The sequence below is a fragment of the Humibacter ginsengisoli genome (assembly GCF_054780095.1).
In genome coordinates this window covers 1-115,343 of the sequence record NZ_BAAGWZ010000007.1, presented here as the reverse complement: position 1 = coordinate 115,343, position 115,343 = coordinate 1, and the positions used below count along the sequence as shown (strand labels likewise).

Sequence of the window (115,343 nt, the reverse complement as noted above, 5' to 3'; positions counted from 1 at the left end):
GTGCGCCAGCAAACCTCGACTGGGATGCGACGCTCGCGTTCCGGCATCACGTGTGGTCGCAGGGTCTCGGCGTGGCGGACGCGATGGACACGGCGCAGCGCAACATGGGGCTGGATGCCGCGGCGACGCGGGAACTGATCGCTCGCAGTGCGAAGGAGGCGGCATCCGTCGGCGGTGCGCTCGTCGTCGGGGTCAACACTGACCACGTCGACGACGAGGTGATCCCGCTCGACGCCGTGATCGATGCCTACCTGCAGCAGCTGCAGTCCACCGAGGATGCCGGTGCCGGCGTCGTGCTCATGGCCTCGCGTCACCTCGCGCGTGCCGCGCAGTCGCCGGCGGACTACGAGCGCGTCTACAACGCCGTGCTGCAGCGCGCGAGCGGCCCGGTCGTGCTGCACTGGCTGGGGGAGGCGTTCGACCCGGTGCTGAAGGGATACTTCGGCGACACGTTCGAGGTGGCGGCCGACACGCTCATCCGCATCATCGAGGCGAACGGCGACAAGGTCTCCGGCGTGAAGATGAGCCTGCTGGATGCCGATGCCGAGATCTCCGTGCGATCCCGCCTCCCCGAGACCGCCACGATGTTCACCGGCGACGACTTCAACTACGTCGACCTGATCGCCGGTGACGGCAGCGAGCGTCCCGGCCACTACTCGAACGCCCTGCTCGGCGCCTTCGCCGCGATCGCACCTGTCGCGTCCAGGGCCATCCGCGCGCTCGACGACGGCGACCCGGATGCCTACCAGCGCATCCTGCGCCCCACCGAGGCGCTCAGCCGGCAGGTGTTCGCCGCTCCGACGTTCTACTACAAGACCGGCGTCGCGTTCCTCAGCTGGCTGAACGGGCACCAGGAGTCGTTCACGATGGTGGGCGGCCTTCACTCGGCGCGCAGCCTTCCGCATCTCTCCGAGATCGTGCGGCTGGCGAACACGTCGGGTGCGCTCGAGCGGCCCGAGCTCGCCGCGGCGCGGTGGAGCGGGCTGCTGGCGCTGAACGGGATCGTCGCCAGCGACGTGACGCGTGCCGAACCGGCCGTGCGCCTGGGGAGCGAAGCCGATGCCGGGGGGAGAGCGGGTTTCGGCGGGCTCAACGAGCAGGAGACGCTGAACGAGCAGGAGACGCTGAACGAGCAGGGGATCCTCAACGAGCAGGAAGCCGGGAGCGGCCGATGAACGCGCATCCCCGGTTCTCGCTCAACCAGGCGACGATCAAGCATGCGTCACTCGCCGAAGCGATCGCAGTGACGCAGGGCGCCGGCATCCAGAGCATCGGAGTCTGGCGGGAGCCTGTCGCCGACATCGGACTGGATGTCGCCACCCGCCTCATCGCCGACTCCGGCCTGCGCGTCTCCAGCATGTGCCGCGGCGGGTTCTTCACGGCCTTCGAAGGCCCGGAACGTCGCGCGGCACTGGATGACAATCGCCGCGCGATCGAGGAGACGGCCGCGCTCGCGGCGGCCGGAGCGGTCGGTTCCGCTGCCGTGCTCGTGCTCGTTGCCGGCGGCCTGCCGCACGGATCCCGCGACCTGGCGGGGGCCCGCGAGCGTGTCCGCGATGCACTGGGTGCGCTCGAGCCGTTCGCGGCATCGGCTGGGGTCACGCTCGCCGTCGAGCCGCTGCATCCGATGTTCGCGGCCGACCGTGCCGTGGTCTCCACGCTGGGTCAGGCGGTCGACCTCGCGGTCGAGGCCGGCCCGTCGGTCGGTGTCGTCGTGGACACGTATCACGTGTGGTGGGACCCGGAGGTGATCGCGCAGATCGAGCGCGCCGGGCGCCTGGGCCGCATCGCGTCGTACCAGGTGTGCGACTGGCTGACACCGCTGCCCGCCGATGTGCTGCTGGGCCGCGGCATTCCGGGTGACGGTCATATCGACTTCACGCCGCTGACTCGCGCGGTCGACGATGCCGGGTACGTCGGTGACATCGAGTGCGAGATCTTCAATGCGGAGATCTGGAGCCGGCCCTTCACCGAGGTCGCCGCTGAGGTCTCCTCGGCCTTCAGCCGTGTGGTGGCAGCACAGCTCGATCCGGTCGGCTGAATTGCGGGGAATGCGCCGCCCCAACCGCGATGCGAGAGTTGACGCATGCGCGTCGTGATCGCCCCCGATTCGTTCAAGGGCTCCGCCTCGGCTGTCGAGGTGTGCCAGGCCGTCGCCGCCGGCTGGCGCGAAATTCGGCCGGACGACGAGCTCATCGAACTGCCGATGGCGGACGGCGGAGAGGGAACGCTCGACGCGTTCCTGGTCGCTGTACCGGGCGCGCACCGCGTTCCCGTGCGTGTCACGGGGCCGGACGGCCGCGTGGTGAACGCATCCTGGGTGCTCTTGCCGGCGACGCCCGAGCTGCCGGGGGGAACAGCGGTGGTCGAGCTCGCCGAGACGAGCGGTCTGCCGCTCATGGGGCGTCTGGATGCGTTGAACGCCCACACGCTCGGTTTCGGCCAGGCGATCGCCGCGGCCCTGGACCACGGCGTGTCGAGGCTGCTGCTCGGTATCGGCGGGAGCGCATCCACCGATGGCGGAGCCGGACTGCTGGTAGCGCTCGGCGCCCGGCTGCTCGATGCCGAGGGGCTGTCGGTGCTGCTGGGCGGGGGCTCGCTCTCCGCGGTGGCCGCTGTCGACCTCGGAAAGCTGCGTGCTCTGCCGCCCGGCGGGGCGCTCGTGCTCAGTGACGTGACGAATCCCTTGCTCGGCCCCAGCGGTGCGGCGAATGTCTTCGGTGAGCAGAAGGGAGCGGATGCCGCCCAGCGCGCCGTCCTCGACGTCGCCCTCGCGAGCTGGTCGCGTGTGCTGCACGACGCGGGCGTCTCGATCGATCCCTCGACTCCCGGGGCCGGTGCCGCCGGCGGGACCGGCTTCGGTCTGCTCGCCTGGGGCGCGACGCTCGTCTCCGGTGCCTCGACGATCGGCGACGCGATCGGACTCGATGCCGCTCTCGTCGGCAGCGACCTGGTCATCACGGGCGAGGGACGCTACGACGCGCAGACCGATTCTGGCAAGGCGCCGGCGATTGTCGCCGCGAAAGCCAGAGCTGCCGGGGTCCCGGTGGCGCTGATCGCAGGGTCTCTGGCGGCGCACCCCGGCTCCTTCGCGGCGTCGTGTTCGTTGGCCGAGCTGGCCGGCGGAGTCGCTGACGCGATGGCGCAGCCCGCCGCGTGGATGCGCCGAGCCGGCAGCGTGCTGGCAGCAGCGAGCCCGGAGATTCCCGGTTCGGGCCAGTATCGCTCTGCTCACTGACTGTCATTGGATGTGTGAATACGAGGGCTTTGTGCCATTGCGCACCGGGCTGGGCTGGTTCAATGGTGAACCTGTCCGTGACCGTTCACGATCATTCGAAGCCGGTGTTGCCAGGTGATCCTGCCCTGATTCGTCAGCGTCGGCGATCTTGCGATATGTGGCACGGATCGCCGATAGGCGACCCTTTGCGTCGCCGCTGATCCTTCGTCCCGAGCCGGAGCCTCGTCCCGGCTCATATCTCATCACCTCTGTTCTGCGCGGCTGTCGTTGCCGCGCCCGTGATCCACTCGCCATGGGAGTGCTCTTGTCTCCGTCCACACGTGAGATCCCCACCGTCGCGCCGAGACGTTCAGTGCGACGCCGCACTGCAAAACGCAGGGCGGACATCATCCACCGCTCGCTCGACGACGGTCGGGCCGTCGACGAACGACGATCGGTGTCGCCCGCCACGGGCCGACCGGTGTCCACGCCATCCCGCTCCGGAGCCGCAGACGGACCAGCGTCGGGGTCGCGGCGCAGCGCCGACGACCGTTCGGCGGGGGCGGAGTGGCGCCGGCGCATCCTGCCGCTGCTCCTCAGGCACAAGGGGATCGTGGGGACGGCGATGGGCCTCGCCGGGGTGTACGCGGTCCTCGTCTCGATGCTGCCGTGGATCCAGCAGGTCATCGTGGACGACGCGATAGTGAGCCACAATGTGCCCATCGTGCCGTGGCTCATCGTGATGGCGGCCGTCGGGATCGTGGTCCTCGGTCTGTCGCTGTCCTGGCGCTACCTCGGAGCCAAGGCGTCATACGTCGTGCAATACGACATGCGCAACAGCATGTACGACGCCCTGCAGAAGCTCGACTTCGCCGGTCATTCGCAGCTGCAGAGCGGTCAGCTGGTGTCGCGCGCCAGTTCCGACCTGCTGTGGGTGCAGATCCTCATCGGGTGGATCCCGCAGCTGGTTGCGACGGTGTCCGGCGCCCTCGTCTCCGTTGTCGTGATGATCAGTCTTTCGCCCGTTCTCGCCGTGATCGTCGTGGCGATCATCGCGGGCGTCTTCGTCGTCACGCAGCGCATGCGCCGCAACGCCCACGCCGCAGGATGGCAGGCGCAGCAGCTCGAGGCCGACATGACGACCCAGGTGGAGGAATCCATGACGGGGGTGCGGGTGGTGCGCGGGTTCGGGCAGGAGGCGCAGGAGAGCGGACGCCTCCACGCGGCGCTTCGGGACATGTTCCACGCGCGGGTTCGAGCGGTGCGCCTGCGCGCCCCGTTCTCGGCTTCCCTCGCGACGGGCCCGCAACTGGGTATCGCCGTGATCCTGCTGGTCGGCGGCGTCTTCGTGCTGATGGGCGACATCCAGGTGGGCGTGTTCCTGGCCTTCACCGGTTATCTCACGGGACTCGCGGGATCTGCACAGACCGCGGGCATGGTGCTCAGCAACCTGCCGCAATGTCAGGCTGCGATCGAGCGGATCGGGCAGGTGCTCGACCTGCGGCCGACCATGGCCGAGGCCGAAGAGCCGATCTCACCCGAGCGATCCGACGGCGATATCGTCTTCGACGACGTCGAGTTCCGCTATGACGGCGATGACGATCGTGCAGTGCTCGACGGCTTCAGCATGCGCGTGAGGCCGCGCGAGTCCGTGGCACTGGTTGGCACGATCGGGTCGGGCAAGTCGACGCTCATCCATCTCATCCCGCGGTTCTACGACGTGCAGGGCGGGAGCGTGCGTGTGGGCGGCGTTGACGTGCGCGACCAGCCCATCGCCGAGCTGCGGTCGCGTGTCGGCGTGGTGTTCGAGAACAGCTTCCTGTTCTCCGACACGATCGCGGCGAACATCTCCTACGGTGCTCCGGATGCCACGCCCGACGACATCCGTCGTGCCGCCCGTGCCGCCATGGCGCACGACTTCATCATGGAGACACCCGACGGCTACGACACGGTCATCGGCGAGCAGGGCATGACACTCTCCGGCGGTCAGCGGCAACGCGTCGCGCTCGCGCGGGCCATCCTGACCGATCCCGAGATCCTGCTGCTCGACGATGCGACCAGCTCGGTCGACGTGAGCGTCGAGCGCGAGATCCACGCCAACCTCGGCCCGTTCCTCGAGACGCGAACGACGATCATCATCGCCTACCGGGAGTCCACGGTGCTCATGGCCGATCGCGTCGTGCTGATGGATGCCGGCCGCCTGGTCGACACAGGAACCCACGACGAGCTCTTCGAACGCAGTCCGCTCTACCGCGAACTGTTCGGCGACCTCGCCTCTGACGACGACCCGAACGCGGGCGCGCTGCTCGGCCAGGCGCGCTCCGGTGAGTTCCAGGCGACGGAGGCGGCGTGGCATCCGTCGCGTCCGTCCACTCCCGGTCTGCTGGATCTCAGCACGTCACCGGCCGTGCAGGCCCGCATCGCCGCGCTGCCGGAGTTCGACGACAGGCCGGGTGTCGACATGGCCGCTGAGGCGGACAATCGGGAACCGTTCCGGCTCGCCCGATTCCTGCGGCCATACAGCAAGGGGTTCGCGATCGGCCTCGTGTTCGTCGTGATTCAGGTGCTCATCGGACTCGTCAACCCGCTGGTCATCAGGCAGGGCGTCGACTCCGGCATGCTCGGCAGGTCCGTGCCCGCGCTGCTCGTGGTGTTCGGCATCGCCGTGTTGCTGACCGTCGCGCTGTTCTTCGACCAGAAGAATGCGCAGCTGTGGACGCAACGCACGTCGGAGCGGCTGCTTCTCGCCATGCGCACCCGCGTGTACGGGCAGTTGCAGCGGCTGGGCATCGACTTCTACGACCGCACCCAGACCGGGCGCATCATGACCAGGATGACGTCCGACATCGACTCGATCGGGCAGCTGTTCCAGACCGGCGTGATCAACCTGGTCATGGCCGTGCTCACCTTCGCCGGTATGTCCGTGGTGGTCACGGTGCTCGACTGGCGGCTCGCGCTCGTCGTGTTGTGCGTCATCCCGCTGGCCGCGCTGGTCACGTGGTGGTACCGGCGCATCGCGTCGGTCGCGTACGACGAACTGCGCGAGCGGGCATCGATGCTGAACACGAACCTCGCAGAGTCGATGGCGGGCATCCGGGTCACCCAGGCGTACCGCAGGGAGGGCCGCAACCTCGCCGACTTCGCCGCCCTTGGGCGCCAGTTCATCTGGTGGGCGCAGCGCAGTGCGTTCGCGAACGCTCTTTACGTGGCATCCGTCGAGTTCCTCTCCACCGCAGCGACGGTCGCCGTGCTCGGTGTCGGGTTCCTGCTCATCTCCATGGGCGGGCTGGGCATCGGCACGCTGCTCGCGTTCCTGCTCTATCTGGCCCAGGTGTTCGCGCCCGTGCAGCAGATGTCGACGGTGTTCGACGCCTATCAGCGCGCCAGGGCGGGACTCGTGCGCATCCGGGAGTTGCTCGCCCTGCCATCGTCGACGCCCGAGGCTGCGGATGCGCGGCCGGTCGACCGACTCCTCGGCGACATCCGCCTCGAAGGCGTCCGGCTGCGGTACGCGGGAACGAGGACGGATGCCCTGAGTCGGGTGGACCTCCACATCCCCGCCGGGCAGCGGGTGGCGTTCGTCGGCCAGACGGGTGCCGGAAAGTCGACGACCATCAAGCTGGTGACCCGGTTCTACGACCCGACGGAGGGGCGGATTCTCGTCGACGGTCGCGACCTCGAGACCCTCGACTCGGCCGCCTACCGGCATCGGCTCGGCTATGTGCCGCAGGAGCCGTTCCTGTTCACGCGGTCTGTGCGCGACAACATCGCCTACGCGGTTCCCGATGCCAGCGATGCAGAAGTCGAGGCCGCCGCCCGCATCGTGGGCGCACACGAGTTCATCTCACGCCTGCCGGGCGGCTATCACGAGATCGTGACAGAACGCGGGCGCTCGCTGTCCAACGGTCAGCGTCAGCTGATCTGCCTGGCCAGGGCGCTCATCGTCGACCCGAGGATCCTGATCCTCGATGAGGCGACGTCCAACCTCGACCTCTCCAGCGAGCGCCGTGTCGACCGGGCCATGCGACTCATTGCGAAGGGCCGAACCACCCTCGTGGTCACGCATCGGCCGCAGTCGTTGCACTGGGTGCAACGCGTGCTGGTGGTAGCAGGTGGCCGCATCGTCGACGACACCACGCCCGACGACTACTTGGAGCGGATGCTCGAGCTGGCGGAGGCCTAGGCCTGCACGTCGCCGGCGTAGCGCTCGTACTGCTCGCGGATGACGGGCCGGAAGTCCGGCTTCGGCTCGGCCACCACCTCGAGAGGCCACTCCGGCCGCGTGCCCGTGAGCACCCACGCCGCCTGCACGGCGGCTCCGTTCGCCACGTATTCTCCGGGCGCGGGAACGACGACCGGTGCGTCGAATACCTGCGACGCCACGACCTGCACTGCTGGGTTGAGGGCGGCGCCGCCGACCAGCAGCAGACGCTGCTCGCGCACACCGACCGCGCGAACGGCATCCAGCCCGGCGGCGAGCCCGCTGAGCATGCCCTCCACGGCGGCACGCGCCAGGTTCTCCCGACGGCTCGAAGCGATCGACAGCCCGTGAATGCTCGCCTTCGCATCTGGGAGATTCGGCGTGCGCTCTCCTTCGAAGTACGGGACGAGCACGACGCCCTCTGCACCGGCCGGTGCTCGAAGGGCGAGGTCTGCGAACTCCTCGAAGTCCACGTCGAGCAGGTCGGCGACGGTGCCGAGCACGCGGGCAGCGTTCAGAGTGGCGACGAGCGGCAGGAAGCGGCCGGAGGCATCCGCGAACCCGGCGACCGACCCGCTCGGGTCGGGTGTCGATACATCGGTCACCGCGAACACCGTGCCGCTCGTGCCGAGCGAGACGACCACATCACCCGATGCAGCCCCCAGTCCGAGCGCCGCCCCGGCGTTGTCCCCCGCGCCCGGACCCACCACGAGACCGGCGCGCACGGCGACAACCCCGTGCTGCTCCGCGGTCATGCCCGCCGAATCGCCGGGACCGAGCACGCGTGGCACGACGACGGCCTCGCGCGCCGAGTCGTCGGCCGGGATCTCGCTGCCCGACGGTGCACCCGCTGTACCTGCGAATCCGTCGGAGTCGACGCCGGTGGCCGTCCGACCCGGTCGACCCAGCGCCGTCTCGAAGAGGCCGAGGTCGTAGTCCTCCGCGGAGGGCGACCAGTACGCGGTTCCCGACGCATCCGACCGGTCGGTGACGAGGGCGTCGAGCTGCGGGCCGAGCGGTGACTCGTCTGCCGGCCCGTACCCGAGCAGACGCCAGGTGAGCCAGTCGTGCGGCAACGCGACCGCCGAGACGCGCGCCGCGTTCTCGGGCTCGGCATCGCGCAGCCAGCGCAGCTTCGTCGCCGTGAAGGATGCCACCGGCACCGACCCAGCGCGCCGCGCGTACTCCGCCGCGCCCACTTCGTCTGTCAGCGAGGCCGCGGCACCGGCGCTGCGGGTGTCGTTCCAGAGCAGTGCGTTGCGGATGACACGACCCTTGGCATCCAGTACCACCATGCCGTGCTGCTGTCCACCGATCGAGATCGCGGCGACGTCGTCGAGTCCGCCGGCATCCGCGATCGCCGCGCCCAGCGCCGACCACCACGCGGCCGGATCGACCTCGGTGCCGTCCGGATGCGACGCTCGGCCCGAGCGCACCAGCGCGCCGGTCTCGAGGTCGCGGATCACGACCTTGCAGCTCTGCGTCGAGGAGTCGACGCCCGCGATCAGTGTCATGGGGTTCCCTTCGTGCGAGTGTGCGCACATTCAGGCTGTCAGGCGAGGCGAAGGGCAGGAACGGCGTCGGGCGCCGTTCCTGCCCTTAATTGTGCGCGAACCGAGAACTCAGCGCGCGCCGAGCAGGTGCTCGGTCGCCAGCTGCTGCAGGCGCACGAACCCGAAGCCCTTGCCGCCGAAGTACGCGTCGGTGTCGAAGTCCTCGTACGCGCTGCGGTCGGCCGTCAGTGCGGCCACGGTCTCGCCGTCGTTCAGCGTCGGCTGCTCGAGCTCGGCCACCTTCGCCGCGGCGAGCGCCTCCTGCACCTCGGGGTCGGCGCGGAAGGCCGCTGCGCGCTCCTTGAGCAGCAGGTACGTGGCCATGTTCGCCTTGGCCGAGTCCCACACGCCGGTGAAGTCCTCGGTGCGGCTCGGCTTGTAGTCGAAGTGCCGGGGACCGTTGTACGCGGGGCCGCCGTTGGGGCCGCCGTTCTCGAGCAGGTCGACGAGCGCGAAGGCGTTGTGCAGGTCGCCGTGGCCGAACACGAGATCCTGGTCGTACTTGATCGAGCGCTGCCCGTTCAGGTCGATGTGGAACAGCTTGCCGTGGTACAGCGCCTGGGCGACTCCGGCGGCGAAGTTCAGGCCGGCCATCGTCTCGTGGCCCACCTCGGGGTTGAGGCCGACGAGCTCCGGGTGCTCTAGCGAGTCGATGAACGCGAGCGCGTGGCCCACGGTGGGCAGCAGGATGTCGCCGCGCGGCTCGTTCGGCTTCGGCTCGATCGCGAACCGGATGTCCCAGCCCTGCGACAGCACGTGATCGCCGAGGAAGTCGACGGCCTCCTTGTAGCGGGCGAGCGCCGCCTGGATGTTCTTGGCCGAGTCGTACTCCGCGCCCTCACGGCCGCCCCACATGACGAACGTCTTCGCTCCGAGCTCGACGCCGAGTTCGAGCTGCCGCAGCACCTTGCGGATCGCGAACCGGCGCACCTGGCGGTCGTTGGAGGTGAACCCGCCGTCCTTGAACACAGGCGCGGAGAACAGGTTGGTGGTGACCATCGGGATGATCAGGCCGGTGTCCGCCAGCGCCTGCTTGAGGCGGTCGATCTGCTTCTGGCGCTCGGCATCGCTGGATCCGAAGGCGAACAGGTCGTCGTCGTGGAAGGTCAGGCCGTATGCGCCCAGCTCGCTGAGCTTCTCGACGGCTTCGACGACGTCGAGGGGCGGCCGGGTCGGGCCGCCGAAGGGATCGGTGCCGTTGTAGCCGATGGTCCAGAGACCGAACGAGAACTTGTCTTCGCGGGTGGGCGTGACTGTCATGGAGGACATCCTTCAGCGTCGTCGATGATTTGTTGTGCGGCCAAACATATCAGATCGTGGGCGAGGGGTCGAGAGGCTGTCTGCCGACCGGTGCGGCGCCCACCGAGGCGCCGGGTACGAGCGTGCAGGCCAGACGTACCTGAGTCGGCGGCCCATCGCGACCCTCGAGCCGGTCGATCAACGCGTCGGTCGCCAGGCGCCCGAGTTCGCCGCCCGGTGCTTCGTAGGTGCTCAGGGGAGGGTCGGCGAGGGCAGACATCGCCGTGGCATTCCCGACGCCGACCACCGAGATGTCGCCCGGCACCCGCACCCCCCGATGCCGGAGCCCGTTCATCAGCGCGTACGTCGCCTCGTCGTGCATGCCGATGACTGCCGTGGCTCCTGGAGCGCGCCGGGTGATCTCGTCGGTGATCGAGAGGATGGATGCCCTATCGTGCGTGACGCGGAACACGGTGCCGGTCACGCCCCGCTCGGCAGTCGCCTCGCGGAAGGCCTGCTCGGCGCGGATGGGCGGACTGTATCCGGCCAGCGGCGTGCCACTGAGATCCTCGATGATCAGGCTGATCTCGCGGTGATCGAGCGCCGCGAGATCGTCGACGGCCTGTTCGATGGAGCGCTCGAAGTCGATGTCGACGTAATCGATGCCGTCGAGCTCTCTCGTGCGGCCGATCAGTGCGAACGGAGCGCCGGCCCGCTGCAGGTGGCTGACCCGCTCGTCTTCCATCTGCACCTCCATCAAGATGACGCCGTCTGCGAAGCCCGCCTGGATGAGCGAGGCGATCTCGGCCGACACGTTGTCACTATGGATCGGCCACAGCACGAGGCTGTAGCCGCGTTCCTCGGCCGCAGTGGCCGCGGCATCCACGAACGAGTGCGGATGCCGGTGGTCGAGCAGGGGGTAGATCAAGGCGAGTACGCGCGACTTGCGACTGGCAAGCGCTCTCGCCATCGAATTCCGGCGGTAGCCGAGCTCCTCGATGGCGCTCAGCACCCGCTCGCGAGTCTGCGGCGTGACCGGCTTGGTGTTGTTGACCACGAACGACACGGTCGAGATCGAGACCTTGGCGTGGTCCGCCACCTGCTGCATCGTGACCACTGCCACCGCCCTTCTGGTTGCGCTCCGGGCAAGTATCGCACCGAGGCGAGGCGATTTTGGTAAAGCGCTTGACTCTGATGGCCGATCGTGCGCAGAATGCCTGAAAGCACTTGCCGGAAGTTCCTCCCAGACCGTCCGGTTTTTCTTTTGGCATCCCGGTCAAGCGCTTGACCTCGCCGTCCCCCGATGGCGAAGACCTTCGAAGAACAACAAGACCTTTTCCTCAAAGAAGCAAAGGAGCTCACTCGTGAAGAAGTCACGCATCATCGCGACGATCGCCGGGGCGGCCGTCGTCTCGCTGTCGCTGGCGGCCTGTTCGTCGGGATCCGGTGGCTCGGGCGGCAAGCAGACCCTCACGGTCGAGGACTATTACTCCGCGAACCCGAGCATGAGCGGATACAACTCGATCTACAAGGACTGCGGCACCGAGGTCGGCGTCAAGGTGAACCCGGTGCACGTCGCCGGCGCATCGCTGATTCAGAAGGTGCTGCAGCAGGCATCGTCGAAGACGCTGCCCGACGTGCTCATGCTCGACAACCCCGACGTGCAGCAGATCGCCGCCACGGGAGCCCTGGCGCCGCTGAAGAACTTCGGTGTCACCGTGCCGAGCGGTGACGTACCCGCCGTGGTCAAGGCCGGCACCTACAAGGGCCAGGTCTACGGCCTCGCTCCGGTGATCAACTCCATCGCGTTGTACTACAACGTCGACCTGCTGAAGGCCGCCGGCGTCACCCCGCCCAAGACATGGGACGAGCTCAAGGCCGCGGCGCTCAAGCTCACGGATGCCAGCAAGGGCCAGTACGGGTTCGCCATGAGCAACATCAACACCTACGAGGGCACCTGGCAGTTCCTCCCGTTCTTCTGGACCAACGGCGGCAACGAGAAGAACATCAACACACCGGAAGCAGCCCAGGCGTTGCAGCTCGACGTCGACCTCCAGAACGACGGCTCCATGTCGAAGAGCTCGGTGAACTGGAGCCAGCAGGATGTCAACAACCAGTTCGTCGCGGGCAAGGCGGCGATGATGATCAACGGTCCGTGGCAGCTGCCGGTGCTCAACTCCACGAAGGGGCTCAACTTCGCGAGCGTGCCGATCCCGACGCGCACCACCTCGCAAAAGGTCGTTTCGCCGCTCGGCGGAGAGACCTACAACGTGCCGCAGACCGGTGACAAGACCAAGATGGGCCTCGCCGCCAAGTTCGTCGCATGCCTGAACAAGCCGGCCACGCAGCTGAAGATCGCGAAGATCTCGGGCAACGTGCCCGCCGATGAGGCGTCGGCGGCGACGTGGGCGAAGTCGCACCCGCAGGTCGAGTCGTTCGTCCAGACGGTGAAGACGGCACGTGCCCGCACAGCGGAGCTGGGACCGAAGTGGCCCACCGCCGCGACTGCCATCTACACCGCGGTGCAGCTGGCGCTGACCGGCAAGGCGAGCCCGCAGGCCGCGCTCCAGCAGGCGCAGGCGCAGAACAAGTAGGTGCCAGATGCGGGCGGCGGCGGAGTCTGTACCGCCGCCGCCCGCATGAACCGCAAAGGAGCGTGACATGACCTCAGCGCAGGCCGGCATCGACCGGCGCACCGCGTCCCCGGCCCGCCCGAGCGGCGCACCCCGGCGGCGGCACCACCTCGGCCGCTACCTCACCAGATGGCTGTTCGTGGCGCCGGCGATCCTCTTCGTGCTGGTGTTCTTCGGCTATCCGATCGTGCAGAACGTGCTGATGTCGCTGCAGGACTACACGACAGCGACCTTCTACACCGGCGTAGCCCCGTGGGTCGGGATCGCCAACTACGCCTCCGTGTTCAGCAACCCGATCTTCCTGACGACCGTGATCAACACCGCGCTGTTCACGATCGGCTCGATCGTGCTGCAGTTCGGCATCGGACTGGGCCTCGCACTCTTCTTCAAACGGCACTTCCCACTGAGCGGATTCCTGCGGTCGCTTCTGCTGCTGCCGTGGCTGTTGCCCCTGATCGCCTCCGCTGCGGTCTGGAAGTGGATCCTCGATCAGGGCAGCGGTGCGCTGAACCAGTTCCTGGGCGTCTTCGGCATCCACGCGGTGCCATGGCTGGTAAGCCCTGACCTGGCGCTGATCGCCGTGATCGGCGTCAACGTGTGGCTGGGCATCCCGTTCAACACGACCATCCTTTACACGGGCCTGCAGTCCGTGCCGGAGGAGCTGTACGAGGCGGCGGCGCTCGACGGAGCCGTCGGGTGGCGGGCGTTCTGGCACATCACGTGGCCGAGCATCCGTTCCGTGGTCAGCGTCGTCATCGTGCTGGGGGTGGTGTACACACTCAAGGTCGTCGACATCATCCTGGGCCTCACCGGCGGAGGACCGGCGAACTCTACCGAAACCCTCGCCACCTGGGCCTATCACAACTCGTTCGTGAAGTTCGCGTTCGGCCAAGGCGCCGCGATCAGCAACGTGCTGATCGTGGTATCGCTGCTCTTCGCGATGGTCTATCTGTACATGAACCGCAAGGGGGTCGACGAATGACCGCGACGCAGGCAATGGTGCTGCCGGCCGGCACGCGCGCCGAGCACAGACACCACCGCCCGAAGTGGCCGATGACGGTGCTCGGCATCATCTTCCTGGCCATCATGGTGTTCCCGGTCTATTGGATGATCAACAGCAGTCTGCAGGCGAACTCCGGTGCCGCGAACACGGACTGGATCCCGCTCCACCCGACCTTCGACGGGTACGCCCAGGCGATCCAGCAGCAGGGCGGCAACCTGGTGACGAGCCTGATCATCGCGGTGAGCACGGTGGTGCTGACGCTTGTCGTCGCCACCCCAGCCGCCTACGGCCTCGCCCGATTCCGCATGAAGGGGATGACGGCTTTCGTCTTCGTGCTGCTGATCACGCAGATGATCCCCACCATCGTGATCGCGAACGCGCTGTACACGCTGTTCAACGACTGGGGACTGCTCAACTCGTATCTCGGCCTGATCCTGGCCGACAGCGCCGCGCAGATCCCGTTCGCGATCATCCTGATGCGGGCGTTCATGGCATCCATCCCGCAGAGCCTTGTCGAGGCCGCGCTCGTCGACGGCGCGAACAACTTCAGGGCGTTCCTCTCGATCGTCGTGCCGATCAGCAAGAACGCGATCATCACGGCCGCGCTGTTCACGTTCCTGGGGGCGTGGGGCGACTTCCTGTTCGCGCTGACACTGACCAGTACGCCCGCGGTGCGACCGATCACGCTCGGCATCTACAACTACATCGGGGCGAACGTGTCCGCGTGGGGGCCCGTCATGGCTACCGCGGTGATCGCATCCATTCCCGCCGGAGTGCTGCTCATCCTGGCCCAGAAGTACATCGCGGCGGGCGCATTGGGCGGCGCCATCAAGTAGCACTCGCACGAAAGAGCAGCTGTCGCACGAGATGCGGCGAGAGGTCGGCAGCGGTGTGCCCGGCGCCGCATCTCGAGAAGAGAATTCGATGAAGGAGAAACACATGGACACCACCGCATCGACCCCCCTGCGGGTCGTCGTCTGGGGAGAGAACCGCCACGAGCAGGTCGAAGCGCATGTCGCCGAGCTCTACCCCGACGGCATGCACAACGCCATCAAGGCGGGCATCGAGGAGAACCTGGGAGACCGCGTCTCCGTCACGACGGCTCTGCTCGACGACCCGGAGCACGGACTCACCGAGGAGCGGCTGGCGCAGACGGATGTGCTCACCTGGTGGGGGCATGCGGCGCACGGCGAGGTCTCCGACGAGGTCGTCGAGCGCGTGCACCGGCACGTGCTCGAGGGCATGGGCCTGGTCGTGCTGCACTCCGGGCACTGGTCGAAGATCTTCCAGAAGCTGATGGGCACGACGTGCACCCTGCGGTGGCGCAGCGAGAACGATCGCGAGCTGGTGTGGACGGTCGACCCGACGCATCCGATCGCGCAGGGTGTGCCGCATCCGATCGAGATCCCGCAGCAAGAGATGTACGGCGAGCAGTTCGACGTGCCGCGGCCCGACGAGATCGTCTTCATCAGCTCGTTCACCGGGGGCGAGGTGTTCCGCAGCGGCATCACGTACCGCCGGGGCAACGGCAAGATCTTCTACTTCAGCCCCGGCGACCAGGACTTTCCCGTCTACCACCACAAGGATGTTCGCCGCGTGATCGCGAACGGGGTCGCGTGGGCGGCATCCGATCGTCCGAGCCGCGCTCTGCCGACGCTGTTGCGCTACGAGTCCGGCGACTTCTTCAATGGGCACGGCTACCAGGGCGCGCTGCACAACAACGACACGGACGACGCGGCATGAACGCCTTCGCGCGCGTGACGGGCGAGGGGCCACTGCGGGTGGTGCTCGTCGGTGCGGGGAACATGGGGCGGGCGTGGATGCGCGTGCTCGGCGAATCGCCGGACGTCGCGCTCGTCGGCCTCGTCGACCTCGACGTCGACCTGGCCCATCGTGCCGCGACCGAGCACGGGCTCGACGTGGTCGTCGGCGCGGCGCTGGCCGAGGTGGCGGCCGCATCCGGCGCGCAGGCCGTCATCGATGTGACTGTGCCGCCCGCGCACCACGCGGTGAACACGGAGGCGCTCTTCCTCGGGCTGCCGGTGCTGTGCGAGAAGCCGATTGCGCCGACCGTCGCCGAGACGCTGTCGCTGATCGCCGCCGAGGAGGTGTCGGGGCAGTTACTGATGACGAGTCAGTCCCGACGGTACTATCCGCAACTGGCACGATTGAAGGCCGTCGTCGCATCGCTCGGCGAGGTCGGGTTCGTCACGACGGAGTTCTTCAAGGGGCCGCATTTCGGCGGCTTCCGCGACGAGATGGAGCATCCGTTGCTGGTCGACATGGCGATCCACGCCTTCGACGTGGCCCGTTACCTGCTCGACGCCGATCCGGTCTCCGTCGATTGCCGCACGTTCAATCCGGCGTGGAGCTGGTACCGGGGAGACGCCGCCGCTGCGGCCACCTTCGTGTTCGACGGTGGCACGCGCTTCGCCTACACGGGCAGCTGGTGCAGCACGGGCCTCGAGACGTCGTGGAACGGCTCCTGGCGGATCAGCGGGGCGCGAGGCAGCGCGACGTGGGACGGCGAGGGCGAGCCGCGCGTCGAGTACGCGGACGGCACCGCCTCGCCGGACCCGGACGCCGGTGCTGGGCGGCCGGAGATCGCGGGCGCCCTGGACGAGTTCGTCGAAGCGCTCCGAACGGGCGTAACGCCTTCTGGTGACGTGCACTCCAACGTCTACAGCCTCGCGATGGTGGAGGCCGCGGTGCGTTCGGCAGCCGAGGTGCGAACCGTGCTGCTCGCCGACGTGCTCGAGGATGCGTACGCGCAGGCGCTCGCCGACGAGAGTCGCGCCGACGTGCGCGAGGCGCTCCAATCCTGGGGCTCCGCCGCGCACCTCGGATAACCCGAGCGTCCACACCCACCCCGAGGGTGCGCGTTCTTCCGCGCGAGGAACCCGCACCCTCGGGCGCACGAACGCGCTCGTTCGGCGGGCGGAACGCGCACCCTCGGGGCACTCGTCTCCGACCCGTACGGGTGACATGCGGTGCACCTTGACGGAACGGCCGAACATCTTCTATGGTCGTCGAAGCGGTTCGATTAATTCGAGCCGGATCGCGCGCTCGCACTCGATCAGACGAGGGAGCTCGTGTCGACCCAACGGCCCCCACGAAGGAGTGAGATGCAGCGGGATCAAGCGTCCGGGCGCCACGAAGCGCTGATCGCCTCGGTGACGGCAGGCGCACGGTGACCACGCAAGCGGTTCTCCAGGAAGCGGCGTCGTCGGAGCTCGCGCACCGTAAGGAGCCCAAGTCCTCCAGAGCAGATCGGCGTCGCCGGGGTGGCAAGAAGTCGTTCACGATGTTCCTCTGCATCGCGCCGTTGCTCGTCCTGGTTTTCGTGTTCTCCTACCTGCCGCTCTACGGCTGGATCTTCTCGCTGTACGACTACCAGCCGGCGCTCGGCCTCAAGGGCAGCGCGTTCGTGGGGCTCCAGTGGTTCCAGATGCTGGTCAGCTCACCCACCCAGATGGCGCAGATCGTGCAGGTGCTCGCCAACACGCTCGCGATGAGCTTTCTGGGCATCCTCACCTCGTTCCTGCCGATTGTGTTCGCCGTCTTCCTCAACGAGGTCAAGGCTCCGTGGTTCCGCAACGTCGTGCAGACGCTGACGACGCTGCCCAACTTCATCTCCTGGGTGCTCGTCTACATGATCGCGTTCTCGCTGTTCTCCAGCTCCGGGCTCGTGAACAGCGTGCTCACGGACTCCGGAATCATCACGACGCCGATCAAGTTCCTCGACTCCGGCCAGCACGTGTGGCTCACGATGCTGCTCTGGAGCCTCTGGAAGGGCCTCGGCTGGGGTGCCATCATCTATCTCGCTGCCATCACTGGCATCGACCCCGCCCTCTACGAGTCGGCGAAGATCGACGGTGCCGGCCGGTTCCAGCTCATGCGGCACATCACGATCCCACAGCTGATGCCGACCTACGTCGTGCTGCTGATGCTGTCGGTTGCGAACCTGCTCAACAACGGCATGGACCAGTACTACGTGTTCCAGAACGCGTTCAACATGCAGCACATCCAGGTGCTCGATCTCTACGTCTACAACGTGGGCATGACCGGCAACAACCTGTCGCTGGCGACGGCGATCGGCATGCTCAAGAGCCTGATCTCGGTCATTCTGCTCATCTCCGTCAACCTCATCGCCAAGCGTGCGCGCGGCACCTCGATCATCTAGGACAACGGTCATGGCCATGGCAACGGATGCCGTCACCGGCACGGATTCCCGCACTCGCTCTTCTCGCGGGGGGCGCCCGACCCGCACGCGGCGTACCGCGGGCGAGAAGGTCTTCAGCTCGCTGAACTACCTCGTGTTCGCACTGTTCGCCGTGATCTGCGCCTACCCCTTCTACTACCTGATCATCAACTCGGTCAGCGCGAACAACCTCTCAGCGCTCGGGGACGTGCGGTTCTGGCCGATCGGTTTCCACCTCTCGAACTACGGGCAGGTCTTCCAGCTGCAGGGGCTCACGCTGGCCACCGCGGTAAGCGTCGCCCGCACGGTTCTGGGCACGGCGGGCACCGTGCTCGTCTCCGCGTTCCTCGGTTTCATGTTCACGCAGGAACGCATGTGGGGGAGGGCGTTCTGGTACCGGTTCACGGTCATCACGATGTACTTCAGCGCCGGCCTCATCCCGGTGTTCCTGATCATCAAGGGCCTCGGGCTCACGAACAACTTCTGGGTCTACGTCATCCCGTACCTCGTGCAGCCGTTCAACGTCATTCTCGTGAAGACGTTCGTGGAGTCGATGCCGCGCTCGATGCAGGAGGCGGCGGAGATGGATGGCGCGAACATCCTGCAGGTCTTCTTCCGCGTCTACCTGCCCAACATGACGCCCATCCTCGCCACCGTCGCGATCTTCTCCGCCGTTGCGCAGTGGAACATGTTCCAGGACACCCTGATCTACATCACCGATCAGAGCCTGTACACGCTGCAGTACCTGCTCTACATGTTCATCAATCAGGCGAACAGCCTGGCTCAGGCAGCCCAGAACGCGGCGGGCGGAAGCCTCAGCGCGATCGCCAATTCCGCGACCTCGCAGACACCGACATCCATTCAGATGACCGTCGCCGTCGTCGTCGTTCTGCCCATCATCTTCATCTATCCCCTGTTCCAGCGCTTCTTCGTGAAGGGCATCATGCTCGGCGCCGTCAAGGGTTGACGACCGCCACAGCGCACCAAGAAAGGAATGCAGCAATGAAGCGGAGAGAGTTCCTGGCTCTGGCGGGCATCGGGGCGATAGCCACGATGACGCTGTCGTCGTGCTCACTGATCGAGGGCAGCTCGACGACGTCCGGCGGCTCGTCGGGCGCCTTCCCTAAGACGTGGAAGAAGCCCATCACGATCGATGTCTTCGACGACCTCGCCAACTATCAGGGCATGCAGTCCGGATGGTTCGCGAAGCTCGTGGAAGACAAGTTCAACATGAAGCTCAATGTCATCGCGCCGAACGTGGCAGGCGGTGGAGAGACGCTTTTCAACACCCGGTCGGCGGCCGGAGACCTCGGCGATCTCGTGGTCCTCGGGTCGTACCAGCACCTCACCGAGGCGCTGAAGGGCGGACTTCTGCTCGACTCGTCGAACTACTACAAGAACATGACGAACGCGGCCCGGTACGACGTTGCGGTGAAGAAGGCGAACACCGGGAACAAGGGAACGTTCGCGTACCCCACCTCGGTGTCGAAGCTCAAGCCGACCCAGTCGTCCGAGAGCACGGAACCCACCTTCGGTCCGTACCTTCGCTGGGACCTGTACGAGAAGGCCGGATTCCCGCGGATCGACACGCTCGAAGACCTGATCCCAGTGCTGCAGGACATGCAGAAGGCGGAGCCGAAGGCGCCGAACGGCAAGCCGACCTACAGCCTGTCCCTGTTCAAGGACTGGGACGGCAACATGATGAACAACGCCAAGCAGCCGGCGTGCTACTACGGCTTCGACGAGATGGGCTTCGTACTGGCAGCCGCCGACGGATCCTCCTACGAGAGCATCATCGACTCCGACTCGCATTACGTGCGCTCGCTGAAGTTCTTCAGCAAGGCGAGCCAGGCGGGCCTCGTCGACCCCGACTCGCCGACGCAGAACTACTCGACCATGTACGCGAAGTACCAGGCGGGACAGGTGCTCTTCGCGTTCTGGCCATGGCTCGCCCAGCCCGCCTACAACACCACCGACAACATGAACGCCGGCCGCGGCTTCGAGATCGCGCCGTTGAAGGACATGAAGATCTTCTCCTACGGCGCGGAAGTGTACGGCAGCAGCAACTATTCCCTAGGTATCGGCACGAAGGCGAGCGATCCGGAGCGCGTTGCGGCGTTCATCGACTGGCTGTACTCCACCGACGGCGTGTACGCGAATGGTGCTCAAACGGGGTCGGCCGCCGGCCCGAAGGGCCTCACCTGGGACCTGGACTCGTCGAAGAAGCCGGCCCTGAGTGCCTTCGGGCAGGATGCCTTCCTCGGTGGATCGACGAAGCAGGTGCCGTCCGACTGGGGCACTGGCACCTTCACGAAGGGCGTCTCCGCACTGAACGTGACGCTGGTCACGGCCGTCGACAAGGATCCATCCACCGGATACTCGTTCGCCTACCAGATGTGGCCGAGCTACCAGAAGCTCGTCGCCAACCCGCTCACCAAGAGCTGGTCGTCGCACATGGACGGCGCGGCGACCACCATGGACTACCTGCGCGACACCAAGAAGATCATCGTCGCGCCCGGATCGGGCTACAACGCACCTGCCGACGACACTGAGACGCAGACACTGCGCAACCAGATCAAAGCGGTCATCGTTGCGGACTCCTGGAAGATGGCGATGGCCACCAGCACGTCGCAGTTCGATTCGCTGCTGAAGGACATGCAGAACACAGTGAACGGGCTCGGTTACGCGAAGGTGCTGAAGCTCGACATGGAGCACGCCAAGGCGCAGAACGCCGCGCGTCTCGCCGTCGCGAAGAAGTTCGGCTGACCACAATCCGGGCCGGGCCGTTGTGGAGCCGCCCGCCTTCCTTCCATCCCCTTTGTGCAGCGCACTTTCGTGAAGGGGACCATGCTCCGCGCCGTCAAGAGCTGACGCGCGCCTCAGCGCACCAAGAAAGGAATGCAGCAATGAAGCGCAGAGAATTCCTGGCACTGGCAGGCATCGGTGCCGTCACCACGATGACACTGTCGTCGTGCTCCTTGATCAGCGGAACGACGCCGCAAGCGACGAACGCCGGTGGGCCCTTCCCCTCTACGTGGAAGAAGGAGATCACAATCGACGTCTTCGACGACGTCGCCAACTACCAAGGCATTGCAAACGGATGGTTTGCGAAGGTCGTCAAGGACAAGTTCAACATGAAGCTCAACATGATCGCGCCGAACGTCGCCGGTGGGGGTGACACTCTCTTCAACACGCGTTCGGCAGCCGGAAGCCTAGGCGACCTGGTGATCATCGGTTCGTCGGCTCACCTCACAGAGTCACTGAAGGGCGGCCTCCTGCTCGATGCTTCGCCGTACTACGGAAGCATGCAGAACGCGAAGCCGTTCGACGCTGCGGTGAAGCATCTGAACAAGTCGCAGAAGGGAACTTTCGCGTTCCCCACCACTGTGTCGAACCTCAAGCCGACGGTGCCGTCCGAGGGCGTCGACCCGACCGTGGCGCCGTACCTGCGCTGGGATCTGTATGCCAAGCTCGGCTATCCGCCCATCAACGACCTGGACGGACTGCTCGATGTCCTCAAGAAGATGCAGCAGCTGGAGCCCAAGGCACCGAATGGAAAGCCGGTCTACGCGTTCTCGTTCTTCAAGGACTGGGACAGTGTGGTGATGCAGAACGCAGGCCAGTTCGCAAGCTTCTTCGGCTATCAAGGAACGGGCCTGGTGTTCGCTCCCGTTCACGGAAGCGATTATCAGGGCGTTCTCGATTCCAACGGCTACTACGTCGAAGCTTTGCGGTTGTACGCAAAAGCAAACCGTATGGGCCTCGTCGACCCCGACTCTCCGACACAGGACTATTCGACCCTCTTCACAAAGTTTCAGAACGGCCAGGTTCTCTTCTCGTGGTGGCCATGGCTCGGAGGGTCGGCGTACAACACCGATGCCAATCAGAAGCAGGGCAAAGGCTTCGAGATGGCGCCGATGAAGAACTTGAAAGTGGTGTCCACAGGCGTCCAACCGTACGGTGGCACGCTCGTCTACGCCATCGGGGCTAAGGCTCGCGACCCGCAACGCGTCGCCGCGTTCATCGACTGGTTGTACTCGCCTGATGGGGTTTACGCGAACTCGGGAACGGTCGGCGGAGCACCGGGGCCCAAGGAGATGACGTGGACCATCTCGTCGGGAAAGCCGAAGCTCAACGCATTCGGTCAGGCCGCACTCCTCGGTGGCGGCACCGCGACCGTTCCGGCGTCCTACGGCACCGGCTCCTTCTCAAAGGGCGGCTCCCCGATCAACATGGCGGCTGTCGCTCTGGTGGACAAAGACCCGGCGACGGGCGAACCGTTCGAGTACACACTGTGGCCCAGCTACGAGACGCTCATCGAGAACCCGCTTACCAAGGATTGGTCTGCGCACATGGACGGGGCGAAGACGACGATGGGATATCTGCAGAAGAAGGGGCAGCTGGTGGTGGCTCCCGGAGCCGGTTACATCGCTCCCGTCGATAGTTCGGAGATTGCCACGTTGCGCAGTCAGGTCGGCTCGACCATCGTCACCAATTCCTGGAAAATGGCGATGTCGACGAGCGACTCGGAATTCAACGCGCTTCTCGAAGAAATGCAGACCACGGCCGACGGGCTGGGGTACGACAAGGTCTATAAGGTCGACCTGGCCAACGCGAAAGCACAGGCTGCCGCGCAGGCCGCTATCGTCAAGAAGTTCGGATGAGCCACAGCCGAACGAACCCCGTCATTCCCGGCTTCCATCCCGATCCGAGCATTTGCAGAGTCGGTTCCGATTACTACCTGACGTGCTCCAGCTTCGAGTACTTTCCGGGTTTGCCGGTCTTCCACAGCACGGACCTCGCCCACTGGACGCAGATCGGCAACGCACTTGATCGTCCATCGCAACTGGCGCTCGCAAGTGCGCCTTCCTCGGGCGGGATCTATGCGCCGACGCTGCGTTACCACGACGGGCTCTTCTGGATCATCACGACCGTCATCCGTCCGGGTGGCGGCAACTTCGTCATCACCGCAACCGACGCTGGCGGCCCGTGGTCCGAGCCGATCTGGCTGCCGGAACTTCCTGGGATCGATCCTGACCTCGTGTGGGATGAGGGCGGCACGTGTTGGTGCACGTTCGCCGGCATCGGTCAGGCCCGGATCTCGCCGCGCAGCGGCGAGGTGGTCGGCGAACCTAGACAGATATGGTCGGGACTTCCCGGTGCCAAGGCGCCGGAGGCGCCTCACCTCTACCACGTCGGCAATTGGTGGTATCTGATTATCGCGGAAGGGGGCACGGAACGCGGCCATAGCGTATCGGTTGCACGGAGCCGATCCGTCACCGGTCCTTTCGAAGCGTGCCCGTCCAACCCGATTCTGACTCACCGCGGGACCGACCATGAGATACAGAACACCGGGCATGCCGACCTTGTTCAAGCGGTGGACGGGTCGTGGTGGATGGTCCTCCTGGCAGTACGGCCACAGGGCGGCACCCCTGGATGGCACGTGCTCGGACGCGAGACCTTCCTCGCGGAAGTCAGCTGGGTGGACGAATGGCCGGTTGTGGGCGACCTGAGCACGCGGCTTTCCCTCCCCGTCACGTCATTAGACAAGCCATCGGTTTCGGAAGCGCGGCACGACTTCGAGGCGCCGGAACTCGACCCCGGCTGGGTCTCGGTGCGCGAACGCTCGGCGGATCACGTCACGGTCGCCGAGCGTAAGGGGTGGCTGACACTTCGCGCTCGCGGCCGTTCCCTTGATGCCTCTGACATCGTTTTCGTCGGCAGACGACAGCGTTGGTTGCGAGGAACAGTCAAGGCTCGCATTGATGCCAGCGATGGCGCTGGTGGCCTCGGCATCCGTCTCGACGAGCAACACCACTACGAGATCGAGACCGGCGATGGCCGCGTCCGAGTGGCCGCCCGAATCGGGAGCGTGTACACGGAGGTCGCCTCCGCACCACTCCCCAATGGCGTGACCACGCTTGTGCTCCAGATCACCGATCCAAAGGACGACGGCCCTAAGACGGGGCCTGACACGATCCTCTTCGGAGTCGAGGATGGGGCGGGTGCCGTCCAGACACTCGCATCCCTCGACGGCCGCTACCTTTCGACTGAGGTGGCCGGCGGCTTCACCGGGCGAGTCATCGGCATGTACGCCGCCGAAGGAACCGTTCACTTCGATTGGTATGAAGAAGTCGACGCCGACGCCGCCGGGAATTCAGCTCATCCCCGGTAGGGAATCGGTCCCATCGGGTTGATTCGACACGATCCAGAGGAAACAGCATGGCCACGCTGCAACCGCTCGACCCCTCTCAACTGCCCGAGCCGGTCGACGTCTCCGACAACTCACGTGCTCTGGCGCTTGTGAGGGAGGTCATCGATCAGGGCCCGTTCGAGGACACTTGGAGCTCGCTTTCGAGATATCGCGTGCCCCGTTGGTATCGGGATGCGAAGTTCGGCATCTTCTTGCACTGGGGAGTCTTTTCCGTGCCGGCCTTCGGGAGCGAGTGGTACTCGCGCCACATGTACCTCGAAGGAAGTGCGGAATTCGATCACCACCGAGCCGAATTCGGCGACCAGAAGGACTTCGGATACAAGGACTTCATTCTCAGCTTCACCATGAAGGACTTCGATCCTGACGAATGGGTGAACCTCTTCCGGCGCGCTGGTGCGCAGTTCGTTGTGCCGGTGGCCGAGCATCACGACGGCTTTGCCATGTATGACACGGATCGCTCACGATGGAGCGCTGCTCGCATGGGCCCGGGTCGTGATGTCTTTGGGGATCTCATGGCCGCGGTGGACCGGTCATGGCTGATCAGGGGTGCTTCGTCACATCGCGCAGAGCACTGGTTCTTCATGAATGGCGGCGCAAAGTTCGACTCGGACGTTCTGGACCAACGGTACGTCGACTTCTATGGGCCGGCCCAACGCGAGGAAGTCGCGCCGAGCGAGCGTTACCTCGAGGACTGGCTGCTCCGCACTGTCGAAGTCATCGACAAGTACTGGCCGCAGGTTCTCTGGTTCGACTGGTGGATCGAACAGCCGGCTTTCGAGCCATACCTGCGAAAGCTGGCCGCCTACTACTACAACCGTGCTGCCGAGTGGGGCCGTGAAGTGGTTATCAATTACAAAGAGAAGGCTTTCAGGCCGGGTTCGGCGGTTTACGACATCGAACGCGGCGCGATGGGCTCCATAAATCCTGAGGTCTGGCAGAACGACACGTCGGTTTCACGTAACTCGTGGTGCTGGATCGAAGGCCAGGATTACAAAAGCGCGCCCGGTATTGTCGCCGAACTCGCGGACGTGGTCTCGAAGAACGGCGTGCTCCTTCTGAATATCGGCCCCAAAGCGGACGGCACGATCGCGGAAGAAGAACGGGACCTCCTCGAGAAGATCGGCTCGTACCTCACTCAGAACGGTGAGGCGATATACGGAACACGGCCATGGAAGGTCGCCAGTGAGGGGCCCACCGCCCGGGCAAGCGGCTCGTTCGTCGACCAGTCTGAACCTGCCTACACGAGCGAAGACATCCGGTTCACGAGCCGGCACGATGCGGCTGCCGAGTACGTCTACGCGATCGTTCTAGCCCCCGTTGCCGATGGAAGAGTGCGGATCCGCGCGCTCGGGTCGGGATCCGGATTGATGGCGCAGACCGTGCAAAGGGTTTCGGTTCTCGGCATGAATCAAGAACCGAAATGGGGCCAGGCATGGGATGGATTGGATGTGCACCTTCCAGCTGCGCAGTCCAGCCTGTTCGGCCCTGTTGTCAAGATCGTCCTCGCCCCGGATGCCCGTCCGGGGCATGAACCCTCGCATGACTGACCGCCCATTGAAAACAGTAGGAGATATCGTGCGGCTTTCGACCTCACGCAAGATTCAATGGCGACCTGCATTGATCGTCGCCGGTCTGGTTGTTCTGCTGGTCGCTGGCTCGGGCGTGACGGCGCCGGCGAGTGCGACGAGCGCATCACCTGCAGCCACTCCGGCGTCCGCCGATCCCATGAAGTTCGTCGCCGACATGCAGCCCGGCTTCAATGTCGGCAACAGCCTCGACGCTTTTCCCACTGAAACGTCTTGGGGCAACCCACCGATCACGCAGGCGCTGCTGCAGAAGATCAAATCGCTTGGCTTCAAGAGCGTTCGCGTCCCCGTGACCTGGGGCGGACATGAGGGGGCGGGGCCGAGCTACACCATCGGCCCGTCCTGGATGGCCCGGGTCAAGCAGGTCGTCGACTGGGCACTGTCCGACGGTCTCTATGTCGTGCTCAACGTCCACCACGACTCGTGGCAGTGGATTACGAACATGCCCACGGATCCGGCAGGGGTCACTGCGCGGTACGACGCCACCTGGACGCAGATCGCGAACGCGTTCAAGAATGAGCCACGGAGCCTGATCTTCGAGGCGGATAACGAGCAGAACTTCTCCGGCGTCAGCGGTGCCCAGGCGAGTCAGCTGCTCAATGAGCTGCAGACCGACTTCTTCCACGTCGTACGTCGCTCCGGCAGCGAGAATGCGAGGCGCTATCTGATGCTCTCCACGCCGGGAGACACGGCAGCCCAGCCAGGCGAAGACGCACTGTATTCCGAGATGCAGTCGCTGCATGACCCGAACCTCATCGCGTCCTTCCACTACTACGGCTTCTGGCCGTTCGGGGTGAACGTGGCGGGCTACTCCAAGTTCGACACCACTCCGCAGCAGGACATGACCAATGCATTCACGCTGATGCACGATGAGTTCGTCGCCAAGGGCATTCCGGTATACCTCGGAGAGGCCGGACTGTATAACGACACGGACTGGTTCAACGGCCTTGAGCGCGGCGAAACCTTGAAGTACTACGAGGCGCTCGGCTACGAGGCTCGCACTACCGGAATCACCCTCAGCTACTGGGATGACGGTAGTCGCCTGCTCAATCGCAATAGCCTGCAAGTGCTCGACCCTGGGACGTTCGCGGTGATGCAGTCGAGCTGGACGACGCGATCGGGAACCGGCGCCAACGACACGGTGTACGTGCCGAAGGCGAGTGCGATCAGCGACCAGACCCTGGCGCTGAACCCCAACGGATTGCAGTTCACCGGACTCTCCGACGGCAAACGGCGGCTCCGCAAAGGCAGCGACTACACCTATTCCGCCGGCACGCTGACTCTCAAGGCCTCCCTGCTGACCGAGCTCGTCGGCGACCGGGCCTTGGGCGTCGACGCAACGCTTGAGGCGCACTTCTCCCGTGGCGTGCCGTGGCACATCAACATCGTGACGAACGAGCAGCCCGCACTGTTGGCGGCGACTGGCATAACGAGCTCGGATCTGATCATTCCGACCCAGTTCAACGGCGACACGTTGACGACGATGCATTCCGTGTACTCCGACGGCACCAACGCCGGACAAACCAGCTGGACTCCGTACCAGGAGTACGGCACGGACTCGGTGGGTAACGGGGCGTATTCCGCCGACTACGCCAACAATGAGATCGTCCTGACGAAGGGCTACCTCGCCTCGCTCACCGATGGCTCGCGCGTGACACTCACCTTCCAATACTGGAGCGGTGCCACCACGACCTACTACCTGAAGGTCTCGGGGAGCACCGTTACCGGGTCGCTCTCGTGATCTGCCCGATCATTCACGAGCCCGCGCCCATTCCGCCGATGGGGTGGAACAGTTGGGACTGTTTCGGTACCTCGGTCACCGAGGAGGAGGTGCTCGCGAACGCCGAGTTCATGGCGGAGCGCTTGCGTCCCTTTGGCTGGGACACGGTAGTTGTCGATATCGACTGGTCGGATCCAACGGCCCGCGCCCATGGCTACAACGACGGCGCGCCGCTGGCCATGGATCGGTATGGCCGCCTGATCCCTGATCCGGGTCGATTTCCCAGTTCGGCGGATGGCGCGGGGTTCGGTCCGCTTGCTGATCACGTTCACGGTCTCGGACTCAAGTTCGGCATTCATGTCATGCGTGGCATACCTCGGCACGCGGTCTTCGAGGACCTTCCCATACTCGGCACGAATGTGACCGCGCGGGATGTCGCCGACCGTTCGAACGTATGCGGCTGGAACCCTGACATGTTCGGTCTCGACCACGCCAATCCCGCAGCCCGCGTCTATTACGAGAGCATCCTTGCCTTGTATACGGAATGGGGCGTCGACTTCATCAAGGCCGACGACATGCTCTGGCCCTACCAGGTCGAGGACATCGAGGCCTTTTCGGAGGCGATCCAGAAATGCGGCCGCAGCATGCAGCTGAGTCTGTCGCCGGGACGCGACCTTTCACTTGCACGGTTAGACCATCTGCGTTCCCATGCGACGATGTGGCGCATCTGTGATGACCTCTGGGACCGATGGGAAGACGTCGCCGCGAACTTCGCCCGCTTCGCTCGTTGGGCGCCCCATTCATCCGAGCTCGGGTGGGCAGACGGGGACATGCTTCCACTCGGTCGCATCGGGCTTCGAGCAGAACGCGGACGCCCGCGAGACGACGAGCTGTTGCCCGCGGAACGTCGAACGATGATGACGCTGTGGGTCATGGCGAGATCGCCATTGATGATTGGTGGACACCTGCCGGACAGCGATCCCGACACGATCGCACTGTTCACCAATGCTGAGGTTCTCGAGGTGCTGCGCTCGACGAACAATCGGGAAGCGCTCCGTGAACATGACCTGGTTATTTGGACGGCTGAGGGTCCGGGAGGTGCAAGGTACGGCGCGGTCTTCAACCTCGGGGAGACCGTGCATCGTTTCGTCCTCGACCGTCAGGATCTCGGATTCCCGCCCGACGACGAAGGAGAGACACAAGAGCTTTGGTCTCGCCGGTCAATACACCCGCTCACGCAGGACCCCGCCCCAGCTGGTCAACAACGGGGCGGCCGCCGCGAAATGATTGAGGTGGAAATCGAACCCCACGGGTGTCAACTCATGCGGTTCATGCCTACATAAGCGGCGCAGGGGTCGAAGGATGATTCCATCCACGATCGGAGATGTCAGCGTCGTCAGTGGAGGATGACAGAAGTTCGCACCGAAGACGTCGTGGCAGCCGACCACGCTGTTCATTCACGGGCTGAGCAAGCTCGTGCGCGACCAGCGGCACGCTCACCTTCGGTCGCTGATAGTGCGAACGAGGGTGAGTGCTTCCTTGAATCGGATGGTTGGGACGTACGCTCGTCCGATGGCCGCTAGCGTCTGAGGCAGCGTCGTCTCGTCGGGGTAGGCAAGCCAGAGGGGAACCTGCTCGGGTTGGAAGGCCGTCTTGAATGAGGCGAGCGAGCGGAAGTGGTAAACAGGCTCCAGTGTTTTTGCAACGCGTTCGCCGATACGCTCGGCCAAGCCAGCGGGATCGGAAGGTGCGGCCGCCAGCGGCGAGCCGGAGAGGCTGACGAATTCCATCCCGTCGTCTTTTGCTCGCAGTACGGTGGCGGCGATGAGGAATTCGACCGATCCGGGCATTGCATCCGCGCCGCGCCGCATCACATCGAGGGTGTATCCGACACACGCGTCGTCTCTGTAAGAGGGGAGCCAGCTGGTGATAGCGGTGATCGTACCGTCCTGGGACACCGCGAGCATGAGCCGTACGTCTGGGTCGGCGAGTTGTTCGAATCGTCCGAGTGTGAATCCCATCTCTGGCAGCGGTTTGCCCTGCTTCCATGACTTCGACAGCGCTCTCAGCCGGCCGCGCTGGGATGCGTCGAGTTGCTCGAAAGCGGTCCACACTGCTTGTACGCCTTCACGGCCCGCCCGATTTATCGCGGTGCGGATGTTCTGTTTGCGTTTGCCGCTTAGTGAGAACGATTCGACGGAGATGATCGACTCCACCCCGACCTGGATCGCTTTCCAGCCATTGCCTCCGGTCAGGGCAGCGACTTGATTGTGCAGGCTGTAGAACGCCGTCGTCTGGCCGTTGTCGTCGCACCAGCGGATGAATTCGGTGAACGTGCGTGAGACATCCGCCGGTGCGCATACCGGATCTGAGAGCACGATCGCTGTGCGACCGACAAGCCGATAGGTGACAGCCGCTTCGCCCGTCTCGGCGAACCACGTGCGATTGCCCGGCCATGTCGCCATGAAACCGAGGGTGCCGCCACCGTGCCGGCGCAGCAGCTCACGCAGGCGGGTGCGATCCTGTGGATCGTGCTTCGGGGCGGTCGCGGCGATGAGCCGGCCGAGAAGGATGGTCATCAGCCCCCAGATCGCAACAGCACTCCATAACTCCAGCGTCGCCATCGGTGAATGCTGGTCGAGAGCGGCCAGTGAGCTGTTCTGCAATAGTGCGGGCGGCACTGCGTTGAGAGGCAGCCCGATCCATGCCGTGAGCGGGCTCTGTCCCATGGCGCAGGCCGCGACCGTGAAGATGATCGCCAGTGGAGCAGTGATGGCGATGGCGCCGAGTCCTAGACGCCGGAAGATCCGGGGTCGGGCGGGCACGGTGAAGTGGCCGAGGTTCGCCGCGATGACAAGGGCGATGATGGCGAAGATCGCTCCGGCCAAGAGGTAGGTCAGATTCGTCTCGATACTTCCGGCGCTGCTCCAGTCGAACCCACCGGACAGCAGAGGGAGCACGACGAAACACCAGGTCGCGATGAGAGCCGCAAGCGTCGTCGCGCACATGGCCACGATCGCTGCAATACGACTTCCGCGGAGCATGCCATACGCGGCGACGAGGAGAACGATCGATGGCGCTACGTCGAGGAGCAACCCTGCCAAGGGTGTGGAAGCCGGATCGTCGGTGATGAAGAGCTCGCCGAGAGGCGCAAGCGGCCCGGGACGATCGGGCTGGGTCAGACCTATCAACGGCCCGACCGCCGTGGCGGCCACTACGAACGCCACCCACCTCCTAGCGGCACGATGGCTTCCCTGATACGCCATGGGTCGCTTGGGTCGGCTTCTACCTGCCAATCCGAGCCCCCCACCCACGAGGCCGGAGAGCAGGTACGCCGTGAGGATCGGGTTCGATGTGTACAAGACGAGAACACCGAACACCGCGAGCAGAAGCGCAGACAGCCGGCGCTGCCACACGATACGATCCTTCGCGGCCGTGAGCACGAGGGTCCCGATGAGTCCCGCGAGCGGCACAGCCATAACCGCGTGTTGCGCTGTGCGAGATCCGAGTTCGTGCATCGCGATCCCGACGTATTGCAACCCGAGAGCCAGGGCGGGCCCGAGGATTCCGGTGGCAGCCCATGCACCAGCAGTGCGCCATGAACCGAGTCTGCGTTCAGAGATCGGGATGACCGTGATCCCGAGCGCCAGCACAGCGAGCAGCTGCGGTATGCCGGACACCACCACTGGTGCCGTGACGATGCGCCAAGGCTCGTGTCCGTGAACGACAGCGGAGTAGCCGAGTTCCCAGGTGCCGCCGTGATGCATTGCGTGGGCAATAGCTCTGGCGAGCGAAACGGCGAGTACCACCGCAAGGATCCCGAGGGTGGCCGGATAACGGCGAATGCGCTCGAGCATCCTCATGACGCGTGGGCCGTGGTCCGTGAGCCCATCGAACGACTCCAGTAGTCGGTGATCGAACTGACAGACGACGACCGGGGCCCCCTTGCCACGAGGGGGCGCAGTAACCGCATCCGATGCTCGGCGCCGGCCGCCCAGACGAACACGTCGTCGCTGAGAGGGCCGTGCGAACTCAGAGCATCCGCAAGCTCGGCGTCAGTACTGGCCGCCGGCAGCCATTCCACGCAGGGTTGATGACCCAGATACCGTGGCGTGTCTGAGTAGTACGCACTCGCATACGCGATGACCTCTGCCGCCTCGGGAAGGCGGGCGAGCAGGGTGCGCAATGCGGGCAGGCCGGTCGCATCGGCGAGCAGGATGTAGCGGGCGAATCCATGTGGAAGATCGAGGCGCTGAGACGACAGCGTCATGCGGAGCTCATCACCGCTGCGCAGGCCGCGGACCCACGGGGTGATCTCGCCCGGACCACGATGCGTCACGACATCGAGCTCGGTCAACAGTTGTTCGCTGCCCGCTTCCTCGCGGAATGGGGCGGGAGTCAGCACTCGCTGGACGGTGCCTTTCGCCGTCCGGAGCTCGACAGTCGCATGGTGCGGGCGACGCACAGCAGGCCGAAGGTTCGCCTGCACCCTGATGGTGACGCGCAGGATGGTGGAGGTGACGGCCCCCACGGCTACGACCGTGCCGATAACCGGACGATGATCGCGCCGGCCGGCGGAGGATCGGCTGGCGGGATGATGCGAGAGAGCGACGACCGAGTTCACGTTCCCAGCCTCGACGGATCGATGGTCGCCACACATCCGACGACGTGCTGGAACCACCCCCGCCGGTCGGCGGGTGTTCGCTCAAGTCGAGCGGAACGCGGCGGCCACGAAGTACGGTTACTTCGGTATCTCGCTGGCTTATGACTGTCCGAGTTGCTGTCTCGTTTCCGCCGCCTCAGGCCATCGACCTAGTGAGAAGGGACCTCATGCCCGTTCGTGTGGTCATCGTCGACGATGAGACGCTGGTGCGGTCCGGGTTGAGCCTCATCCTCGGCCAAACGGCCGATATCCAGGTGGTAGGCACGAGCGATGGTATCGGGGCTGTGGGCGTCATCGAAGCGACCTCACCGGATGTGGTGCTCCTGGATATCAGGATGCCTGGCGTGGACGGCATCAGCGTGTTGCGGCGTGTGCGGGAAGAACGTGGCGAGGAGCCGATCATAGCCATGCTCACCACGTTCGACGCTGACGAGTACGTCGCGGCGGCGCTTCGAGAGGGTGCATCGGGTTTCCTGCTCAAGGACACCGACCCGGAACTGCTTCCCCAACTGGTGCGAACCCTGGCGGCGGGCGGGATCGTTCTCTCGTCGCAGGTCGGTGGCCGACTCGTCGGCCGTTACCTTGTCGAGGAGGACGACGCAGATGCGCAGACGCTCGTGCGCGGCCTCACGGCGAGAGAGGGCCAAGTTCTCGCACTTCTGGCGGAGGGATTGAGCAATGCAGAGATCGGTGCGCGGCTGCACTTGAGCCCCGGCACGATCAAGGACCATGTAAGCGCCATTCTGCTCAAGTTCGGAGTGAACGGCCGCGTACAAGCTGCGCTGATCGCCGAGCGGGGCGGCCTGCTGCGGTCAACGGAACTCTCATGACTCGGGCAACGAACGCCGGGCGTAGGTGGCTCGCCGCGCTCATCGACGTCGGATTGCTGGCTGCTTCCATCACCGAACTGCTGTTAGATACATCGCCCGCGTGGTCGTTCGACTTCGTGTTCGGAGTGGTCGGCGTACTAGCACTGATCCTGCGCCACCGGATGCCCTGGGTTGCGTTCGCGCTAACCCTTCCCGCTCTGGCGATCACCGCCAGTCTCATACCCACCTTGGTCACGCTCTTCGCGGTCGCCGAGCGGTCGCGGGTGCGCTGGATGCTCGTAGTCGCCTCGACCCTCACCGCCGTGCTCTGGCTCGCGCCGTGGGACTACGCTCCTCGGCTCGGTATCATCCTCGACGCCATCTACTCGGCGATGTTCGGGTTCACGCCCATTGTGCTGGGGTTGCTCGTTCAGACCCGCCGCGACTTGGCGGGGAGGCTCGCAGAATTGACAACGGCGCGTCGCGTGGAACGAGAAGCGGCGGAACACCAGATCGTAGCGGCTGAGCGAGCCAGAATAGCGCGGGAGATGCATGACGTGGTCTCTCACCAGGTCAGCCTCATCACGGTGCAGGCGGGCGCGTTGCAGGTCAGTGCGCAAGACGAGCACACGGCGGACATCGCCAGAACGATCCGGGCACTATGCGTACGAACCCTCGACGAGCTGCGCCGGATGGTCGGCGTATTGAGGGCCTCCGGAAGCGGGGGCACCAGCCTGGCGCCCCAGCCACGGCTGTCGGATCTACCTGCGCTTCTAACGGAAAGCGGAATTGACGTCGAACTGACATCCCCGCCACCGGCCGACCTGCCCTCCAGCGTGCAGCGCGCACTGTTCCGTGCGGTCCAAGAGGGCGTGACGAACGTGCATAAGCACAGTGCCAATGCGATGACACGTGTCTCATTCGCGTGCACAGACCGCGTGGTGGTGCTCACCGTCGAGAATGAGCCGTCTTCTGTTGCTCGGTCAGTTCTGCCGGGATCGGGTCACGGACTCATTGGACTCCGCGAACGTGCCGAATTGCTCGGCGGCAGCATGAACGCGGGGCCGACGCCGCACGGAGGATTCCGGCTCCAGATGGCCCTTCCGGTCACCGATCCGGCGGATGTCCCGGTGCATGACGTACGTGTTCAGCACGATGCGCGTCACCCCGATTCGTACCCCAGGGTGGATCAATAGCGCCAGCCGACGCCGCTCCGGCAGGACCTGGAGAAACTGCCGGCTCGGACGCGGCCCGGAGCGTGGCGGCCCAGCGGCATTGCTCTGCTGGCCCTCGAGCGCCTCTGGAGCAGGACGGTTTGCACGAGGAAGTAGAGGGCGTCAGGCTGGGAACCGATGTTGGCCGATGAGCTGCGCATCCTCCGGGTCCTTCTGAATCGGCGCCGCGTTCCGGACGGATTCGGCGACATCGATGATCAGGCGGATGTCAGAGTTCTGCGTGACTGATTCCTCTCGCGTGAAGAAGAAATGCTTCATCCATCACCGGTTGGTGGCGATGGCTCCATGCTTGCCGCTTCCGGCCGCTGCGGTGATCCCGTGCGGCGGGAGACGCACCCCTCTGGCGGGTCTGTGCTCGTTATTGCTTCTTCGCTCAGGATGCCTGCGAGTGCCGCGCGAAGATGCCGCGGAGCAGGAAGCCGGTCGCGTACGCGCCGACCGAGAAGCCGATCGTTGCGATGACGATCAGGAACGCAGGGAAGACGGCCGATAGGCTCGCCGCGGTCGCCGGGATGATCACGAGCACGAACGTGCGCCACGACTCGGCGACCGGAAGCAGCATCGCGTTCTTCAGCGTCTGACGCAAGCCGCTCTCGTAGCGGCCGACGAGTGCTGTGCCATAGAGGAACGCGGCGAAGAAGTACAGCGCGCCGATGAGCGCGACGACGACGGCCGCGATGGAGATCGCGCTGCCGCTGAACGCCCAGAACAGGCCGCTGAACGTGAGCACCAGCATGGGCAGCGCGAAGGAGGCGAACACGATCGTGCCGCGGACGGCATCCGTCTTCAACGCTCGCAGGTAGTCGCGCACGAGGTGCCCGCTCTCCTCGTCGGAGTAGCGCAGCGTGACCTCGAACAGCGCGCTCGTGGCCATTCCGATCGTGACGATCGGGATGCACGTGACGATGAACAAGACGTTCAGCACGATGAACGACACGAACGTCGAAGCGCCCTGCATCGTCTTGCTGTCGGGATCGATCCTCATGAGGCGGCGCGGCGCTTCGGCTTAGCGGGCTTGCCGGTCGCTGTGAGCGCCGTGCGCACCGTGAGCGCGGGAGCGATCAGGCGCACGCCGGGCGGCGTGCCACCGTCGATCAGCTCGCAGATGACGTCTGCTGCCGCAGCCCCCATCGCTTCCGCAGGGATCGCGATGCTGTCCACCGGTCCGGGGACGGAGAGCGCCACGTCCTCAGGGCACAACGCCACGAGCGACGGCGCGCTCGCCGCGTGCTTGCCCGTCTCGACGAGCCGCGCATACACGTGCGGGAGCGCACCTTCGTTGTGCACGAAGAATCCGGTGATCTGCGGATCCTCGGCCATGACCGCGTCGACGACGTCGGCTGCCTCTGCGTTGCTCGGGCACGGATGGATGCTTCCCGTCATGCCCGAGGCGGCGCAGGCCGCAAGGAACCCGCGGGCCAGCCGGTCGGCGTATGCGGTGTGCCTCGCCATGACCTCGGCTGGCGAGCCGATCAGCGCCACCCGGCGGTGTCCTTGTGCCTTCAGGCGGTCGACGGCGAGCCATCCGGCCTCTTCGAAGTCGAAGTCGACACACGGGATGGTGCGCCGGCCCTCGGGGAGCCCGATCAGCACGCTCGGCTGTTCGAGGTGCGAGAGGATGCCGATGCGGGGGTCGTCGGACTCGATGTCCATGACGAGCAGGGCATCCACCATCGAACCCTTCGCGGCGCGCTCCATGCCCCTCGGGTCGTCACTGGTGAGCAGCAGGATGTCGTATCCGTGCGTGCGCGCACGCGCCACCACGCCGGTCACTACCTCCATGACCACGTGCACGTCGACGCCGGTGCGCAGTGGAATCTGCAGGCCGATGACGCTCGTGGAGCGGGATGCCAGCGAGCGGGCGCCGGCGTGCGGGCTGAAGCCGAGAGACGCGATGGCGCGCTCCACACGTCGGCGCGTCTCGGGCGAGATCGTGCGCTTGCCGCTCATCACGTACGACACGGTCGAGATGGAGACGCCGGCTTCCTCGGCGACGTCTGCGATCGTGACCATCGGTCTTCCTGCCTTTCCGAATCGTGCCCTCTTGCGAAACGGGTGCGCAGCGTTTCGACGGCGCGTGGACACGGCTCGCCTGCATCTTATAAGGTCGCAGTGGTGAAGCGCTTCGACGATGTGGCAGAACGTGTGCCCGGACGGACTCCCGAGACGAGTCGGCTGCCCGGCGCCGATCGCGCAACCCTCGGAAGCGAACGCCGTATCTGGTTCGGCGGCGACTACAACCCCGAGCAGTGGCCCCGCAAGACGTGGGCCGAAGACGTCGAGCTGATGGTGAGGGCTGGGGTCAACCTGGTCACCGTCGGGGTGTTCAGCTGGTCGACGATCGAACCGAGCCCGGGCGAGCGCCGGTTCGAGTGGCTCGACGAGGTGCTCGACCTGTTGCACGGCAGCGGGATCGCGGTGGATCTCGCGACGCCGACGGCGTCCCCGCCGCCCTGGCTGGGCATCCGGTATCCGGAGACGCTGCCCGTGACTCGAGACGGGGTGCGCCTGGGAGCGGGGTCGCGCAACCACTACTCGCCGGCATCCGTCGTCTACCGCCAGCACGCGCGCACGATCGCCGGTGACCTCGCACGCCGGTACGCGCAGCACCCGGCCGTTCGGCTGTGGCACGTGGGCAACGAGTACGGGGAGCTCGACTACGGCGACGAGGCCGCACGCGAGTTCCGCGCCTGGCTGGAGCGCAGGTACGGCTCAATCGAGGAGCTGAACGCGGCGTGGGGCACCTCCGTGTGGTCGCAGGGGTACGGGTCGTTCGACGAGGTGCTTCCGCCCCGCAAGGCGCCGTACCTGATCAACCCGGCGCAGTCGCTCGACTTCCGGCGGTACTCCTCCGACCAGTTGCTGGCGTGCTTCCGCGAGCAGCGCGACGCGATCCGCGAGGCAGGGGCGACCCAGCCGATCACGACGAACTTCATGGGATTCTTCCCGCACGTGGACTACTGGTCGTGGGCGGGCGACGTCGACGTGATCGCGGACGACCAGTATCCCGACCCCGGCTCTCCGCACGCGGCAAGCGACATCGCTCTCACGCAGAACCTGATGCGCTCGCTCGGAGGCGGCCGGCAATGGCTGCTCATGGAACAGGCGATCGGCGCCGTCTCGTGGCGCGAGCACAACCTGCCGAGGTCTGCCGCCGAGGCGCGGCTGAACTCCCTGCAGGCTGTCGCGCACGGCGCCGACGGCGTGTGCTTCTTTCAATGGCGGCAGGCGCGCACCGGACCAGAGCGGTTCCACTCGGCGCTGCTGCCGCACGCCGGTGCCGACACCGAGGTGTTCCGCGGTGCCGAAAGGCTGGGCGCGGATCTCGGGCGGCTCGGCTCGATCGCCGGTGAACGGGTGGATGCCCGCGTCGGCATCCTCTTCGACTGGCCGTCGTGGTGGGCTGCGGAGGAGCCGGCACGGCCGACCGAGCGGTACAGCACGCTCGAGCAGCTGCGACGCTGGCACCGGATGCTGTGGCGTCAGGGCGTGCCGGCCGACGTGGTGCGCCCGGGCAGCGACCTGCACGGATACGACGTGATTCTCGTCCCGCACAGCTACCTGCTCGAACCGGATGCAGCTGCCGGCCTAAGCGACGCCGCATCACGCGGCGCGCACGTCGTCGTCGGACCGTTCAGCGGTGTGGCCGACGCGAACGCGGGCATCCTGCAGGGCCGGTTCCCCGTGCTGCTGCGCGACTTGGTGGGCGTGAGCGGTGAGGAATGGATGGCACTGCCCGACGAGCCGACACCCCTCGTCGTCGATGCAGGATGGGATGCCGCACCAGCCGGGGAGCACTCGGCGAGCGTTCTCGGTGAACGGCTTCGATCCGACGGTGCCGACGTGCTGGCGACGTTCGGCGGCGGACCGCTTGCAGGGCATCCAGCGGTGACGCGCCACCGGTACGGCGACGGGGTCGCCTGGTACGTCGGCGCGGTCGTGTCCGACGGATTGCTCGCCGCGCTGCTGGAGTCGGCGTTGCACGGGGCGGGCGTCGAGAACGCACTCGGTGAGCGAGTGACGCCCGGCCGGCGGCTGCCAGAGGGGCTCGAGGCCGTGCGCCGCGGGCCCGCGCTCTTCCTGCTCAACCGTGGTCGCGACACCGCCGAACTGGAGCTGCCCGCGACCCTGCTCGACCTGATGACGAACGAACGAATAGACCGTGCCGCGGCGCTCGCGCCGGGAACGGCCCTGGTGCTGATCGAAGGGCGCACTACGTGAAATTCACCGATGGATTCTGGCTCACCAGGCCGGGACTCAAGCCGTTGTACGCCGTCGAGGTCGACGATATCCGCGCCGATCCCGACGCGGGAACGATGACCGTCTACGCGCCCACGAAGCCGATCCGCCAGCGCGGCGACACGCTCAACCTCGCGATGCTGACGCTCACCTTCTCGTCGCCGATGGCCGGGGTCATCAAAGTGCGCGTCGAGCGGCACGCGGGCGCCGTGCATCACGGGCCGGACTTCGAGACGTTTGCGGATGCATCCTTTAGCCCCTCGGTCTCGATCGATGACGATGGCGGCGTGCTGGTCTCCGGCGATCTCAGCGTTCGTGTGCCGCGGAGCGGGCCCTGGCGGTTCGACTTCGAGCATGCGGGGGAGCGGATCACGAGCTCGCTGCCCCGGTCGGTCGGCCACATCAGTGCCGACGGGGATGCCGCCGGCACCTGGGTGCACCAGCAGCTGTCCATCGAGCCGGGCGAGCGCGTCTACGGTCTGGGAGAGCGGTTCGGCGCGTTCATCAAGAACGGGCAGGTCGTCGACACCTGGAACGCCGACGGCGGTACCGCGAGCGAGCAGGCGTACAAGAACATCCCGTTCTATCTCACGAGCCGGGGTTACGGGGTGTTCGTCGACGACCCGGGCAACGTGTCGTTCGAGGTGGGCAGCGAGGTCAACTCGCGAGTGCAGTTCTCGGTGGGCGGCGAGTCGCTCGACTACTACGTGATCGCCGGCCCGACGCCGAAGGATGTCCTGCGTCGCTACACGGCGCTGACCGGTCGGCCCGCGGAGGTGCCTGCCTGGTCGTTCGGGCTGTGGCTCACCACATCGTTCACGGCCAGCTACGACGAGCAGTCGGTCAATGCGTTCGTGGACGGGATGGCCGAGCGGGACATCCCGCTGAGCGTCTTCCACTACGACTGCTTCTGGATGCGCGAGTTCCAGTGGACCGACTTCGAGTGGGATGCGCGCTACTTCCCCGACCCGGAGGGTCAGCTGAAGCGGCTGCACGAGAAGGGCCTGCACATCTCGGCGTGGATCAACCCGTACATCGCGCAGCGATCGGCGCTCTTCGCCGAGGCGGCCGAGGCCGGCTACCTGCTCAAGCGCACGGACGGCAGCGTCTGGCAGTGGGATCTGTGGCAGGCCGGCATGGGACTGGTCGACTTCACCAACCCCGACGCCAGCGACTGGTACATCGGCAAGCTCGAACGGCTGATGGACCAGGGCATCGACGCGTTCAAGACCGACTTCGGCGAGCGCATCCCTGCACATGACGTGGTGTGGCACGACGGGTCGGACCCTCGGCGCATGCACAACTACTACGCGAAGCTCTACAACGGGGCCGTCTTCCGCGCGTTGGAGCGGCGGCGCGGCAAAGGCGACGCGATCGTGTTCGCGCGATCCGCAACGGCAGGATGCCAGCAGTTCCCGGTGCACTGGGGTGGCGACTCGGACTCGTCGTACGCCTCGATGGCGGAGTCGCTGCGCGGCGGGTTGTCGCTGGCGATGTCGGGTTTCGGCTACTGGAGTCACGACATCGGCGGCTTCGAGGGCACCCCGGATCCCGGGCTGTTCAAGCGGTGGCTCGCCTTCGGTCTGCTCAGCTCGCACTCGCGCCTGCACGGCTCGGACTCGGTGCGCGTTCCGTGGGCGTTCGACGACGAGTCGGTCGACATCGCCCGCGAGTTCACGAAGCTCAAGATGCGTCTCATGCCCTACCTCGCGCACGCGGCGAGCCAGGCGCACACCGACGGCACGCCGATGATGCGGCCGATGGTGCTCGAGTTCCCGGATGACCGAGGCGGCTACGACGCGGACTGCCAGTACATGCTCGGCGACGCACTGCTGGTGGCTCCGGTCTTCACGCCGAACGGTTCCGTCGAGTACTACCTGCCGGAGGGTTCCTGGACCTCGCTGCTCGACGGCTCCACGCGTGACGGCTTCCGCTGGCACACGGAGGAGCATGGGTACGACTCCCTGCCGCTTCTGGTGCGCCCGGGTACGGTCCTGCCGTTCGGGGCGACGGATGACCGCCCCGACTACGACTGGGCTGACGGGGTGACGCTGCGCTGCTTCGAGCTGCCCGAGGGGTACGACGGCGTCACCACGGTGCCCGGTCGCGATGGTGCGCCGAGCACCGAATTCCACGTCAAGCGGATCGGCTCCGCGATCTCAGCATCGAGCACGGATGCCCGCCGGCCGTGGTCGCTGGAGGCGGGCGGCGTCACCGTGCACGCCGCCGGGGCGGGCGAAGTGACCATCACGCTGGATGAGCAGACGCCGCCGCAGGGTCATTCCGAGAAAGGCGAAGCCCGATGACCGATCCCGAGCTGTTCCGCTGCGTGAATGCACCCCTTGCGGAGCGCGCACGCGACCTTCTCAACCGGCTCACCCGGGACGAACGCATCACCATGCTGCACCAGGCGGCACCGGCGATCGAGAGGCTGGGCATCCGCTCGTTCCACACCGGATGCGAGGCTTTGCACGGCGTGGCATGGCTCGGCACCGCGACGACGTTCCCGCAGGCGGTCGGGCTGGCCGCAACCTGGGACACCGAGCTGTTGAGGAAGGCGGGCGAGGTCACCTCGATCGAGGTGCGTGCCAAGCGCGCGGAGAACCCGTCTGTGGGGCTCAACGTGTGGGCGCCGGTCGTCAACACACTGCGCCACCCGGGCTGGGGACGCAACGAGGAGGGCTACTCGGAGGACCCGCAACTCACCGCGCACTTCGGCGCGGCCTACTCGCAGGGCCTGCGCGGCGACCACGACCGAGTGTGGCGCACCGTGCCGACGCTCAAGCACTTCCTCGCCTACAACAACGAGACCGACCGGTCGACGACCTCGTCGAACCTGTCGCTGCGCACCCTGCACGAGGAGGAGCTGCCGGCGTTCCGCGCACCCATCGAGTCGGGAGCGGCGGGTGCGATCATGCTCTCCTACAACCGGGTGAACGGTGTCGCGGCGCACACGCAGCCCGAACTCGTGGCGGAGGCGCGTGACTGGGCCCGGGAGTCGATCGCCGTGGTCTCAGACGCCGGTGCGCCCAGCCTGCTGGTCACCGCTCAGCGCGAGCAGCCGGACCACGTGGCAGCCACCGTCGCCCTGCTTCGCTCGGGAATGGACTCCTTCACCGACAACGAGCAGAACGCGGCGCCGACCATCGGCTACGTGAACGAGGCGCTCGAGGCCGGGCGGCTCAGCATGGACGACGTGGATGCCGCGGTGCTGCGGCTGCTCGAGCTGCGGCTGCGCACCGGCGAGTTCGACGGCGACGCAGACCCTTACGGGGCGATCACGGCCGACCAGCTCGACCTGCCGTCCGCCCGGGAGCTGGCGCGGGAGATCGCCGGCGCCGCCGTGGTCGTGCTGCGGAACGACGCAGGCATCCTGCCGCTCGCCGAGCCGACCTCGATCGCGGTCGTCGGGCCGCTCGCCGACGCGGTGCTGATGGACTGGTACTCCGGAACGCCGCCATACGAGTTCGGACTGGCGGGCGGCCTCGCAGAGCGATACCCATCGGCGCGAGTGGAGGTGGTGACAGGCGCGGACACCGTCGCACTCCGCTCGGTCTCCACCGGGCGGTACGTCGTCTCCTCGCTCGACGGTACGCAGGTCGAGGCGAGCGCCGAAACCGCGGTGAAGGAGGCCCGGTTCGACGTGACCGACTGGGGTGACGGCATCCTCACGCTCAGGTCAGCGGCGAGCGGACGGCTGCTCACGGGTGCGCACTGGCCGATGCGGGCCGACGCCGAGAAGGTCGGCGAGTGGGTGGTGCACGAGAGCTTCCGTCGCCACGTGCACGCCGACGGATCCTGGTCGCTGCTCAACCTCGGGACCGGCCGCTGGGTGCGGCTGCTCCGCGACTCCGGGCTGCTGGTCGCCGAGGGCGTGACCGTGGACGACGCCGAGCGGTTCACCGCCCGCACCCTCGTGGCGGGGCAGGATGCCGTCGCGCGCGCCGCGGCATCCGCCGACGTCGTCTTCGTCGCGGTCGGCAACGAGCCGCACCTCTCGGGACGCGAGACGCAGGACCGCCCGCACCTCTGGCTGCCCGAGTCGCAGGCCGAGCTCTACCGGGTGGCGCAAGCCGCGAACGAGCGCGCCGTGCTCACCGTGATCTCCAGTTACCCGTACGTGCTGCCGCGCGGGGTGGCGGATGCCGCCACAGTGGTGTGGTCGAGCCACGGCGGCCAGGAGCTCGGACGCGGCCTTGCCGACGTGCTCTCCGGCGACCGAGAGCCGCGCGGGCGCCTCGCCCAGTCGTGGCCGGCGCATCCGGAGCAGGCGGGCGACCTCTTCGACTACGACACCGCGCGGCAGCAGGCGACGTACCGGCATCAGCCGGAGCCGTACGCCTTCGCGTTCGGGCACGGATGCACGTACTCGAGCGTCGGATACGAGGCGGTCGGCCTGATCACTCCCTCGGCGGTGGCACCGGCACCCACGCACCGCCATGCGGCGTTCGAACCGGCGGACGACGCGGCGCTCGTTCGGGCCGTGGTCGCCGTGCGCAACACGGGGAAACGCGACGCGGAGGAGCTCGTGCAGCTCTACGCGCTGCCTCCGGCGGGGCTGCCGGTCGCGGCGCCGCTGCGCATCCTCGTCGCGTACAAGCGGGTTCGGCTGGCGCCGGGCGAGCGTCGTTCCATCGAGCTCGAGTTCTCGCCGGAACGCCTCGCCGTGTGGGATGACGCGCTCCGGCTGCCAGGAGCTCCGACGGACTGGCTGCACGCCGGCGCGCTGCGGGTGCAGCCCGGCCGGTACCGCATCGCCGCCGGCCCTTCCGCCGACCGCCTCCTCGCCTCCGCGATCCTCCGCGTCGCCGAGTAGTCGACGGTCACGCCACGGAGCCCGCCCTGGGACTGCCACTCTTTGCGGGTCGGTGGCGCCCGATAGCGTGGCCGGGTGAGCAGCGACCGGGTGCCGATCCGGCAGGTCTTCCATGGCCGGCGCGGCGTGTTCCTCTTCAGCATGCTGCTGGCCGAATTCGGCGGCGGCATGCAGGGGCTGGCGATCTCGACGGTGCTGCCCGTCGTGGCGCAGGAGCTGCACGGCTTCGCGCTGTTCGGAGCGACTCTCGCCGCCGGCAACATCGCCGCGGTGCTGATGTTGTCGTTCAGCGCGCCGGTCCTAGCCAGGATGCGTCCTGCCGCCGTGATCGCGTGGGCCACAGTGATCTTCCTGGCCGGCGTCGCGGCCTCGGTCTTCGCGCCGACCATGGAGTGGGTCCTCGTGGGGATGATCGTGCGCGGCATCGGCCTCGGGCTCATCACCGGATTCGGCTCGTCCGCCATCGGCGGGCTTTTCGACGACCGGGAACGCCCGCGCGTGCTCGGGCTCTACGCGTTCGTGTGGCTGATCCCGTCGATAGCAGGCCCCGCGTTGAATGCCGCCATCGCGCAGACGGTGGGCTGGCGCTGGGCGTTCGCGTGGCCGGCGATCCTCGTGCTCGCAGCCAGGGTGCTGATGGGTGCGTACGCCTCGGCCATCCCGTGGGAGAAGCGCAAGGAGCCGGTGCGTGCGGTGGCCGGTGTGGTCGTGGCCGCGGCGCTTGGAGTGGGGGCGGCGGCGTCCGCTTCCACGGGCGTCTGGCCGGCCGCGCTGTTCGTCGCTGCGGCCGTCGGCGGCGGGGCGGGCATTGTGGCGTTCCTGCGTGCGGGTGCGCCCGGCGGACGCCTTCTGAGCACGCTGGCGTCGTTCGGTGCGCTGTGCGCTGCCTTCTTCGGCATAGAGTCGTTGCTATCCGTCACGGTGATCGAGGCGTTCGGCGGCGGACTGCTGTGGGCATCCGTCGCCATCACCGCCGCCCTGATCATGTGGACGCTCGCCGGACTGCGCCCGCGTCCGTCTGCACGGCCAGATCGCGTGACATCGGGGCTCGTGCTCATGGTGCTCGCCGCTGTTTCCCTCGTGGTGATCAGCCTGATCGGCGCGGGCACGGGAGCGATCATCGCGGTGGTCGTCACGGCCGGAGTGGCGGGGCTCGGCATGGGTATCGCGTATCCGCTCGCCATGTCGGAGGCGTTCGAGGGACCGGATCCCGCGATGCGGGTCGGACCGCTCGTGTCGTTCGCCGAGACGGCGAGCACGGCGTGGATCGCGATGATCTGCGGCGGCCTGTACTCCGCACTGCACGGGTTCGGCACGACACCGGGCATCGCGACCGGAACCGCGTACGCGGTCGTCATACCCGTGGCAGTCGCCGGTGTGCTGCTGGCCGCACTCCGCCGCCGCGTACCGTGGGCTGCAGCCTCGCCTGAACCGCCGCACTCCCGGCCGGTCGAGTAGCCGCGATACTCACCCGGCGGTGGCGTCCACCGTCACGCGGCTGCGCAGCGTTCGGGTGTGGTCGACTGTGCGCGCAGGGCCGCTCAGCGTGACCGGCAGCCCGAACCGGATGTCGCCGCTGGATGCCCCGAGCCGCAACTCGAGTTCCCCCGGCTCCACGATGCGCGAGTAGTCGCGCCCCGTGAACGCCGACAGGTCCGCGCTCACCTCGAACGACACCCGCGACTGTGCGCCTGCCTCGAGCGGAACGGACGCGTACCCGATGAGCCGGTTGACCGGGCGTACGACCGAGGCCACGGGGTCGTGCAGGTAGAGCTGCACGGTCTCGATGCCGGCGCGATCGCCCGTGTTCGTCACTGTGAGAGAGACCGTCACGGTGCCCGACGTGGCGATCTGCTCGACGTCGGTGCCGGCATCCGACCACTCGAACGTCGTGTACGAAAGGCCGTGCCCGAACGGGAACCGCGGCGTCGGGTCGATGTTCGACACACCGGTCGGACCGCCGAGCGGCGGCGCCAGATAGGTGGCCGGCTGAGCCCCCTCGTGCGAAGGGATGCTCACCGGCAGCCGTCCGCTCGGGTTCACCCGTCCGCTGAGCACGCCCGCGATCGCGGGCCCGCCCTCCTCGCCGGGGAAGAACGCGGTGACGATGGCGGATGCCTGCTCCGCCGCCGACCCCAGCGCGTACGGACGCCCCTCCACCAGGGTCGCGACCACCGGCGTGCCCGACGCGATCAGTGCGTCCAGGAGGTCCTGCTGCCTGCCGGGGAGCCGCATCGTTGCGGCGTCGCATCCCTCGCCGGAGGTGCCGCGACCGAAAAGTCCGGCATGGTCGCCGAGCACAGCGATCACGAGGTCGGCGTCCCTGGCGGCGTCCACTGCGCGCTCGATGCCCGCGGAGTCCGCGTCACCGTCGCTGCCCTTGCCGTCGACGCTCACGCCAGGCTCGACGACGAACGTCGCGTTCGTGAACTCCGCCCGCAGGCTCTGCAGCACGGTGGGGAGTTCGATTCCGATCGGCACCTCGGGATGCAGGGTGCCGACGTGGCTCGGGAACGAGTAGCAGCCGAGCATCGCGAACGGGTCGTCGGCGAGCGGACCGACGACCGCGATCCGGATGCCCGTGTCCGTCTCCAGAGGCAGCGTTCCGTCATTGCGTACCAGCACGACCGCACGCTCGGCCACCTCGCGGGCGAGTGCGCGATCTTCGGCGGTGTCCAGCTGCACGCGTCCGCGGGCGGCGTCGATGTCGTCGAGGTCCTCGTGGGTCCAGCCCTCGGGCAGCGGCGACCAGTCGGCGTCGAGCATGCCGAACTCGGCCTTCTGCAGCAGAACGCGTCGCAGCGCTCGTTCGACGAATGCCTCGTCGAGGTCGCCGCTCTCCACGGCTGCTACGAGAGGATCGCCGTACGCCTTCACGGTGGGCAGCTCGACGTCGACGCCGGCCTTGAGAGCGGATGCCGCCGCATCCTCCCAGGAGCCCGCGACGCCGTGCAGCGTCTTCAGGAACGCGATGCCGAAGTAGTCGGCGACCACGGTGCCGGTGAATCCCCAGGTGTCGCGCAGAAGCCCCGTCAGCAACGACTCGTCGGATGCCGACGGGATGCCGTCGACATCCGTGTACGCGTGCATCACGCTGCGCACCCCGCCGTCGCGCACGACCAGCTCGAACGGCGGCACCATCACGTCGTTGAACTCGCGGCGTCCCATGGAGACGGGCGCCAGGTTGCGGGCCGCCTTGGATGCCGAGTACCCGATGAAGTGCTTGAGCGTGGCGACGATGCCCGTCGACTCCAGCCCGCGCACGTAGCCGAGCGCGATCGTGCCGACCAGGTACGGGTCCTCCCCGATGGTCTCCTCGGTGCGACCCCAGCGCGGGTCGCGGGTGACATCGAGTACCGGCGCCAAGCCCTGGTGCACACCGACGGAGCGCATGCCGGTTCCGATGCGACGCGCGACCCGCTCGATCAGCGCGGGGTCGAACGTGGCACCCCACGAGAGCGGAACGGGGTAATTGGTCGCGCCCCACGCGGTGAACCCGGCGAGGCACTCCTCGTGCGCGATGGCCGGTATGCCGAACCGGTTCGCCGCCACGATGCGCTTCTGGCTGCGCGCCAGCGAGACGAGACCGACGGCCGGGTCGACGGGCGCCGAGCCGAACGACCTCGTCAACTGGCCCAGGCCGTGGGGGAGAAGCGCGTCGAGCTCGACGGCATCCTCGCTCATGTCGTGCTGGAACGGCGCGACATCGTCGCCGACAGGTGACGAGGCGACCCACACCCCATAGAGCTGCGCCACCTTCTCACGCAGCGTCATCTCGCCGATCAGCGCCTCGACGCGCTCCGCAGCGGGAAGCCGGGTGTCGCGCCATCGCGCGCCGGGCGCTTTCGTCTCAGTCATCGTCGTCCCTTCAGATCGTGGTTCGCCCACGCCCGTTCATAACTCCTGCAGAATGGTGCCGCACCTGCCGCAGGGGCGCGGCTTTCCGCGGCAAGCGTGAGTACGGACCGAATCGCAGGAGTTACGAACGGCGCAGCGTGACGAATGGGTCCGAACGAGCCTCACCAGCATCACCGAGGCCACTCGGCTACGAGGTTCTCCGCGACGCGGAAAGCGTTCGCCACGATCGTCAGGGTCGGGTTCACCGAGCCGTTCGTCGGGTGCAGCGAAGAGTCGCACGCCACGACGCGGCTCGTGCCCCACACCCTGCCGAACGGGTCGGTGGCGGAGTTCTCCGGCGACGTGCCCATGCGCGCCGTGCCGCAGGAGTGCTCGCCGGCTGCCGACGCCGTCGCCGGGCCGCCGTGCCGCCTGATGTTCGTGATTCCGGCGGCCTCCAGCCACCGCGCGCCCTGCACGGCCATGCCGTCCTCGACCTGCTCGCTCGTCCAGTGCACGTCTTTGCGCAGTGCGGCGCCGGGCCGGCCCCAGCGGTCCTTCACCGCCGCCAACGTGACCCTGGATGTCGGCAACGGAATCTCCTGCCCCATCGCGAACACGCCGAACAGGTTGGCGCGCCCGGTGCGCATCCACTCCTTGTGTCCTGCACCCCAGCCAGGAACACCGGGCGCCGGCTCCCCGGCGGAGGTCAGCGGCAGCAGTCCCATGAGGTCGACGATCACGCCGCCGCCCCACGGAATCGTGTCGGCGTGCACGTGGTCGAGCGTCGCGACCGAGTGCCCGGGGCCGATGTATGGCTTGACCGGATGCGCCGACTCGCCCAGCACCGTCGCCGTGCGGTGATCGTGCAGGTAGCGTCCCACGTGGTCGTTGCCCAGGCCACTGGCCAGCAGCAGGCGAGCGGTCTCGACCGCACCGGCGGAGACCACCACGACGTCGGCACTCACGGTGAGCTCGACGGGGAAGGTGGACGCGTCCGCCATGATCGTCACACCCGCGCTTCCGGCCCCGTCGCGTACCTCGATCACCTCGGCGTCGGGCAGCAGATCGCACAACCCGGTCGCGATCGCGCGCGGGATGAACGTGGACTGCGAGCCGTTCTTCGCGTTCACCGGGCAGGTATTGCCGATGCACTGCGCGCACCTCACGCACGCGGCGCGGCCGTCCCACGGAACCGAGTTGATCGCGAGCGGAATGGGGCCCCAGCCCCAGCCGAGCCGTTCGGCCGCTGCGCCGAGCAGTTCGCGCGACGGCTCCGTGCCCATCGCCGGCATCGGGTATCCGGCCGAGCGAGGCATCCGCCGCGTGAGCCCGCCCTCTTCGCCGGCGACGCCGAGCTGCCACTCGGCCTTCGTGTAGTACGGCTCCATCTCCTCGTACGACACCGGCCAGTCCGCGAGGCTCGCGCCGTGCGGGTTGCCGTAGAGCGTGCGCATGCGGAAGTCCTCCGGCATGAACCGCCACGCCATGCCCTGCCAGATACGCGTGCCTCCGCCCACAGCGTCGGCGTTGAGACCGTAGATGGACGCGTCGTCGATCCCGTCGAGAACCCGGTCGCCCTCTGGAAGCTGCGCGACCCGCGGATGTCCGGGACCTGGCCCCACCGTCGGCCAGTACACGGCGTTGCGCTTGCCGTGCAGATGGTCGCCCCGGATCTGGTCGTTCCGCAGATAAGGCGCACGCTCCACGAGCAGCACGTGCTTGCCGGCGGCCGTGAGCACCTGCGCGGCGACTCCGCCGCCCGGACCCGACCCCACGATGACCGCGTCGTAGTGCGCTTGCACTGCAGCGGGGGCGATCGTCTTCAGCGGTTCCGGTTCGATGGGTGTCACGCCCTCCGGCACGCCTCGGAACCCGACCATGTCGAGGCCGGCCGGATGCCTGCCATCCGACGACGCGTAGTACCCCTCCCAGCACACCCGGCGCAGCGCGTCGAACGAACGCGCTCCGGAGCCGGCCGCCACCGCGGTCAGGATCGCGTCTTGCGCAGCCGGGTCGAGATCGGCGAAGCCCGCTGGGGCGCGGGCCGTGGGGCCGTCACTCGACGCCGGTGCGGTACCGAGGATGCGGCGCGCTTCGTCGTCGAGTCGTGCCGCGAGCGAGACCAACGCGGGCCACGCCCAGGCGAGGTCGCGGTCGGCGGAGATCGGGTCGACGGTCAGGTACTCCGCGACGCCGCCCTCCCAGCCGGCGGGCCAGGCATCCGCTGGGATGATTCGGTCGGCAGCAGCCCGAAGAGCCGGAAGGGCGGCCGCACGGTCGGTGCGCCCGCCCTTCGCGGTGAGGCCGTTCGACTCATCGACCGGCAAGTGAGCCTCCGATGCCTCCGACGGAGAAGAACCGGTTGAGCACGGCGAACACGATGATGGGCGGGAGCATCATGATCACGGCGACGGCCATGACGAGTCCCCAGTTGGTCTGGTTCTGCTGGAAGAACGTGTTCAGGCCGATGGGGAGGGTGTAGTTCTGGTCGCTGCGCAGGAAGACCAGTGCGATGAGGTAGTCGTTCCAGGCCAGCAGGAACGAGAAGATCGCGGTGGAGAGGATGCCCGGCAGCGAGTTGCGGAGCACCACGCGGGTGAACGATCCGAACACGGATGCCCCGTCGATCCAGGCTGCTTCTTCCAGGGTGATCGGGATGGAGTCGAAGTAGGCGGCCATCATCCAGCACGCGACGCTCATGGTGGAGCCGGTGTAGATGATCATGACGCCGATCAGGTTGTCGACCAGCCCGAGTTTCGAGAACAGGAAGAACAGGGGGATGACCGCGGTGACCACCGGCAGCGACTGCACGATGAACAGGATCAGCGCGTAGGAGGACACCAGCCGGTTGCGGCCGCGGGAGAGGACGTACCCGGCCGGGGCCGCGATCACGACCGCTGCGACCACGGTGACCGCGGCGACCAGGAGGCTGTTGCCCAGCCAGGTGCCGACCGAGGTCTGGGAGAACACGGCACCGTAGTTCTCGAACGTGAGCCCGGTTGCGGTGGAGCCCAGCGATGGGGTCAGCGAGAGGATCACGACCGCGACGATCGGGACGAGCACGATAGCGGTGATGATCACGATGCCCAGCAGGCGCCACCACTTGCCGCGTTCGCCCAGTTCGCCCAGCGTGCGGCGTTTGCCGCCGGTGACTCCGACCTGGAGCTCGCCGATGAGGTCGGCGGATGCTTCGGTGCTCATGCGACGTTCGCCTTTCTGATCTGGCGGTACAGCAGCACCGAGATGATCACGAGAACGATGGTCATGATGAACGCGATCGCGACACCAGGACCGACCTGGTAGTTCTGGAACACGGTCTGGTATGCGAGCACGACCAGGGACTGGGTGGCGTTCACCGGACCGCCGCCGGTGAGCAGGAAGATCGTCGGGAAGTCGTTGACGCAGAAGATCGTCATCAGGATCCACGACACGTAGGTGGTGCGGGCGATCATCGGCAAGGTGATCTGGGTGAAGGTCTGCCAGGTGCCTGCACCGTCGACCTTCGACGCCTCATACACGGTGGTGTCCACCGACGCGAGAGCGGAGGCCATCATCATCATCATGAACGGGAAGCTGATCCACACCTTGAAGACGCACACCGTGATCTGGGCCAGCAGCGGGTCGGCGAGGAACAGCACGTTCCCCAGCCCGAGCGCGTGAGCCAGAAGCGGGAACGGGGACTGCGGGGTTGCGACCAGCCAGTTCCAGCTGGTTGCGGAGACGACCACGGGCACCACCCAGGGAAGGAGCAGCAGCACCTTCCACAGGCCAGCCAACGGGATCCGGGTGCGCAGCAGTAGCGCCAGCCCGAGCCCGGCGGCCCAGGAACCGAACACGCCCACGATCGTGAACACCAGGGTGAACAAGGCGGCGTGCCAGAATCCGGGCTGCTGCACCACGGCGATGTAGTTCGTGAACCCGACGAACGCGCCGGAATCGATCAGGTCACCATTGCGCAGGGACTGCCACCCCGCGTAGATCACCGGGTACAGGTTCAACAGCAGCAGGAACAACAGGGACGGGATCGCGAACAGCAAGAACGTCCACAGGTGCGAGATCGCGCGGCCCCGTTTGCCCTTGCTAGGGCCGCGGCCAGGACCCGCCACACCCACGCCGTTACGCGCCTTCTTCAACGCGCCGGCCACGGACTCGGTCGACATGTCAGCCTCTCCTTCGACAGCTTTCCAGAATGAAAACGGGTGGGCCCGACGCTTGAAGCGCAGGCCCACCCGCAATGCATCCTTACTTCATCAGACCTTCGATGGCGTTCTGCAACGTCGTCAATGCACTCTTGGCATCCGTCTTACCACCGAGGATCGACTGTGCGAAGGTGTTCATCGGCTGAGTGCCGTCCACCGTGTTGGCGATGTTGTAGAACAGGCCCTTTCCGCCCGGAGCCGCCCAAGTGCCGTAGATGGGCTGCCACTCCTTCAGGATCTTCACCGTCACGGGGTCGCTCTTGAGCACCGGCGTGTCAGCGATCGACTTCAGCGGGGGGAGGCCGATGCCGGTCTTCTCCGTCCACAGCTTGGACATGTTCTTGTAGTAGTACGTGAGGAACGCCTCCGAGCCCTTCTGGCTGGGGGTGTTCTTGTACATCATGATGTTGTTCGGGAAGTACAGGCCGCCCTTCGTTCCGTGCGGTCCGGTCAGCGGGTCGCCCACGACCAGATCGGAAGCAACGTCCCCCACGGCGCCAGCCGGGAGACCGGCCGTGTCCCAGCCGAAGCCGAACTTCTTCGCCTTCCACTGTGCCTGCACGTTCGCGCTGGTGTAGGTCGCCGCTGCAGGGTCCGAGTATCCGTTCTGCACGAGCTCGAGCACGTATTCCATCGCCTCGACGTTCCGGTCCGTCACGCACTCCGGCTCCTTCTTCGAGTTGAAGAGGCCGCCGCCGTTGTTGATCATGAACGCGGTCAGGATGTGGCTGCCGGTGAAGTTGCCGGCACCGGAGCCGATGCCGAACCCGTATACGCCGAGCTTCTTCAGCTTGGCGCACACGTCCTTGTACTCGTCCCAGGTCGTCGGGTTCTCGGCACCTGCCTGGGCCATGAGCGTCTTGTTGTACCAGGAGACGCGCACGTCGAGGTTGTACGGAACCGCCGCATAGCCCTGATCGGTCTTCATCGTGTCGAGCAGACCAGGGAGGAAGTCGTCCTTCAGGCCGTTGCTGCTCCAGGAGTTGATCAGATCGTCCGCGTAGGCGATCTTGCCCTGGTGAGCGAACTGGAACGCCTGCGTTCCACCGCCGGAGCTCACCGCAGGTCCGGTGTTCGAGGCCACCGCAGACGAGAACGTCTGGGTGAAGTTCGCCCACTGGATCTCCTGGTATGTGGCCGCGGGAAGACCGCTCTTGGGCTTGTAGGCCAGCGTGATCTTCTTGTCGAGCGGGTTGAACGTCGTTCCGCCCCAGGGCATGTTCCAGAACTTCAGCGGCTTGCCGCTTCCGCCTGTGCTTCCTCCTCCGCCACCGCTGGAGCAGGCTGCGAGGAGAGTCGTGGCCGCCACACCACCGGCGAGGCCGAGGAAGCCCCGTCGGGTGAATGCTGCGCCTGTGGATTCCGATGCCATCGTCAGATCCCTTCCGGTCCGCATGGATGCCGCGCATCGATGCGGAGATTCGTCGTTGAATGTCAGGTTTGGTGCGGCGGTCGCGGCCACGTCTTCCACGGCCGTCCTGTCATCATTCAGTCTTTTGTTGGACGTGTCAACATTTACCGGGAGCCTCCCACGCGTGTCGTCGCGAACTGAAATCAACCTGTGATGAAAGTCGTGGGAGCGCTCTCACGGAGAGGCTATACGACAGATCCTCACGCGGCCAAAACGTTACCGAGCCGTTGTCGTCGACCCGCGCACGACGAGCTCCGTGGCCAGCTCCTCGCGGGCGGAACCCGCTGTTGCGCCGCCTCGCAGACGCAGGAGCATGCGCATCGCGGCGGCCGCCATCTCCTCGATCGGCTGGCGCACGGTGGTGAGCGCCGGCGTCACCCAGGCCGACTCGGGCAGGTCGTCGAAGCCCACGACGCTGAGGTCGCCAGGGATCGCGATTCCCATCTCCGCAGCGGCTCGATAGACGCCGAGTGCCAGCTCGTCGGCACACGCGAACACTGCGGTGGGCGGCGCGCCCGAGCGGAGCATCCGCTCCGCAACCGCCGCAGCGGGGTCGCGATTCCAGTCGGCCTGCTGCACGTGGCGCTCCGGCAGAGGGATGCCCGCCTGCTCGAGGCCCGCGCGGAACCCGTCGACTCTGGCGCGGCCGTACCGATAGTCGCCGGCGCCGGTGAGCACGGCGATGTCGCGATGGCCGAGTGCGGCCAGGTGCGCCGCGGCCGCGTATCCGCCGGCCCAGTCGGTCGTGCCGATGCTCGGGATGCCCGACGCGGAATCCGAAGACGGGTCGAGCAGCACGAGCGGGATGCCCGCGGCGGCGAGCATCTCCACCTGTGCCCGGTTCGGCGTGAGAAGGGCGACCGTCGCGCCGAGGGACCTGCGGGCCAGGAGCCGCGCGACCCAGTCCTCACCGGCACCCTGCTGCTGGCGCGCGACCGTGACCACGACATCGAGTCCCGCGTCGGCGGCGGCACGCTCGGCGCCGCTCAGCACAAGGTTCGCCCACGAGCCACTCACCTTGCTGATGACCAGGTCGACGAGACCGCCCGTCTCACGGTCGCGGATGCCCGCCGCGCGTCTCCGGCGCCGGTACCCCGTCTGCTCCACCAATCGCATCACGCGTTCCCGGGTGGCGGCCGAGACATCCGATCGGCCGTTGAGCACCTTGGACACCGTCGGGACCGTCGTTCCGGCCAGCTGCGCGAGTTCGGCCATCGTGACCGGATCCCGAGGACGGCTACCGGCTGCGGCCGTGCCGGCGGATCCCGTGCTCCCCACGCGCCCGTCACCGCCCTGTTCGCTCATGGGGTCATGGTAGGCCCGAGTTGCGCAACTTATGAAGGCCCCGCTGCGCTTGATTCTCCGGGGTTCGCGATGCAAAGATCGGAGCGGGCGCGCCGAAGTGTCGGCGTGACTTGCGCAAGTAGGCCGTCACAGGCCCGGTTGCGCGTTTCACTCGTACGTTCACAGCCCTCATCACACGGTCCACATCCCACAAAGGAGTCGCGATGGCAGACGGCACACCCCGGCTGCGCGTCGGCATGGTGGGCTACGCCTTCATGGGCGCGGCCCACTCTCACGCCTGGCGCAATGCGCACCGGTTCTTCGATCTCCCGTTGACGCCCGAGCTCACGGCAGTCGCCGGCCGCAACGAGGCCGCGGTGTCCGCAGCGGCCGAGCGCCTCGGCTGGCATAGCGTCGAGACGGACTGGCGCCGGCTGCTGGAACGCGATGACATCGATCTGATCGACATCTGCACGCCCGGCGACACGCATCCTCAGATCGCGATCGCCGCCCTCGAGGCCGGCAAGCACGTGCTGTGCGAGAAGCCTCTGGCGAACTCGGTGGCCGAGGCGGAGCGGATGTCGGATGCTGCTCGCTCGGCGGCGGCGAACGGTGTGTTCGCGATGTGCGGTTTCACGTACCGCCGCGTGCCCGCGCTGTCTCTGGCGCGCCGCTTCGTCGAGGAGGGCAGGCTGGGCGAGATCCGGCACGTGCGTGCGCAGTACCTGCAGGACTGGCTGAGCGACGAGAACGCACCGCTCACCTGGCGCCTGGACAAGTCGAAGGCCGGCAGCGGCGCCCTCGGCGACATCGGCGCTCATGTCATCGATCTCGCGCAGTGGGTCACCGGATCCGACATCGTGGGGCTTTCCGCGATCGTGAACACGTTCGTCACCGAGCGACCGGTCGGCGGCGACATGGTCGGCCTCGGCGGCACCGGCTCGAGCGATGCCGAGAAGGGGCCGGTCACGGTCGACGATGCCGCGGCGTTCACTGCACGCTTCGACAACGGATCGATCGGCGTCTTCGAGGCGACGAGGTTTGCGTTAGGACGCAAGAACACGATCCGCCTCGAGGTGAACGGCTCGAAGGGGTCGATCGCGTTCGACTTCGAAGACATGAACGAGCTCGAGTACTACGACGGCACCGACGACGCCGAGACGCAGGGTTTCCGGCGCATCATCGTGACGGATCCGGTGCATCCATACGTGGCCAACTGGTGGCCGGCGGGTCATGGCCTCGGCTACGAGCACGGGTTCACGCACCAGGTCGTCGATCTCGTGCGCGACATCGCGGCCGGCGTGCAACCCCGGCCGTCGTTCGACGACGCGCTCCAGGTGCAGCGCGTTCTGGCCGCTGTGGAGCAATCGGCGGATGCCCGTTCCGCCTGGCAGACGATTCAGAAGGAGGACGGACGATGACGCGTCCGATCACACTGTTCACCGGTCAGTGGGCCGACCTGCCCTTCGAGGAGGTCGCACGGCTCGCCGGAGAATGGGGATACGACGGGCTGGAGATCGCCAGCTGGGGCGACCACCTCGACGTGAACAAGGCGGCGAACGACCCCGCATACGTGCAGAACCGGCTGGACATCCTGGAGCGCAACGGGCTGAAGGTCTTCACGATCTCCAACCACCTCGTGGGCCAGGCGGTCTGCGACGACCCGATCGACCAGCGGCATCAGGACATCGTGCCGCCGCACGTGTGGGGTGACGGCGATCCGGAAGGCGTGCGGCAGCGCGCGGCCGAGGAGCTGAAGACCACCGCGCGAGCCGCGGCAGCGCTCGGCGTGAAGACCGTGACGGGCTTCACCGGATCGAAGATCTGGAAGACCATCGCCGGGTTCCCGCCGGTGCCCGAGTCGATGATCGATGACGGCTACCAGGACTTCGCGGATCGATGGAACCCGATCCTCGACGTCTTCGACGAGGTCGGCGTGCGCTTCGCGCTGGAGCCGCACCCGAGCGAGGTCGCGTTCGACTACTGGTCGAGCAAGCGCACGCTGGAGGCGATCGGCAACCGGGATGCCTTCGGCTTCAACTTCGACCCATCGCACTTCGTCTGGCAGCAGATCGACCCTGTCACGTTCCTGCAGGACTTCGCCGACAAGATCTACCACGTGCACTGCAAGGAGTCGGTGACGCAGCTCAACGGCCGCAACGGGCGTCTGGCATCCCACCTGCCGTGGGGCGACCCGCGGCGTGGCTGGGACTTCGTCTCGACCGGGCACGGCGAGGTTCCGTGGGAGCCGATCTTCCGCACGCTGAACTGGATCGGCTACGAAGGCCCGACCAGTGTCGAGTGGGAGGACGCCGGCATGGACCGCCTGGTTGGCGGCCCCGAGGCGCTGCAGTTCGTGCGCAAGCTCGCCACGATCACGCCGCCGGCCGCCGCGTTCGACGCGGCCTTCTCACAGAGCCGCTGACAGCTCTTAACAGATATCGAAAGAAGAACATGACTGACGCAACACGCCGCGCGCTCATCGTGCGCGGCGGCTGGGACGGGCACGAGCCCGTGCAGACCACCGACTCGTTCATCCCGTTCCTTACGGAGAACGGGTTCGAGGTGCGGGTAGAGGAGTCGCCGGCGATCTACGCCGACGAGACCTACATGGACACCGTCGACCTGCTGGTGCAGATCAACACCATGAACTCGATCGAGCAGAAGGAGATGGCCGGCCTCGATCGTGCTGTGCGGGGCGGCATGGGCATGGCCGGCTGGCACGGCGGCATCGCTGATTCCTACCGAAACACTGCCGACTACCTGCACATGATCGGCGGCCAGTTCGCGCACCACGCGAACCGAGCACCCAAGGAGCAGCTGGCGGGCGAGCAGTCCGACAACTACATCCCTTACACGGTGCACATGACCGAGCTCGGCAAGGTGCACCCGATCACGGCGGGCGTCGACGACTTCGACCTCGTCACCGAGCAGTACTGGGTGCTCAGCGACGAGCTGAACGACGTGCTCGCCACCACCACCCAGGCGGTCCGCCCGTGGGATGCCTGGCACCGCCCGGTCACGGCGCCGGCGATCTGGACCCGCCTGTGGGGCGAAGGTCGCATCTTCGTCTCGGCACCCGGCCACAAGCTCGAGGTCGTCAACGACCCGAACGTGCGCGGCATCATCGAGCGCGGACTGCTGTGGGCCGCGCGCGGCTCCGGCCAGCCGGCGCCGAGTGCTGCCGACGTCGAGTCCGGGGCGTTCACGCCGGCGAACGCTCAGGGAACGGGCGCGGGCGATGAGTGAGGCATCCGGGGTTCTACGGCTCGGCGTCATCGGCGTCGGCAACATCAGCTCGCAGTACTTCGCGCACATCCCGAACCTGCCGAATCTCCAGCTCGTCGCCGTCGCCGACGTGAACGAAGAGCGGGCGCGCGAGGTCGCGGCCGAACAGGGCGTACGTGCGCTGAGCGTCGACGGACTGCTCGCGGATGCCGGTGTCGACGCTGTGCTCAACCTGACCATTCCGCAGGCGCACGCGGCCATCGGCATCCGTGCGGTCGAGTCCGGCAAGCACGTGTACGGCGAGAAGCCGCTTGCACTGACGCCGGCGGAGGCGGAGCCGTTGCTCGCGCTCGCCGCAGAGAAGGGGCTGCGAGTGGGAAGCGCGCCCGACACGGTGCTCGGCACGGGCATCCAGACCGCGCGGAAGACCCTCGACGATGGCGCGATCGGGGAGCCGATCGCCGCAGCCATCCACTGGAGCGCGCCGGGTCACGAGCTGTGGCATCCCGCCCCCGCGTTCTATTACCAGCCCGGCGGTGGTCCGCTGTTCGATATGGGTCCCTATTACCTGACGAGCATCGTGACCCTGTTCGGCCCCATCGCCCGAGTCTCCGGCGTCGCCACGACGTCGTCGCGGCAGCGCTCGGTCGCCACCGGCCCGCTGGCAGGCACTGCGATCCCGGTGGATGTCGCCACACACGTGAGCGCGCTGCTCGAGCACGAGAACGGTCTCACCACGACCATCACGGTGAGCTTCGACGTGTGGAAGTCGCGTGCACCGTTGTTCGAGGTGTTCGGCACAGAGGGCACTATGGCCGTGCCCGACCCGAACCGGTTCGATGGCGACACGGAGGTCGCTCCCGCAGCGACCCGCGAGTGGGAGACGGTGCCCGTCTCTGCGGGCTGGGCCGACTCCGGTCGCGGCTTCGGACTGGCCGACATGGCCCGTGCGATCGAGACCGACCGGCCGCACCGGGCGAGCGGGGAGCTCGCGTTCCACGTGCTCGAGGTGATGGACGGCATCCTGCGCGCCGCCGCCGACCACAGCGTGGTCGAGATCGCGAGCACCGTCGAGCGCCCCGCACCCGTGCCGCTGGGATCCACGCCGGCGACCTGGTAGGCGACCCGCGTCCTGTCGACGTCTCGTTGGTCCGACCCCCGACGTTGATAACTCCTGCAGGACGCAACCGCCGACCGGCGCAACTGCGGAAACACACGGGCGGCCGCCAGGCGACGGCCATCCGAGCAGGAGTTACGAACACGAAGGCCCGGTCAGTGGGCCGAATCGTTTCGACCGGCGCGGCGGGTCGCAATGGATGCACGCTATCGTGTCGGGAAGAGCGCTCTCTCGAGGGCGTGATCCCGACATCCGTTCAGCGCGGCATCCGTGCGTCATGCGCACCTCGCGCACTCCGTGCACACAGGCAGGAATGACATGGCTCAAGGCAGTGACGACTTCCGCGACAGCGGTCTGCAGTTCCCCGACTCGTTCGTGTTCGGCTCAGCGACGGCGTCGTACCAGGTCGAGGGCGCCGTGAAGGATGACGGCCGGCTTCCGTCGATCTGGGACACGTTCAGCCACACGCCGGGCAAGGTGTGGAACGGCGACAACGGCGACGTCGCGGACGATCACTACCACCGCCTCGAGGCCGACCTCGACCTGATGAAGCGTCTCGGGCTGCACGCCTACCGGTTCTCGATCGCATGGCCGAGGATCATCCCGACCGGCCGTGGCCAGGTGAACCCGAAGGGTGTCGACTTCTACTCGCGACTCGTCGACGGCCTGCTGGAACGCGACATCACGCCCGTGGCCACTCTCTACCACTGGGATCTGCCGCAGGTGCTCGAAGACGAGGGCGGCTGGCCGAACCGCGAGACTGCGTACGCGTTCGCGGACTACGCGGCCGCCATCGGCGAGCGACTCGGCGACCGCGTCGCGGTGTGGACGACACTCAACGAACCCTGGTGCTCCGCCTACCTGGGCTACGCATCCGGTGCGCACGCGCCGGGACGCACGAACGGAGCGGCTGCCCTGCGCGCGGTGCATCACCTGAACCTCGCGCACGGCCTGGGGTTGCAGGCTCTTCGCGCGACCGTCGCGAACGACGACGCGCAGTACTCGGTGACGCTGAACCTGCACGTGATCCGGCCGGAAGGCGACACGGGAGCCGAGGCGGCGCGCCAGATCGACGCGCTCGGCAACCGGGCGTTCACGCATCCGATGCTGAAGGGCGAGTATCCGGCCGACCTGCTCGAGGACACGAAGGCGCTGACCGACTGGTCGTTCGTGCAGCCGGGCGACCTGGAGACGATCAACCAGAGAATCGACATCCTGGGCGTCAACTACTACTCGACGAACCGCGTGCGGTTGTGGGACGGCAGGAGCGAGCGACAGCACGCGGACGGCCACAAGGATGTCGGCGCATCGCCGTGGCCAGGCGCCGACCGGGTGGAATTCCTGGAGCAGCCCGGCCCCTACACCGAGATGGGCTGGAACATCGAGCCGGCCGGCCTCTACGACCTGCTCACCTCGCTGCGCGACGAGTTCCCGCAGCAGCCGCTCATGATCACCGAGAACGGCGCGGCCTTCCCGGATGTCGTCTCGCACGAAGAGAGCGGACCCGCGGTGCATGACGCGGACCGCATCGACTACCTGCGCCGCCACCTCACGGCCGCGCACCGTGCTCTGCAGGACGGCGTCGACCTGCGCGGCTACTTCGTGTGGTCTCTGATGGACAACTTCGAGTGGGGCTTCGGCTACTCCAAGCGGTTCGGCATAGTGCGTGTCGACTACGACACTCTGGAGCGCCTGCCCAAGGACAGCTCCGCCTGGTACGCCGAGTTGGCGGCGACGCGGACGATCCCGCAGTAGTCCCGGGCCCGGCCGGTCAGTAGATGCAGCGAGACTAGCTGCTTGCGATGCCACTAGCTGCCGTGCACCTAGTGTCATCCCATAGGCCTAGTCTCACCGGGCTGCCCAGGCCCGACCGGCTGGACCGGTGGCCGATAAGTTCGGTTGCCGAACGTGAATACCAGTAGGCTGCCTCAAGTGACCGAAGTCTTGTCGGCGCCGACGCCGGATACCACGCCAGTGCGCCCCTCGCTCGGGAGCAATCTCGACGGAGTGCGGCAGCACAACCTCGGTGCGGTGCTGCGGCTCGTGCACGGCATCTCCGGGCGTTCGAGGTCGGAGCTGACCAGGGCGACCGGGCTCAGTCGGTCCACGATCGGCGCACTGGTCGCGGAACTCGCCGCGCTCGGTCTCGTCTCGGAGCAGGAGCCGCGCGAGTCGACAGGCGTCGGCCGGCCGAGTCCGGTGGTGGTCGCGAACCCGAAGGTGGTCGTCGTCACGGTGAATCCGGAGGTCGACGGCGTCAATGTCGGTCTGGTCGGGCTGGACGGCACGGTGCACCGTCGCGTGCGGCACGCGACCGCCGAGCCGCCGACCGCAGAGGAGGCCGCGCGCATCGTCGCGAACGTGCTGGAGGGTTTCAAGGCCCTGTTCGACTCCGGTCTGCGGGCCACCGGCATCGGCGCCGCCGTGCCCGGCAGCGTGCGGGAGGCGGACGGCGTCGTGCGCATGGCACCGCACCTCGAGTGGGTCGACGAGCCGTTCGCCGCGCTGCTCGAAGAGGCAACCGGGCTCCCCGCGCTGGTGGCCAACGACGCCAGCCTCGGCGCGAACGCAGAGCACCTGTTCGGCGCAGGGCGCGGCATCGGCGACCTCATCTATCTGAACGGCGGCCCCGGCGGCGTCGGCGGCGGAGTCATCACTCGCGCGCTGCCGCTCGCCGGAAGCTCCGGCTACGCCGGAGAGCTCGGGCACACCCTGGTGAACTCCGAGGGATCCCGCTGCCACTGCGGCGCCATCGGATGCCTGGAGACGGAGGTCTCGCAGGCTCGCCTTCTCGACGCGCTCGGTCTCGACGACGCGGATGGACTCGACGAGGCGATGCATAGCCTCGACGAGAAGGGGCGCGACGAGGTGGAGCGCCAGCTGCGCTACCTCGCGGTGGCGATCCGCAACGCCGTGAACATCCTCAACCCGAGGCGGGTGGTGCTCGGCGGATTTCTCGGGGTGCTTCTGGATGCCGCGCCGCACGTGCTCGACGCCGCCGTGCGCGAGCAGTCGCTGACGGCATCCGCGGAGCAGGTCGACATCGTGCGTGCCGAGCTCGGCACCGAGGTGCTCACGGTGGGCGCCGCGGAGCTCGCGTTCACGAGACTGATGGCCGACCCGACGGTGCTCCGTCGCTGACATTCGTCGCCGGTTGAGCAGCGGCGAAGCCGCGTATCGAAACCGAGCCTGACGGGACCGCTTCACTCACTGCCGTGATCGAAGCGGTCCCCGAGTGGCCGAGCCGAGAGAGCGCCCATAGGCTGCCGCACATGATCATCACGCTCGCGCTCTCCGCCAGCCTCGACGTGACGTATGAGGTCGACGAGCTGAACGTCGGCGACATCACGCGGCCATTCGCCGTCACCCGGGTCGCGGGTGGCAAGGCACTGAACGTGGCGAGGGCGGCATCCGCGCTCGGCGCCGAGGTGAGCACGCTGGTCGCGCTGGGCGGCGCGACGGGCGAGTGGGTCGCACAGATGCTCGCGGAAGACGGCGTTGCGGCCACGGTCGTGCCGCTGCGACGCGTGACGCGCACCTGCATCGCCGTGGTCGGGCGAGCGAAGTCGGCGACGAGCACCGACCTGTACGAACCGGCCACCGAGCTCGACGCCGACGAGTGGGATGCCTACGCCGCCGCCACCCGCGGCGCAGTCGCCACAGCGAGCACTTCTGGTCCGATGCCATGGGTCGCGCTGAGTGGATCCGTCCCGCCGGGTGTACCGCTCGACGAGCTCGGATCGCTGCTGGCCGAACTGCGCAGGAACGGGTGTCGCATCGTCGTCGACGGGTCGGGAGACGGACTGCGCGCGACCGCGCCGGCAGCCGAGCTCATCAAGGTGAACCGGCGCGAGGCATCCGAGCTGCTCGACACGGAACTGGAGACGGCGACGGATGCCTGCCATCGGTTGCGTGCACAGTACGGATGCGACGCCGTGGTCACCGACGGCGTCGCGGGGTCGGCTGCGCTGCTGGGCGGCATCCAGGCCTCGGTTCCGGCGTCGACCCGGCGCGGCCGGTTCCCCGCGGGCAGCGGCGATGCCTTCCTCGGCGGGCTGCTCGCGGCGTTCGAGCGCGGTGACTCGGCGGCGGATGCGCTCGCCGCCGCTGCGAACGCGGGGGAGCGCAACGCACTCGTCGCCGGCCAGGGCCGCCTCGCCGCGGATTAGAACCACACTCTGGCGATGTCCAGCCGACATCAGTTAGAGTTGTCTCGAATCGATTCGACGCCGCTCCTCATCAGCACTGAGCGGCGTCGATTCGCGTCTCGACCCTCTGAAGCACCTCGTCAGCGAATTCCTGCAGAAGAACTATGTCTACCGCCACGAAACCGATCCCCGTCGTTCCCGGCGCAGCCGGAACCACCCCGCGTTCTCCTCGCCGCGGCGATGTCGCATGCCCATCGGCCGCCGAAGACACCGACTTCGTCCAGACGCAGACGTCGGGCATCCCGGTCGTGGGCATCACGGCGGGCATGCCCACCGGCGGCATCCCCACGATCGAGCCGGGCACGCGCGGCCGAGGGCGCCGTTCGCCGATCACCATGCCGGCATCCGTGGTGCACCCCGGTGACGCGCTGCCAACGCGCAAGCGGGTCACCTACATCCTGATCCTCGGTGCGCTCACCGCACTCGGCCCCTTCACGATGGACACCTACCTGCCGTCGATGCCGAAGCTCGAGAGCGACTTCCACGTCTCGACCGCGATCATCCAGCTCACACTCACCGCGACGACCGTCGGCTTCGGGCTCGGTCAGCTCATCGTCGGCCCATGGAGCGACAAGGTGGGACGGCGGATGCCGCTCATCCTCGCGACGGCCGTGCACATCCTGGCGTCGCTCGGGGTGGCGCTCGCACCCAACGTCGAGCTGCTCAGCCTGTTCCGTCTGCTGCAGGGCCTCGGCGCCGCCGCCAGCGGTGTGGTCGCGATGGCCATGGTGCGCGACCTCTTCAGCGGGCATCGTCTGGTGACGATGCTCTCGCGTCTTGCGCTCGTCAATGGCCTCGCGCCCGTGATCGCGCCGGTGCTCGGCTCGCAGTTGCTGCTGATCATGCCGTGGCGGGGCATCTTCTGGGTGATCGCGGCCTACAGCGCCGTGATGCTGGCCTGCCTCGTGCTGTGGATCGTGGAGACCCGGCCCAAGGAAGCGCGCATCGCCTCGGGCCATTCCAGTGTGGGGCAGCGGTTCAAGTCCGTGCTCAGCGACCGCATCTACGTCGGCATCGTCATCGTCAGCGCGATGAACTTCTCCGGGCTGTTCGCCTACCTGTCGTCGAGCTCGTTCGTCTTCCAGATGGTCTACTCGTTCGACGCGCAGCAATACGGCGCACTGTTCGCCGCGAACTCCGTCGGCATCATCATCGGCGTGCAGACGGCCGCGCGCCTGGCCAAGCGGTTCGGCCCGCAGTGGGTGCTCTCCGTGTCGACGGCGACCATGACGATCGCCGCTGCGCTGATCGTCGTTCTCGGCAGCACGGGCACCGGCGGCATCTGGGGTGTCATCGTTCCGCTGTGGTTCTTCATCGCCTCGTGCGGCTTCGGCTTCCCCTGCGTGCAGGTGCTGGCCCTCAACGGACACGGCGCAGAGGCCGGTACGGCGGCGTCGCTGCAGGGCGCGTCCAACTTCGCGATCGCGGGACTCATCTCCCCGCTCGTCGGCCTGCTCGGCGTGGCCAGCGCCGCGCCCATGGGTATCGTGATGCTCGCCTGTTCGCTCGTGTCGGTCGGTTCACTGTGGTTCGTGGTGCGGCCGCGCACCGTGCCGCCGCTCGCGCGCTGACGCGGGCCGACGCGGCCGGCGCGGCCGGGCCGACGCTCGAGGTTCGACGAAAGAGAGAACTGTGACAGGCATCCGTCCGTACCGTTCAGGCGACCGCGACGCGGTGTACGAGATCTGCCTCAAGACCGGCAAGTCGGGCGAAGATGCCACCGGTTGGCTCGATAACGACGACGTGCTTCCCGACATCTACGCGCTGCCGTACGTGGACCTCGCACCCGAGACGGCATTCGTCGTCGACGTCGACGGGCGCGCGCACGGCTACATTCTCGGCGTCGCCGACACCGCCGCGTTCGTCGAACGCCTGCGCACGCAGTGGCTGCCCGGGTTCGAGGCCAAGTATCCGCTGACCGGAGACGACACTCCGACCCAGCGCTTCGTTCGCGACGCTCGTCGCCCGGAACGGATGCTCATCCCCGAGCTCGACGACTACCCGGCGCACCTGCACATCGACCTGCTGCCCGACCTTCAAGGACAGGGCTTCGGGCGGATGCTCGTGCGCACGCTGACGACGGAGCTGCGGTCGCGCGGTGTTCCCGGCGTGTGGCTGGAGTATGGAGCCGACAACGTGAACGCCGGCGCGTTCTACCGTCGCCTCGGCTTCACGCCGCTTCCGTCCAGCGCAGCAGGCACACGAGTGGGCCTGCGCACGGACGCGGAAGTCTGACCCGTCGCTCCCGCCGAGCGAGTTCTCGTCGGCGAGCGTCTACAACCAGGTGAGCAGCGGGATCCGTTCGAACCAGTACAACCATCCCGGTTGCGTGGACCGCATCTCCGACAGCGTCACAGACTCCTGCGGGCTGACGAGCGGACGGTCGAGCACATCCGCGAGGTCTTCCATGTCGGCGCGCGACCAGTACTGCCCGCGCAGCCGGATGCGCGGCGCACCGTCCTTGTCGAGAATGAAGAGATTCGGCTGCGTGTCGAGCGCGTTGTCGCTGTAGATCTCGATGAGACACAGCATGCCGATCTCCTGCTTCGACATCTCGGAGACGCGGCCAAGAAAGCCACGCTCCAGCACCCCCTCGGGCGAGACCAGCACTTTCGTGCGGCGGTATTGCAGTACGGCGAGAATCGCGATCAAGGCCACGAACACGTGCACCGCGAGCGTGATCTGCCATCCTCCGCTGCTGATGGTCAGCCAGTACGCCACGGCGAACAGGGGAGTGGTGAGGGCGAGCGCGGCGATCATCCCGCTGGCAAGCAGGTGACGATGCGGACGCAACACGTGCGTCTCGGTCGTCATCATCTGCTCGGAAAGCACAGAGCTCCTGAAGCCTCTCTGGGGATTTGCATTCAGATTGGAGGGGCTGCTCTTCGGGCGGCCCTGACCGCGGCTCTCTCGCCCACGGCCCTAGGCATCGCTCCGGTGCCCGATCGCGTCATCGCCCCTCGAACCGACAACAGCGGAAGAGCGTCTCCCAGGGCCACACTAGCGAGAATCCCTCACAGATAGAACCCCCATTCCGCCCCAGTGCGCGCCTGAGCGCGAACATCCGTGAAATCGGCGCCCGAACATCCGCAAATGGATGCTCCCCGCTGACGCCCGCGGAGCCGACCGGCTAGGTTTGATGGCGAGGCACCGACGGCTCGGGGTGCCGGCAGAGTGGGAGTGTTCCGCATGAAAGTGGTCGCGTTGGTCGTCTCGGGAGTGCTGTTCCTCGGCGGTATGGCGCTGATGGGTTATGCGCCCGAAGTCGCCAACTGGGAAGGCCTCACGTTCTTCGGCGGGATCATCGCCATGGCGCTCTCGTTCGCGCTCCCGATGTACGTGCTGCCGAAGTTCGACTGACCGTCGTCGTTCGGCACTCTGCCGATTTCGCCGTCGCGTGAGCAGGCCGTGTCGAATCCGGCGCCGGCCGTTCGACGTCTCCGTGACGATGCGTGAACGCTCGTCACCGACGGCAGAGAGGGACGACACATGACCGAGTACTTCATCGCGATCAGCGGGAACGAGCAACGGTGGGATGCGATGACCACCGACGACTGGGCCGCCATCGACGAGGGACACCGCCGCTTCCGCGAGCAGGCGGCCACGGCGATCCTGGCCTCTGGACAGCTCAAGGGCCGCAGCGTCTGGACGACAGTGCGGGCCTCCAGCACCGGCGAGCCCACCGCAGCGGACGGGCCCTTCGCCGAGACCAAGGAGATGCTCGGCGGCTTCTACCTCATCGACGTGCCGGAGAAAGCGGATGCCGTCGCACTGGCAAGCCTGCTCGCGGAGACGCGGGCCGACCACAGCGCCGTCGAGGTCATCCCACTCGTTGCTCGCTAGCGGAGGGCTCGTTAGCGGAGGCCTCGTTAGCGGAGACCTCGTTAGCGAAGGCAGGGGTCAACCGCGGAAGACCGCCGCGACCTCCGGGATGGCGGCGATGTATCCGTCGAGAAGTCGTTCCGCGGTCGTCACCGAGTCGACGAGCGGATGCAGCGCGAACGCGAGCAGTGCTTCGTTGCGGTCGCCTGTGGTGGCCGCGCGGATGATGTGCCGCTCGACGTCCTTGAGCTGCAGCATGAGGCCAAGCTGGTGCGCATCCGGGGCTGCGGTCACCAGCGGATGCGTGCCGCCGGCATCCACGAGCGACGGCACCTCGACGACGGCGTCGTCGGGCATGCCGGGGATCGCGCCCCGATTGCGCACGTTGAGGATCATCGTGGAGCGCTCGTTGCGGCTGATCGCGTGCATCACCTCGAGCGCGACGCCGGCGTAGCCCTGCATCACCGGGTCGAGGTCCGAGAGCCGTGCGCGAGCCGGGGCATCCTGCGTGCCGCCCTTCGCCTCCGCCATGTAGCTCGCATCTCGGCGCGCCACGGCGGCGCGCCAGCGCTCGACGGCCGACCCGGCCTCGGTGGCCAGCCCGTGGAAGAACTCGTCCTGGGTCTGCGCGAGGAAGTCGCCCCTGGTGAGGCCCGAGGAGAGCACGTTCCGAACCGCGTCGCGATTGAAGTAGTAGTAGTACAGGTACTCGTTGGGGATCGCCCCCAGCGCCCTGATCCACTGCGTGCCGAACACCTCGCCCTCTTCGAGCGCTGCCAGCCGCTCGTCGTCGGCGAGCAGCGCGGGCAGCACGTCGACCCCGTCGTAGAGCAGCCGGCGCATCCAGCCGAGGTGATTGAGGCCGATGTAGTCGGGTTGCAGGCGGTCGAACTCGAGCCCGAGCAGCGTCGCCGCCCGGCGAACGAGACCGGACGGGGTGTCGCAGATGCCCAGCACCCGGTCACCGAGAATGGGCTGCAGCGACTCGGTGATGATGCCTGCCGGATTCGTGAAGTTCAGAAGGTAGGCGCCCGGAGCGTGCTCGCGGATCACTTCGGCGTAGTGACGCATGACCGGGATGGTGCGCAGCGCGTACGACAGGCCACCCGGCCCCGTGGTCTCCTGCCCGAGCACTCCGAGGTCGAGTGCGACGTGCTCGTCGTGCCGGCGACCGGCGATGCCGCCCACCCGGATGGCGGCGAACACGAAGTCCGCGTCCTCGATCGCCTCGCGCTCGTGTGTCGTCGTGACGACACGCGGGGCATCCGTGCGCCCCTGTGCCGTTTGTCCCTGGGCGAGTTCGTCGAGGATGCGACGGATACCGTCGAGCTTGCTCCGATCGCTGTCGAGGAGGGCCACCTCGGTGACCCGTCGTGGGCCGATGTCGCCGAGCAGCGCTTGATACACGAACGGGGTGCGGAATCCTCCGCCGCCGAGGATGGCGAGCTTCATGCGACGATCACCGTTCCGCCTGCCTCGGTGCAGAGCCTTGTCGTGTTCGGATTCGCTCCCTCAGTGGTCACGAGCGTGTCCACGTCGGCCAGGGAGCACAGCCGCAGCGAACCCGTGCCGGGAAACTTGCGATCGGATGCCATCAGCACACTGCGATCGGCGACCGCGAGCATCCGCTGTTTGATCGGTGCCTCGACGGCCATGTCGTCGACCACCGAGCCGTTCTCACGAACGCCGGTGCAACTGAGGAACGCGATGTCGGCGCTCACCTGGTCGAGTGAACTCTGCGCCAGCGATCCCACGAGGCTGCGGTAATTGCGGCGGAAGACGCCGCCGAGCAGAACGAGCCGCACGGCCTCGTCGTCGCGCAGCTCGTCGAACGCTGCGACGTTCCCGGTGATGACCGTGACCGGGCGTCCGCGCAGCGCACGGGCGACGAACGAGGTCGTGGTGCCGATGTCGAGCAGCACGACCTGACCGTCGGTGACGAGATCGGCCGCCGCCTTGCCCATCGCCGCCTTGAGGGATGCCTCCAGGTCGTCGCCGACCGTCCACGGGTCTTCGAGGCGCTCCGGGTCACCCGGCTGACCCGACGTGGCCCGCGGCTGGACGACGGCGCCGCCGTACGTGCGCACGAGCTCGCCGTTCTCGTCGAGCCGCTGGAGGTCACGGCGGATCGTGGACTCGCTCACCTCGAGGCGTTCGGCCAGTTCTCGCACCGAAGCCGATCCGTCGACGGCCAGGGCGTCGAGGATCCGGGTGCGCCGGGCCTTCGAAATCATGGGCACGAGTTTATCCGTCGGGTGACGGAGTTTGCGTGAATCGCGCAAGAAGGAAGGAGGAAGGCGACGCCGAACCCGGCTGAACGAGCGGTAACGGTTTGAGAAAATGTCCTGACATCCCTTGACCGGGGGGCACGTCGCGCGCCTATGCTCAAAGCCAGTCAAACAATGTCACAATTCGCGCGATCAATGGCGACGCGCCCGTCGTAGCCCGAGTTCCCGTGATCACGCACCGTGAGTGGAGAAGCACCAGGTGGAAGAGCAGAGGTTCGCACCGAGCGCAGGCATCGAGGCCTCCCCGGCGGGGATCGATGCGGTCTTCGGCGGCCGGCTCTACTGCGATCTGGTCTTCGCCGACGTTCCCGTGCCCGGTCCAGGGCAGGAGGTGCACGCCTCCGACTTCGTTCTCACCGTCGGCGGCGTCGCCACCCGGGCGATCGCTGCGGCACGATTAGGAATGGATTCCGGCATCGTCGCGGTGCTCGGCACCGACCCGGTCAGCCGTCTGGTGCGCTCGCTCCTCGAGGACGAACCGCGGTTGCGCGCCCACTGGATCGCCGAGCATCCGTCTGCCCGTGTCGCCGTGACGGCCGTCATGACCGAGGGGAGCGACCGGAGCTTCGTCACGTACGAGGACGAGGCGTCCGCGATGCCCTCGACGCTGCCTGCCGGGGCCACGCCGGACGCCGGGTACTGCCAGATCGACCTGGCCGATGCGGAGACCGACTGGGTCGTGCGCATGCGTGCCGGCGGCACTCGCGTCTACGGCGGAGTCGGCTGGGACGTAACGGGCGCGTGGGACGGCAGCGACCTGGAGCGGCTGACAAACGTGGATGCGTTCATCCTGAACGAGGACGAGGCGCTCGCGTACACGCGCAGCGACAACGTCGAGGGTGCCGCACGGGTGCTGGCGCAGCGGGCCGGCCTCGTCGTCGTGACCCTGGGCGCGGCCGGAGCGCTCGCCGTCGACTCCGCGCGTGGCCAGGTGGAGCGCGTCTACGCGCCGCGCGTCAGGGCCGTCGACCCCACGGGCGCCGGCGATGTGTTCACCGCGGCCTTCATGACCGCCGAGCGCGAGGCCTGGCCGCTGCAGACCGCGCTGCGGTTCGCCACGCTCGCGGCGTCGGCATCCGTACAGTCGCTCGGCGGGGCATCCAGCGCACCCCGACGCGAACAGCTGGCGGCCGCATTGCCCGAGGAACTTCCGGACGAGCACTGGGAACCGATCGCCGAATGGGCGAGAAAACGGATAACGACAGGAGGACAACGATGAGAACAACACGACGGAGAGTGATGGCGGGTGCTTTGGCGACCGCCGTCGCGCTCGCTCTCGCGGGATGCGTGCAGAGCGCGAATCAGTCGCAGGGCGGCAGCACTTCGGGAGGCAAGCACTCGCTCACGGTCTTCGTCAGCGCAGACACGAACATCCAGGACCTGTGGCAGAAGACTCTGATCCCGGCCTTCGAGAAGGCGAACCCGTCGTACTCCGTCAAGGTCGACTTCGACCTGCATGGTGTGCACGACCAGCAGACGGTGGCGAAGATCACCGCCGCCACCGTGCAGAAGCGCGACCCGGGCTACGACATCGTCGACGCCGGATTCGTGCAGCAGCTCTCCACCAGCGGACTGCTCGCGACCGCGACGCCGAAGCAGATCCCCAACCTCTCCAAGGTGGCGGAGGCGATCCGCAAGCCGGGCGGGGCGAACTCGGTGCCGTACCGGGCGTCGTCAGTGCTGCTCGCCTACAACAGCGACAAGATCAGTTCGCCGCCGAAGACCGTCGACGACCTGCTCGCCTGGATCAAGGCGAACCCGGGCAAGTTCACGTACTGCTCACCGGCATCCGGCGGTAGCGGCGGCGCGTTCGTGACCACGGTTCTCGACAAGACGATTCCGTCGGCCGATCGCGCCAAGATGGTCACCGAGTACGAGCCGAACCTCGAGACCGATTGGAACGCCGGCTGGGCGACGCTGCGCAGCCTGAACCCCTACGTGTACCAGCAGGGCGTGTACCCGAACGGCAACAACCAGGTGCTCGACCTGCTCTCCAGCGGCCAGATCCTGATGGCGCCGGTCTGGTCCGACCAGTTCACCTCCGGTGTGCAGAGCGGACAGATCCCGAAGAACATCAAGGCGACGCAGACCACGCCGTCTCTTACCGGTGGTGCCTCGTACCTCGGCGTTCTCAAGGCGTCGCCGCGGGCGAAGGATGCCTACAAGCTGCTGAACTGGCTGCTGACGCCGTCGGCGCAGGCATCCATCTCCCAGTCGGTCGCCGGCTACCCGGTGATCCCGCTGAAGGAGCTGCCGCAGTCGATCCAGACCGAGTTCGCCAACGCGCAGATCGACAAGCTGCGCCCGACGTACCAGGCGCAGATGAACAACGACATGAACCAGCAGTGGTCTCAGCAGGTGCCCGGCAAGTGACGGTCTCCACCGCGCGTCGCTCGAGAAGCGGCACGAAAAGCCTCGGGGTCAGGCGCACCCCGAGGCTCTCGGTGGCCGGGTTCCTCATGGCCCTGCCGCCGATCGTGCTCGTGCTGCTCTTCGTCGGTCTGCCCGTCATCCTCGCGCTCGGATTCAGCCTCGGCTTCACCGGCGGGCTCAACACCGTGGTCTCGTTGGTGGGACAGCAGGTGCACAAGGCGACGGACTGGTGGGGAACGCTCGCGGCCTGGGCCGACGTCTTCGGCGACACCCAGTTCCTCACGAACCTCGCCGTCACGGTCGTCGTCACCGTCGTGAGCGCCGTGGTCGTGCTCGGCATGTCGATCGGCATCGGCCTCTATCTGCGCATGCGGGCCGGATGGTTCGCGACGATGCTTTCCGGGCTGGCGGTCGTTCCGCTGTTCATCCCGGTCGTCATCGCGTCGTGGGCGATCCTCACGTTCTATGCCGGCGACGGGTTCATCCGCAGTGTGTTCGCATCCGTCGGTCTCGTCGGCCCCACGTGGGGCTACACCGTGGTCGCGATCGTCATCGGCTCGGTGTGGACGTCGCTGCCGTTCGCAGTGCTGATGATCTCCTCCGGATTCCAGTCGATTCCGGATGCCATGATCGAGGCCGCGCAGGACGCCGGCGCCTCGCGCGCTCGCATCGCGTTCAGCATCCTGATCCCGATGTCGTCGGTGCCGATCGTGATCGCCTCCACCTTCACCGCGATCGGCGTGATCGGATCGTTCACGGTGCCGTACTTCACCGGTCCGAACGCGCCGACCATGCTCGGCGTGATGCTGACGAGCTACTTCACCGCATTCAACCGGCCCCAGCAGTCGATCGTGATGGCGTTCACGATCTTCATCGTCGCGGCCGCGATCGGCGCGTTCTATGTATGGGCGAACTTTCGAAGCGCCAAGGAACAGGGGAGGGCGTGATGAGCGCGGTCACCGATCGCACGCCGCCGCCGGCAGTCGAATACGACCGGCCGGAGCCGCAGCTCGAGGAGCGCAGCCCGCTCGTGAGCCGGATCGCCGGCAGGGCGCTCATCGTGCTGTTCTCGGCGTTCATGATCCTGTTCATCCTCGGGCCTCTGGCGTGGCTTGCCGTGCACGCCTTCGCGACCAGCTGGACGTTCCCGAACCTCTGGCCCAACGGCTGGACGCTGCACTGGTTCGGCACTGTCTTCAGCGATCCCGGTCTCGGCGCGGCCGTGCAGAACTCGCTCGTGATCTCGCCGATCGTGGTGCTGTGCTCCGCCGTGATCTGCCTGCCGGCCGCGTACGCGTTCGCCCGGCACGAGTTCTTCGCCAGGCGCACGTTCCTCGTGGGGCTCTTCGCGACGAACGCGTTCCCGAAGATGGGCCTGTTCGCCACGCTCGCGTCGTTGTTCTACGCACTGAACCTGATGAATACCGTGGTCGGCATCGTGATCGTGCAGCTGCTGGGCACGATCGTGTTCATGACGTGGATCCCGGCCGCGGCATTCTCGGCGGTTCCGCGGAGCCTCGAGGAGGCGGCGCGCGACGCGGGCGCATCGAAGCTGCGGGTCTTCTTCCGCATCACGCTGCCCATGGCGCTGCCGGGCATCCTCGTCGCCATCGTCATGTCGTTCCTGGCCTCGTTCGACGAGGCGCAGGGCACGTACCTCGTCGGCGCACCCGACTACTTCACGATGCCGACCGAGATGTACACGCTCGTTTTGAACTACCCGAAGCAGGTCGCGGCCGTGTTCTCGATTCTGCTGTCCATTCCGTCCGTCGTCCTCCTGCTCGTCGCCCGTAAGCACATCATGGGTGGACAGCTGGCCGAGGGCTTCCAGATCAGATAGAAGGGGTGCACCATGGGCGAGCCTGACCACGGCGCGACCGCAGAACAGAACCGCGAGACCGCACGTGACGAGCAGGGCCTGACCATCGAGGGCCTGAACAAGGTGCTCGGCGGGCGCACGATCATCGACGACCTGGGCCTCTCCGTCCGACAGGGAGAGCTGGTGTCGCTTCTCGGCCCGTCCGGATGCGGCAAGACCACGACGTTGCGCATGATCGCCGGGTTCCTGACTCCGGACAGCGGATCGATCAGGGTCGCGGGTCGCGACGTGACACGGCTGGGGCCGGAGCGCCGGCCGAGCGCGATGGTGTTCCAGAACTACGCGCTCTGGCCGCACATGACGGTGTTCAAGAACGTGGCGTTCCCCCTGCGCCTGCGCAAGCTGCCGCGCGCGGAGGTCACCAGCCGGGTCGAGCACGCGCTGGAGCTCGTGAACCTCCTGCACCACAGGGACTCACGGCCAGGACGCATCTCCGGTGGGGAGCAGCAGCGCGTCGCCTTGGCCAGGGCGCTGGTGCAGGAGCCGCAGCTGCTCCTGCTCGACGAGCCGCTCAGCAACCTCGACGCCAAGCTGAGGGTGAAGGTGCGGGAAGACATCCGCGAGCTGCAGCAGCGGCTCGGCATCACGACCGTGATCGTGACGCACGACCAGGATGAGGCGATGTCGGTCTCCGACCGGATCGCCGTGATGAACGCCGGCCGCATCGAGCAGTACAGCACCCCGGCTGAGCTCTACGCGCAGCCGCGCACCACGTTCGTTGCTACGTTCATCGGCGCGATCAACATGCTGGAGGGATCGCTGCGCGACGGCGTGATCGTGCCGGGCGAGGAGACGACCGCCGTTCGGCCCGAGGATGTCGCGTTCCACCGCGAGCCGGCGCCCGGTGCCGTCGAGGCCGTGGTCGAGCGGGTCATCCCGCGTGGGCACTTCAACGAGCTCGTGCTGCGCCGAACGGATGCCACGTTGCGAGCGTACGTCTCCGGCGAGGCGCCCGTGATCGGGGACAGCGGCTTCGCGCGCATCGTGCGCGCGTTGCGGTACGAGGACGGCGTGCTGCAGGGCAGCACCACCGAGCCAGCCCGCGAGCGCGTGACGGTCGCCGGTGCCGCCGCCGGGCCGATGGCCGGGTCCGCCGATCGGCCGCGAGTCGGAGTGACGTCCGACGACGGGGCATCCGCCCGATGACGGCGACCGGGCTGCGCGTTCGTGCGTGCGCGCACCGCGGCGACTCCAGCCGGTACCGGGAGAACACGCTGCCCGCGATCCGCTCGGCGATCGCGTCCGGTGCCGGTTTCGTGGAGATCGACGTGCGCGTCACCCGTGACGGCCAGGTGGTCGTCGTGCACGACCCGACGTTCGAACGGTTGTGGAACCTTCCGCAACCGGTGGCCGAGACGACCTGGGACGAGGTGCTCGCACTCGGTGACGCCGATCACCGTCCGCTGTCGCTCGGCGAGGTGCTCGAGCTCTTCGACGGCGTCCACTCGACGTTGCTCATCGACATGGACGACGCGTCGTTCGCGGCTCCCGCCCACGCCGTCATCGCGTCGGAGAGTGCCGGCGCATCCATTGCCTGGTGCGGCGACCTGGATGGCATGCGCATGATCAGGGCTCTCGACCCCGACGCGCGCATCTGGATGCCGTGGAGCCGAACGACGCCGCCGACCGACGACGACCTCGGCGACCTGCGGCCGGAGTGCATCAACACGCCGTTCGCCGTGATGTCTCCTGGGCTCGTCGATGACATCCATCGGCTCGGACTCGACGTCACGGTGTGGACCGTCGATGACGATGCGGTCATGCGCTGGGCGATCAGAACAGGAGTGGACACCGTGACGACCAACCGGCTGGGCCGATTCCAGAGCATCGCGACGGATGCGGAGGAGCGGTCTGGAGCTGATCCTGCGGAGGAGCTGGACCGCGCGCACGTGGTCGCTCGTTCCTTGGCCGAATGGGCGGTCGAGTACACCAGCGCCGCTGACCTCGGCACGATCTCGACGAAGCGCGACGCCGCCGACCTCGTCACCGAGGTGGACACGGCGGTCGAACGGCAGGTGCGCGAGGTCATCGCAGCACAGTTCCCCGATCACGACTTCGTTGGCGAGGAATTCGGCGGATCGGAGCGCGCGGGGGTGCCTTGCTGGTACCTCGACCCGGTCGACGGCACGGCCAATCTCGCGAACGGCGTGCCCTGGAACGCGTTCTCGCTCGCACTCGTGGTGGACCACGAGCCGGTCGTCTCCGTGGTCGCCGACCCGTGGCGCGGTGATGTCTTCGATGCGAGGCGAGGTGCTGGGGCGCGGTTGAACGGGCATCCGCTCCGGTTGAGGGATGCCGCACCCTCCGATGGTGACCCGCTCCGCGGCCGCATCGTGAGCACGGAGCTGGCGAACCAGCATCCGTGGCCCGGAATGGTCTCCTTGCTCCGCCGGCTGGGCGACCGCTACTGCACGATGCGCATCATGGGATCGGGAACGCTGACGCTGACCGGGGTCGCGACCGGCCGCGGTGTCGGTGCCGTGATCGGCTCGTTCGGCGCGGTCGATCACCTCGCTGCGATCCTGATCGTGCAGGAGGCCGGCGGCCTGGTGCTCGGTGAGGATGGGTCGCCGACGTCGTTCCCGGCATCCGGAGGCGTGCTCGCGGCAGCTCCGTGGGCCGCAGACGCGCTCTACGCGGAGTGGAAGGCGGCGATCAGGGAGGATGAGTATCTCGCCGGCTGAACAGCTGCCGAATGCGACGTGCGGGGAGAGACGCGTTCGCACCTAAACGTATGTGCTCGCGGCCGCTGCACGGAAAGCGCTCGGCGAGGTTCCATTGACCGCACGGAACTGCCGTGAGAAGTAGAACGCATCCGTGTATCCGGTCTGGGCCGCGATCTCACTGATCGACAGGGCCGTCGTCAAGAGCAATTCGCGCGCCCGCGCGCTGCGTAGGCGTTTCACGTACTCGACGACACCTGATCCGGTAGACGCCTTGAACAGGGCCGAGAAGTGGGACGTGCTGAGGCCGGCGAGCCGAGCCAGGTCGGAGACCGACACCGATGATGCGAGGTTCGCGCGCAGATACTCCTGCACGACATGGATGCGGTCGCTGGTCTGCGGCTCCCCGCGCAAGCGATCCGCGCAGAGCAGTCCGAACAGGTTCCAGGCCGACCCCGCTGCCTTGTACAGCGTCGCCATCGTCTCGTCGTTCTCGAGCAACGAGACGACCTGCTCCACGAGGGCGACCGCCGTGTAGACATCCCGGAGATGGAGAACCGGATCGGCGTCAGTGCCGAGGATGCCCGCGACTAACTCGTCGACATCCGACCCTGTGGCATGGAGCCACCAGATGCTCCATGGGTCGAGCTGATCTGCGATGTACCTGTGTGGCGATCCGGGCGGAATGACGGCGGCGTCGCCTGTCTCGATTCTGTGGTCCCGGCCGTCGAGTGTAAGGACGCCGCACCCGCCAGTACACACCATGACTATCGCCTCGCGTGCACCGTCGGTACGTATCCGTCCATGGGCCGCCGCGTGCGGGAAGTACCCGGCATCGGTTACCAGGAGGCGTCTCGTGACGGGTTCTTCCAGTGCACCGCGGACCAACGGCGCTGGGAGCACGCGTAACCGCTGACCGGGGAATCCATCTCGAAGCAGCATGGCGAAGAGCGTAGCAAATCAGAGAATCATCCAGGAATCCCGTAGGAACCATCATTCCGGGCCGGTCGAGAGCTTTCCTAGGCTGACCACATGCTCAACGGTGAGAACGGAAATCCCCCTGACGTCGTCGCCGAACACCGCGGCGCGACTTACCGCAGCAACTACATTCCCGTCCAGGTCCCGGTACACCTTCCCAAGCGCCTGACGATCACGCTGTGGGACTTCTCGTGGTACGTCCGCAGCGGCGACGGGGAGCCGTTCGAAGATCTGGACCGCGCAGCTGCCGAAGCTGTCGAGCGCGGCTACAACACCATTCGCATCTGCGCGATGCCGTTTCTCCTGTTCGGCTCAGGGCTCGACACGAGCGCGATCGAGCTCGACCGCCTTGGCGGGGACTACGCCCAGAACGTGCGCTGGTATGACGTCAAGACGCCGACGCGGATTGACGGCCGCGCCAAGCTGCTCGAATTGTTCGAGGTCTGCAAAAGGCATGACCTCTTCGTCATCCTCTCCTCCTGGGAGTACCAGCAGTCATCCTCGTTCGGTGCCGACTCGTCGTGGTGGGATTCGCTTCGGGCGATCGACCCCGATGACCGGGTGGTCGCGCTCGCAGAGTCGCAGTCAGCGCTCATCGACTTTCTCGCCGAGCACGGCCTCGACGATCGAATCGCCTTCACCGAGCTCCATAACGAGGTTCAGGGCGGACATCTCACCGACGGGATCACCTCGGGACGCGCGGACGAGGTGCGTTGTCTCATCGAGCTCGAACCGCGATTGTCGCGCGGACTCGCGCGCTTCCACGAGCTGCAGCCCGATCGCCCGGTCACGGTGAACTACGCGCACGTGCCCGTCGCGGCGATGCGCGCCGTACCCGCCGAGATCGATGTTCTGGTCGTGCACCCGTACATCTACGGCGTTCTCAATGAGACGACGGCGGCGTTCGACCTCCGGGGAGACCTCGCCGACTTCCCACGGGCTGCGGTGGATGCTGCCGGCATCCTGCGTCCGGACGCTCCCGATGCGACAACCTGGGTGCTTCCGGACGCCTCCGCATGGAAGATGGACGCCACGATCGTGGGAAAACCGGAGATCTTCCTGCACGACTGGGCAGATGCGCAAGCCTTCGACCGGTTCCTGTACGAGCGCTACCAGGTACACCGCGTGGAGATGGACAGGGTGCTGCGCATTTGGCTCGATGTCGCAGCGGATCGCGCGAGCGAGCGCGGCATCCCCCTGGTCTTCGGCGAGGGATGGATCGGTTATACCCCGCTTCACGGCAACTTCGAGGAGGGCCCGGTCGGGGCGGAGTTCTGTCGGCGAGCGGTGAGCGAATCAGCACGCGTCGGTGCATGGGGCACCATCGTGTGCTCCAACGCCGCGCCCCACCACCCGATGTGGAGCGACGTCCGGCTCCAGGTCGAATGCAACCGGCTGTTCACGTCAACGCAATCACAGGGCCTGTAGCCGAAGCGCACAGGCAGTCAAGGAGGACACAACATGGCTACGAAGACAGAGGTCACACGTCGCACGTTCCTCGCGGGCGCGGTCGCCATAGGCGGGGTCGCGGCCCTTGCCGGCTGCGTCACAGGCGGTCCATCAGGCGGGTCCAGCAGCGGCTCGGGCACGGGCGCGATCGTGTTTCAGAACTCAGAGTCGGATCCTGCGCCGAAAGGTGCGCTTACCGCCCTCGTGAAGGAGTACAACGCTCATCCGGTCGGCGGCAAAGTGACGATGAACACGGTCGCCACGGAGCAGTTCCGCGCCCAGCTCTCCACCTATCTCACCTCGAGCAATCCCCCCGATGTGCTGTCGTGGTACGCGGGATCGGTCGCCAGGGACTACGCGAGCAAAGGGCTTCTGCTCGATCTCTCCGAGCTGTGGGAGGGCAAGGGAGTCGCGTCCAAGTTCAGCCCGGCGCTCAAACAGCTCTCGAGCGACGACAAGGGACGCCAGATCTTCATGCCCACCGACTACTACTGGTGGGGGATCTTCTACTTCAAGTCCAACTTCAAGAAGTGGGGCGTCGAGGTTCCGACCACGTGGGACGAATTCATCTCGCTGTGCGACAAGCTCAAGGCGCAGGGGATCAACCCGCTGGCGCAAGGTCTCAGCACGACGCCGTGGATGGCATCCGGATGGTTCGACATCCTCGACCTACGGGTGAATGGGGCGCAGTTCCACCGCGAGCTGCTGGCGGGAAAGCACTCGTTCGACAGCGCCGAGGTCAAGAAGGTCATGAAGTACTACGCGCAGCTCGTGCCGTACTTCGACCCCAACATGGGCTCGTATGCCTGGCAGGATGCCGTCACCCCGCTCGTACAGGGCAAGGACGCGATGTATCTCGCCGGCGCCTTCATCAGTGAGAACGTCACGCAGAATCCCGACGATCTCGACTTCTTCAGAGTCCCCGTCATCGACAAGTCCGTCCCGTCGGCGGAGGAAGCCCCGACCGACGGCTTCTTCGCCAGCGCGAACTCCAAGAACAAGCAGTCCGTCATGGACTTCCTGACCTACATGGCCGGCCCCAAACAGCAGGAGGAGTTCATTCAGAAGTCCAAGTCGTCGAACCTTCCGACGTCACCGGCCGTGAGCACATCGAACTTCTCGCCCCTGGTGCAGAAGGGGCTCAAAATGCTCAATGAGACGAAGGAGATCACGCAGTTCTTCAATCGCGACTCCTCCGATGCGCTGCAGACGACGGCCGACACGGCGCTCGTGAAGTTCCTGGCCACGCCCAAGGACGTAGACCAGATCCTCGCCGATTGGCAGACGGCAGCGAAGAAGGTGTGGAACTCGTGACGGCGACGGTGGACGTGCCGCGCATCTCGACGGGGGCACCCCAGCGCAAGCGCTCCCGTCGGGGATCCGTGCGGCGCGTTCCACCGCTCATCTGGGCGTTCTTGCTCGTTCCGCTGGCGATAGAGCTAGCGCTCGTGTTCTGGCCCGCGATCAACAGCTTCTACATCTCCCTCACGAAGTGGAACGGTGTCGGAGCACCCGAGTTCGTCGGCCTGAAGAACTTCCAGAACCTGGCCACCGATCCGATCTTCTTGCAGGCCCTCGTCAACAACGTGTACTGGGTGATCGGGTTCGGTGGAGCATCCGTCGTCATCGGCCTTCTGTTGGCGCTCGCGCTGAACAAGCCGAGGCGCGGCGTGGGCTTCTACCGCAGCGCGATCTATCTGCCGATGGTGTTCTCGCTCACGGTGACGGGGCTGTTCTGGCGTCTGCTGTACGCCCCGGGTGGATCCGTGAACGCACTGCTCGGCATGATCGGTCTGCATTCCTGGGAGAAGCAGTGGCTCGCTGATCCGGCCACGGCTCTCACCGCGGTGCTGGTGGCCGCCGTCTGGCGCCAGTGCGGCTACATCATGGTGCTCTATCTGGCGGGTCTCAAGGGCGTGGACCCGACACTCGAAGAAGCAGCCGCGGTCGACGGCGCGAACAAGTGGCAGCGGTTCTGGCGCATCGTCATGCCGCAGCTGCGCGGCGTGAACGCCGTGGTGTTCGCCGTGACCGTGATCGATTCGCTACGCACCTTCGACATCGTCTGGGCGATGACGCAGGGCGGACCCTACAACTCCACCCAACTGCTTTCGACGTACATGTACCAGACCGCCTTCACCACCGTGAACCTCGGCTATGGCTCAGCGATCGCCGTCGTGATCTTCCTGCTCGCGATCGTGTTCATCATCGGATACCTGACGCGCGCGTCGAAGTCGGAGGACTGACATGACGACCACTCCGCTGCCCTACCCGGCCGAGCTCCCCGCGAAGCCGCGTAAGAAGCGCTCCTGGCTCTTCCATCTCTACATGGCACCGATCTCACTCATCTGGATCGCTCCAATGGTGTTCGTGGTCGTCGTCGCGTTCCGATCATTCACCGACATCACGCAGAACGGCCTCGGCGCGCTTCCGCACTCGTTCTCGTGGGAGGGCTTTGCGACCGTGTTCACGAGCGGGCTCGTGAACCACGCGCTGGTGAACAGCGCCATCGTCACGGCTTTCACCGTGTTCTTCTCGCTCCTGCTCGCGTCTTGGGCGGCGTTCGCCTTGAGCCGCTACGAGATCCCGTTCCGGCATGCGATCCTCCTGCTCATGCTTGCCGGCAACCTCCTGCCGGCGCAGATCCTGCTCATCCCGGTGGCGCGCATCACCGACAGCCTCGGTATTCCCGACACCCTGTTCGCGCTCATCCTGGTGCAGGTCGCGTTCGGCCTCGGCTTCTATACATTCGTGCTCCACGGCTTCATGCGCTCCATTCCGGCGGAGATATTCGAAGCGGCTCGCGTGGACGGCGCCGGTGAACTCCGCGTCTATCTCAGGCTGGTGCTCCCGCTGACCAGACCGTCCCTGGCAGCACTCGCGGCACTCGCGACGACATGGGTCTGGAACGACCTGCTCTGGGCGCTCACCGTGCTCCGCACGGAGTCGAAGTTCCCGATCAACGCGGAACTGCTCAACATTCAGGGCGGCTATGTCAGCCAGTGGAATGTTGTCGCATCCGGCGCGATCATTGCTGCGATTCCTACCGCGATCGTCTTCTTCATCTTCCAGAAGCAATTCGTCTCCGGCCTCACGCTCGGCGCCGGCAAGTGACAGAAGCGACAACGGAAGAATCGAACTGTCGGGTGTCCGCCAACGATTCAGCGCGCCTTCGCTGGCATCTGAGAACGAGAGGCACGTCGTACATCGTCAGCGTGACGCCGGACGGATCCGCGCTCGTGCTCGACTACTGGGGACCAAGCATTTCCGAGGATGCCCTCGACGACATCCCGCAGTGGAATGAACCAGAGCGGTTCGTCTCGTTCTCATCTGCGGCCGACGTGCAGCCGCTCGAGTATGCAAGCGACGGCCAGCGGCATGCATCCTTCAGCGAACTGCTCATCGATCGAGGAAGCGGCCGTACCGGAGCACGATGGTCGGTCGTACGCGACGAGGTGCTGAGTCGTCGAAGCGATGGCGGCGACGAGCTCGTCGTGCCGTTCGACGAAGAGACGGGAACGCTGAGACTCGAGTTGCGAGCGCGTACCTCCCGGGAGCACGACGTGATCCGTCGCAGTGCGCGCCTGGTCAACCGCGGTGTGGACCGGATCGAGCTGCCCAGAATGTTCTCCGCGGCGTGGAACCTGCCGCTCGGCCAGGACGTGCACGTCGACTACCTGGGCGGCAGCTGGGCACACGAGTTCCAGCGCCGGTCGATCGACCTGCACTGGGGCACCTTCTCCCTCGGCAGCAGACAAGGCGTGACCAGTCTCTCGTTCAGCCCCGTCGTGACTGTGTCCGCCCTCAACGATGCGGAATCCTTCCAACGCCAGCACGGGAACGCCTACGGCGTCGCGCTCGAGTGGAGCGGGTCATGGCGGCTGCAGGTGGAGACGGCGCCGGTAGGCCAGCACGCCAGGGTGTCGTGCGGAGTGCACGAGGACGTAACGACGGTCGTGCTTGCACCGGGGGAGGAATTCAGCACGCCTGACAGCCTCGGCATCTTCTCCGCCGAGTCGGCGGCTGGCGTCAGCCGTGGATGGCATGAGTTCCAGAGAGCCGAGCTCGCCAGAGACCTCTCGCCGCGCGCCCGTCCGATCGTCTACAACTCGTGGATGGCGACCGGGTTCGACGTCGCCGTCGAGCAGCAGAAGACTCTCGCTCGCGAGGCTGCCGCTCTCGGCGTCGAGACGTTCGTGCTCGACGACGGCTGGTTCGCCGGTCGCACCTCGGACAGGGCCGGCCTTGGAGATTGGCAACCGGATCCGGTGAAGTTCCCGAATGGCCTCGCCGAACTCGCGACGGTGGTCGAAGGGCTGGGAATGCGGTTCGGCATCTGGGTAGAGCCCGAGTGCGTGAATCCCGACTCCGAGTTGTATCGACTGCACCCCGACTGGGTCTATCGTGCGGACGGCCGACCGCTGGAGACCATACGCAACCAGTACGTGCTCGATCTCGGCAGAAACGATGTCGTCGAGTGGGTGATGGATATGCTCCGCACACTGCTGTCATCCGCGTCGATCGGTTACCTGAAGTGGGACATGAACAGACCGATCACCGACGGAGGCAGACCGGGTAGCCTGCACGGCCGGGAGTGGAGCGTGCAGCACACGCGCAATTTCTACCGCGTGCTCGAGATGCTGCGATCGGAGCATCCTGAGCTGGTGGTCGAAGCGTGCGCGTCCGGCGGCGCACGCATCGACAACGCCGTTCTGGCACGTGCGGATGTCGTGTGGCCAAGTGACCAGGTCGGCGCGCGGGACCGCCTGGTCATCCAGCACGGCTTTCTCAGTGCGTATCCCGCATGGACGATGAGTTCCTGGGTGTCCGATGACGCTGGGCACCGCGACCGGCAGCCGGTCTCGCTCGGGTACCGGTTCGCCGTCGCGATGGCAGGCGTGCTCGGGATCGGTAGCGATCTGTCTTCGTGGTCCGAGGTGGAGAAGACTGACGCCGCGTCGATGGTGCAGGCGTACAAGGAGATCCGTAAGGTCGTGCACCACGGAGACATACGCACGCATGGCCTGCCGGGGGAGAATCTGTACGCGATCGAGTTCGCGGGACCACCCGACGACCCGCGGGTCGTCATCCTCGTATATGACCGTGACCGCGATCGGACGCGTGATCGTGAGCTTTCGCGGGTCTTTCCCACCGCTCTCAGGCCGGGCTGTCGATATGAAGTGCGGGACGGGTTCGGCCGATTCGGCGGGGACGTAGTGACGGCGGAGTCTGTCTCCACCGTCGGCCTACCCGTTCGGTTCTCGTGGGCGCAAGACGCCGAAGTGCTCGTCCTGACTCCACTCGACGAGTACTAGACGTCCAGGTAGATGCGGTGGATAGCCCGTCTTTCTGGGACCTGGTCGCAACCAGGATCAGAGAAAAGTCCATGAAGGTTCATCCGTTCGACCATTCAGGGCCCCTGGTGGTCGTTTCTATGGTGAGACCATGACGTCCCAGCTCAGCACGGATTCCCGCAGCCAGACGCCTCCGCTCGACCTGCTCGACAGGCTCGCCGCCGGCGATGCCATTGCATGGGCTGAAGATGTCGTCATCCCTACGTACGAGCCGCACGCGCCGTCTCGTTTGCCGATGTATCTCGACCATCGGGTGTACCAGGGCTCGAGCGGACGGGTGTATCCGCTGCCGTTCATCGAAAGCGTCGATCAGCAGGCGGTCGAACGATCGTGGCACGCAATCCACCTCGAGAACCGCTACCTCCGGCTCACGGTGCTTCCGGAACTCGGGGGACGCATCCACACCGGGCGCGACAAGACGACGGGCTACGACTTCTTCTACCGCAACGACGTGATCAAGCCGGCGCTCGTCGGCCTGACCGGACCCTGGATCAGCGGGGGCGTGGAGTTCAACTGGCCGCAGCATCATCGGCCGGCGACCTACCTGCCGATGGAAGCGGAGATCGAGCACGCAGACGACGGAAGCGTGACCGTGTGGTGCTCCGACCATGATCCCTTCACCCGAATGGCCGAGACCCACGGCATCCGGCTGTATCCGGATCGGGCATATGTCGAGGTCGTTGTTCGCCTGCACAATCGCACCGATCAGCGGCAGACGTTCCTGTGGTGGGCGAACGCCGCGGTGCGTGTTCACGATCACTATCAATCCTTCTTTCCGCAGGACGTGCGATACGTCGCGGACCACGCACGACGCGCCATCACAGCCTTTCCCGCCGCCGACCGTCCCTACTACGAGGTCGACTACCCGGCACGCGCTCGGATGCACCCGGGCGCCGATCGCATCGACTTCTACCGGAATATCCCGGTTCCCACCTCGTACATGGTCGTCGACTCGGATGAGGCATTCTTCGGGGGCTACGACCACGAGGCGGGAGCCGGAGTGGTGCACTGGGCCGACCGTCGTATCTCGCCCGGCAAGAAGCAATGGACCTGGGGCAACTCCCCGTTCGGTCACGCCTGGGACAGGCAACTCACCGACTCGGACGGCCCGTATGTCGAGCTCATGGCCGGGGTTTTCACCGACAACCAGCCCGACTTCTCGTGGCTCATGCCCGGTGAGGTGCGCAGGTTCTCGCAGCTCTGGTATCCGATCCCTGCGATCGGCGTGGCGCACGCAGCGAACCGGGATGCGGCTCTGCACGTCGACCTGAAGGCTGATCCAGAGGCGCTCGAGGGTGGCCTGCGGATCGCCGTGGCTGGCGCCGTCACGCGTCCCATGAATACAACCATTCGAGTGACTGCTGAGCACATCGTGATCGCCGAACACAGCGAATCCGCCGTGCCCGGATCCGTGCTCAGTCTGGAGGCCAGGACCGCACGAGCGGTGCCCCTGGCCAACATCCGGGTCGAACTCCTCGACGGCGACGAGCGCATCCTCACCTGGAGGCTCGACGACGTCGACGACGTCGAGCCGTGGGTCGCGACGGAACCGCCGCAGCCGGAAGACGTGGGGAGTGTGGAGGAGCTTTACCTGACCGGGCTGCACCTGCAGCAGTACAGGCATCCGACGCGGTCTCCGATGCCGTACTGGCGCGAAGCGCTGCGGCGAGATGCGGGCCACTCGCGCACGAATCTCGCATTGGCGGACCGCGCGTACCGCATGGGCGACTACGAGACGGCGCTTCGATGTGCGGAGGCAGCGGTCGCACGGGTGACAGTCCGGAATGAGAACCCGCAAGACGCCGAGCCCTACTATCTGCTGGGGCTGATCCTGCAGCGGCTGGGCCGCCGCGACGAGGCGGTGCGCTGGTTCGCCAAGGCGTCCTGGGATCGCAACTGGGTGGTCCCGGCGGGAGTACTCGCCGTTCGGAACGCGCTGCTCGACGGCGACGCCGAACTCGCCGAGCGCGATGCCGCGCGTTTGATTGAATCCGGCGCCGAGGACTCACGATTGCAGGTGGTTCGGGTCGTCGCGCTGCGCCGCCTGGGCCGCGACGCGGAGGCGGCAACCGTGCTGGCCGCGGCCATGGCGAGCAGCCCATTGGATGACCTCTTCCGATATTTAGCGGACCGCTCTCTGCCTGAGGACGCCGGTCTCGTCTTCGACCTCGCACTCGAGCTAGAGCGACTCGGCGACCTCGATGGCGCCATCGCCGCGCTAGAGCTGACCGCCGACTTCGAGCCGACCCCGGCGGGCAACCTCGCCCCCATGGCGCATTATGTGCGCGCGCGGCTTCTGGAAGGCGTTGGCGACATCCGCGGGGCGACCGCAGCCCGCGAATCGGCGCGCGCGACCGATACGACCTGGTGCTTCCCCTGCGGATTGGACATGCACGACGCACTCGTCGCGGCGTTGGACGACGACCCGGCTGACGACGTCGCGGCGGAATTGCTCGGGATGCTGCTGTACGACGCCGGTCGTCGTGAGGAGGCGCTGGAACTCTGGTTGCGCGCCATCCAGTCCGGCGGGGATCGAGCGCGTGTTCGCCGGAACGCCGGCCTCGCATCCTTCAACGTGCTCGGCGACGGTGACGCAGCCTGGGCGCACTACGAGCGGGCGCGGGAGCTCGACCGGAACGACGCGCGGCTCTTGTTCGAACAGGACCAGCTCGCCGCTCGACTCGGGCATTCGGATTCCGAACGGCTCGAACGACTGGAAGGCGAGCGGGAGCTCGTCATCCAGCGAGATGACCTGGTCGTGCAGTTCGCCGAGCTGCTGACGCGGCAAGGAAGAGCATCCGAAGCATTGCATCTGCTCGAGTCGAGGAGCTTCCAGCCGTGGGAGGGCGGAGAGGGCAAGACGCTCGCGGCCTGGGATGCAGCGCGCTCGGCACTCGGCTTGCCGCGTGGTGTACCGCCTGAGAACCTCGGCGAAGGACGGCCGGAAGTGATGCCGCCGAGGGCAGTTCGTGCGGACGGTAGCACGGACTACTTCGCCACCAGCCTTCCCGAACTCCTGCTCTTCAACAAGCCGGATCCGGAGGACGGTGTTGGCGCGCCAGGCGAACCCGGACGCGCGAGCGATGCCGGGCGCCGTCAAGGTGCCGGTCCATCGTGACGACGGTGGAGGCGATAGCGCTCGGGGCGGGTGAAGTGCGGGCGGTTGTCGTGCCGGCGCTTGGCGGCAGAGTGCTCTCGTTCTCCCATCGCGGCGTCAACCTGTTCTGGCGCAATCCCGACCTGATCGACGGAAACCTGAACTTGCTCGTGGAGCAGGCGGACCCGCTGTCTCTCGGCGACTTCTCCAGTTGGCAGAACTGGGGCGGCGACAAATCATGGGTCGCACCGCAGGGCTGGGACGGTGATGACGAGTGGCACGGGCCTCCAGATCGGGTCTTCGACGCCGGTGCATTCGACGTGATCGCACGCTCGGGGAACGGCATCGGAATGCGCAGCGCGTTCGACCCGCGGACGGGTCTTCGGATGACACGGACTGTGACGGTCACGTCGCTCGGCATGCATGTGAAGACGTCGCTCCGCAACGAGTCGGAGCGCGCGCGGCGCTGGGCGGCGTGGGAGGTCGCCCAACTGCCCGTGCACGAGGCCGATCTCGCGTCGCCGCACGCGGGCGTTTACGTGAGGTGTCATCAGGGCAGCGGCGCGATTCCGCTCTTCAGCCTGCACGGAACGCTCAAGGCGCACGCCGACGACGGAGTCATGCGGATGCCTTTCGCCCGGGCCATCGGGAAACTCGGCTTTCCGAGTGCCTGTGGGGAGATTGAGGTGCGTCGTGCTGAGGCACCAGGACTTCGCATGACCTTTCACGTGAATCGGTACGAGGCCTACCCGGACGACAGTCCAGCTCAGGTGTGGATGCAGACTCCGCTCGACGAGCCGCTGGAGGCGCTCCGAGGGTTCGCGTCCACGGCAGCAGTTGTCGAAATAGAGGCGACTTCGCCCCTGCGGCGGCTGGAGCCGGGTGCGAGCGTAGCCCTGGACTGCGACTGGACAGTGATGCCTAGCGCCTGACTGTCCAGAGGAGAACGAACTGTTGGGAGTCCGAGCTGACCGGTCTCGTTCGTGCCTTCGGTGTATGTGGCCGTGACCGCGTACTTCCATGGACGCGTCGGCGCCCCACGTCAACCCGCGGGATTCTCTTGTGCCACCTCGTACCGTGGGTTGCTGACCCGGAGGTGACGCATGCGCGAAGGCGGCGATATTCCGCCGGCCGCGGTGCTCGCGGCGCGGTACCGTCTGGGCGAAGTCGTGGGTCGCGGGGGGATGTCGACCGTCTACCGTGCGTGGGACGAGAAGCTCGAGCGTGCGGTGGCGGTGAAGGTGTTCGCCTCGGACGAGCCCATCGCCGCCGACCGGGAGCGCAGGCTGCGTGAGGCGCACGTGCTGGCGTCCGCGAGTCATCCGAACCTCGTCACCCTGTTCGATGCGGAATGGCCGTCCTCGCCGGATGCCGGCCAGCCGGCATTCCTCGTCATGGAGCTCGTCGAGGGCGAGTCACTGCGGCGCCGGATCGATCGTGACGGCGCGGATCCCGATCTTGCAGCGCGGGTCTGCGGCGATCTCGGCGCTGCATTGGCTCACCTGCACGACCGCGGCATCGTGCATCGCGACGTCAAGCCGGAGAACATCCTCATCGATGCTGCCGACGGCTCGGTCAAGCTCGTCGATTTCGGCATCGCGCGGCTTGGGGGGTCCGAGCGGATCACCGTCGCCGGCATGGTGCTCGGCACCGCCGCGTACCTCAGTCCGGAACAGGTCTCGGGCGGCGAGGTCGGTGCGCCCAGCGACATCTACTCGCTCGGCCTTGTGGTTCTGGAGTGTCTGACGGGGCGACGCGAATACCCGGGATCTGCCCCGGAAGCCGCAGTAGCTCGACTTGCGCGAAGTCCAGTGATACCCGCCGGGCTGTCGGAGGCATGGCGCGCACTACTCATCGCCATGACAGAACGGGATGCCTCCGCTCGCCCAGCTGCAGCGCTGGTCGGGGATTCCGTCGGCTCCCTGGTCGAGCGCGGCGAGCTGCCCACCGTCGACGATCAGGCCACTGCCGTTCTGTGCGCGGTCCCTACCGTGCCGATGCCGGCTGGGTCATTGCCGGTCGAGGGTGACGGCTTGGGAAAGACCATCACAAGGAACGCTGTGGTCCCCGAGCCGGTTGCGTCGCGCGACGCGCCCGCATCTCCCACGGAGGCACCGCCGCGCAAGCGGAGCTTTGCGGTTGTGCTCGCCGCCGGGCTCGTCGCGCTCTGCATAACTGGCGCCGCGGTGGCGTGGACATCCTTGAGCAGCCAACCGCATCACGGTGCGCACACACCTGTTCCGACCATTGTCGTCACAACTGTACGAACGGCGACGCCCACGCCCCAGCCGGGCAGCAGCCAAGGTCCCGGGTCGGTCACCAATCCGCCGGAGAGCGGGAACAGCAACGGACACGGGACTGGTCAAGGGAACGGCCACGGAAATGGCGGCGGCCATGGCAACGGCGGCAAGAAGGGCAACGGCGGCTGAGATGCGCCGCTCTTCTCAGCGGTAAAGCCCCTCGCGCAGGTTGATGCCGTGCTCCACCCACGCCTTGAGCGCGGCGAGCATCCCGGTCCAGCCTTCGCAGTTCCCGAACGCTGCTTTCGCCCCGTCCGGCGTGGCCCGCCAGGTCTCTTCGGTGATGGTGACGAGCGTTCGCGTATCGTCGTCGAGCGGTTCGAACTCGAAGGTCGTCCGGGTCTTGCCATCATCGCGGGCCGCGGACCGGGCATCCCACTCGATGACGATTCGACGCGGCGGGTCGGCTTCGAGAACGCTCACCGGAAAACGACCTGGAAAGTCGTGGAAGTCCCACGTCACGTCCTCGCCGGGCTCGAGGCGCCCTCGCGCTCCTCCGGTGGTGAAGTAGTGCGAGAGCTGCTCCGGGTCGGCGACAGCCTCATAGACCTCGGCACACGGTCGCGAGACACGGCCGGAGACGGTGAAGCGCAGTTCAGACAGCGAGTCGGTCTCATTCATGTGATAGTTTTATCACATGTCGCGAGAGGGCGAAAGCGTGCCGGATGACGACCTCGTCTTCAAGGCGCTGGCATCCCCTATGCGGCGGCAGATGCTCGACGTGCTCAAGGCGGGCACGTGCACGACGGGAGAGCTGTGCAGCTCGTTTCCGAGCGTCGATCGCACGACCGTGTTGCAGCACCTGCGCGTGCTCGAGCGTGCGCAACTGGTTGTCGGTCGCAGCAGGGGGCGCGAGCGACTGCTGACTCTCGCCCCGTTGCCGATCAAGCGGATATACGACCGCTGGATCAGCGAATACGCCCGTGCCGCCGTCGACCTGCTCGACGCGCTCGACGAATAATGGAGGCCGGCTCGTGCTATCCCGCTGCGGTGGAGAGCGTGGACCGATCAACGGGGCTCGTCGCGGCAAGCGGCGGCGTGTAAGCAGATGTCGGTACCGTCAGCGCCCACCGGGCGAACGAGCGCAGAAGGGGATCGACCTGCCACGTCTCGTCCGAAGTTCGTGCCAGTCCGAGCGGAGCGAGTTGCGCGGCTAAGGGAGCGATGAGTTGGCGCGTGGCCTCGATCGAGATGGGTGTCGGCCCGTCTTGCCATCGCCGCGGACATGGGGTCCAGTATCGAGTCGCCATCGCGTCTTCGAGAACGGTGTGAGCGAACGCGAGGCGGCTGATACCACCATCGGGTCCTCCCTCGCCGATCGAGCCGTCTGCCATAGCGAGCACGAACAATACGTTGGACCAGGCCCGCGCCCGGCCGTTGCCGCCCACGAGTGACCGCGCGAGATGCTCCCACAGACCGAGTGGGTCATCGATCAGGCGCAGCGGACCCTTCAGGGAGAGAAGACGACCTTGCAGAGGACGCACAAGACGAAAAGTGCGAGCAGCTGCGAGCAGCTCCGGAATGTGGGATTCGTCGCACTGAACGGCATCCGCCCACTCCCGCCCGACGTCGGCCGGCAGCTGTCTGTCGGGGAATTGGATGCCTTCACGGCAGCGGTCCACGAGCCAGACGAACGGCCGTGCGAATCGCGCTGCATCATCCTCGGGGACCTCAGGCGCGGAGCGCAGACCCAGGTTGTCAATGTGGCGCTGTAGGCCGATCGCGTTGGACGACGGCAGCGCACGGACGAGATCATCGAGCGCGGTCCGCGAGACCTTGTGCGGGCCTCGGCGATTCTGCTCGATGCGCCAGCGCTCATCGAGCACTGCCTGAAGGTGCTGAAGAGGCACCTCCGACGGGTCGAAGCTCGCCCATGGACCGCATGCGCGGTCGAGCGTCATGGCTGCCGCAATGTGGTCAGCGCTCTCCGCATCCAGGAAGGCAGCCAGTTGCGCGGCGTGTTCCGCGGCGGGGAACAGCATGAACGGTCCGCGTTGTCGTCCGTCGACGACTCGTACCGACCCGCTCGCTGACAGGGTCGGCTCGTTGCCTATCCATTGGATTTCGAACCACGCCGATTCGGCCGTTTTCGAAGGATCGTCGCACCGATAATGCAAGTCGCGCTCCTGGCCGAAGACCGAGGTCAACGAAGTGCTGCGCTCGTCGATGACCCCTGGGTCCCGCCAGTCGATCGTCGTCCAGATATCGCCCCAGCGTCTTCGTGGCTGCCAACCGTAGTGGTCGCGACGGGAGTACCAGGAGCAGTCGTCGTAGACCTCCGCCTCGGTCTCGGGGAATCCCTGGGGGAAGGGATCCTGATCGCAGAAGATGTGTCGGGCCGCCCGGTCGCCCTCGAAGACGAGCTGGATGGCGGCATGCAGATCCGCCAGCGTGAGTCCCGAGCCCATGGCGAGGGTGCGCTCGGCCCGAGGGGCGGTACCTCGGAGCGTTACGTTGAGCAGGAGTGCGTTGTCATCGGGGAGTCGTTTCATGCCCTGGACGGTACGGGGAACGACCGCTCGAGAATGCTCGGCGGCGACCGAATGTGAGTGACGCGCTCGACCTTCTGCCTGTGAGGGACGAGTCGGAGCCGGCTCAATGGACGCGTCGACGCTCCGACCGCAACGCGACTCATCACATGGCGGAGGATGGGGGATTCGAACCCCCGAGGGCTTGCACCCAACACGCTTTCCAAGCGTGCGCCATAGGCCACTAGGCGAATCCTCCGGGCGGCCGCCGGAACGACCTCAGAGAATCCTACCCGACGCCCGGAGCCGCTCCGTCACGCCGAAAGCACCGGCAGCTGCACGCGTTCAGGCGACCGGCGCCGTTGCCACCATGACGTCCATGCGCCCGCTCTGCACGACCTCGTCGCGCTGATTGCGCAGGGTGAGCATCCGCTCGACGATGCCGTACCGGCCGGAACTGGTCGGACGCGCCGAGAGGATCTCGACCGTGCATGTCACGGTGTCGCCGATGAAGATGGGTGCGGCGAACTTCCACTCGTCGATGCCGAGCAGCGCGACGGCGCTGCCCTCGAACACCCCGGTGCGCGCGATCAGCCCGAGACAGAGGGATGCCCCGAGCATGCCGTGCACGATCCGCTGGCCGAAGCGGGTGTGCTTGGCGAACTCGGCATCGGTGTGCACCTGGTTGTTGTCGTTCGTCCAGGAGGCGAAGGACATGACATCCGCTTCGGTGATCGTGCGCCCGGGCGTGACGAACACCTGTCCGGCGTGCAGATCATCCAGGTACAGCGTCATGCCCATTCCCTTCGGTCGACGGATGCTCCACGAGCGTATCTCGCCGCGCGGGACCACCAGTTCCTGGCGAGCGAGCACGGCGTGGGCGGACGAGCACCGTGCGGACGAACGAGCACGGTGCGGACGAGCGAGCACGCAATGGATGTCCGTAGCGTGGTGGCTCGTCGGTTTCGTGCTCGCTCGTCCCGTGCAGACGGACGGAGCAAGCCGCATCCGCTACCCGGTACACTTGGTGACGGCTCCTCGCGTGGCGCCATCCAGGCCAACTCCCCCAGGGCGGAAACGCAGCAAGGGTAACCGGGCTCTGGCGGGTGCGCGGGGGGTCCTTTTTCATTTGTCGCGGGATGCCACGAAGGGGTGGCGCGGCACGTGGCCGCCTGACAAGGATGGAACGGACGGCCGCGATCGCGACCGGTCTGGAGGAATCCTCGTGGCTCCCGTGTCGGCATCGACGAAACGCAGCGCGAAGAGCTCTGCCAAAGGCGCAGCGAAAACCACCGAGACGAACGGGACCACCAGGCGTGGGAGGCCCGCGCAGCCGCCGCAGGTCGTGGCATCCACCGCGGCGACCCGCCTGACCCACGAGGGCAGACGCACCACGCCCGACTACGACCCGGCGTTCCCGCATCGCCCCCTCCGCGAACTCGCCCCGGAGACGCTCGCGGCACTGGATGCCTGGTGGCGCGCCGCCAACTACCTCAGCGTCGGGCAGATCTACCTGCTCGACAACCCGCTGCTGCGACGGCCGCTCACGCGCGACGACATCAAGCCCCGGCTCCTCGGCCACTTCGGCACTGTGCCCGGCCTCAACCTCGTCTACGCGCACCTGAACCGAGCCATCCGGGAGCGCGACCTCGACGCGATCTACATCACCGGCCCGGGGCACGGCGGCCCCGGCATGGTCGCGAACGCATACCTCGACGGCACGTACTCCGAGGTGTACGCGCACATCAAGCAAGACGAGGAGGGACTGCGCAAACTGTTCCGCCAGTTCTCCTTCCCCGGCGGCATCCCGAGCCATGTCGCGCCTGAGACACCGGGCTCCATCCACGAGGGTGGCGAGCTCGGCTACTCGCTGAGCCACGCGTACGGCGCCGCGTTCGACAACCCGAACCTGCTCGTCGCGTGCGTGATCGGCGACGGTGAAGCCGAGACCGGACCGTTGGCCACGAGCTGGCACTCCAACAAGTTCCTCGACCCGAAGCAAGACGGCGTCGTGCTGCCGATCCTGCACCTCAACGGCTACAAGATCGCCAACCCATCCGTGCTCGCGCGCATCCCCGAAGACGAGCTGTTCGAGTTGTTCCGCGGCTACGGGTACAAGCCCTACCTGGTCAGCGGCGGGTTCGACGACGAAGATCCGATCGAGGTGCACAAGCGATTCGCGGCAGCGCTGGACGAGGTGCTCAACGACATCGCGACGATCAAGGCGGATGCCCGTGCCGGCCGCTACGACGCGTCTCCCGGTGACGAGCAGGGCGGCGCGGTTCCCGCCTGGCCGATGATCATCCTGCGCACGCCCAAGGGCTGGACCTGCCCGCACACCGTGGACGGCGTGCAGATCGAGGGCACGTACCGGGCCCATCAGGTGCCGCTCGCGAACGCGCGCGACAGCGAGGAGCACACGAAGATCCTCGAGGACTGGCTGAGGAAGTACCGTCCGGACGAGCTGTTCGACGAGGCAGGCGCTCCGGTCTCGCTCGCCACCCGGCTGGCACCGGAGGGCGACAGGCGGATGAGCGCGAACCCGGTCGCCAACGGCGGCCTACTGCGCAAGGAGCTGACACTGCGCGACTTCCGGGACTTCGCGGTCGACGTTCCGTCTCCGGGCGCAACGGTCGACGAGGCCACGAAGGTGCTGGGCCAGTGGCTGGCGACGGTGATCGAGGACAACCCGACCACGTTCCGTATCTTCGGGCCGGATGAGACGGCATCCAACCGCCTGGCACCCGCGGTGTACGAAGACACCGGTAAGCAGTGGAATGCCGAGGTGTGGGCCACCGACGACCACCTCGCGCGCGCCGGCCGCGTGATGGAGATGCTCAGCGAGCACCAGTGCGAAGGATGGCTGGAGAGCTACCTGCTCACCGGAAGGCACGGGCTGTTCAACTGCTACGAGGCGTTCATCCACATCATCGACTCGATGTTCAACCAGCACGCCAAGTGGCTGAAGGTGACCCGTGAGCTCCCGTGGCGCCGCCCCATCTCGAGCCTGAACTACCTGCTCTCCAGCCACGTCTGGCGGCAGGACCACAACGGGTTCAGCCACCAGGACCCGGGCTTCATCGACCACGTCGTCAACAAGAGCGCCGACGTCGTGCGCGTGTACCTGCCGTTCGACGCCAACACGCTGCTGTCCACGTACGACCACTGCCTGCGCTCCGTCGACTACGTGAACGTCGTCGTCGCCGGCAAGCAGCCGGCCGCCAACTGGCTGTCCATGGAGCAGGCGATCGCGCACTGCACCCGCGGCCTGGGCATCTTCGACTGGGCGGGCACCGAGGTCGAGGGCGAGACTCCGGATGTCGTGCTCGCTGCGGCGGGAGACATCCCGACCCTCGAGGTGCTCGCGGCGGCGCAGCTGCTGCGCGAAGAGATCCCCGACCTGAAGGTGCGTGTCGTCAACGTCGTGGATCTGATGCGCCTGCAGTCGGAGTCGGAGCATCCGCACGGGCTCTCCGACCGGGAGTTCGACGCGATCTTCACCACCGACCGGCCGATCATCTTCGCCTACCACGGGTATCCGTGGCTGATCCACCGGCTCACGTATCGCAGGCACGGGCACGACAACATCCACGCCCGCGGGTACAAGGAGAACGGAACCACCACGACGCCGTTCGACATGGTGATGCTCAACGACCTCGACAGGTACCACCTCGTGATCGACGTGATCGACCGGGTGCCGGGACTGGCCGAACGGTACGCTCAGCTGCGGCAGCGCATGCAGGATGCCCGCCTCGCCGCCCGCCAGTACACCCGCGAGTACGGTGAGGACATCCCCGAAGTCGCGAACTGGGCATGGGGGCACTCGGACGCCGTGAATCGCTCGACCGACACAGGAGGGGACAACGCGTGAGCTCCGTCTACATCACCTCGGCGGAGGGACACAGTGGCAAGTCGACGGTCGCGCTCGGCGTGGTCGACCTGCTGCTGCGGCAGGGACGACGGGTGGGCGTGTTCCGTCCGATCGCAAGGTCGACCACCGAGCGGGACTACGTGCTCGACCTGCTGCTGAAGCTCGACGGCGTGCAGACCGGCTACGAACAGGCGCTCGGCGTCACATACGACGACGTGCACGGCGACCCTGACGCCGCGCTCTCCCTCATCATCGACAGATACAAGGCGGTGGAGGCATCCAGCGACGTCGTCGTCATCGTCGGCAGCGACTACACCGACGTCGGCACGCCGACCGAACTGGGCTACAACGCTCGCATCGCCGCGAACCTCGGCTCGCCCGTGCTGCTGGTGCTCGGCGGACGGGTCGCCCGGGGTGCCGACGAACGCCTCGGGCAAGCGGATGCCCGCACCCCCTCCGACATCCGTCAGCTCGCCGAAGTGGCGCTGACATCGCTGCACGCGGAGCACGCGGAGCTGATCGCGGTCGTGGTGAACCGCGCGGACCCCGACTGTCTCGACGACATCGTGCGGGCCGTGACATCGGCCATGCCGGATGGGACCGCGGAATCGCAGCCCGGGGTATGGGCCATTCCCGAAGATCCGGTGCTGGTGGCGCCGTCGGTCGCGTCGATCATGGCATCCGTCGACGGCGAGCTCGTCTCCGGCGACCCGCAGCTTCTGGAGCGCGAGGCGCTCGGCGTCGTGGTCGCAGCGATGTCGATGGAGAACGTGCTCACCCGGCTGATCGAGGGGTCCGTCGTGGTGCTCCCCGCCGACCGCACCGAGGTGCTTCTGGCCGTGCTGATGGCGAACGCGTCGGGCACCTTCCCGTCGGTCGCCGGCGTCGTGCTCAACGGAGGATTCGAGCTCAGTGAGCCGATCGAGCGGCTGCTGGACGGCATCCACACGAAGGTGCCGCTCATCGCGACCGGGTACGGCAGTTACGAGACGACTGTGCGCGTCACGCACACCAGGGGGAGGCTGGCCGCGGACTCCGAGCGCAAGCGTGAGCGAGCTCTCGCGTTGTTCTACCGCAGCATCGCTCCCGACGTGATGCTGCGCTTGCTCGACGTCGAGCGCGCCCCGGTGGTCACGCCGCTCGCGTTCGCGTACCGGCTGATCGAGCGGGCACGTGCTGACCGCAAGCGCATCGTGCTCCCTGAGGGTGACGACGATCGCATTCTCAAGGCGGCGGGTGTGGTGCTCTCGCGCGGGATCGCCGACCTGACGATCCTCGGCGATGAGGCGACGGTGCTCGGACGGGCGCGGGAGCTCGGCGTCGAGCTCGGTGATGCGAGCATCCTTTCGCCCTTCGATCCCGAGCTGCACGAGAGCTTCACCGACGAGTACTTCAGGCTGCGCTTGCACAAGGGCATCACGCGGGTGCAGGCGGCGGATGTCGTCACCGACGTCTCGTACTTCGGCACCCTCATGGTGCAGCTGGGCCTCGCCGACGGCATGGTCTCTGGCGCGAAGCATACGACCGCTCACACCATCCGTCCGGCGTTCGAGATCATCAAGACGAAACCGGGCGTCTCGGTCGTCTCCAGCGTGTTCCTGATGGCGCTCGCCGATCGGGTGCTGGTGTACGGGGACTGCGCCGTCATCCCGGACCCGACGGCCGACCAGCTGGCCGACATCGCGATCTCCTCGTCGGCCACTGCCGAGCAGTTCGGCATCGAACCACGTGTGGCGATGCTCTCGTACTCGACCGGGGAGTCGGGCAGCGGCGCCGACGTGGAGAAGGTGCGGGAGGCGACATCCCTCGTTCGCTCCAGGGCACCTGAGCTGCTCGTGGAGGGCCCGATCCAGTACGACGCCGCAGCGGATGCCGCCGTCGCCGCCGCCAAACTGCCCGGTTCCAGCGTGGCCGGCCGTGCGACCGTGTTCATCTTCCCCGACCTGAACACGGGCAACAACACGTACAAGGCGGTGCAGCGCTCCGCGGGTGCTGTCGCGATCGGACCGGTGCTGCAAGGACTGCGCAAGCCGATCAACGATCTCTCGCGCGGGGCGCTCGTCGACGACATCGTGAACACGATCGCGATCACCGCGATCCAGGCGCAGAGCTAGAGGGGCTATGGCATCGGTACTGGTCATCAACAGCGGGTCGTCGTCGTTCAAATACCAGCTGATCGACGCGGAGTCCGAGGAGCGCTTGGCGTCCGGCCTGGTGGAGCGGATCGGCGAGGCCACCGGTCACGTGAGCCACGACACGCCGGAGGGCCACTGGGAGCGCTCGGTGGAGATCCCCGATCACACCGCCGGCTTCGACGTGATGCTCGCCGGCTTCCGGGAGCACGGGCCGAGCCTCGACGAGCATCCACCGGTCGCCGTCGGCCACCGGGTCGTGCACGGCGGGGCGAGGTTCTTCGAGCCCACGCTCATCACTCCGCTCGTGCTCATCAACATCGAGGATCTCTCCGACCTCGCTCCGCTGCACAATCCGGCGAACGTCGAGGGCATCAAGGCGGCCCAGCACGCGTTCCCCGACCTGCCGCAGGTGGCCGTTTTCGACACCGCCTTCCACCAGACGATGCCGCCGGATGCCTACACCTACGCGCTCGAGGCATCCCTCGCCGAGCGTCTGCGCATCCGTCGATACGGATTCCACGGCACGAGCCACAAGTACGTGTCGGAGGCCGCAGCAGAGTTCTTGCAGCGGCCCCTTACGGAACTGAAGCAGATCGTGCTGCACCTGGGGAACGGGGCATCCGCGTGTGCCGTCGACCGCGGACGTTCGGTCGATACGAGCATGGGCTTCACGCCGCTCGAGGGGCTCGTCATGGGCACCCGTACCGGCGACATGGACCCAGCCGTGCTGCTCTATCTGCAGCGCAAGACCCGAATGGGTGCCGATGAGCTCGACGAGCTCGTGAACAGGAAGTCCGGGGTGCTCGGGTTGTCGGGCCACAGAGACATGCGCGACCTGACCAGGGCGGCGGATGCCGGCGACGAGACGGCGCGCCTCGCCCTCGGCGTCTACGTGCGCCGCATCAAGCGCTACGTCGGGGCGTATCTCGCGGAGCTCGGCGGGGTCGATGTCATCTCGTTCACCGCCGGCGTGGGGGAGAACTCCGCGGTCGTGCGTTCACGGTCCCTGTCGGGCCTGGAAAGCATCGGCATCGAGGTCGACGCGGACCGCAACGAGGCGCCGAATACGGGGCCGCGCGTGATCTCGACGGATGCCTCGCGCGTCACGGTGCTCGTCGTGCCGACGAACGAGGAGCTCGAGATCGCGCGGCAGACGCTGCAGGCGGCCGGGTAGCGACCGGAATCAGCCGTCAGGCTCGCGGCGCGAGCTCTCAGCTCCGTGCAAATGAAGAATCCTCAAGTATAGCGTCTCGTTGGCCTCCTTCTCGCCCCTCTTAGGGGGTGATCTGCCCCCGGCTGCTTGACGTCAGCTGCCACTGAGCCGCTACGGTTACAGGCGGTTCGAGGTCGTGTCGGGGCACGACCTCGAGGGCGCGGAGCGGGACCGTCCAGGGGGTGGACGGCTCCGCGCCACTGGGGGCTTTCCGGCCACAGGTCGACGCGACTTCCGGAGTTCACGGGCACCGTCCGCGACCTCAATCGTGTGTCGGGGGTCCCGACTACCATTGACGCGTGGTCACCGCCCTGTATCGCCGCTACCGGCCAGAGACGTTCGCCGAGATGATCGGCCAGTCTCAGGTGACCGAGCCGCTGATGACGGCGCTGCGCACGAATCGCGTGAATCACGCCTATCTCTTCAGCGGGCCGAGGGGGTGCGGCAAGACCACGAGTGCGCGCATCCTCGCCCGTTGTCTGAACTGTGCGGAGGGCCCCACCGACACCCCGTGCGGCCAGTGCCAGAGCTGTATTGAGCTCGGCAGGGGAGGGCAGGGTTCGCTCGACGTCGTCGAGATCGACGCGGCGAGCCACAACGGCGTCGACGACGCCCGCGACATCCGTGAGCGCGCCATCTTCGCTCCCGCTCGCGACCGGTACAAGATCTTCATCCTCGACGAGGCGCACATGGTCACGCCGCAGGGCTTCAACGCGCTGCTGAAGATCGTGGAAGAACCGCCGGAGCACGTGAAGTTCATCTTCGCGACGACCGAGCCCGACAAGGTGATCGGCACCATACGCTCGCGCACGCATCACTATCCGTTCCGGCTCGTGCCTCCTGCCCAGATGCTCGACTACGTGCAGCACATGTGCGAGAGCGAGGGGATGTCCGTGGCCCCCGGCGTGCTGCCGCTCGTCGTCCGCGCCGGCGGAGGCTCGCCACGTGACACGCTCTCCCTCCTCGACCAGCTCATCGCCGGTTCCGAGGGCGCGACCATCGAGTACGAGCGCGCGGTCGCCCTGCTCGGCTACACGCACGCCGCGTTGCTCGACGAGGTCGTGGATGCCATCGGCGCGGTGGACGCGGCATCGGCCTTCGCCGCCGTCGACCGGGTGATCCAGACCGGGCAGGACCCGCGGCGATTCGTCGAAGACCTGCTGGAGCGGCTCCGCGATCTCATCATCGTCGCCGCCACGTCTCCGGACGCCGCCGCCGCAGTGCTGCGCGGCACCCCGCAGGAGGAGCTGGACCGCATGTCGGTGCAGGCATCCGTCTTCGGTACCGCAGAGCTCTCGCGGTGCGCCGATATCGTGAACAGCGCGCTCACCGAGATGACCGGTGCCACCTCGCCGCGGTTGCACCTCGAGCTGATGATCGCACGGATGCTCGTGCCCGCCTCCGACTCGACGGATCGTGGTGCGCTCGCCCGGGTCGAGCGGCTCGAACGCCGCGTCGGTGTACAGAACACCGCGGGGGAGACCGGCGGAGCTGCGACACCGGGTCAACCCGCGGCGGCCCGGACAGCTGTGGGCTCGCGCATGCCGGTCGCACCGTCGGTGCAGCAGCCGGCCGCACAGGATGCCGAACCGGGAGCGGCCGCGAAGTCCGCGACATCCGCCTGGTCCATGAGCACGGGTGCAGCAGAGACCACGCCAGGGCGTGTCGCAGGCTCTGCGGGGTTGCGATCTGCCGAGCCGGTGCAAGCGAGTGCCTCCGCGAGTCATGCCGGGGAAGTGGGCGAGGCGGAGTCTCCGGCTACTCCGGCCGAGTCTGCTACTACGCCAGAACCGGACGAAACCGCTACGGCGAAGCCGGAACCGAACGAACCGGCAGCCGTCGACCCAGCGGTCGCGCAGGCGGCGGCCTTCGCGGCGGCCGCCGCAGCGAAGAAGGGCACCAACGCCGGCGGTGCGCTCGGGGCATCCGCCGATGGTGCGGCAAGCGGTGGCGATGCGGCATCCGCATGGGCAACGCCCGGCGTGACCGACGATGCGTCCACGTTGCAAGTCGGTGCGGTGACGACGCAGCAGGTCAGGGATGCCTGGCCAGAGATCCTCGAATCCGTCGCCGAGGCGAGCCGCAACGCCTGGGCCGTCGTCTACACGGCGACCGTGCGCGCGCTCGACGGGGACGTGCTGTCGCTGTCGTTCCCGAGCGCGAACGACGTGGAGAGCTTCCGCGGTACGCCGGGCGCCAACGATGCCGCGAGCGAGGTGCTGAGGCAGTCGATCGTCGACCTGCTCGGCATCCGGGTGAAGTTCGTCGCGAAGGCCGCGGGGCTCGACGGGGGCGCACCCGGCGGGCAGGAACGCGGCGGTCCGGGCAATGGCGGACCAGGCGGCGCTGGGTCAGGACCCGGACAACCGGTAACGCCCACACCGGGACGAGCAGGATCAAGCCAGAGCGTGCGGCCGTCCGGGAACGGCAGCATCGCGTCGCCACCAGTGGAGCAGAACCGGGAGAGCCGGCCCTCCACCGCCGGAGTCCGTGCGTCCACCGCCTCCGTCAGACCGAGCGCGCCCGCCGGGCCGAGTGCATCTTCCGGCTCGAGTTCGTCCGCCGGCTCGAGTTCGTCCGCCGGTTCGAGTTCGTCCGTCGGCTGGGAGACGGTCGCCATTCCCGGTTCGGCGACCGCGGTGCTCGAGCGACCTCTTGACCACGCAGCGCCGGACGAAGCAGCTGATGTCCCCCGCTCGGCGGAGCGAACCGCATCTGCCGAGGACGCGCGCGGTGGAGCCGCACAGCGCAACGAGCCCGCGCGCAACGAGCCCGCGCGCAACGAGCCCGCGCGCAACGAGCCCGCGCGCAACGAGCCCGCGCGCAACGAGGCGGCGACGACGCAGATCGACTCCGCCGCGGGTTCTCGATCCGCGACATCCGCGTCCGACGACGAAGGCTGGTACGTGGGCCCGGACGATGCCGCAGTCCCCGACGACGCAGTCCCCGACGACGCCGCAGCCCCCGACGACACGGAGCCGCCGTTTCCCGACGACGGATCCGTGACCGATGGTGCCCCGGCGCCCGGCGCCGCGACGCCCATGACGGCCGCCGGCACGACGGCCGGTTCGCCCTCGCGGGGCATTCGCACGGAACAGGACGGGCGGGCCCCGACCAGCCAGAACCCGAACCGCAGGAACGACGCGCGGGGCGCATCCGCCCGGCCGAAAGCATCCGTCGGTTTCGGCGCGCCAGTGCGCTATGGTGAGGCCGTCGTGCGCGAGCTGCTCGGCGCCAAGTTCATCGAGGAGCAGCAGATCACGCCGCCCTCCAGCTCTGGCGGCACCGGTGGCTCCGCCGGATGGCAGAGGTAGGCCGTGTACGAAGGCGTCGTCCAAGACCTGATCGATGAGCTCGGCCGGCTGCCCGGCGTCGGGCCGAAGTCCGCGCAGCGCATCGCGTTCTACATCCTGCAGACGGAGACCTACGACCCGTCGCGACTGGCCGACGTGCTCACCACGGTGCGCGACAAGGTGCGGTTCTGCGAGATCTGCGGCAACGTCAGCGAGCAGACGACCTGCTCGATCTGCCGTGACCCGCGCCGCGACCAGAGCCTGATCTGCGTCGTCGAAGAGGCGAAAGACGTGGTAGCGATCGAGCGCACGCGTGAGTTCCGCGGCCTGTACCACGTGCTTGGGGGAGCCATCAGCCCGATCCAGGGCGTCGGTCCCGACCAGTTGCGCATCCGTCAGCTGATGTCGCGGCTCGCTGACGCCTCGGTGCGCGAGGTCATCATCGCCACGAACCCCAACGTGGAGGGCGAGGCGACCGCCGCCTACCTCAGCCGCATGCTCCAGGCGATGGAGATGCGGGTGACCCGGCTGGCATCCGGTCTGCCCGTCGGCGGCGACCTCGAGTACGCCGACGAGGTGACACTCGGGCGAGCCTTCGAGGGGCGCCGGCTCGTCGGGTGACCGCAACCCGAAAAGCCGGGTCGAGCGTCGTTCACCTCGCCGGGCACGTCGCAGCCACGGTCGACTCGGCTGCCGTGGCGCAGACGCTGTCGTCGGCTCGCCGACGCACCCTGATGGGGTCGCTCCTCGTCGGTAATCTCGTGCTCTTCGCCTCATATGGAGGCGTCATTGCGGTCCTGCTCCCGCAGCAGCTCGCCGAGCTCACTCCGGCCAACAAGGTCGGCAACTTCGCCATGGTTACGGCGATCAGCTCGATCGTCACCATCTTCGTCCAGCCCATCGTCGGCGCACTCTCCGATCGCACCCGGTCCCGACTCGGCCGACGCTCGCCGTGGGTCGTCTTCGGCGGTATCGGAGGCGGTCTCTGCGTGATCGCTCTGCAGTTCTCGCCCGGCGTCTTCGCGCTGACCGTGATCTGGGTGCTCGCGCAGGTACTTCTCAACGCGTGGCAGGGCCCGATGTCCTCCATCGTGGCTGACCGCATAGAGGCGACCGGCCGTGCCACCGCCTCCGCGTTCGCGGGTGTCGGAGTGTCCGTCGGAGCCGCGGCCGGCGTCATCCTCGCCGGCCGGTTGCTGATGCACCTCGGTCTCGCGTATCTCGTCTTCGGCCTCGGCGTGATGGTCGTCTCTGTGCTGTTCGTGGTGATCAACCCGGACCGCAGCACGAAGCGGCCGGAGCGCACGACGTTCAGCCGGCGGGCGTTCGCGACGTCGTTCTGGGTGTCGCCCCGCAAGCATCCGGACTACGCGTGGGCGTTCGCCGGCCGGCTCTTCATGGTCCTCGGCTACCAGGCGATCGCGGCGTACCTGCTGTACATCCTGGAGGACTACATCCACCTCAGCCCGGTGCAGGCAGGCTCGACGGCGGGAATGCTGGCGGCGGTCTCGATGGTGTGCATGATCGTCAGCACGCTCGTGTTCGGTCGCATCTCCGACAAGACCGGACGCCGCAAGGTGTTCGTCTTCGTCGCAACGGTCGTGATCGCGGCCGGCGCGCTCATACCGGCGGTGTCGCCGACAGTCGGCGCCATGTTCCTCTTCGCCGCGATCACCGGGCTTGGATACGGCGCGTACCTGGCAGTGGATCTCGCGCTCATGATCGACGTGCTCCCCTCACGGGGTGACATCGGCAAAGACCTCGGCGTGCTCAACATCGCAGCCAACGTGCCTCAGGCACTCACGCCCCCGATCGCCGCGCTGCTCCTCGGCCTGTTCGCCGGCAACTATGTCGCGATCTTCATCTACGCGATCGTCGCGCTCGTGCTGTCGTCGTTGCTCGTGTTCCCGATCAAGTCCGTGCGATAGGGCGACGAAGGACGGCGCCGACGCAGACGAGATGGCCGTCTCGAGCCGGCGATTCATCACACCGGTTGAGCAGTCGACAGGCGTGTATCGCCTGCAACGGGCCGGGCCGCGGGACTTCTCGGCCGCGAGCCCGCGGCGTACAGTCGCGAAGCGTGGGCGGGCATGATGCAAACGGGGGTGCATGATGACGGATCCGAGGGACGACGATGCTGCTGACGGGCGGGAACCGGCCGCAGGGCCGCCTGAAGCGAACTCGCAAGCCTCGGCGCGCGAGCGCGCCGAGCGTCACGCAACCCCGGCGTGGCTCGTGTGGCTGGTCGCTGCAGTTATCGCCATCGTGCTCGGCGTGGGTGCGGGCTGGTTCGGCGCGTGGTGGGAGACCGGCGGAACTTCCGGCGTATCGCAAGTCGCGTCCGGTTCGACGGGGGGCTCGTGCAACGCGGTGACGGTTTCGAACGAGGTGCTCCCTGCCATCGTCACGATCAACGTGAGCGCCCCGGGCGGCAGCGGCGTCGGCAGCGGCGAGGTGATCCGAAAAGACGGATACATCGTGACGAACAACCACGTCATCTCAGCCGCGCGCAATGGCGGAGAGATGCGTGTGACCTTTTCCAACGGCCACATCGCCGTAGCGAAGCTCGTCGGCCGCGATCCGCAATCCGACCTCGCCGTCCTCAAGGTGGACGAGGGATCCGGCCTCCCGGTGATCGGCATCGGCGACAGCGGGAACGTCGCGGTCGGCCAGCCCGTTGTCGCGCTCGGCGCTCCGCTCGGCCTCTCCAGCACGGTGACCGCGGGCATCGTGAGCGCGCTCGGCCGTGACGTTCCAGTGCCGAGCGACGACGGTGCGACGGCAACGCTGGCGGGCGCCATCCAGACGGATGCCTCGATCAACCCCGGCAACTCCGGCGGCGCCCTCGTGGACTGCCGCGGCGACCTGATCGGCATCAACACGGCCATCTCGACGGTGCCGAACTCCGAGGGGGTCGGCGGCGGCGGATCCGTGGGCATCGGATTCGCGATCCCGGTGAATCTCGCGATGCGCATCGCCGACCAGCTCATCGAGACCGGCGAGGTCGCCTATCCGTACATCGGGGTGCAGGTCACGCCGATCCCGCCCGCCGTCGCGCAGCGGTGGGGCATCGAGGACGGCCTCTATATCCAGTCGGTCGACCCGAACGGATCGGCCGCGAGGGCGGGTCTGAAGCCGGGCGACATCGTCACGAAGATCGACGGCCATCCCGCGAACCGCGCCGATGTGCTCACCAGGCTGCTGCTGACGAAGAAGGCCGGAGACCGGGTCACGATCACCTTCGTTCGCGACGGCACGGAGCACACCGGTACGGCGACGCTCGTGGCGCGTCCATCGTCGTAGGCCGCTTCGGCGGGTGATTCAGCGGTTCCGCTGGCCCACATTGCGGGTGTGTTCCTCGTCGACCCGCAATGTGGGACCACGGAAGCGTGTATCAGCTCTCTGGCAGCCAGACCCGCATGTCGCCGCCGCCGCGGTTGGCCCAGGCGAAGTACGGGATGCCTGTGAGCTCGCGACCCTCGGCTGTACGCACCGAGACGCCGATGATTCCGGGGACGAGGCCGGGTGCGCTCGCCTCCACGACCGAGCCTGGCTCGATCCTCTCGTCGTCCAGCACGACGCCCTCGGGCTGATCGGTGCCCTCGAATGCGTAGACCAGTGGGCCGCGCTCGATCGCGACGCTGCCGCGCAGGGCGTCAGCTCGCGGGTGAGGGTACGTGACCCGCGGCGTCAGCGGCAGCGCGAGCTCGAGGGTGTCGCCCGCAGCGAAGGGGCGCGTGATCGTCGCGTAGCGGCCCGGAGCGACATTCACTCCGTCCAGCGTCGCCCCGCCGGCCCAGTCCGGCACCCGCAGACTCAGCGTGATCGATGCCGCCGGCGCTTCCGCCATGATGATGCGAACGGTGCCGTCCCAGGGGTACGCCGTGTCGACCCTCAGCTCGACATCGCCGGCATCGGTGCTCGCGCGGAGCACGCCCGGCACGTACTGGTGGACCTGAACCCCGTCACCGTTCGTCGTCGCGAGGTAGCCGCCCAGGCTCGACAGCATGCGCATGATGTTCGGCGGGCAGCAGGCGCAGCCGAACCAGCGCAGTCGGCCGTTCTTGGGCGTGCGCTCGTCGTCCGCGTGCGCGTCGTGCCGCACGTGCAGCGGGTTCACGTAGAAGTAGTCGCCGCCGCGCAGTGAGACGCCGGCGAGGAACCCGTTGAAGAGAAGTCGCTCGATCTGGTCCGCGTAGAATGCCTCGCCCGTGGCCAGCAGCATCCGCCACGCCCACTGCACCGCACCGATCGCGGCGCACGTCTCGGCGTACGCCCGGTCGGACGGCAGCTCGTACGGGTCACCGAAGGCCTCGCCGTCCCAGCGCGATCCCAGTCCACCGGTGACGTACTGCTTGGTCGCCGCCATGTGGTCGTACTGCCGGCCGAGTGTGGCCAGCAGCTCCGAATCGGATGTCTCGATCGCCACGTCCGCGGCTCCCGTCGTGAGATACACGGCGCGCACCGCGTGCCCCTCGACGGTCGTGGCCTCGCGTACCGGGACGCGGTCGGAGAGGTAGGTGGAGTTTCCGCCGAAGCGCTCCAGCGTGGCGTGCCCGCGCGCGTCGACGAACCACTCGGCCAGGTCGAGGTAGGCGCGCTCGCCGGTCTCGCGGTACAGCTCCACGAGAGCGGTCTCGATCACCGGATGCCCGTCCACGTCGCCTGCGGACCCGGTCGCCGAGCGTGGACCGAACTCGCGCACCAGGTGGTCCGCGACCCGCACCGCGACGTTCAGCAGGTCGTCGCGTCCGGTCGCGCGTTTCTGCGCGACCGCCGCTTGGATGAGGTGGCCGGCGCAGTAGTGCTCGTGGTTGCGCTCCGGATGCGCGTTTCGCTCGCCCTCGCGCAGCCGCACCACCGTGTTGAGGTATCCATCCGGTTCCTGCGCTGCCGCGACCAGCTCGGTGATCTTCAGCTGGTCGGCCAGAAGCTGTTCGTCGGCCTCGCGCGCGTATTCCCAGGCGGCGGCCTCGAGCCATTTGTAGACATCCGAATCGGCGAAGATCGGTCCCACCGCCTCGCCCTCAGCGTGGCCCGCTGCGATCTCGAAGTTGCCCAGGTTGCCGGCATCGCGCAGTTGGCGAAGGCCATCCGGGATGGACACGTCGCGGTTGGCGAGCTGCCGATCGAGCCAGAAACCCTCTCGAACGACCACGTCGGAGAGCGCAAGCGGACGCAGCACCGTGTCGGCATGGGGGCTGGCGGGGCCCCAAACGTGGTCAAAGGCAACCGGGCGTGCGGCGGCGGGAGAGGAGACGGTCACGACGTAGAGGTCCTTCTCGAAGAGTGGCTTGGTTCAGGAAGCAGCCGAAAGGCCGCCGGCGCAGAACGTTCCGGAAATTTCCGAACTACGTCGACCGTAATCGCGCTGACCGACCTCGTCAACACCGCTGCTCTTGATATCGTGAGCGTCACGGAACATTTCCGTCGCACGGGCGCGACGTGTCGCTCGGATCGCAGAGGCAGGCTCGTATGGCAGTGAAGTCGGCGCCTTCGGGCTCGTCGGTGCGCGTGGTCGACGTCGCCGCGGCCGCCGGCGTTTCACCGGCAACGGCATCCAAGGCGCTGAACAACACGGGACAGCTGAGCGAAGGCACCCGGCGCCGGGTGCGCGAAGCCGCGCAGCGACTCGGGTTCACCGAGCGTGAGCGTGAGCGGGACTCGTCTCGCACCGTCACTGTCGCGCTGCTGACCGGCGACTCGGTCGGTCGCTTCAGCCTGCCGATCCTGCTCGGCGCGGAGAACGCGCTGAGTCTCGGGCAGATCATGGTGCTGCTCTGCGACACACGCGACGACCCGGTTCGCGAGCAGTACTACCTCGAGCGCCTGCGCGAACAGCGCGTAGACGGCGTCATCGTGACCGGCGGATTCACCGACCCGCGGCGGCCGCTTCGCGCCGACATTCCCATCGTGTACGCGCACACGCCATCGAGCGATCCGAACGACACGTCCGTGGTGTCCGATGACGCGGCGGGCGTGGCGCTCGTCGTCGACCACCTCGTGAACCTGGGCCGACGCCGGCTCGCGCACATCACGGGACCCGTCGACCAGCGAAGTGCTCAGGTGCGCGCCGAGGCAATGCTCGCGCGGGCGGGCGAGAGCGGGCTGTCCCTCATGCACGAGCCCCTTTACGGAGCGTGGAGCGAAGCATGGGGCCGCGCGGCCGTCGACATCCTGCTCGACCACGGTGACGGTGCACCGGATGCGATCACCTGCGGCAACGACCAGATCGCGCGCGGGGCGTGTGAGCGCCTTCGCGAACGTGGGGTGGGCATCCCCGACGGCATCGCTATCACGGGATTCGACGACTGGGACGTGATCGTCGAGGGCGCACGTCCGCCGCTCACGACGGTCAACCGCAGGCTCGGAGAGATCGGACGCCGTGCCGCGGAGCTTCTGCTCGACGCCATAGGAGGCACCCGCCTGCCGGGTATCGAACGCGTGCAGCCCGAGCTGATCGCGCGCGGGTCCACGCTCGGCGTGCTCTGAGCCGTGACGGATGCCCGCGGCTATCGTGAAGGCTCATGGAAACCGTCGACTCCGCGCGTGATGTGCGCCGCGCCGGCGTGCGCGACGTGGCCGCGCTCGCCGGAGTATCGACGCAGACCGTGTCCCGCGTGATCAACGAGCACCCGAGCGTGCGGGATGAGACGCGACGCCGCGTGCAGGATGCCATGCTCCAGCTCGGCTACCGCGTCAACAACGCGGCGCGAACCCTCGGCACCCGGCGCACGCGCACTCTCGGAGTGATCGCGTCGAACGCGGCGCTGTTCGGACCATCGTCCGCGGTCGTGGCGCTGGAAGCGGCGGCCCGTACCGAAGGGCGCTGGGTGACCACGGCGTATGCCGACGCCTCGGACGAGTCATCGACACTGACATCTCTCGAGCATCTGCTCTCGCAGGGCGTCGACGGCATCGTGGTGGTCGCTCCGCGCGTGTCGACCGTTTCGGTGCTGCGCAAACAGGATGCTGGTTTGCGCATCGCTGCGCTGCCTTCCGATCGAGGCATCGACGATCAGGCCGAGGCCGCAGGTCTCGCGGTGACGCACCTGCTCGAGCTCGGGCACCGCCGCATAGCGCGGCTGGGCGGTCCAGGCGATTGGCTCGAGGAAGCCGCTAGGGTGCGCGGTTTCGACGAGACGATGCGGCGCACCGGAATCGACGCGGCTGCGCGATGGTCGGGGGACTGGTCCGCGGCGTCGGGGGCAGCACGTGCGGCCGAGGTCGCCGAGGTCGTGCGGTCGGGCGCGGCGACGGCCGTCGTTGTGACCAACGACCAGATGGCGCTCGGACTCATCTCCGGACTGGTCTCGGCTGGTCTGTCGGTTCCGCGCGACGTCTCGATCGTCGGGTTCGACGACAACACGGATTCCGCGTTCTATCGGCCCGCTCTCACCACGGTGCGCGTCGACCTGGAGGGCGACGCGCGGCGGTGCGTGTCGGAGGTGCTGGGTCTCGACGTGCAGGCATCCGTGAAGTCGCCGCGCCTGATTGCACGCGAGTCGACGGCTCCTGTTGGATAGCGGGTATCCGACTGGCTCTGCCCGCATGTGACCGGTAACATGGCCGAAGCGCCGCCTGTTCGATCCAGAGGGGCGGATGCGACGCCGGAGCGGACGAGACGAAGACGATGGAGGAGTCAGTGACGATTCTGGATGCGACGCAGGAGGCAGCCGTAGCGCGCACGCGCGAGGAGGTCGCCGCACTGCACGCCGAGCTCGTGCGCTACGGACTGGTGGTGTGGACCGGCGGCAACGTTTCCGGGCGCGTGCCCGGCACCGACCTGTTCGTGATCAAACCGTCCGGAGTCTCGTACGACGATCTGGCTCCCGAGAACATGATCCTCTGCGACCTCGAGGGGCAGGTCGTCCCGGGCACGCCGGGCAGCGAGCGCGCCCCGTCGAGCGACACAGCGGCGCACGCCTACGTGTACCGGCACATGCCCGAGGTGGGCGGCGTGGTGCACACGCACTCGACGTACGCGGTCGCGTGGGCGGCGCGCGGCGAGGAGATCCCGTGCGTGATCACAGCGATGGCCGACGAGTTCGGGGGTCCTATTCCGGTTGGCCCGTTCGCGATCATCGGCGACGACTCCATCGGCCGCGGCGTCGTCGAGACGCTGCGCGAGCACCGCAGCCGCGCGGTGCTGATGCAGAACCACGGCCCGTTCACGATCGGCGTGAGCGCGAAAGATGCCGTCAAAGCCGCCGTCATGGTCGAAGACGTCGCCCGCACCGTGCACATCGCACGCCAGGGCGGCGATCTCATCCCGATTCCGCAGGAGGCGATCGACCGCCTCTACGACCGTTACCAGAATGTGTACGGTCAGGCGACGGATGCCCGCAGGAGCCAGTCGTGAGCGCCGCCGGCGAAGGGGCCGCATCCCCGACCGAAAGCGCGATCGACGCGGCCGCGGCCGAGACCGTCGCCGCCGACGCCATCCGCTCCGGGCGTGCCGTGCTCGGCATCGAGCTCGGCTCCACCCGCATCAAGGCGTGCCTGATCGGCGACGACCCCTCCGTGGCCATCGCCGCTGGCAGCCACGCCTGGGAGAACCAATTCGTCGACCGCAGGTGGACGTACTCGCTCGAGGATGTCTGGGTAGGCATCCAGAGCGCGTACGCCGACCTCGTCGCCGACGTGCAGCGCCGATACGGCGTGCAGCTCGCCTCGCTCGGTTCGATCGGCATCTCGGCCATGATGCACGGCTATCTGCCGTTCGATGTGGAGGGCGACTTGCTCGTGCCGTTCCGCACCTGGCGCAACACGACGACCGGGCCTGCTGCGGCCGAGCTCAGCGAGCTGTTCGGAGTGAACATCCCGCTGCGCTGGTCCGTTGCCCACCTGTACCAGGCCGTGCTCGACGAGGAGCCGCACGTGCCGAGCGTGGCGTTCCTCACCACGCTCGCCGGCTACGTGCACTGGAAGCTGACCGGCCGCAAAGTCCTGGGCGTCGGAGATGCCTCTGGCATGTTCCCGATCGACTCCGCCACCGGAGACTATGACGCCGACCTGCTCTCACGGTTCGAGACCATCGTCACGCAGCCGGATCTGCGGAGCATTCTCCCGGCGGTGCTCTCCGCCGGCGCGCCGGCAGGCGAGTTGACTCCCGAGGGTGCGGCGCTCCTCGACCCGACCGGCGCGCTCCAGCCGGGCATCCCGCTGTGCCCGCCCGAGGGGGATGCCGGCACCGGCATGGTCGCGACGAACGCGGTCGCCCCGCGCACCGGCAACGTCAGCGCGGGCACGAGCATCTTCGCGATGGTGGTGCTCGAGCATCCGCTCGCCGAGTCACACGAGGAGCTCGACCTCGTCACCACCCCGGCGGGCGACCCGGTCGCGATGGTGCACTGCAACAACGGCGCCAGCGAGCTGGCCGAGTGGGCGGGCCTGTTCCGTCGATTCGGCGAGTTGGCGGGCGCATCCGTCGATGCGGATGCCGTGTTCGAGCTGCTGTTCCGCGAGGCGCTGAACGGCGATGCGGATGCCGGCGGCCTGCTCGCGTACAACTACCTCGCTGGCGAGCCGGTCACCGGCACGGCGGAGGGCCGTCCGCTGTTCGTGCGCACGCCCGACAGTCGCTTCACGCTCGCGAACGTCGTGCGCGCCCAGCTCTACGGGGTTTTCGGCACGCTGAGCCTGGGCATGCGCGTGCTCTCCGCCGAAGGAGTCGCGCTCGAGCGGATGCTCGCCCACGGCGGCATCTTCCGCACCGCCGGTGTCGCGCAGCGCTTCCTCGCGGCGGCGCTGAACGCTCCGGTGGCCGTGGGCGAGACCGCGGCCGAGGGCGGTGCGTGGGGCGCCGCGGTGCTCGCCGCGTACCTGCGCGAGGCATCCACCGGGCTGTCGCTCGCCGAATATCTGAACGACACCGTGTTCGCCGATGCCGCGACGCAGGTCACCGACCCAGACCCGGCCGACGTCGCCGGCTTCGCCGCCTACCTCGAGCGCTACAGCGCCGGCCTCGCGGTCGAGCGCGCCGCGATCGCCGCCCTGTAGACCATGCCGCCCGTGCCCCTCCTTCCCCCGAGAGTGCGGGTCCCTCCCCCTGAGGGTGCACGTTCGTCTCCCGGAGGGTGCGTATTACTCCGCTCGAGGGTGCGACACCGTTCGCCCCAATCGCTTCACTGCACGAATGACCACAGATAGGACAGTCCGATGACCCGCACCCCGCTCACCACCTCGCTCGACGCATACGAGGTCTGGTTCCTCACCGGCAGCCAGCACCTCTACGGCCCGGAGACGCTGGAGCAGGTCGCCGACCAATCGCGCACCATCGCGGAGCAGCTCGGCGCCTCCGACGACGTGCCCGTGCGCATCGTGTGGAAGCCCGTGCTCACCGGATCGGACGAGATCCGTCGCGTCATGCTCGAGGCCAACGCGGACGATTCCGTGATCGGTGTGATCGCGTGGATGCACACCTTCAGCCCCGCGAAGATGTGGATCGCCGGTCTCGACGCGCTGCAGAAGCCGCTGCTGCACCTGCACACGCAGGCCAACGTCGAGCTGCCGTGGAGCGAGATCGACTTCGACTTCATGAACCTCAACCAGGCGGCGCACGGCGACCGCGAGTTCGGCTACATCCAGTCCCGGCTCGGCGTCGCACGCACCACCGTCGTCGGACACGTCAGCGATCCCTCCGTGAGCGGCCGCATCGGCACCTGGACCCGCGCCGCAGCGGGCTACGCGGCATCCCGCTCCCTCAAACTCGCCCGGTTCGGCGACAACATGCGCTTCGTCGCCGTCACCGAGGGCGACAAGACCGAGGCCGAGCACGTCTTCGGCGTGCAGGTCAACACCTGGGGCGTGAATGAGCTCGCGGATGCCGTGAGCCAGGCATCCGAGACGGACATCGACGCGCTCGTGGCCGAGTACGAAGACCTGTACGACGTCGTGCCCGAGCTGCGGCGTGGCGGCGAGCGGCACCAGTCGCTGCGCGACGGGGCAGCCATCGAGCTGGGGTTGCGCTCGTTCCTCGAGGAGGGCGGATTCGGCGCGTTCACGACGAACTTCGAAGACCTCGGCGCGCTCAAGCAGCTGCCCGGCCTCGCGGTGCAGCGCCTGATGGCCGAGGGATACGGCTTCGGTGCCGAGGGCGACTGGAAGACGGCCGTGCTCGTGCGCATCGCCAACGTGATGGGCGCGGGTCTGCCGGGCGGAGCATCCCTCATGGAGGACTACACCTACGACCTCACGCCTGGGCAGGAGCGCATTCTCGGCGCGCACATGCTCGAGGTGAGCCCGTCGCTGACCACAGCCAAGCCGACGCTGGAGATCCACCCGCTGGGCATCGGCGGCAAGGACGACCCGGTGCGTCTGGTCTTCAACGCGGATGCCGGCCCCGCGGTGGTCGTGGCGCTCTCGGACATGCGCGACCGCTTCCGCCTCACGGCGAACGTGGTCGAGGTTGTTCCGCCCACCGAGCCGCTGCCGAAGCTTCCCGTTGGTCGTGCCGTGTGGGTTCCGCAGCCGGACTTCCGCACCTCGGCCTGGGCCTGGCTGCAGGCCGGCGCCGCACACCACACGGTCATGACGAACGCCGTGGGCATCGAGGCATGGGAGGACTTCGCACGGATGTCCGCCACCGAGCTCGTCATCATCGACAACGACACGAGGCCGCGTGAGTTCGAGCAGCAGCTGCAGTGGAGCGCCGCCTACTGGCGCCTCCAGCGCGGCATCTGATCGCACGGCATCCGGGCTCGACATCTAAACGGAACCGCGACGGCCTCTTGACTTGTTAATGCTCATAACCATAAAGTTATGAGCATTAACAAGAAGGGGGCGACCATGTCCGCCGATTCGTCACAGATTTCGCGCCTTCCACATGCCGTGCGGTGGGTCGGGCGCAGCACTACCATCGCCGGGCTCGGGTTCAGCCTGTCGTGGATCATCGGCCTCTGCGTCTTCGCGGATTCGACGACCGTCGTCTCAACCGGCGCAGAAGTCATCGCTTCCTACCGCGGTCAGGCGCTCGCGGCTCTCGCCCAGTTCCTGTTCACTGAGGGCCTCCCGCCGATCGCGATTCTGGTCGTGGTGCGGGCGCTCTGCCGCTCGATGCGTACTTCCGGTCATTCGCGTCTGGCCCGAGCCACCTGGATCATGGCCCCGGCCGCCTGCATCATCTCGTTCGCACAATTCGTCTTGGGCGTCACGTTGGTGATCGGAGCAGTGCCTTCGAACGACGCAGCGGCGTCGGCCGGGCTTTCGGATGCCGTCACTCGCCTTGATGGAGTGAAGATGCTCTTCTTCGGTGGCATGGCCGTCGCCACGGTGGTCTACCTGATCATCGCGCAACGAGTGCGGCCGATCTGGCTGAGCGTCACGAGTGCGCTGCTGGCCGTCGCGATCGTCATTTCGGGGCTCGGATACCTGTTCGCGCTCACTCCGCTTGCGGCAGCGGCCTACGCCTCCCTGCCGCTGTTGCTCGTCTGGATGACAGGCTGGGGCGTCCTGCTCGGGCTTCGGGTACGTTGACGCCATGCCGAGACAGGGTCTGACACGTGCGCGCGTCGTGGACGAGGCGGCGGCGCTCGCCGACGAGGCGGGACTCGAGGAGGTCACGTTCGCCGGACTGGCGAAGCGGCTCGGAATCTCGGCTCCTGCGCTGTACAAGCATGTGGACGGATTGAGTGGGCTGAGGCGGGACCTTACCGTGCTGGGGCTCACCGAGCTCACTGCGCAGATGCGGTCGGCGACGGTCGGCCGATCCGGACGAGATGCGCTGCTGGCGGCCGCTGAGTCATACCGGGCCTATGCGGAGCGACGCCCGGGCATGGTGAACGTCGTTCTCAGGGCGCCCGATCCCGGTGACGGGGAGCACGAAAATGCAGCAATCGCCGCGCTCGAGGTGATGCGTCAGGTGTTCGCGGCCTACGACCTGGCCGAGCCCGACTTGGTGCACGCCGTGCGCGAAATGCGGGTGATCATGCACGGATTCGCCGTACTCGAACGTGCCGGAGGATTCGGCATGGACGAGTCACTCGACGAGACCTACCGGCGGCTCATCGACGCGCTGGACCGCTCGCTGCGCCGGTAGCGCGGGTCGGGTGGCCATGCGGCCGGTGGCGCCGGCACCGACCACGACCCATCCGTGATCCCATGCCTGGAGCGCGCCACGCCCGGGCTGCAGTCCCGAATTGCACGCGCGCGCCAGGCCACGTAAAGTATTCACTTGTCACCCCAAAGGTGCGGAAAGCTCGCAGAGCTTCCGGCCTCAAGCGGGACCGATCCTCAGCCGAAGAGCTACTCCTCTCAGGAGAGAACCACTGGTTGAACGGAACGAACAACTTCCATCGGCGCGTACTCGAGTTCGTCTCGAGCAGTTACCCGTGGATGATCGGTGAAGTCAACCCTGACAAGTAGGTCGCGAGACCGATGGTCAGGAGTGTCCGATCCTTGAGAACTCAACAGCGTGCACAATGTCATATGCCAATTAACCTCGTCACTGGCATCGGCCTTTTTGGTTGGTGTTGGTGTTGGGATTCCTTTGGATTAGATATTTTTGAATGTCAGTTTGATATTCGATTCTAGTCAGATCAGCT

At 67.1% G+C, this 115,343-nt stretch carries 83 protein-coding genes, 1 tRNA gene, 1 other RNA gene and 2 pseudogenes (1 of these 87 running past the window's edge); 64 read left to right on the top strand and 23 right to left on the bottom strand.

Annotation, left to right across the window (positions count from 1 at the left end):
* The 4 genes from ACYVI5_RS13625 to ACYVI5_RS13610 form a co-directional block, all read left to right on the top strand.
* Positions 1-1,175, top strand: partial view of a dihydrodipicolinate synthase family protein gene (locus ACYVI5_RS13625; protein WP_460580676.1) — the 3' portion only. It extends 157 nt beyond the left edge of the window; the window shows 1,175 of its 1,332 coding nt (coding positions 158-1,332); its start codon lies off the left edge, out of view; the stop codon is at positions 1,173-1,175.
* Positions 1,172-2,041, top strand: coding sequence for a sugar phosphate isomerase/epimerase family protein (locus ACYVI5_RS13620; protein WP_460580675.1), 870 nt, complete (start codon positions 1,172-1,174; stop codon positions 2,039-2,041). Before ACYVI5_RS13625 ends, ACYVI5_RS13620 begins: the two co-directional genes overlap by 4 nt.
* 45 nt (positions 2,042-2,086) lie before the next feature.
* Positions 2,087-3,238 (top strand): glycerate kinase, encoded by a 1,152-nt coding sequence (locus ACYVI5_RS13615; protein WP_460580674.1) that lies wholly within the window; start codon positions 2,087-2,089, stop codon positions 3,236-3,238.
* A gap of 460 nt (positions 3,239-3,698) precedes the next feature.
* Positions 3,699-7,400 carry an ABC transporter ATP-binding protein gene (locus ACYVI5_RS13610; protein WP_460580673.1) on the top strand — a complete coding sequence of 1,234 codons (3,702 nt, stop codon included), beginning with the start codon at positions 3,699-3,701 and terminating at the stop codon, positions 7,398-7,400.
* Here ACYVI5_RS13610 and ACYVI5_RS13605 read toward each other — a convergent pair.
* The 3 genes from ACYVI5_RS13605 to ACYVI5_RS13595 form a co-directional block, all read right to left on the bottom strand.
* On the bottom strand, positions 7,397-8,932 hold the full coding sequence (locus tag ACYVI5_RS13605; protein WP_460580672.1) for a xylulokinase: 1,536 nt from the start codon (positions 8,930-8,932) through the stop codon (positions 7,397-7,399). The two genes, ACYVI5_RS13610 and ACYVI5_RS13605, sit on opposite strands and share 4 nt — an antisense overlap.
* A gap of 108 nt (positions 8,933-9,040) precedes the next feature.
* Positions 9,041-10,231 (bottom strand): apurinic/apyrimidinic endonuclease family protein, encoded by a 1,191-nt coding sequence (gene xylA, locus ACYVI5_RS13600; protein WP_460580671.1) that lies wholly within the window; start codon positions 10,229-10,231, stop codon positions 9,041-9,043.
* A gap of 49 nt (positions 10,232-10,280) precedes the next feature.
* Positions 10,281-11,333, bottom strand: coding sequence for a LacI family DNA-binding transcriptional regulator (locus ACYVI5_RS13595; protein WP_460580670.1), 1,053 nt, complete (start codon positions 11,331-11,333; stop codon positions 10,281-10,283).
* 241 nt (positions 11,334-11,574) lie between these two features.
* Here ACYVI5_RS13595 and ACYVI5_RS13590 point away from each other — a divergent pair, with 241 nt between their 5' ends.
* The 13 genes from ACYVI5_RS13590 (at position 11,575) to ACYVI5_RS13530 (ending at position 28,910) form a co-directional block, all read left to right on the top strand.
* Entirely contained in the window at positions 11,575-12,804 is a 1,230-nt protein-coding gene (locus tag ACYVI5_RS13590; RefSeq protein WP_460534210.1) for a sugar ABC transporter substrate-binding protein, read from the top strand.
* A gap of 67 nt (positions 12,805-12,871) precedes the next feature.
* A complete protein-coding gene (locus tag ACYVI5_RS13585; RefSeq protein ID WP_460580669.1) occupies positions 12,872-13,825 on the top strand; it encodes a carbohydrate ABC transporter permease in 954 nt (317 codons plus the stop codon).
* Positions 13,822-14,682: a carbohydrate ABC transporter permease gene (locus ACYVI5_RS13580; RefSeq protein WP_460580668.1), complete on the top strand. Its 861-nt coding sequence runs from the start codon at positions 13,822-13,824 to the stop codon at positions 14,680-14,682. Before ACYVI5_RS13585 ends, ACYVI5_RS13580 begins: the two co-directional genes overlap by 4 nt.
* Before the next feature lie 103 nt (positions 14,683-14,785).
* Positions 14,786-15,589, top strand: a complete 804-nt coding sequence (locus ACYVI5_RS13575) for a ThuA domain-containing protein (protein WP_460534204.1) — start codon at positions 14,786-14,788, stop codon at positions 15,587-15,589.
* Positions 15,586-16,695: a Gfo/Idh/MocA family protein gene (locus ACYVI5_RS13570; protein ID WP_460580667.1), complete on the top strand. Its 1,110-nt coding sequence runs from the start codon at positions 15,586-15,588 to the stop codon at positions 16,693-16,695. Before ACYVI5_RS13575 ends, ACYVI5_RS13570 begins: the two co-directional genes overlap by 4 nt.
* 341 nt (positions 16,696-17,036) lie before the next feature.
* The gene (locus tag ACYVI5_RS13565; protein ID WP_460580666.1) at positions 17,037-18,029 is read left to right on the top strand and encodes an ABC transporter permease; all 993 of its coding nucleotides are present in this window, start codon (positions 17,037-17,039) and stop codon (positions 18,027-18,029) included.
* A 10-nt stretch (positions 18,030-18,039) separates the two neighbouring features.
* Positions 18,040-19,014 (top strand): carbohydrate ABC transporter permease, encoded by a 975-nt coding sequence (locus ACYVI5_RS13560; RefSeq protein WP_460580665.1) that lies wholly within the window; start codon positions 18,040-18,042, stop codon positions 19,012-19,014.
* A gap of 35 nt (positions 19,015-19,049) precedes the next feature.
* A complete protein-coding gene (locus ACYVI5_RS13555; RefSeq protein WP_460580664.1) occupies positions 19,050-20,813 on the top strand; it encodes a type 2 periplasmic-binding domain-containing protein in 1,764 nt (587 codons plus the stop codon).
* A gap of 140 nt (positions 20,814-20,953) precedes the next feature.
* On the top strand, positions 20,954-22,711 hold the full coding sequence (locus ACYVI5_RS13550; protein WP_460580663.1) for an ABC transporter substrate-binding protein: 1,758 nt from the start codon (positions 20,954-20,956) through the stop codon (positions 22,709-22,711).
* Positions 22,708-24,222 carry a glycoside hydrolase family 43 protein gene (locus tag ACYVI5_RS13545; RefSeq protein WP_460580662.1) on the top strand — a complete coding sequence of 505 codons (1,515 nt, stop codon included), beginning with the start codon at positions 22,708-22,710 and terminating at the stop codon, positions 24,220-24,222. The genes ACYVI5_RS13550 and ACYVI5_RS13545 overlap by 4 nt, the downstream gene beginning before the upstream one ends.
* A gap of 47 nt (positions 24,223-24,269) precedes the next feature.
* Positions 24,270-25,808 carry an alpha-L-fucosidase gene (locus ACYVI5_RS13540; RefSeq protein WP_460580661.1) on the top strand — a complete coding sequence of 513 codons (1,539 nt, stop codon included), beginning with the start codon at positions 24,270-24,272 and terminating at the stop codon, positions 25,806-25,808.
* Between the two features lie 28 nt (positions 25,809-25,836).
* Complete coding sequence (locus ACYVI5_RS13535; protein ID WP_460580660.1) at positions 25,837-27,588, top strand: cellulase family glycosylhydrolase; 1,752 nt, start codon at positions 25,837-25,839, stop codon at positions 27,586-27,588.
* 38 nt (positions 27,589-27,626) lie between these two features.
* Positions 27,627-28,910: an alpha-galactosidase gene (locus ACYVI5_RS13530; RefSeq protein WP_460580750.1), complete on the top strand. Its 1,284-nt coding sequence runs from the start codon at positions 27,627-27,629 to the stop codon at positions 28,908-28,910.
* Positions 28,911-29,063: 153 nt separating this feature from the next.
* On the opposite strand, the gene ACYVI5_RS13525 is transcribed toward ACYVI5_RS13530, so the two are convergent.
* The gene (locus ACYVI5_RS13525) at positions 29,064-31,424 is read right to left on the bottom strand and encodes a phosphatidylglycerol lysyltransferase domain-containing protein (RefSeq protein ID WP_460580659.1); all 2,361 of its coding nucleotides are present in this window, start codon (positions 31,422-31,424) and stop codon (positions 29,064-29,066) included.
* A 2-nt stretch (positions 31,425-31,426) separates the two neighbouring features.
* Positions 31,427-32,098 carry a siderophore-interacting protein gene (locus ACYVI5_RS13520; RefSeq protein ID WP_460580658.1) on the bottom strand — a complete coding sequence of 224 codons (672 nt, stop codon included), beginning with the start codon at positions 32,096-32,098 and terminating at the stop codon, positions 31,427-31,429.
* Positions 32,099-32,409: 311 nt separating this feature from the next.
* Here ACYVI5_RS13520 and ACYVI5_RS13515 point away from each other — a divergent pair, with 311 nt between their 5' ends.
* On the top strand, positions 32,410-33,060 hold the full coding sequence (locus ACYVI5_RS13515) for a response regulator (protein ID WP_460580657.1): 651 nt from the start codon (positions 32,410-32,412) through the stop codon (positions 33,058-33,060).
* Positions 33,057-34,235, top strand: a complete 1,179-nt coding sequence (locus ACYVI5_RS13510) for a sensor histidine kinase (protein ID WP_460580656.1) — start codon at positions 33,057-33,059, stop codon at positions 34,233-34,235. Before ACYVI5_RS13515 ends, ACYVI5_RS13510 begins: the two co-directional genes overlap by 4 nt.
* A gap of 412 nt (positions 34,236-34,647) precedes the next feature.
* Here ACYVI5_RS13510 and ACYVI5_RS13505 read toward each other — a convergent pair whose 3' ends face one another.
* Both ACYVI5_RS13505 and ACYVI5_RS13500 read right to left on the bottom strand, forming a co-directional pair.
* The gene (locus ACYVI5_RS13505; RefSeq protein WP_460580655.1) at positions 34,648-35,259 is read right to left on the bottom strand and encodes a YesL family protein; all 612 of its coding nucleotides are present in this window, start codon (positions 35,257-35,259) and stop codon (positions 34,648-34,650) included.
* Complete coding sequence (locus tag ACYVI5_RS13500) at positions 35,256-36,287, bottom strand: LacI family DNA-binding transcriptional regulator (RefSeq protein ID WP_460580654.1); 1,032 nt, start codon at positions 36,285-36,287, stop codon at positions 35,256-35,258. The genes ACYVI5_RS13505 and ACYVI5_RS13500 overlap by 4 nt, the downstream gene beginning before the upstream one ends.
* Positions 36,288-36,389: 102 nt before the next feature.
* On the opposite strand from ACYVI5_RS13500, the gene ACYVI5_RS13495 reads away from it, so the two are divergent.
* The 4 genes from ACYVI5_RS13495 (at position 36,390) to ACYVI5_RS13480 (ending at position 44,787) form a co-directional block, all read left to right on the top strand.
* Entirely contained in the window at positions 36,390-38,495 is a 2,106-nt protein-coding gene (locus tag ACYVI5_RS13495) for a beta-galactosidase (protein WP_460580653.1), read from the top strand.
* Complete coding sequence (gene yicI, locus ACYVI5_RS13490; protein ID WP_460580652.1) at positions 38,492-40,819, top strand: alpha-xylosidase; 2,328 nt, start codon at positions 38,492-38,494, stop codon at positions 40,817-40,819. The genes ACYVI5_RS13495 and yicI overlap by 4 nt, the downstream gene beginning before the upstream one ends.
* Entirely contained in the window at positions 40,816-43,329 is a 2,514-nt protein-coding gene (locus tag ACYVI5_RS13485) for a glycoside hydrolase family 3 C-terminal domain-containing protein (RefSeq protein WP_460580651.1), read from the top strand. Before yicI ends, ACYVI5_RS13485 begins: the two co-directional genes overlap by 4 nt.
* A gap of 75 nt (positions 43,330-43,404) precedes the next feature.
* Positions 43,405-44,787, top strand: coding sequence for an MFS transporter (locus ACYVI5_RS13480; protein WP_460580650.1), 1,383 nt, complete (start codon positions 43,405-43,407; stop codon positions 44,785-44,787).
* A 9-nt stretch (positions 44,788-44,796) separates the two neighbouring features.
* Here the strand turns inward: ACYVI5_RS13480 and ACYVI5_RS13475 are convergent, their stop codons facing one another.
* The 7 genes and pseudogenes from ACYVI5_RS13475 to ACYVI5_RS13445 all read right to left on the bottom strand — a co-directional run bounded on the left by ACYVI5_RS13475 (position 44,797) and on the right by ACYVI5_RS13445 (position 54,084).
* Positions 44,797-47,187: a glycoside hydrolase family 3 protein gene (locus ACYVI5_RS13475; protein WP_460580649.1), complete on the bottom strand. Its 2,391-nt coding sequence runs from the start codon at positions 47,185-47,187 to the stop codon at positions 44,797-44,799.
* Positions 47,188-47,357: 170 nt separating this feature from the next.
* A pseudogene (locus ACYVI5_RS13470) lies at positions 47,358-47,750 on the bottom strand (GMC oxidoreductase); the annotation flags it as partial.
* Between the two features lie 288 nt (positions 47,751-48,038).
* Positions 48,039-49,496: pseudogene (locus ACYVI5_RS13465) on the bottom strand (GMC family oxidoreductase N-terminal domain-containing protein); the annotation flags it as partial.
* Complete coding sequence (locus tag ACYVI5_RS13460; RefSeq protein ID WP_460580648.1) at positions 49,483-50,370, bottom strand: carbohydrate ABC transporter permease; 888 nt, start codon at positions 50,368-50,370, stop codon at positions 49,483-49,485. The pseudogene ACYVI5_RS13465 and the gene ACYVI5_RS13460, both read right to left, overlap by 14 nt.
* Positions 50,367-51,329 (bottom strand): carbohydrate ABC transporter permease, encoded by a 963-nt coding sequence (locus ACYVI5_RS13455; protein WP_460580647.1) that lies wholly within the window; start codon positions 51,327-51,329, stop codon positions 50,367-50,369. The genes ACYVI5_RS13460 and ACYVI5_RS13455 overlap by 4 nt, the downstream gene beginning before the upstream one ends.
* An 82-nt stretch (positions 51,330-51,411) precedes the next feature.
* A complete protein-coding gene (locus tag ACYVI5_RS13450; protein WP_460580646.1) occupies positions 51,412-52,740 on the bottom strand; it encodes an ABC transporter substrate-binding protein in 1,329 nt (442 codons plus the stop codon).
* Positions 52,741-52,995: 255 nt separating this feature from the next.
* The gene (locus ACYVI5_RS13445) at positions 52,996-54,084 is read right to left on the bottom strand and encodes a LacI family DNA-binding transcriptional regulator (protein WP_460580645.1); all 1,089 of its coding nucleotides are present in this window, start codon (positions 54,082-54,084) and stop codon (positions 52,996-52,998) included.
* 203 nt (positions 54,085-54,287) lie between these two features.
* On the opposite strand from ACYVI5_RS13445, the gene ACYVI5_RS13440 reads away from it, so the two are divergent.
* The 9 genes from ACYVI5_RS13440 to ACYVI5_RS13400 all read left to right on the top strand — a co-directional run bounded on the left by ACYVI5_RS13440 (position 54,288) and on the right by ACYVI5_RS13400 (position 64,851).
* Positions 54,288-55,484, top strand: a complete 1,197-nt coding sequence (locus ACYVI5_RS13440; protein ID WP_460580644.1) for a Gfo/Idh/MocA family protein — start codon at positions 54,288-54,290, stop codon at positions 55,482-55,484.
* Positions 55,481-56,488 carry a sugar phosphate isomerase/epimerase family protein gene (locus tag ACYVI5_RS13435; protein ID WP_460580643.1) on the top strand — a complete coding sequence of 336 codons (1,008 nt, stop codon included), beginning with the start codon at positions 55,481-55,483 and terminating at the stop codon, positions 56,486-56,488. Before ACYVI5_RS13440 ends, ACYVI5_RS13435 begins: the two co-directional genes overlap by 4 nt.
* 29 nt (positions 56,489-56,517) lie before the next feature.
* On the top strand, positions 56,518-57,312 hold the full coding sequence (locus tag ACYVI5_RS13430) for a ThuA domain-containing protein (protein WP_460580642.1): 795 nt from the start codon (positions 56,518-56,520) through the stop codon (positions 57,310-57,312).
* Positions 57,305-58,411, top strand: coding sequence for a Gfo/Idh/MocA family protein (locus ACYVI5_RS13425; RefSeq protein WP_460580641.1), 1,107 nt, complete (start codon positions 57,305-57,307; stop codon positions 58,409-58,411). The genes ACYVI5_RS13430 and ACYVI5_RS13425 overlap by 8 nt, the downstream gene beginning before the upstream one ends.
* A gap of 315 nt (positions 58,412-58,726) precedes the next feature.
* Positions 58,727-60,163, top strand: coding sequence for a glycoside hydrolase family 1 protein (locus ACYVI5_RS13420; RefSeq protein ID WP_460580640.1), 1,437 nt, complete (start codon positions 58,727-58,729; stop codon positions 60,161-60,163).
* A 177-nt stretch (positions 60,164-60,340) separates the two neighbouring features.
* Entirely contained in the window at positions 60,341-61,549 is a 1,209-nt protein-coding gene (locus ACYVI5_RS13415; protein WP_460580639.1) for an ROK family transcriptional regulator, read from the top strand.
* 131 nt (positions 61,550-61,680) lie between these two features.
* Positions 61,681-62,577 carry a 1-phosphofructokinase family hexose kinase gene (locus tag ACYVI5_RS13410; protein ID WP_460580638.1) on the top strand — a complete coding sequence of 299 codons (897 nt, stop codon included), beginning with the start codon at positions 61,681-61,683 and terminating at the stop codon, positions 62,575-62,577.
* Positions 62,578-62,720: 143 nt separating this feature from the next.
* On the top strand, positions 62,721-64,187 hold the full coding sequence (locus ACYVI5_RS13405; protein WP_460580637.1) for a multidrug effflux MFS transporter: 1,467 nt from the start codon (positions 62,721-62,723) through the stop codon (positions 64,185-64,187).
* Between the two features lie 61 nt (positions 64,188-64,248).
* Complete coding sequence (locus ACYVI5_RS13400) at positions 64,249-64,851, top strand: GNAT family N-acetyltransferase (RefSeq protein WP_460580636.1); 603 nt, start codon at positions 64,249-64,251, stop codon at positions 64,849-64,851.
* A gap of 39 nt (positions 64,852-64,890) precedes the next feature.
* Here ACYVI5_RS13400 and ACYVI5_RS13395 read toward each other — a convergent pair whose 3' ends face one another.
* Positions 64,891-65,448 carry a YdbT family protein gene (locus ACYVI5_RS13395; protein ID WP_460580635.1) on the bottom strand — a complete coding sequence of 186 codons (558 nt, stop codon included), beginning with the start codon at positions 65,446-65,448 and terminating at the stop codon, positions 64,891-64,893.
* A 357-nt stretch (positions 65,449-65,805) separates the two neighbouring features.
* Between ACYVI5_RS13395 and ACYVI5_RS13390 the strand changes: the two genes are divergently transcribed.
* Entirely contained in the window at positions 65,806-65,976 is a 171-nt protein-coding gene (locus ACYVI5_RS13390; RefSeq protein WP_460534154.1) for a hypothetical protein, read from the top strand.
* Positions 65,977-66,105: 129 nt separating this feature from the next.
* Complete coding sequence (locus ACYVI5_RS13385) at positions 66,106-66,459, top strand: YciI family protein (RefSeq protein ID WP_460580634.1); 354 nt, start codon at positions 66,106-66,108, stop codon at positions 66,457-66,459.
* 57 nt (positions 66,460-66,516) lie between these two features.
* On the opposite strand, the gene ACYVI5_RS13380 is transcribed toward ACYVI5_RS13385, so the two are convergent.
* Both ACYVI5_RS13380 and ACYVI5_RS13375 read right to left on the bottom strand, forming a co-directional pair.
* Positions 66,517-67,890, bottom strand: a complete 1,374-nt coding sequence (locus tag ACYVI5_RS13380) for a 6-phospho-beta-glucosidase (protein ID WP_460580633.1) — start codon at positions 67,888-67,890, stop codon at positions 66,517-66,519.
* A complete protein-coding gene (locus ACYVI5_RS13375) occupies positions 67,887-68,672 on the bottom strand; it encodes a DeoR/GlpR family DNA-binding transcription regulator (RefSeq protein WP_460534149.1) in 786 nt (261 codons plus the stop codon). The genes ACYVI5_RS13380 and ACYVI5_RS13375 overlap by 4 nt, the downstream gene beginning before the upstream one ends.
* A 253-nt stretch (positions 68,673-68,925) precedes the next feature.
* On the opposite strand from ACYVI5_RS13375, the gene ACYVI5_RS13370 reads away from it, so the two are divergent.
* Genes ACYVI5_RS13370 through ACYVI5_RS13345 form a run of 6 tightly spaced genes read left to right on the top strand, consistent with a single transcriptional unit; the run spans position 68,926 to position 75,662 of the window.
* Positions 68,926-69,945, top strand: a complete 1,020-nt coding sequence (locus ACYVI5_RS13370; protein ID WP_460580632.1) for a carbohydrate kinase family protein — start codon at positions 68,926-68,928, stop codon at positions 69,943-69,945.
* Positions 69,942-71,099 carry an extracellular solute-binding protein gene (locus ACYVI5_RS13365; protein ID WP_460534145.1) on the top strand — a complete coding sequence of 386 codons (1,158 nt, stop codon included), beginning with the start codon at positions 69,942-69,944 and terminating at the stop codon, positions 71,097-71,099. Before ACYVI5_RS13370 ends, ACYVI5_RS13365 begins: the two co-directional genes overlap by 4 nt.
* Complete coding sequence (locus ACYVI5_RS13360) at positions 71,096-72,046, top strand: ABC transporter permease (protein ID WP_460580631.1); 951 nt, start codon at positions 71,096-71,098, stop codon at positions 72,044-72,046. Before ACYVI5_RS13365 ends, ACYVI5_RS13360 begins: the two co-directional genes overlap by 4 nt.
* Positions 72,046-72,939 (top strand): ABC transporter permease, encoded by an 894-nt coding sequence (locus ACYVI5_RS13355; RefSeq protein ID WP_460580630.1) that lies wholly within the window; start codon positions 72,046-72,048, stop codon positions 72,937-72,939. The genes ACYVI5_RS13360 and ACYVI5_RS13355 overlap by 1 nt, the downstream gene beginning before the upstream one ends.
* 12 nt (positions 72,940-72,951) lie before the next feature.
* A complete protein-coding gene (locus ACYVI5_RS13350) occupies positions 72,952-74,124 on the top strand; it encodes an ABC transporter ATP-binding protein (protein WP_460580629.1) in 1,173 nt (390 codons plus the stop codon).
* Positions 74,121-75,662 carry an inositol monophosphatase family protein gene (locus tag ACYVI5_RS13345; RefSeq protein ID WP_460580628.1) on the top strand — a complete coding sequence of 514 codons (1,542 nt, stop codon included), beginning with the start codon at positions 74,121-74,123 and terminating at the stop codon, positions 75,660-75,662. The genes ACYVI5_RS13350 and ACYVI5_RS13345 overlap by 4 nt, the downstream gene beginning before the upstream one ends.
* A gap of 42 nt (positions 75,663-75,704) precedes the next feature.
* Here ACYVI5_RS13345 and ACYVI5_RS13340 read toward each other — a convergent pair whose 3' ends face one another.
* Positions 75,705-76,583 carry an AraC family transcriptional regulator gene (locus ACYVI5_RS13340; protein ID WP_460580627.1) on the bottom strand — a complete coding sequence of 293 codons (879 nt, stop codon included), beginning with the start codon at positions 76,581-76,583 and terminating at the stop codon, positions 75,705-75,707.
* A gap of 90 nt (positions 76,584-76,673) precedes the next feature.
* Here ACYVI5_RS13340 and ACYVI5_RS13335 point away from each other — a divergent pair, with 90 nt between their 5' ends.
* The 8 genes from ACYVI5_RS13335 to ACYVI5_RS13300 all read left to right on the top strand — a co-directional run bounded on the left by ACYVI5_RS13335 (position 76,674) and on the right by ACYVI5_RS13300 (position 88,948).
* A complete protein-coding gene (locus ACYVI5_RS13335; protein ID WP_460580626.1) occupies positions 76,674-78,047 on the top strand; it encodes a cellulase-like family protein in 1,374 nt (457 codons plus the stop codon).
* 33 nt (positions 78,048-78,080) lie between these two features.
* Positions 78,081-79,382 carry an ABC transporter substrate-binding protein gene (locus tag ACYVI5_RS13330; RefSeq protein WP_460534131.1) on the top strand — a complete coding sequence of 434 codons (1,302 nt, stop codon included), beginning with the start codon at positions 78,081-78,083 and terminating at the stop codon, positions 79,380-79,382.
* Complete coding sequence (locus ACYVI5_RS13325; RefSeq protein WP_460580625.1) at positions 79,379-80,314, top strand: carbohydrate ABC transporter permease; 936 nt, start codon at positions 79,379-79,381, stop codon at positions 80,312-80,314. Before ACYVI5_RS13330 ends, ACYVI5_RS13325 begins: the two co-directional genes overlap by 4 nt.
* A gap of 1 nt (position 80,315) precedes the next feature.
* The gene (locus ACYVI5_RS13320) at positions 80,316-81,182 is read left to right on the top strand and encodes a carbohydrate ABC transporter permease (protein ID WP_460580624.1); all 867 of its coding nucleotides are present in this window, start codon (positions 80,316-80,318) and stop codon (positions 81,180-81,182) included.
* Between the two features lie 32 nt (positions 81,183-81,214).
* Positions 81,215-83,383 carry an alpha-galactosidase gene (locus tag ACYVI5_RS13315; protein ID WP_460580623.1) on the top strand — a complete coding sequence of 723 codons (2,169 nt, stop codon included), beginning with the start codon at positions 81,215-81,217 and terminating at the stop codon, positions 83,381-83,383.
* Positions 83,384-83,513: 130 nt separating this feature from the next.
* On the top strand, positions 83,514-86,540 hold the full coding sequence (locus tag ACYVI5_RS13310; protein ID WP_460580622.1) for a DUF5107 domain-containing protein: 3,027 nt from the start codon (positions 83,514-83,516) through the stop codon (positions 86,538-86,540).
* Entirely contained in the window at positions 86,537-87,451 is a 915-nt protein-coding gene (locus ACYVI5_RS13305) for a hypothetical protein (RefSeq protein ID WP_460580621.1), read from the top strand. The genes ACYVI5_RS13310 and ACYVI5_RS13305 overlap by 4 nt, the downstream gene beginning before the upstream one ends.
* 171 nt (positions 87,452-87,622) lie before the next feature.
* Positions 87,623-88,948, top strand: coding sequence for a serine/threonine-protein kinase (locus tag ACYVI5_RS13300; RefSeq protein ID WP_460580620.1), 1,326 nt, complete (start codon positions 87,623-87,625; stop codon positions 88,946-88,948).
* Between the two features lie 15 nt (positions 88,949-88,963).
* On the opposite strand, the gene ACYVI5_RS13295 is transcribed toward ACYVI5_RS13300, so the two are convergent.
* Positions 88,964-89,440, bottom strand: coding sequence for an SRPBCC family protein (locus ACYVI5_RS13295; protein WP_460580619.1), 477 nt, complete (start codon positions 89,438-89,440; stop codon positions 88,964-88,966).
* A 16-nt stretch (positions 89,441-89,456) separates the two neighbouring features.
* On the opposite strand from ACYVI5_RS13295, the gene ACYVI5_RS13290 reads away from it, so the two are divergent.
* Positions 89,457-89,780, top strand: coding sequence for an ArsR/SmtB family transcription factor (locus ACYVI5_RS13290; protein ID WP_460580618.1), 324 nt, complete (start codon positions 89,457-89,459; stop codon positions 89,778-89,780).
* A gap of 16 nt (positions 89,781-89,796) precedes the next feature.
* On the opposite strand, the gene ACYVI5_RS13285 is transcribed toward ACYVI5_RS13290, so the two are convergent.
* The 3 genes from ACYVI5_RS13285 to ACYVI5_RS13275 form a co-directional block, all read right to left on the bottom strand.
* Positions 89,797-91,311, bottom strand: a complete 1,515-nt coding sequence (locus ACYVI5_RS13285) for a plasmid pRiA4b ORF-3 family protein (RefSeq protein ID WP_460580617.1) — start codon at positions 91,309-91,311, stop codon at positions 89,797-89,799.
* Between the two features lie 147 nt (positions 91,312-91,458).
* Positions 91,459-91,546: transfer RNA gene (locus ACYVI5_RS13280), tRNA-Ser, on the bottom strand.
* A gap of 86 nt (positions 91,547-91,632) precedes the next feature.
* On the bottom strand, positions 91,633-92,082 hold the full coding sequence (locus ACYVI5_RS13275) for a hotdog family protein (RefSeq protein WP_460534112.1): 450 nt from the start codon (positions 92,080-92,082) through the stop codon (positions 91,633-91,635).
* 234 nt (positions 92,083-92,316) lie between these two features.
* Here ACYVI5_RS13275 and ffs point away from each other — a divergent pair.
* The 8 genes from ffs (at position 92,317) to ACYVI5_RS13235 (ending at position 105,102) form a co-directional block, all read left to right on the top strand.
* An RNA gene (gene ffs, locus ACYVI5_RS13270) (signal recognition particle sRNA small type) lies at positions 92,317-92,413 on the top strand.
* A gap of 243 nt (positions 92,414-92,656) precedes the next feature.
* A complete protein-coding gene (locus tag ACYVI5_RS13265; protein ID WP_460580749.1) occupies positions 92,657-95,158 on the top strand; it encodes a phosphoketolase family protein in 2,502 nt (833 codons plus the stop codon).
* Positions 95,101-97,272, top strand: coding sequence for a phosphate acetyltransferase (gene pta / locus ACYVI5_RS13260; protein ID WP_460580616.1), 2,172 nt, complete (start codon positions 95,101-95,103; stop codon positions 97,270-97,272). The genes ACYVI5_RS13265 and pta overlap by 58 nt, the downstream gene beginning before the upstream one ends.
* 7 nt (positions 97,273-97,279) lie before the next feature.
* Positions 97,280-98,467 carry an acetate/propionate family kinase gene (locus ACYVI5_RS13255; RefSeq protein WP_460580615.1) on the top strand — a complete coding sequence of 396 codons (1,188 nt, stop codon included), beginning with the start codon at positions 97,280-97,282 and terminating at the stop codon, positions 98,465-98,467.
* Between the two features lie 338 nt (positions 98,468-98,805).
* Positions 98,806-101,820, top strand: a complete 3,015-nt coding sequence (locus ACYVI5_RS13250) for a DNA polymerase III subunit gamma and tau (RefSeq protein ID WP_460580614.1) — start codon at positions 98,806-98,808, stop codon at positions 101,818-101,820.
* 3 nt (positions 101,821-101,823) lie between these two features.
* Positions 101,824-102,420, top strand: a complete 597-nt coding sequence (gene recR, locus ACYVI5_RS13245) for a recombination mediator RecR (protein WP_460534088.1) — start codon at positions 101,824-101,826, stop codon at positions 102,418-102,420.
* Complete coding sequence (locus ACYVI5_RS13240; RefSeq protein WP_460580613.1) at positions 102,417-103,727, top strand: MFS transporter; 1,311 nt, start codon at positions 102,417-102,419, stop codon at positions 103,725-103,727. The genes recR and ACYVI5_RS13240 overlap by 4 nt, the downstream gene beginning before the upstream one ends.
* Before the next feature lie 184 nt (positions 103,728-103,911).
* Complete coding sequence (locus ACYVI5_RS13235; RefSeq protein WP_460580612.1) at positions 103,912-105,102, top strand: S1C family serine protease; 1,191 nt, start codon at positions 103,912-103,914, stop codon at positions 105,100-105,102.
* Between the two features lie 91 nt (positions 105,103-105,193).
* Here the strand turns inward: ACYVI5_RS13235 and ACYVI5_RS13230 are convergent, their stop codons facing one another.
* Complete coding sequence (locus ACYVI5_RS13230; RefSeq protein ID WP_460580611.1) at positions 105,194-107,065, bottom strand: glycoside hydrolase family 127 protein; 1,872 nt, start codon at positions 107,063-107,065, stop codon at positions 105,194-105,196.
* Between the two features lie 209 nt (positions 107,066-107,274).
* On the opposite strand from ACYVI5_RS13230, the gene ACYVI5_RS13225 reads away from it, so the two are divergent.
* The 7 genes from ACYVI5_RS13225 (at position 107,275) to ACYVI5_RS13195 (ending at position 114,838) form a co-directional block, all read left to right on the top strand.
* Positions 107,275-108,291: a LacI family DNA-binding transcriptional regulator gene (locus tag ACYVI5_RS13225; protein ID WP_460580610.1), complete on the top strand. Its 1,017-nt coding sequence runs from the start codon at positions 107,275-107,277 to the stop codon at positions 108,289-108,291.
* Between the two features lie 35 nt (positions 108,292-108,326).
* Positions 108,327-109,325 carry a LacI family DNA-binding transcriptional regulator gene (locus ACYVI5_RS13220; protein WP_460580609.1) on the top strand — a complete coding sequence of 333 codons (999 nt, stop codon included), beginning with the start codon at positions 108,327-108,329 and terminating at the stop codon, positions 109,323-109,325.
* A 119-nt stretch (positions 109,326-109,444) separates the two neighbouring features.
* Entirely contained in the window at positions 109,445-110,161 is a 717-nt protein-coding gene (locus tag ACYVI5_RS13215; protein WP_460580608.1) for an L-ribulose-5-phosphate 4-epimerase, read from the top strand.
* 41 nt (positions 110,162-110,202) lie between these two features.
* Positions 110,203-111,801, top strand: a complete 1,599-nt coding sequence (locus tag ACYVI5_RS13210) for a xylulokinase (RefSeq protein ID WP_460580748.1) — start codon at positions 110,203-110,205, stop codon at positions 111,799-111,801.
* Positions 111,802-111,960: 159 nt separating this feature from the next.
* Positions 111,961-113,484 (top strand): L-arabinose isomerase, encoded by a 1,524-nt coding sequence (gene araA / locus ACYVI5_RS13205; RefSeq protein ID WP_460580607.1) that lies wholly within the window; start codon positions 111,961-111,963, stop codon positions 113,482-113,484.
* A 78-nt stretch (positions 113,485-113,562) separates the two neighbouring features.
* A complete protein-coding gene (locus tag ACYVI5_RS13200; protein WP_460580606.1) occupies positions 113,563-114,276 on the top strand; it encodes a hypothetical protein in 714 nt (237 codons plus the stop codon).
* A 4-nt stretch (positions 114,277-114,280) separates the two neighbouring features.
* Positions 114,281-114,838: a TetR/AcrR family transcriptional regulator gene (locus tag ACYVI5_RS13195; protein ID WP_460580605.1), complete on the top strand. Its 558-nt coding sequence runs from the start codon at positions 114,281-114,283 to the stop codon at positions 114,836-114,838.
* Positions 114,839-115,343 lie beyond the last annotated feature (505 nt).

Bases quoted from the DNA above. Each gene is read 5' to 3' on its own strand.
- ACYVI5_RS13330 (WP_460534131.1), top strand. From the start codon at position 78,081: ATGGCTACGAAGACAGAGGTCACACGTCGCACGTTCCTCGCGGGCGCG.
- ACYVI5_RS13255 (WP_460580615.1), top strand. From the start codon at position 97,280: ATGGCATCGGTACTGGTCATCAACAGCGGGTCGTCGTCGTTCAAATAC.
- ACYVI5_RS13485 (WP_460580651.1), top strand. From the start codon at position 40,816: ATGACCGATCCCGAGCTGTTCCGCTGCGTGAATGCACCCCTTGCGGAG.
- pta (WP_460580616.1), top strand. From the start codon at position 95,101: ATGGGGGCACTCGGACGCCGTGAATCGCTCGACCGACACAGGAGGGGA.
- ACYVI5_RS13405 (WP_460580637.1), top strand. From the start codon at position 62,721: ATGTCTACCGCCACGAAACCGATCCCCGTCGTTCCCGGCGCAGCCGGA.
- ACYVI5_RS13220 (WP_460580609.1), top strand. From the start codon at position 108,327: ATGGAAACCGTCGACTCCGCGCGTGATGTGCGCCGCGCCGGCGTGCGC.
- ACYVI5_RS13195 (WP_460580605.1), top strand. From the start codon at position 114,281: ATGCCGAGACAGGGTCTGACACGTGCGCGCGTCGTGGACGAGGCGGCG.
- ACYVI5_RS13345 (WP_460580628.1), top strand. From the start codon at position 74,121: ATGACGGCGACCGGGCTGCGCGTTCGTGCGTGCGCGCACCGCGGCGAC.
- ACYVI5_RS13580 (WP_460580668.1), top strand. From the start codon at position 13,822: ATGACCGCGACGCAGGCAATGGTGCTGCCGGCCGGCACGCGCGCCGAG.
- araA (WP_460580607.1), top strand. From the start codon at position 111,961: ATGACCCGCACCCCGCTCACCACCTCGCTCGACGCATACGAGGTCTGG.
- ACYVI5_RS13200 (WP_460580606.1), top strand. From the start codon at position 113,563: ATGAGCATTAACAAGAAGGGGGCGACCATGTCCGCCGATTCGTCACAG.
- ACYVI5_RS13375 (WP_460534149.1), bottom strand. From the start codon at position 68,672: ATGATTTCGAAGGCCCGGCGCACCCGGATCCTCGACGCCCTGGCCGTC.
- ACYVI5_RS13445 (WP_460580645.1), bottom strand. From the start codon at position 54,084: ATGAGCGAACAGGGCGGTGACGGGCGCGTGGGGAGCACGGGATCCGCC.
- ACYVI5_RS13300 (WP_460580620.1), top strand. From the start codon at position 87,623: ATGCGCGAAGGCGGCGATATTCCGCCGGCCGCGGTGCTCGCGGCGCGG.
- ACYVI5_RS13275 (WP_460534112.1), bottom strand. From the start codon at position 92,082: ATGACGCTGTACCTGGATGATCTGCACGCCGGACAGGTGTTCGTCACG.
- ACYVI5_RS13460 (WP_460580648.1), bottom strand. From the start codon at position 50,370: ATGAGCACCGAAGCATCCGCCGACCTCATCGGCGAGCTCCAGGTCGGA.
- ACYVI5_RS13525 (WP_460580659.1), bottom strand. From the start codon at position 31,424: ATGCTCGAGCGCATTCGCCGTTATCCGGCCACCCTCGGGATCCTTGCG.
- ACYVI5_RS13570 (WP_460580667.1), top strand. From the start codon at position 15,586: ATGAACGCCTTCGCGCGCGTGACGGGCGAGGGGCCACTGCGGGTGGTG.
- ACYVI5_RS13380 (WP_460580633.1), bottom strand. From the start codon at position 67,890: ATGAAGCTCGCCATCCTCGGCGGCGGAGGATTCCGCACCCCGTTCGTG.
- ACYVI5_RS13510 (WP_460580656.1), top strand. From the start codon at position 33,057: ATGACTCGGGCAACGAACGCCGGGCGTAGGTGGCTCGCCGCGCTCATC.
- ACYVI5_RS13530 (WP_460580750.1), top strand. From the start codon at position 27,627: ATGGGGTGGAACAGTTGGGACTGTTTCGGTACCTCGGTCACCGAGGAG.
- ACYVI5_RS13540 (WP_460580661.1), top strand. From the start codon at position 24,270: ATGGCCACGCTGCAACCGCTCGACCCCTCTCAACTGCCCGAGCCGGTC.
- ACYVI5_RS13430 (WP_460580642.1), top strand. From the start codon at position 56,518: ATGACTGACGCAACACGCCGCGCGCTCATCGTGCGCGGCGGCTGGGAC.
- ACYVI5_RS13560 (WP_460580665.1), top strand. From the start codon at position 18,040: ATGGCCATGGCAACGGATGCCGTCACCGGCACGGATTCCCGCACTCGC.
- ACYVI5_RS13505 (WP_460580655.1), bottom strand. From the start codon at position 35,259: ATGAGGATCGATCCCGACAGCAAGACGATGCAGGGCGCTTCGACGTTC.
- ACYVI5_RS13320 (WP_460580624.1), top strand. From the start codon at position 80,316: ATGACGACCACTCCGCTGCCCTACCCGGCCGAGCTCCCCGCGAAGCCG.
- ACYVI5_RS13340 (WP_460580627.1), bottom strand. From the start codon at position 76,583: ATGCTGCTTCGAGATGGATTCCCCGGTCAGCGGTTACGCGTGCTCCCA.
- ACYVI5_RS13455 (WP_460580647.1), bottom strand. From the start codon at position 51,329: ATGTCGACCGAGTCCGTGGCCGGCGCGTTGAAGAAGGCGCGTAACGGC.
- ACYVI5_RS13385 (WP_460580634.1), top strand. From the start codon at position 66,106: ATGACCGAGTACTTCATCGCGATCAGCGGGAACGAGCAACGGTGGGAT.
- ACYVI5_RS13555 (WP_460580664.1), top strand. From the start codon at position 19,050: ATGAAGCGGAGAGAGTTCCTGGCTCTGGCGGGCATCGGGGCGATAGCC.
- ACYVI5_RS13440 (WP_460580644.1), top strand. From the start codon at position 54,288: ATGGCAGACGGCACACCCCGGCTGCGCGTCGGCATGGTGGGCTACGCC.
- ACYVI5_RS13615 (WP_460580674.1), top strand. From the start codon at position 2,087: ATGCGCGTCGTGATCGCCCCCGATTCGTTCAAGGGCTCCGCCTCGGCT.
- ACYVI5_RS13550 (WP_460580663.1), top strand. From the start codon at position 20,954: ATGAAGCGCAGAGAATTCCTGGCACTGGCAGGCATCGGTGCCGTCACC.
- ACYVI5_RS13450 (WP_460580646.1), bottom strand. From the start codon at position 52,740: ATGGCATCGGAATCCACAGGCGCAGCATTCACCCGACGGGGCTTCCTC.
- ACYVI5_RS13605 (WP_460580672.1), bottom strand. From the start codon at position 8,932: ATGACACTGATCGCGGGCGTCGACTCCTCGACGCAGAGCTGCAAGGTC.
- ACYVI5_RS13545 (WP_460580662.1), top strand. From the start codon at position 22,708: ATGAGCCACAGCCGAACGAACCCCGTCATTCCCGGCTTCCATCCCGAT.
- ACYVI5_RS13420 (WP_460580640.1), top strand. From the start codon at position 58,727: ATGGCTCAAGGCAGTGACGACTTCCGCGACAGCGGTCTGCAGTTCCCC.
- ACYVI5_RS13350 (WP_460580629.1), top strand. From the start codon at position 72,952: ATGGGCGAGCCTGACCACGGCGCGACCGCAGAACAGAACCGCGAGACC.
- ACYVI5_RS13585 (WP_460580669.1), top strand. From the start codon at position 12,872: ATGACCTCAGCGCAGGCCGGCATCGACCGGCGCACCGCGTCCCCGGCC.
- ACYVI5_RS13500 (WP_460580654.1), bottom strand. From the start codon at position 36,287: ATGGTCACGATCGCAGACGTCGCCGAGGAAGCCGGCGTCTCCATCTCG.
- ACYVI5_RS13475 (WP_460580649.1), bottom strand. From the start codon at position 47,187: ATGACTGAGACGAAAGCGCCCGGCGCGCGATGGCGCGACACCCGGCTT.
- ACYVI5_RS13355 (WP_460580630.1), top strand. From the start codon at position 72,046: ATGAGCGCGGTCACCGATCGCACGCCGCCGCCGGCAGTCGAATACGAC.
- ACYVI5_RS13425 (WP_460580641.1), top strand. From the start codon at position 57,305: ATGAGTGAGGCATCCGGGGTTCTACGGCTCGGCGTCATCGGCGTCGGC.
- ACYVI5_RS13575 (WP_460534204.1), top strand. From the start codon at position 14,786: ATGGACACCACCGCATCGACCCCCCTGCGGGTCGTCGTCTGGGGAGAG.
- ACYVI5_RS13295 (WP_460580619.1), bottom strand. From the start codon at position 89,440: ATGAATGAGACCGACTCGCTGTCTGAACTGCGCTTCACCGTCTCCGGC.
- ACYVI5_RS13435 (WP_460580643.1), top strand. From the start codon at position 55,481: ATGACGCGTCCGATCACACTGTTCACCGGTCAGTGGGCCGACCTGCCC.
- ACYVI5_RS13335 (WP_460580626.1), top strand. From the start codon at position 76,674: ATGCTCAACGGTGAGAACGGAAATCCCCCTGACGTCGTCGCCGAACAC.
- ACYVI5_RS13290 (WP_460580618.1), top strand. From the start codon at position 89,457: ATGTCGCGAGAGGGCGAAAGCGTGCCGGATGACGACCTCGTCTTCAAG.
- ACYVI5_RS13620 (WP_460580675.1), top strand. From the start codon at position 1,172: ATGAACGCGCATCCCCGGTTCTCGCTCAACCAGGCGACGATCAAGCAT.
- xylA (WP_460580671.1), bottom strand. From the start codon at position 10,231: ATGACAGTCACGCCCACCCGCGAAGACAAGTTCTCGTTCGGTCTCTGG.
- ACYVI5_RS13285 (WP_460580617.1), bottom strand. From the start codon at position 91,311: ATGAAACGACTCCCCGATGACAACGCACTCCTGCTCAACGTAACGCTC.
- ACYVI5_RS13235 (WP_460580612.1), top strand. From the start codon at position 103,912: ATGACGGATCCGAGGGACGACGATGCTGCTGACGGGCGGGAACCGGCC.
- ACYVI5_RS13365 (WP_460534145.1), top strand. From the start codon at position 69,942: ATGAGAACAACACGACGGAGAGTGATGGCGGGTGCTTTGGCGACCGCC.
- ACYVI5_RS13390 (WP_460534154.1), top strand. From the start codon at position 65,806: ATGAAAGTGGTCGCGTTGGTCGTCTCGGGAGTGCTGTTCCTCGGCGGT.
- ACYVI5_RS13225 (WP_460580610.1), top strand. From the start codon at position 107,275: ATGGCAGTGAAGTCGGCGCCTTCGGGCTCGTCGGTGCGCGTGGTCGAC.
- ACYVI5_RS13310 (WP_460580622.1), top strand. From the start codon at position 83,514: ATGACGTCCCAGCTCAGCACGGATTCCCGCAGCCAGACGCCTCCGCTC.
- ACYVI5_RS13410 (WP_460580638.1), top strand. From the start codon at position 61,681: ATGATCATCACGCTCGCGCTCTCCGCCAGCCTCGACGTGACGTATGAG.